Annotated in this window: 108 protein-coding genes and 3 pseudogenes (2 of these 111 only partly in view); 44 read left to right on the plus strand and 67 right to left on the minus strand. The window is 69.5% G+C overall.

Features of this window, described 5'->3' with window-relative positions; all coding sequences use genetic code 11:
- On the plus strand, positions 1-4 hold the 3' portion of the coding sequence (locus VXM69_RS04255; protein WP_226251963.1) for a TetR/AcrR family transcriptional regulator. It extends 578 nt beyond the left edge of the window; 4 of the gene's 582 nt are visible here — the last part of the coding sequence; its start codon lies off the left edge, out of view; the stop codon is at positions 2-4.
- Between the two features lie 30 nt (positions 5-34).
- On the opposite strand, the gene VXM69_RS04260 is transcribed toward VXM69_RS04255, so the two are convergent.
- Positions 35-502, minus strand: coding sequence for a MarR family winged helix-turn-helix transcriptional regulator (locus VXM69_RS04260; protein WP_034188356.1), 468 nt, complete (start codon positions 500-502; stop codon positions 35-37).
- Between the two features lie 81 nt (positions 503-583).
- On the opposite strand from VXM69_RS04260, the gene VXM69_RS04265 reads away from it, so the two are divergent.
- Both VXM69_RS04265 and VXM69_RS04270 read left to right on the plus strand, forming a co-directional pair.
- Positions 584-952: a hypothetical protein gene (locus VXM69_RS04265; protein ID WP_034188355.1), complete on the plus strand. Its 369-nt coding sequence runs from the start codon at positions 584-586 to the stop codon at positions 950-952.
- 90 nt (positions 953-1,042) lie between these two features.
- Positions 1,043-1,660, plus strand: a complete 618-nt coding sequence (locus tag VXM69_RS04270) for a glutathione S-transferase family protein (RefSeq protein WP_034188354.1) — start codon at positions 1,043-1,045, stop codon at positions 1,658-1,660.
- A 36-nt stretch (positions 1,661-1,696) separates the two neighbouring features.
- On the opposite strand, the gene VXM69_RS04275 is transcribed toward VXM69_RS04270, so the two are convergent.
- The 5 genes and pseudogenes from VXM69_RS04275 to VXM69_RS04295 form a co-directional block, all read right to left on the minus strand.
- Positions 1,697-2,419 carry an HAD family hydrolase gene (locus VXM69_RS04275; RefSeq protein WP_034188353.1) on the minus strand — a complete coding sequence of 241 codons (723 nt, stop codon included), beginning with the start codon at positions 2,417-2,419 and terminating at the stop codon, positions 1,697-1,699.
- Between the two features lie 23 nt (positions 2,420-2,442).
- Positions 2,443-3,414, minus strand: coding sequence for an ornithine cyclodeaminase family protein (locus tag VXM69_RS04280; RefSeq protein ID WP_034188352.1), 972 nt, complete (start codon positions 3,412-3,414; stop codon positions 2,443-2,445).
- 108 nt (positions 3,415-3,522) lie between these two features.
- The gene (locus VXM69_RS04285) at positions 3,523-4,653 is read right to left on the minus strand and encodes a DSD1 family PLP-dependent enzyme (protein WP_034188351.1); all 1,131 of its coding nucleotides are present in this window, start codon (positions 4,651-4,653) and stop codon (positions 3,523-3,525) included.
- A 111-nt stretch (positions 4,654-4,764) separates the two neighbouring features.
- Positions 4,765-5,691 carry a LysR substrate-binding domain-containing protein gene (locus tag VXM69_RS04290; RefSeq protein WP_034188350.1) on the minus strand — a complete coding sequence of 309 codons (927 nt, stop codon included), beginning with the start codon at positions 5,689-5,691 and terminating at the stop codon, positions 4,765-4,767.
- Between the two features lie 98 nt (positions 5,692-5,789).
- A pseudogene (locus tag VXM69_RS04295) lies at positions 5,790-5,990 on the minus strand (NAD(P)/FAD-dependent oxidoreductase); the annotation flags it as partial.
- Positions 5,991-5,993: 3 nt separating this feature from the next.
- Here VXM69_RS04295 and VXM69_RS04300 point away from each other — a divergent pair.
- The 4 genes and pseudogenes from VXM69_RS04300 to VXM69_RS04315 form a co-directional block, all read left to right on the plus strand.
- A pseudogene (locus VXM69_RS04300) lies at positions 5,994-6,201 on the plus strand (transcriptional regulator); the annotation flags it as partial.
- Between the two features lie 272 nt (positions 6,202-6,473).
- The gene (locus VXM69_RS04305; RefSeq protein WP_034188349.1) at positions 6,474-7,058 is read left to right on the plus strand and encodes a DUF2760 domain-containing protein; all 585 of its coding nucleotides are present in this window, start codon (positions 6,474-6,476) and stop codon (positions 7,056-7,058) included.
- Positions 7,055-8,896, plus strand: a complete 1,842-nt coding sequence (locus VXM69_RS04310) for an Hsp70 family protein (RefSeq protein WP_034188348.1) — start codon at positions 7,055-7,057, stop codon at positions 8,894-8,896. Before VXM69_RS04305 ends, VXM69_RS04310 begins: the two co-directional genes overlap by 4 nt.
- A 5-nt stretch (positions 8,897-8,901) precedes the next feature.
- Positions 8,902-11,646, plus strand: a complete 2,745-nt coding sequence (locus VXM69_RS04315; RefSeq protein WP_226251962.1) for an Hsp70 family protein — start codon at positions 8,902-8,904, stop codon at positions 11,644-11,646.
- A 130-nt stretch (positions 11,647-11,776) separates the two neighbouring features.
- Here VXM69_RS04315 and ctlX read toward each other — a convergent pair whose 3' ends face one another.
- Together ctlX and VXM69_RS04325 are read right to left on the minus strand one after the other, a co-directional pair.
- A complete protein-coding gene (gene ctlX, locus VXM69_RS04320; protein ID WP_367189049.1) occupies positions 11,777-12,778 on the minus strand; it encodes a citrulline utilization hydrolase CtlX in 1,002 nt (333 codons plus the stop codon).
- Positions 12,779-12,839: 61 nt separating this feature from the next.
- Positions 12,840-13,919 (minus strand): ornithine cyclodeaminase, encoded by a 1,080-nt coding sequence (locus tag VXM69_RS04325; RefSeq protein WP_367189050.1) that lies wholly within the window; start codon positions 13,917-13,919, stop codon positions 12,840-12,842.
- Positions 13,920-14,215: 296 nt separating this feature from the next.
- Here VXM69_RS04325 and VXM69_RS04330 point away from each other — a divergent pair, with 296 nt between their 5' ends.
- Entirely contained in the window at positions 14,216-14,647 is a 432-nt protein-coding gene (locus VXM69_RS04330) for an Lrp/AsnC family transcriptional regulator (protein ID WP_049034261.1), read from the plus strand.
- 36 nt (positions 14,648-14,683) lie between these two features.
- Here the strand turns inward: VXM69_RS04330 and VXM69_RS04335 are convergent, their stop codons facing one another.
- Genes VXM69_RS04335 through VXM69_RS04350 form a run of 4 tightly spaced genes read right to left on the minus strand, consistent with a single transcriptional unit; the run spans position 14,684 to position 18,281 of the window.
- Positions 14,684-15,274, minus strand: a complete 591-nt coding sequence (locus VXM69_RS04335; RefSeq protein WP_124608082.1) for a peroxidase-related enzyme — start codon at positions 15,272-15,274, stop codon at positions 14,684-14,686.
- The gene (locus VXM69_RS04340) at positions 15,271-15,801 is read right to left on the minus strand and encodes a CMD domain-containing protein (protein WP_069704496.1); all 531 of its coding nucleotides are present in this window, start codon (positions 15,799-15,801) and stop codon (positions 15,271-15,273) included. The genes VXM69_RS04335 and VXM69_RS04340 overlap by 4 nt, the downstream gene beginning before the upstream one ends.
- 45 nt (positions 15,802-15,846) lie before the next feature.
- Complete coding sequence (locus tag VXM69_RS04345) at positions 15,847-17,271, minus strand: NAD(P)-binding domain-containing protein (protein WP_124670839.1); 1,425 nt, start codon at positions 17,269-17,271, stop codon at positions 15,847-15,849.
- Positions 17,268-18,281 (minus strand): LysR family transcriptional regulator, encoded by a 1,014-nt coding sequence (locus tag VXM69_RS04350; protein WP_367189051.1) that lies wholly within the window; start codon positions 18,279-18,281, stop codon positions 17,268-17,270. Before VXM69_RS04350 ends, VXM69_RS04345 begins: the two co-directional genes overlap by 4 nt.
- Positions 18,282-18,341: 60 nt before the next feature.
- On the opposite strand from VXM69_RS04350, the gene VXM69_RS04355 reads away from it, so the two are divergent.
- Genes VXM69_RS04355 through VXM69_RS04375 form a run of 5 tightly spaced genes read left to right on the plus strand, consistent with a single transcriptional unit; the run spans position 18,342 to position 23,312 of the window.
- On the plus strand, positions 18,342-18,623 hold the full coding sequence (locus VXM69_RS04355; RefSeq protein ID WP_175028525.1) for a hypothetical protein: 282 nt from the start codon (positions 18,342-18,344) through the stop codon (positions 18,621-18,623).
- Positions 18,624-18,636: 13 nt separating this feature from the next.
- Entirely contained in the window at positions 18,637-19,830 is a 1,194-nt protein-coding gene (locus VXM69_RS04360) for an ABC transporter substrate-binding protein (RefSeq protein WP_034188339.1), read from the plus strand.
- Between the two features lie 38 nt (positions 19,831-19,868).
- On the plus strand, positions 19,869-21,680 hold the full coding sequence (locus tag VXM69_RS04365; RefSeq protein ID WP_367189224.1) for an ABC transporter permease: 1,812 nt from the start codon (positions 19,869-19,871) through the stop codon (positions 21,678-21,680).
- A gap of 13 nt (positions 21,681-21,693) precedes the next feature.
- Positions 21,694-22,551 (plus strand): ABC transporter ATP-binding protein, encoded by an 858-nt coding sequence (locus VXM69_RS04370; protein ID WP_034188337.1) that lies wholly within the window; start codon positions 21,694-21,696, stop codon positions 22,549-22,551.
- Positions 22,548-23,312 carry an ABC transporter ATP-binding protein gene (locus tag VXM69_RS04375; RefSeq protein ID WP_069704500.1) on the plus strand — a complete coding sequence of 255 codons (765 nt, stop codon included), beginning with the start codon at positions 22,548-22,550 and terminating at the stop codon, positions 23,310-23,312. Before VXM69_RS04370 ends, VXM69_RS04375 begins: the two co-directional genes overlap by 4 nt.
- 16 nt (positions 23,313-23,328) lie before the next feature.
- On the opposite strand, the gene VXM69_RS04380 is transcribed toward VXM69_RS04375, so the two are convergent.
- Complete coding sequence (locus VXM69_RS04380) at positions 23,329-24,048, minus strand: DinB family protein (RefSeq protein ID WP_367189052.1); 720 nt, start codon at positions 24,046-24,048, stop codon at positions 23,329-23,331.
- Here VXM69_RS04380 and VXM69_RS04385 point away from each other — a divergent pair.
- Complete coding sequence (locus tag VXM69_RS04385) at positions 24,032-24,604, plus strand: TetR/AcrR family transcriptional regulator (RefSeq protein WP_367189053.1); 573 nt, start codon at positions 24,032-24,034, stop codon at positions 24,602-24,604. The genes VXM69_RS04380 and VXM69_RS04385 overlap by 17 nt on opposite strands.
- An 84-nt stretch (positions 24,605-24,688) precedes the next feature.
- On the plus strand, positions 24,689-25,135 hold the full coding sequence (locus VXM69_RS04390) for a hypothetical protein (protein WP_367189054.1): 447 nt from the start codon (positions 24,689-24,691) through the stop codon (positions 25,133-25,135).
- 37 nt (positions 25,136-25,172) lie between these two features.
- Here the strand turns inward: VXM69_RS04390 and VXM69_RS04395 are convergent, their stop codons facing one another.
- Both VXM69_RS04395 and VXM69_RS04400 read right to left on the minus strand, forming a co-directional pair.
- Complete coding sequence (locus VXM69_RS04395; protein WP_034188332.1) at positions 25,173-26,594, minus strand: sensor histidine kinase; 1,422 nt, start codon at positions 26,592-26,594, stop codon at positions 25,173-25,175.
- Positions 26,581-27,246, minus strand: coding sequence for a response regulator transcription factor (locus tag VXM69_RS04400; protein ID WP_124608075.1), 666 nt, complete (start codon positions 27,244-27,246; stop codon positions 26,581-26,583). Before VXM69_RS04400 ends, VXM69_RS04395 begins: the two co-directional genes overlap by 14 nt.
- A gap of 236 nt (positions 27,247-27,482) precedes the next feature.
- Here VXM69_RS04400 and VXM69_RS04405 point away from each other — a divergent pair, with 236 nt between their 5' ends.
- From VXM69_RS04405 to VXM69_RS04415, 3 genes are all read left to right on the plus strand, one after another.
- Positions 27,483-28,499, plus strand: coding sequence for an ABC transporter substrate-binding protein (locus VXM69_RS04405; protein ID WP_059560072.1), 1,017 nt, complete (start codon positions 27,483-27,485; stop codon positions 28,497-28,499).
- A 97-nt stretch (positions 28,500-28,596) separates the two neighbouring features.
- A complete protein-coding gene (locus VXM69_RS04410; RefSeq protein WP_049035680.1) occupies positions 28,597-29,907 on the plus strand; it encodes an MFS transporter in 1,311 nt (436 codons plus the stop codon).
- On the plus strand, positions 29,904-30,182 hold the full coding sequence (locus VXM69_RS04415; protein WP_343726464.1) for a type II toxin-antitoxin system RelE/ParE family toxin: 279 nt from the start codon (positions 29,904-29,906) through the stop codon (positions 30,180-30,182). The genes VXM69_RS04410 and VXM69_RS04415 overlap by 4 nt, the downstream gene beginning before the upstream one ends.
- 37 nt (positions 30,183-30,219) lie before the next feature.
- On the opposite strand, the gene VXM69_RS04420 is transcribed toward VXM69_RS04415, so the two are convergent.
- Both VXM69_RS04420 and VXM69_RS04425 read right to left on the minus strand, forming a co-directional pair.
- On the minus strand, positions 30,220-32,013 hold the full coding sequence (locus tag VXM69_RS04420) for a sensor histidine kinase (RefSeq protein ID WP_367189055.1): 1,794 nt from the start codon (positions 32,011-32,013) through the stop codon (positions 30,220-30,222).
- Positions 32,010-32,663 carry a response regulator transcription factor gene (locus tag VXM69_RS04425; RefSeq protein ID WP_049031728.1) on the minus strand — a complete coding sequence of 218 codons (654 nt, stop codon included), beginning with the start codon at positions 32,661-32,663 and terminating at the stop codon, positions 32,010-32,012. The genes VXM69_RS04420 and VXM69_RS04425 overlap by 4 nt, the downstream gene beginning before the upstream one ends.
- Before the next feature lie 322 nt (positions 32,664-32,985).
- On the opposite strand from VXM69_RS04425, the gene VXM69_RS04430 reads away from it, so the two are divergent.
- Positions 32,986-33,438, plus strand: a complete 453-nt coding sequence (locus VXM69_RS04430; RefSeq protein WP_059559643.1) for a hypothetical protein — start codon at positions 32,986-32,988, stop codon at positions 33,436-33,438.
- Positions 33,439-33,540: 102 nt separating this feature from the next.
- Positions 33,541-35,559 (plus strand): LssY C-terminal domain-containing protein, encoded by a 2,019-nt coding sequence (locus VXM69_RS04435; RefSeq protein WP_226226928.1) that lies wholly within the window; start codon positions 33,541-33,543, stop codon positions 35,557-35,559.
- 15 nt (positions 35,560-35,574) lie between these two features.
- Here the strand turns inward: VXM69_RS04435 and VXM69_RS04440 are convergent.
- The 3 genes and pseudogenes from VXM69_RS04440 to VXM69_RS04450 form a co-directional block, all read right to left on the minus strand.
- Positions 35,575-35,832, minus strand: a pseudogene (locus tag VXM69_RS04440) (DNA-binding protein); the annotation flags it as partial.
- Positions 35,833-35,867: 35 nt separating this feature from the next.
- Positions 35,868-38,318: an alpha/beta hydrolase fold domain-containing protein gene (locus tag VXM69_RS04445; RefSeq protein WP_367189056.1), complete on the minus strand. Its 2,451-nt coding sequence runs from the start codon at positions 38,316-38,318 to the stop codon at positions 35,868-35,870.
- Positions 38,305-40,023, minus strand: coding sequence for a GMC family oxidoreductase (locus VXM69_RS04450; RefSeq protein WP_226251948.1), 1,719 nt, complete (start codon positions 40,021-40,023; stop codon positions 38,305-38,307). Before VXM69_RS04450 ends, VXM69_RS04445 begins: the two co-directional genes overlap by 14 nt.
- 239 nt (positions 40,024-40,262) lie before the next feature.
- Here VXM69_RS04450 and VXM69_RS04455 point away from each other — a divergent pair, with 239 nt between their 5' ends.
- A complete protein-coding gene (locus VXM69_RS04455) occupies positions 40,263-41,294 on the plus strand; it encodes an AraC family transcriptional regulator (protein WP_049033181.1) in 1,032 nt (343 codons plus the stop codon).
- Positions 41,295-41,349: 55 nt separating this feature from the next.
- Positions 41,350-41,859, plus strand: coding sequence for a GNAT family N-acetyltransferase (locus VXM69_RS04460; protein ID WP_059559631.1), 510 nt, complete (start codon positions 41,350-41,352; stop codon positions 41,857-41,859).
- A 20-nt stretch (positions 41,860-41,879) separates the two neighbouring features.
- Here the strand turns inward: VXM69_RS04460 and VXM69_RS04465 are convergent, their stop codons facing one another.
- Entirely contained in the window at positions 41,880-42,833 is a 954-nt protein-coding gene (locus VXM69_RS04465; RefSeq protein ID WP_049033179.1) for a leucyl aminopeptidase (aminopeptidase T), read from the minus strand.
- 58 nt (positions 42,834-42,891) lie between these two features.
- The gene (locus VXM69_RS04470; RefSeq protein WP_006766865.1) at positions 42,892-43,014 is read right to left on the minus strand and encodes a hypothetical protein; all 123 of its coding nucleotides are present in this window, start codon (positions 43,012-43,014) and stop codon (positions 42,892-42,894) included.
- A 485-nt stretch (positions 43,015-43,499) separates the two neighbouring features.
- Between VXM69_RS04470 and VXM69_RS04475 the strand changes: the two genes are divergently transcribed.
- Positions 43,500-44,750 carry a YbfB/YjiJ family MFS transporter gene (locus tag VXM69_RS04475; protein ID WP_367189057.1) on the plus strand — a complete coding sequence of 417 codons (1,251 nt, stop codon included), beginning with the start codon at positions 43,500-43,502 and terminating at the stop codon, positions 44,748-44,750.
- Between the two features lie 11 nt (positions 44,751-44,761).
- Here VXM69_RS04475 and hpaC read toward each other — a convergent pair whose 3' ends face one another.
- Positions 44,762-45,307: a 4-hydroxyphenylacetate 3-monooxygenase, reductase component gene (hpaC, locus tag VXM69_RS04480; protein ID WP_034188318.1), complete on the minus strand. Its 546-nt coding sequence runs from the start codon at positions 45,305-45,307 to the stop codon at positions 44,762-44,764.
- Positions 45,308-45,658: 351 nt separating this feature from the next.
- On the opposite strand from hpaC, the gene VXM69_RS04485 reads away from it, so the two are divergent.
- On the plus strand, positions 45,659-46,294 hold the full coding sequence (locus tag VXM69_RS04485) for a response regulator (RefSeq protein WP_059559628.1): 636 nt from the start codon (positions 45,659-45,661) through the stop codon (positions 46,292-46,294).
- A 16-nt stretch (positions 46,295-46,310) separates the two neighbouring features.
- On the opposite strand, the gene VXM69_RS04490 is transcribed toward VXM69_RS04485, so the two are convergent.
- The 5 genes from VXM69_RS04490 to VXM69_RS04510 all read right to left on the minus strand — a co-directional run bounded on the left by VXM69_RS04490 (position 46,311) and on the right by VXM69_RS04510 (position 50,454).
- Positions 46,311-47,054, minus strand: coding sequence for an SDR family NAD(P)-dependent oxidoreductase (locus tag VXM69_RS04490; RefSeq protein WP_059559625.1), 744 nt, complete (start codon positions 47,052-47,054; stop codon positions 46,311-46,313).
- Between the two features lie 59 nt (positions 47,055-47,113).
- A complete protein-coding gene (locus VXM69_RS04495) occupies positions 47,114-48,238 on the minus strand; it encodes an amidase (RefSeq protein WP_367189058.1) in 1,125 nt (374 codons plus the stop codon).
- Between the two features lie 31 nt (positions 48,239-48,269).
- Positions 48,270-48,791, minus strand: a complete 522-nt coding sequence (locus VXM69_RS04500; protein WP_034188590.1) for a nuclear transport factor 2 family protein — start codon at positions 48,789-48,791, stop codon at positions 48,270-48,272.
- A gap of 8 nt (positions 48,792-48,799) precedes the next feature.
- Positions 48,800-49,177, minus strand: coding sequence for a hypothetical protein (locus tag VXM69_RS04505; protein ID WP_034188314.1), 378 nt, complete (start codon positions 49,175-49,177; stop codon positions 48,800-48,802).
- An 83-nt stretch (positions 49,178-49,260) separates the two neighbouring features.
- The gene (locus VXM69_RS04510) at positions 49,261-50,454 is read right to left on the minus strand and encodes an acyl-CoA dehydrogenase family protein (RefSeq protein ID WP_034188313.1); all 1,194 of its coding nucleotides are present in this window, start codon (positions 50,452-50,454) and stop codon (positions 49,261-49,263) included.
- A gap of 195 nt (positions 50,455-50,649) precedes the next feature.
- Between VXM69_RS04510 and VXM69_RS04515 the strand changes: the two genes are divergently transcribed.
- Positions 50,650-52,179 carry an ATP-binding protein gene (locus tag VXM69_RS04515; protein ID WP_367189059.1) on the plus strand — a complete coding sequence of 510 codons (1,530 nt, stop codon included), beginning with the start codon at positions 50,650-50,652 and terminating at the stop codon, positions 52,177-52,179.
- Between the two features lie 44 nt (positions 52,180-52,223).
- On the opposite strand, the gene VXM69_RS04520 is transcribed toward VXM69_RS04515, so the two are convergent.
- The 3 genes from VXM69_RS04520 to VXM69_RS04530 all read right to left on the minus strand — a co-directional run bounded on the left by VXM69_RS04520 (position 52,224) and on the right by VXM69_RS04530 (position 54,459).
- Positions 52,224-52,610, minus strand: coding sequence for a tautomerase family protein (locus VXM69_RS04520; RefSeq protein WP_367189060.1), 387 nt, complete (start codon positions 52,608-52,610; stop codon positions 52,224-52,226).
- Between the two features lie 65 nt (positions 52,611-52,675).
- Positions 52,676-53,179, minus strand: a complete 504-nt coding sequence (locus tag VXM69_RS04525; protein ID WP_049030802.1) for an aromatic-ring-hydroxylating dioxygenase subunit beta — start codon at positions 53,177-53,179, stop codon at positions 52,676-52,678.
- Positions 53,176-54,459: a Rieske 2Fe-2S domain-containing protein gene (locus VXM69_RS04530; RefSeq protein WP_059559616.1), complete on the minus strand. Its 1,284-nt coding sequence runs from the start codon at positions 54,457-54,459 to the stop codon at positions 53,176-53,178. Before VXM69_RS04530 ends, VXM69_RS04525 begins: the two co-directional genes overlap by 4 nt.
- Before the next feature lie 139 nt (positions 54,460-54,598).
- Here VXM69_RS04530 and VXM69_RS04535 point away from each other — a divergent pair, with 139 nt between their 5' ends.
- Positions 54,599-55,519 (plus strand): LysR family transcriptional regulator, encoded by a 921-nt coding sequence (locus VXM69_RS04535; RefSeq protein WP_049030804.1) that lies wholly within the window; start codon positions 54,599-54,601, stop codon positions 55,517-55,519.
- A 24-nt stretch (positions 55,520-55,543) separates the two neighbouring features.
- On the opposite strand, the gene VXM69_RS04540 is transcribed toward VXM69_RS04535, so the two are convergent.
- Positions 55,544-56,533 carry a PDR/VanB family oxidoreductase gene (locus tag VXM69_RS04540; RefSeq protein ID WP_034188307.1) on the minus strand — a complete coding sequence of 330 codons (990 nt, stop codon included), beginning with the start codon at positions 56,531-56,533 and terminating at the stop codon, positions 55,544-55,546.
- Between the two features lie 151 nt (positions 56,534-56,684).
- Positions 56,685-58,082, minus strand: coding sequence for a spinster family MFS transporter (locus VXM69_RS04545; RefSeq protein WP_367189061.1), 1,398 nt, complete (start codon positions 58,080-58,082; stop codon positions 56,685-56,687).
- 410 nt (positions 58,083-58,492) lie between these two features.
- Here VXM69_RS04545 and VXM69_RS04550 point away from each other — a divergent pair, with 410 nt between their 5' ends.
- Complete coding sequence (locus VXM69_RS04550) at positions 58,493-59,611, plus strand: porin (RefSeq protein WP_124608057.1); 1,119 nt, start codon at positions 58,493-58,495, stop codon at positions 59,609-59,611.
- 32 nt (positions 59,612-59,643) lie between these two features.
- Here the strand turns inward: VXM69_RS04550 and VXM69_RS04555 are convergent, their stop codons facing one another.
- Both VXM69_RS04555 and VXM69_RS04560 read right to left on the minus strand, forming a co-directional pair.
- Positions 59,644-60,681: a LysR family transcriptional regulator gene (locus tag VXM69_RS04555; RefSeq protein ID WP_367189062.1), complete on the minus strand. Its 1,038-nt coding sequence runs from the start codon at positions 60,679-60,681 to the stop codon at positions 59,644-59,646.
- Positions 60,678-61,646 (minus strand): AraC family transcriptional regulator, encoded by a 969-nt coding sequence (locus tag VXM69_RS04560; RefSeq protein WP_124608055.1) that lies wholly within the window; start codon positions 61,644-61,646, stop codon positions 60,678-60,680. The genes VXM69_RS04555 and VXM69_RS04560 overlap by 4 nt, the downstream gene beginning before the upstream one ends.
- A gap of 149 nt (positions 61,647-61,795) precedes the next feature.
- Here VXM69_RS04560 and VXM69_RS04565 point away from each other — a divergent pair, with 149 nt between their 5' ends.
- Together VXM69_RS04565 and VXM69_RS04570 are read left to right on the plus strand one after the other, a co-directional pair.
- A complete protein-coding gene (locus tag VXM69_RS04565; protein ID WP_367189063.1) occupies positions 61,796-62,902 on the plus strand; it encodes an NAD/NADP octopine/nopaline dehydrogenase family protein in 1,107 nt (368 codons plus the stop codon).
- Positions 62,899-63,909: a 3-hydroxybutyryl-CoA dehydrogenase gene (locus VXM69_RS04570; RefSeq protein WP_367189064.1), complete on the plus strand. Its 1,011-nt coding sequence runs from the start codon at positions 62,899-62,901 to the stop codon at positions 63,907-63,909. Before VXM69_RS04565 ends, VXM69_RS04570 begins: the two co-directional genes overlap by 4 nt.
- 11 nt (positions 63,910-63,920) lie before the next feature.
- Here VXM69_RS04570 and VXM69_RS04575 read toward each other — a convergent pair whose 3' ends face one another.
- From VXM69_RS04575 to VXM69_RS04610, 8 genes are all read right to left on the minus strand, one after another.
- The gene (locus tag VXM69_RS04575) at positions 63,921-65,258 is read right to left on the minus strand and encodes an MFS transporter (RefSeq protein WP_367189065.1); all 1,338 of its coding nucleotides are present in this window, start codon (positions 65,256-65,258) and stop codon (positions 63,921-63,923) included.
- Positions 65,259-65,423: 165 nt separating this feature from the next.
- The gene (locus VXM69_RS04580) at positions 65,424-66,470 is read right to left on the minus strand and encodes an ABC transporter substrate-binding protein (RefSeq protein WP_069704520.1); all 1,047 of its coding nucleotides are present in this window, start codon (positions 66,468-66,470) and stop codon (positions 65,424-65,426) included.
- The gene (locus VXM69_RS04585; protein WP_367189066.1) at positions 66,467-67,618 is read right to left on the minus strand and encodes an NAD(P)/FAD-dependent oxidoreductase; all 1,152 of its coding nucleotides are present in this window, start codon (positions 67,616-67,618) and stop codon (positions 66,467-66,469) included. Before VXM69_RS04585 ends, VXM69_RS04580 begins: the two co-directional genes overlap by 4 nt.
- Complete coding sequence (locus VXM69_RS04590; protein ID WP_367189067.1) at positions 67,611-69,050, minus strand: FAD-dependent oxidoreductase; 1,440 nt, start codon at positions 69,048-69,050, stop codon at positions 67,611-67,613. Before VXM69_RS04590 ends, VXM69_RS04585 begins: the two co-directional genes overlap by 8 nt.
- Positions 69,047-69,379, minus strand: coding sequence for a (2Fe-2S)-binding protein (locus tag VXM69_RS04595; protein ID WP_367189068.1), 333 nt, complete (start codon positions 69,377-69,379; stop codon positions 69,047-69,049). Before VXM69_RS04595 ends, VXM69_RS04590 begins: the two co-directional genes overlap by 4 nt.
- Entirely contained in the window at positions 69,379-70,173 is a 795-nt protein-coding gene (locus VXM69_RS04600) for an ABC transporter permease (protein ID WP_034188296.1), read from the minus strand. The genes VXM69_RS04595 and VXM69_RS04600 overlap by 1 nt, the downstream gene beginning before the upstream one ends.
- On the minus strand, positions 70,170-71,147 hold the full coding sequence (locus VXM69_RS04605) for an ABC transporter permease (protein ID WP_034188295.1): 978 nt from the start codon (positions 71,145-71,147) through the stop codon (positions 70,170-70,172). The genes VXM69_RS04600 and VXM69_RS04605 overlap by 4 nt, the downstream gene beginning before the upstream one ends.
- Complete coding sequence (locus VXM69_RS04610) at positions 71,148-72,230, minus strand: ABC transporter ATP-binding protein (RefSeq protein WP_034188294.1); 1,083 nt, start codon at positions 72,228-72,230, stop codon at positions 71,148-71,150.
- Positions 72,231-72,524: 294 nt separating this feature from the next.
- On the opposite strand from VXM69_RS04610, the gene VXM69_RS04615 reads away from it, so the two are divergent.
- Positions 72,525-73,412, plus strand: a complete 888-nt coding sequence (locus VXM69_RS04615; protein ID WP_034188293.1) for an IclR family transcriptional regulator — start codon at positions 72,525-72,527, stop codon at positions 73,410-73,412.
- A gap of 269 nt (positions 73,413-73,681) precedes the next feature.
- Here the strand turns inward: VXM69_RS04615 and VXM69_RS04620 are convergent, their stop codons facing one another.
- Positions 73,682-74,767: a DUF1176 domain-containing protein gene (locus VXM69_RS04620; protein WP_367189069.1), complete on the minus strand. Its 1,086-nt coding sequence runs from the start codon at positions 74,765-74,767 to the stop codon at positions 73,682-73,684.
- 237 nt (positions 74,768-75,004) lie between these two features.
- Between VXM69_RS04620 and VXM69_RS04625 the strand changes: the two genes are divergently transcribed.
- The 3 genes from VXM69_RS04625 (at position 75,005) to VXM69_RS04635 (ending at position 77,361) form a co-directional block, all read left to right on the plus strand.
- Complete coding sequence (locus VXM69_RS04625) at positions 75,005-75,751, plus strand: glucose 1-dehydrogenase (RefSeq protein ID WP_367189070.1); 747 nt, start codon at positions 75,005-75,007, stop codon at positions 75,749-75,751.
- A gap of 151 nt (positions 75,752-75,902) precedes the next feature.
- Entirely contained in the window at positions 75,903-76,757 is an 855-nt protein-coding gene (locus VXM69_RS04630) for a DJ-1/PfpI family protein (RefSeq protein ID WP_059559583.1), read from the plus strand.
- Between the two features lie 121 nt (positions 76,758-76,878).
- Positions 76,879-77,361, plus strand: a complete 483-nt coding sequence (locus VXM69_RS04635; RefSeq protein ID WP_367189225.1) for an SgcJ/EcaC family oxidoreductase — start codon at positions 76,879-76,881, stop codon at positions 77,359-77,361.
- Between the two features lie 93 nt (positions 77,362-77,454).
- Here VXM69_RS04635 and VXM69_RS04640 read toward each other — a convergent pair whose 3' ends face one another.
- Together VXM69_RS04640 and VXM69_RS04645 are read right to left on the minus strand one after the other, a co-directional pair.
- A complete protein-coding gene (locus VXM69_RS04640; RefSeq protein ID WP_034188288.1) occupies positions 77,455-78,402 on the minus strand; it encodes a GlxA family transcriptional regulator in 948 nt (315 codons plus the stop codon).
- Positions 78,403-78,607: 205 nt separating this feature from the next.
- Positions 78,608-79,129: a GNAT family N-acetyltransferase gene (locus VXM69_RS04645; protein ID WP_034188588.1), complete on the minus strand. Its 522-nt coding sequence runs from the start codon at positions 79,127-79,129 to the stop codon at positions 78,608-78,610.
- A gap of 315 nt (positions 79,130-79,444) precedes the next feature.
- On the opposite strand from VXM69_RS04645, the gene VXM69_RS04650 reads away from it, so the two are divergent.
- Positions 79,445-79,828: a hypothetical protein gene (locus VXM69_RS04650; RefSeq protein WP_034188287.1), complete on the plus strand. Its 384-nt coding sequence runs from the start codon at positions 79,445-79,447 to the stop codon at positions 79,826-79,828.
- Positions 79,829-79,934: 106 nt separating this feature from the next.
- Here the strand turns inward: VXM69_RS04650 and VXM69_RS04655 are convergent, their stop codons facing one another.
- The 3 genes from VXM69_RS04655 to VXM69_RS04665 are packed head-to-tail and all read right to left on the minus strand — an operon-like array spanning position 79,935 to position 81,649.
- Positions 79,935-80,780, minus strand: coding sequence for an MBL fold metallo-hydrolase (locus VXM69_RS04655; protein ID WP_059559580.1), 846 nt, complete (start codon positions 80,778-80,780; stop codon positions 79,935-79,937).
- An 18-nt stretch (positions 80,781-80,798) separates the two neighbouring features.
- Complete coding sequence (locus tag VXM69_RS04660) at positions 80,799-81,125, minus strand: hypothetical protein (RefSeq protein WP_034188285.1); 327 nt, start codon at positions 81,123-81,125, stop codon at positions 80,799-80,801.
- Positions 81,113-81,649 (minus strand): sugar ABC transporter, encoded by a 537-nt coding sequence (locus VXM69_RS04665; RefSeq protein WP_124670879.1) that lies wholly within the window; start codon positions 81,647-81,649, stop codon positions 81,113-81,115. Before VXM69_RS04665 ends, VXM69_RS04660 begins: the two co-directional genes overlap by 13 nt.
- A 166-nt stretch (positions 81,650-81,815) precedes the next feature.
- Here VXM69_RS04665 and VXM69_RS04670 point away from each other — a divergent pair, with 166 nt between their 5' ends.
- Positions 81,816-82,706 carry a LysR substrate-binding domain-containing protein gene (locus VXM69_RS04670; RefSeq protein ID WP_367189071.1) on the plus strand — a complete coding sequence of 297 codons (891 nt, stop codon included), beginning with the start codon at positions 81,816-81,818 and terminating at the stop codon, positions 82,704-82,706.
- Positions 82,707-82,878: 172 nt separating this feature from the next.
- Here the strand turns inward: VXM69_RS04670 and VXM69_RS04675 are convergent, their stop codons facing one another.
- Positions 82,879-83,736: a helix-turn-helix transcriptional regulator gene (locus VXM69_RS04675; RefSeq protein WP_367189072.1), complete on the minus strand. Its 858-nt coding sequence runs from the start codon at positions 83,734-83,736 to the stop codon at positions 82,879-82,881.
- 95 nt (positions 83,737-83,831) lie between these two features.
- Here VXM69_RS04675 and VXM69_RS04680 point away from each other — a divergent pair, with 95 nt between their 5' ends.
- Positions 83,832-84,725 carry an SDR family oxidoreductase gene (locus VXM69_RS04680; RefSeq protein WP_367189073.1) on the plus strand — a complete coding sequence of 298 codons (894 nt, stop codon included), beginning with the start codon at positions 83,832-83,834 and terminating at the stop codon, positions 84,723-84,725.
- Positions 84,726-84,745: 20 nt separating this feature from the next.
- On the opposite strand, the gene VXM69_RS04685 is transcribed toward VXM69_RS04680, so the two are convergent.
- Complete coding sequence (locus VXM69_RS04685; RefSeq protein WP_367189074.1) at positions 84,746-86,125, minus strand: FAD-containing oxidoreductase; 1,380 nt, start codon at positions 86,123-86,125, stop codon at positions 84,746-84,748.
- 116 nt (positions 86,126-86,241) lie between these two features.
- Positions 86,242-86,820, minus strand: coding sequence for a hypothetical protein (locus VXM69_RS04690; RefSeq protein ID WP_049030904.1), 579 nt, complete (start codon positions 86,818-86,820; stop codon positions 86,242-86,244).
- Between the two features lie 270 nt (positions 86,821-87,090).
- Here VXM69_RS04690 and VXM69_RS04695 point away from each other — a divergent pair, with 270 nt between their 5' ends.
- From VXM69_RS04695 to VXM69_RS04715, 5 genes are all read left to right on the plus strand, one after another.
- A complete protein-coding gene (locus VXM69_RS04695; protein WP_367189075.1) occupies positions 87,091-87,729 on the plus strand; it encodes a LysE family translocator in 639 nt (212 codons plus the stop codon).
- Between the two features lie 304 nt (positions 87,730-88,033).
- A complete protein-coding gene (locus tag VXM69_RS04700) occupies positions 88,034-88,831 on the plus strand; it encodes a DUF3348 domain-containing protein (protein WP_367189076.1) in 798 nt (265 codons plus the stop codon).
- A 10-nt stretch (positions 88,832-88,841) separates the two neighbouring features.
- Entirely contained in the window at positions 88,842-91,649 is a 2,808-nt protein-coding gene (locus VXM69_RS04705) for a DUF802 domain-containing protein (protein WP_367189077.1), read from the plus strand.
- 3 nt (positions 91,650-91,652) lie between these two features.
- Entirely contained in the window at positions 91,653-92,297 is a 645-nt protein-coding gene (locus VXM69_RS04710; RefSeq protein WP_049032929.1) for an OmpA family protein, read from the plus strand.
- Positions 92,294-92,902: a DUF2894 domain-containing protein gene (locus tag VXM69_RS04715; RefSeq protein ID WP_367189078.1), complete on the plus strand. Its 609-nt coding sequence runs from the start codon at positions 92,294-92,296 to the stop codon at positions 92,900-92,902. The genes VXM69_RS04710 and VXM69_RS04715 overlap by 4 nt, the downstream gene beginning before the upstream one ends.
- A gap of 33 nt (positions 92,903-92,935) precedes the next feature.
- Here VXM69_RS04715 and VXM69_RS04720 read toward each other — a convergent pair whose 3' ends face one another.
- Positions 92,936-93,439 carry a DM13 domain-containing protein gene (locus VXM69_RS04720; RefSeq protein ID WP_367189079.1) on the minus strand — a complete coding sequence of 168 codons (504 nt, stop codon included), beginning with the start codon at positions 93,437-93,439 and terminating at the stop codon, positions 92,936-92,938.
- Between the two features lie 241 nt (positions 93,440-93,680).
- On the opposite strand from VXM69_RS04720, the gene VXM69_RS04725 reads away from it, so the two are divergent.
- On the plus strand, positions 93,681-93,986 hold the full coding sequence (locus tag VXM69_RS04725) for a DUF4148 domain-containing protein (RefSeq protein WP_049032932.1): 306 nt from the start codon (positions 93,681-93,683) through the stop codon (positions 93,984-93,986).
- An 81-nt stretch (positions 93,987-94,067) separates the two neighbouring features.
- Here the strand turns inward: VXM69_RS04725 and VXM69_RS04730 are convergent, their stop codons facing one another.
- The 4 genes from VXM69_RS04730 to VXM69_RS04745 all read right to left on the minus strand — a co-directional run bounded on the left by VXM69_RS04730 (position 94,068) and on the right by VXM69_RS04745 (position 99,493).
- A complete protein-coding gene (locus tag VXM69_RS04730; RefSeq protein WP_034188274.1) occupies positions 94,068-94,640 on the minus strand; it encodes an NADPH-dependent FMN reductase in 573 nt (190 codons plus the stop codon).
- A 56-nt stretch (positions 94,641-94,696) separates the two neighbouring features.
- Complete coding sequence (locus VXM69_RS04735) at positions 94,697-95,365, minus strand: histone acetyltransferase (protein ID WP_367189080.1); 669 nt, start codon at positions 95,363-95,365, stop codon at positions 94,697-94,699.
- A gap of 457 nt (positions 95,366-95,822) precedes the next feature.
- On the minus strand, positions 95,823-97,106 hold the full coding sequence (locus tag VXM69_RS04740) for an isoprenylcysteine carboxylmethyltransferase family protein (protein WP_367189081.1): 1,284 nt from the start codon (positions 97,104-97,106) through the stop codon (positions 95,823-95,825).
- A gap of 134 nt (positions 97,107-97,240) precedes the next feature.
- A complete protein-coding gene (locus VXM69_RS04745; RefSeq protein WP_367189082.1) occupies positions 97,241-99,493 on the minus strand; it encodes a collagen-like triple helix repeat-containing protein in 2,253 nt (750 codons plus the stop codon).
- A gap of 360 nt (positions 99,494-99,853) precedes the next feature.
- Here VXM69_RS04745 and VXM69_RS04750 point away from each other — a divergent pair, with 360 nt between their 5' ends.
- On the plus strand, positions 99,854-100,252 hold the full coding sequence (locus VXM69_RS04750) for a carboxymuconolactone decarboxylase family protein (protein WP_034188269.1): 399 nt from the start codon (positions 99,854-99,856) through the stop codon (positions 100,250-100,252).
- 50 nt (positions 100,253-100,302) lie between these two features.
- Here VXM69_RS04750 and VXM69_RS04755 read toward each other — a convergent pair whose 3' ends face one another.
- Genes VXM69_RS04755 through VXM69_RS04765 form a run of 3 tightly spaced genes read right to left on the minus strand, consistent with a single transcriptional unit; the run spans position 100,303 to position 103,782 of the window.
- Positions 100,303-101,301 (minus strand): alpha/beta fold hydrolase, encoded by a 999-nt coding sequence (locus VXM69_RS04755; protein WP_367189083.1) that lies wholly within the window; start codon positions 101,299-101,301, stop codon positions 100,303-100,305.
- A 7-nt stretch (positions 101,302-101,308) separates the two neighbouring features.
- Complete coding sequence (locus VXM69_RS04760; protein ID WP_367189084.1) at positions 101,309-102,883, minus strand: flavin-containing monooxygenase; 1,575 nt, start codon at positions 102,881-102,883, stop codon at positions 101,309-101,311.
- Positions 102,880-103,782, minus strand: a complete 903-nt coding sequence (locus VXM69_RS04765) for an SDR family oxidoreductase (RefSeq protein WP_034188266.1) — start codon at positions 103,780-103,782, stop codon at positions 102,880-102,882. The genes VXM69_RS04760 and VXM69_RS04765 overlap by 4 nt, the downstream gene beginning before the upstream one ends.
- A gap of 103 nt (positions 103,783-103,885) precedes the next feature.
- On the opposite strand from VXM69_RS04765, the gene VXM69_RS04770 reads away from it, so the two are divergent.
- Entirely contained in the window at positions 103,886-104,527 is a 642-nt protein-coding gene (locus VXM69_RS04770) for a TetR/AcrR family transcriptional regulator (protein WP_226103882.1), read from the plus strand.
- 216 nt (positions 104,528-104,743) lie between these two features.
- Here VXM69_RS04770 and VXM69_RS04775 read toward each other — a convergent pair whose 3' ends face one another.
- The 7 genes from VXM69_RS04775 to VXM69_RS04805 all read right to left on the minus strand — a co-directional run.
- Entirely contained in the window at positions 104,744-105,646 is a 903-nt protein-coding gene (locus VXM69_RS04775; protein WP_367189085.1) for a LysR substrate-binding domain-containing protein, read from the minus strand.
- A gap of 79 nt (positions 105,647-105,725) precedes the next feature.
- Complete coding sequence (locus VXM69_RS04780; RefSeq protein WP_069245851.1) at positions 105,726-106,451, minus strand: amino acid ABC transporter ATP-binding protein; 726 nt, start codon at positions 106,449-106,451, stop codon at positions 105,726-105,728.
- 41 nt (positions 106,452-106,492) lie between these two features.
- Positions 106,493-107,149: an amino acid ABC transporter permease gene (locus VXM69_RS04785; protein ID WP_049035687.1), complete on the minus strand. Its 657-nt coding sequence runs from the start codon at positions 107,147-107,149 to the stop codon at positions 106,493-106,495.
- Entirely contained in the window at positions 107,146-107,910 is a 765-nt protein-coding gene (locus tag VXM69_RS04790) for an amino acid ABC transporter permease (protein WP_049035689.1), read from the minus strand. The genes VXM69_RS04785 and VXM69_RS04790 overlap by 4 nt, the downstream gene beginning before the upstream one ends.
- Positions 107,911-107,953: 43 nt before the next feature.
- Positions 107,954-108,772, minus strand: coding sequence for a transporter substrate-binding domain-containing protein (locus VXM69_RS04795; protein WP_049035690.1), 819 nt, complete (start codon positions 108,770-108,772; stop codon positions 107,954-107,956).
- 41 nt (positions 108,773-108,813) lie between these two features.
- Positions 108,814-109,887 carry an ABC transporter ATP-binding protein gene (locus tag VXM69_RS04800; RefSeq protein ID WP_367189086.1) on the minus strand — a complete coding sequence of 358 codons (1,074 nt, stop codon included), beginning with the start codon at positions 109,885-109,887 and terminating at the stop codon, positions 108,814-108,816.
- A 40-nt stretch (positions 109,888-109,927) separates the two neighbouring features.
- Positions 109,928-110,589: the 3' portion of an ABC transporter permease gene (locus tag VXM69_RS04805; protein ID WP_034185572.1), read on the minus strand. The gene runs 181 nt beyond the window's last position; the window shows 662 of its 843 coding nt (coding positions 182-843); its start codon lies beyond the right edge, outside the window; it ends in the stop codon at positions 109,928-109,930.

The raw sequence follows: 110,589 nt of genomic DNA on the forward strand, positions 1-110,589 counted from the left end.
GTAAGCGCGCCCGCCACCGGGTTCGCGCGCCGGTTCAGCCGGGTGTCGACGGATCGACCGACAGCATGCGCAACTGGCCGCGCAACCGATCGACGTCGCCCGGCGCGAAAGGCTGCTCGATCTCGGCATGCGTTTGCTGCCACAACGGGAACGCTTCGGCCAGCAGGTCGCGGCCGGCCGGCGTCAGTTCGAGCAGGCGGCTGCGGCGGTCGTCCGGATCCTGCGCGATCGTGACGAGGCCGCGCCGCTCGAGCGGCTTGAGCGCGGCCGTGAGCGTGGTGCGGTCCATCGCGAGCAGCGACGCGACCGATTTCATCGGGGCCGGTTGCGGCCGGTTCAGCGACATCAGCAGCGAAAACTGGCCGTTGGTGAGATCGAGCGGGCGCAGCACATCGTCGAAGATGCGCGCGAGATTGCGCGCCGCGCGCTGCATGTGCAGGCACAGGCAGCAATCGCGCACCATCAGCGTCGTTTCGAAAGGAAGCGTTTCTTTTCGTGCCATGTTGCAATTATGTTGATATCAACCTATTGTGTCAAGGTCAAGGGGCGGCAGCCCGCCGCGTCCGTCATCGGAGGAGCAGGCATGAGTGCGCAACAGCAGTTGTATCTCGCCGTATTTCTCGGAACGAAGGATAGCCCGGCCATGAAGGCGTGGGTGGCGCTGTCGGAGGCGGAGCGGCGCACGCGCGAGCGGGACGGCATTGCCGCATGGCATGCGTGGGTCGACCGGCATCGCGATGCGATCGTCGAGATGGGCGGGCCGCTCGGCAAGACCAAGACCATCGACGCGACCGGCATCAAGGACGCCGCCAACGCGCTGAGCGGGTTTACCGTCGTGCGCGCGGCGTCGCACGACGCGGCGGCCGCGATGTTCGAGGGCCATCCGCATTTCACGCTGTTCCCGGGCGTGTCGGTCGACGTGATGCCCGTGCTGGCGATTCCCGGTGCGTGAGCGACCCGTCCTGCCGGGTGCCGCGCGTCGCGTCGATGCGCGCTGGCCGCCCTGCGGACTGATTCCCGACATTCTGGATGGAGACTGGCGATGAAGCTTTACGGATTTGCCGGCACGCGCTCGCAGCGTGCGTTATGGGGGCTGAAGGAACTCGATGCGGATTTCGAATTCGTGTCGGTCAATCTGCTCCAGGGCGAGCACAAGCGGCCCGACTTCCTGCGCCTCAACCCGGCCGGCAAGGTGCCCGTGCTGGTGGACGGCGACCTCGTGATTCCCGAGTCGGCCGCGATCGTGCTGTATCTCGCGGACAAGTATCCGGAAAAAGGGCTGCTGCCGGCGGATCCGGCGCTGCGCGCGGAGGCCTACCGGTGGGTCATGTTCGCGGTGACGGAGCTCGAGCAGCCGCTGTGGCGGATCACGCGGCATTCGTTCCTCTATCCGCCGGAGAAGCGCTCGCCGGCCGATATCGCGCTGGCGCGCGAGGATTTCACGACGATGGCCGCGCTCCTCGACAAGCATCTCGAGGGGCGCGAATTCATCGTCGGCGATGCGCTGACGGTGGCCGATTGCGTGACGGTCTACCTGATCGACTGGGCGAGCGAATGCCGACTGATCGAACCGTTCCCGCAGTTGCGCGCGTATCTCGACCGGCTGTACGCACGGCCGAAGGCGCCGCAGCGGATCGCGGACGCACGCAAGGCCGCATGACGCCACGAGGCGGGCATGCGCCGCGCCCGGCGGCGGTCACGACCCGTCGTCGGGGCCGCCGAGCGCGCGGCACAGCATCGACAGGTCGCGCAGCGTGAGGTGCGGCGTCGCGGCCTGCCGCGGCGTGTGGTCTTCTTCCGGACGAGGATCGCGCACGACCCAGGCGGCCTGAAGCCCCGCGTTCAGTGCGCCGACGACGTCGAGGTGGAAATCGTCGCCGACATGCAGCAGTTCGGCCGGACGCACGTCGAGTGCGTCCGCCGCCGCGTGGAAGATCTCGGGTTCCGGCTTCGCGAAGCCGAATGCCCGCGCGCTGAGCGTCGTGCGGAAGAATTCGCCGCCGCCGGTCAGCCGGAGATCCGCGTTGCCGTTGGTCACGGCAATCAACGGAAAGCGCGCGCTCAGCCACGTCAGCGCGGGCCACGCGTCGTCGTAGAATTCGACGCGATTCCGGGCGGCATAGAACACGTCGTACGCGGCGTCGGTCAGCGCGACGTCTTCGTTCGCGCGCGCCAGCGCCAGCCGGATCGAGCCGATTCGCATCGCGCGAAAGTCGCCGGCGAGGTCCGGGCGCAGCCGTTCGTATTCCTCACGGAGTTCGCTCAATGCCTGTTGCGTGGGCAGCACGCTCGCCGTATTGGGCGCGTGTTCGATCAGCCACGCGCGCAGCATCGCCTCGGCTCGGACGACCGACGGCCCGAACGGCCACAGGGTGTCGTCGAGATCGAACGAGAGGGCGGACACTTTGGCGAGACGCATGGCGGTCGAGCGATAAGGGTGGCTTACCACGGCCACGGAACGGAGGTTCCGGCGCCGTTGTCGATGGCGTGCCGATACAGGAAGCGCGCGACGGTCAGATCCTGAAGCGCGAGCCCCGTCATGTCGAACACGGTGATGTCGTGCGCGGCACGGTCGACCGACGCCGCACCGGCGAGGATGTCACCGATTTCGGTGCGCGGCAAATCGGGCGCCCACTGGCACTCGCCGATGCCGCGCGCCTGATCGTGATCGTCGACGAAAATGCGCGCGCGTTCCAGCACGCCGGCCGGGAGTTCGCGCTTGCCCGCGGTATCGGTGCCCACGCAGGTCAGATGGGTGCCCGGTTGCACCGCATCCGCGTCGAACAATGCGCCGCCGCCGGGCGTGGCCGTGATCACCACGTCGCTGTCGGCTACCGCGTCGTTCCGCTCGCGCGCGACGCCGATCGTGCAGCGCGTCAGGAAGGCCGATTCGAACGCCGGGTCCGGCTCGCCGCCGACGTTCACGTACCGCACCGTGCACCGTTGCGGCAGCAGCCTGAGTGCATAGTCGAGCTGCACGCGCGCCTGCACGCCCGTGCCGAACACGCAGATCCGCGTGCTGTCGCGGCGGGCCAGCTGTTGCAGCCCGAGGCCGCCGGCGGCGCCGGTTCGCGCGGTGGTGATCGCGTTGCCGTCCAGGATGCACAGCGGGCGGCCCGTGGCCGGATCGAACAGCGCGACGGTGGCCTGATGCGGCTCGCCGCCGGCGCGCCGGTTGCCGGGCCAGAACCCGGCCGCCTTGAAACCGAGCAGGTCCTGGCCCGCGACGTCGCCCGACTTGATACCGAACACGCCGCCGGTATGCAGCTTCTCGCGCACCACCGGAAACACGCGCCCGGCCCGCTGGCTGTGCAGCACGAAGGCTTCGCGGACCGCCGCCATCACCTGTTCGGCCCGAAGGGCGGGTTCGACGGCGTCGCGGTCGAGAAGAAGGAGTCGGGCGTCTGTCGGCATGTCGGGTACGCCTTTGCGGCGTAGCGTGAGGCGGAAAGGTTTAAAGTTTGTCCAGATTTGGATAAATAGTCAATGCGTGTGCCAAGCGGCGCGGATGACGGGGCTCGCCTACCACCCGTAGAAGCGCGGCCAGGTCTGCGCGAGGCCGTCGGCGTCGACGGCTTGGTATTCCGGGTGTTGCGCGCCGGTGGCGCACGCGTGATTCGGCAGGATGCGCAGGCGCGTGCCGATCGGAAACCGCTGCGCGATGCCCGTGTCCGGCGCACCCGTGCACGACACGATCCCGTGCTCCTGGTTGGCCGCGCTCATCACGTAGTCGCCGAGCACGTCGCCGCCTTCGGTGCAGACCAGCCCGTAGCCGAAGTCGCGCGCCTGGCGCTGCGTGCCGCGGTCGCGGCTCATCGCCATCCAGCCCGCATCGACGATCGCCCAGCCTTTCTCTTCCTGATGGCCGATCACGGTGGTCAGCACCGACAGCGCGATGTCCGACAGGTCGCACACGCCGATGTTGTGCATCACGAGATCGAACATCGCGTACACGCCCGCGCGCACCTCGGTCACGCCGTCGAGGCGTTGCGCGGACAGCGCGGTGGGCGTCGAGCCGATGCTCACGACCGGGCAGGGCAGCCCGGCCGCTGTCAGGCGTTCCGCGGCCCGCACGGTGCGGCTGCGCTCCTGTTCGGCGATCGCGACCAGCGCGTCGTGCGTGTCGCATTCGTAGCTGGAGCCCGCATGGGCCAGCACGCCGCCGAGCAGCATGCCGCCGTCGACCAGCGCGCGGCCGACGTCGATCAGCAGGTCGGCGTCGGGCAGGATGCCCGAGCGGTGGCCGTCGACGTCGACCTCGATCCATACCTCGAAGCGCTCGTCGTGTGCGCGCCCGAATTCGGCGATGGCGAGGGCCGCCGGCAGGCTGTCGGCGACGATCTTCAGGTCGCAGCCTTGCCGGCGCAGCGCAAGCGCGTGGCCGAGCTTGGCGGGCACCATGCCGACCGCGTAGACGATGTCGCGGATGCCGCCCGCGAAGAACTGTTCGGCTTCCTTGAGCGTCGACACCGTGATGCCCTGCGCGCCGGCCGCGATCTGCGCGTCGACGACGGGCCGGCACTTGGTGGTCTTGACGTGCGGCCGGAACGTGACGCCGAGTGCGTCCAGATGCGCCTGCATGCGCGCGATGTTGCGATGCATGCGGCCGACATCGATCAATGCGGCCGGGGTGTTGAGGGTGTGAAGGTCCACGAGGCGTTCGATGGCGAGGTTGTCGACGCGGACACAGTAGGGCAGTTGGCGCGCATCGTGTTTAACGCCGCGCTAATCTGCCATTAAGCGCGATTTAATCTGTCGAATCGCTCAGGCCTTGCCACGCCACGGCGGCGGATCGAGAAACCGCCGCGCGGCTTCGAGAAAGACCCGTTGTCGCGCGGAGCGGCCGGTACGGGACGGCAGCAGTGCCGTTACCGGCGCGGGCGGTAGGCGCCAGTCCGGCAACAACCGGACGAGCTTGCCGCTCGCCAGCAACGGCGCGACATCCCACTCGGAGCGTTCGACGATGCCGAGCCCGGCCAATGCCCATTCGGTGATGACGGTGCCGTCGTTCGACGACAGCGCGCCGGTCACGCGAATGACGACAGACCGCCGCGACTCGCCGTTGACGTCGCCGCCGGGCGAGAAGCGCCAGCGCGGGATGTCCTCGTCGTTCTCGCGCAGACACAGGCAGTCGTGGCGCGCGAGGTCGGACGGATGATTCAGGTCCTTGATGCGGCGTGCGTAGCCCGGGCTCGCGCACAGGAAGCGCTCGTTGGGCGCGAGCGGATAACCGACCCACGAAGAAGACTTGAGGCTGCCGACGTGGACGACCACGTCCGCCCCGGATGCGCTGGTCAACGGGCTGTCCGACAGGTGCAGCGAGATTTCGAGCTTCGGATGCGCACGCTGCACGTCGCGCACGATCCGCGCGACGTACTTGCGCCCGAAGCCGAGCGGGGCGACGACGCGCAGCGTGCCCTGCACGTCGCCATGATCGCCCGCGATGCTGGCCGGCAACGCCTCCATGCGTTCGAGTATGCCGACGGCTTCCTGATACAGCCGCTGCCCTTCGTCGGTCAGCGCGATCCCTTTCGGCTGCCGCACGGCGAGCCGCGCGTTCAGGCGCGCTTCCATCCGCTGCAGGCGAATCGTCACGGCGGGCGGCGTGAGATCGAGCAGGCGCGCGGCGGCGGCCAATGAACGCGACGCGCCGATCGCGCGGACGAGTCGCAGGTCGTCGAGGTCGAGCATTTATTTCATGGCTCTCGATGCGGTAAGTGCCGGACATTAAACCGCACATCGGGCGACGAAGCCATCGGCGGCGATGCGACCTGCCGCGCGAGGTTCCGTCACGCGCCGAGCCCGAAGATCAGCGACCGGTGTACGCCCACGCCGGCCGCATACACGCCGGCGACGCTCGTCCGCTTCCACGCGTCGACGCGAATCGCGTGGCCCCGCGGCCCTTCGTCGAACGCGCAGCCGAGCTGCTGTGCAAGGTCGCTCGCCATCCCGGTGCGCGCGCCGGCGAACAGTGCGTCGATCGGCACGACCGTCGCGCGGCCGGCTTGCCGCCGCTGTTTTCCGACCGGGTACCCGAGGACGCGCTCGAATGCCCGGGTCGAGCAGGCCGTCGACGCGCATCTGTCGGCCACGCGGAAAGACGCCGAAGCGTCGCTGCCGGCGCGCTTCGGCGAGGTCACGCTCGGCATGCTGTCGCGCGATTTCGAAGCGAAGGCGGCCCGGCTGCGCCAGCCGCGCTGACGCGCCGCAGCATCGCAACCGCTCACGCTTGACGGGTGATCGGGCGCGATTCCGCACGGCCGAACACGCGGCCGAAACCGCCGCGCCGCGATGTTCTGTCCCCCAACTTCTGCCCGGTTCGCCCGCCACAGGGCAAAATACGGGTTTTCCGCACCCGCGAGGGCGCGACCGAATCACGCGCCGGGCGGCGGCAGTGCGTCATCCGCACGCCGTCGCCGGGCGCCCAGGCAAGATCGCTCGCCATGGCGCGAGCCCACAGGAGTCCAGACCCCATGCCCGAATCCAACCTGTCCTTCTTCGGCCGGCTGTCGCTGGCCGTCGGCACGTTCTTCTCCGTGCTCGGCAACCGCGAGTTCGCGGCCGGCGTGCTGCGCGTGCGCGATGGCGCCCCGGCACCGGTCGCCCCGGCCCCGGCTGCCGCGCCCGTTGCACCTGCGCCCGCACCCGTGAAGGCGCCGGCGCCCGAGCTGCGCGAAGCGAGCCCGCAGGCCGCGCTGCAACTGCTCGGCCTGCTGCAGCGCGATGCACGCTTCATCGACTTCGTCGAGGAAGACATCGCCGGCTACGCGGACGCCGACATCGGCGCGGCCGCGCGCCTCGTGCACGACGGCTGCCGCGCCGCGCTGCGCGAACACTTCACGATCGTGCCGGTGCGCGACGAAGCCGAAGGCAGCCGCGTGACGCTGCCGGCCGGCTTCGACGCGACGGCCGTGCGCGTGACGGGCAACGTGGTCGGCGCCGCGCCGTTCACGGGCACCGTCAGCCATCGCGGCTGGCGGGTGGCCGACGTGCGCCTGCCGAAGCTGACGGGCAGCCACGACGCCTCGGTGGTCGCACCGGCGGAGGTGGAACTGTGAGCGATCCGCGCTATTCGATCGGTATCGACCTCGGGACGACCCACTGCGCGTTGTCGTATGTCGACAGCAGCGCCAGCGACGGCGAAAACATCACGCAGCAGGTGCTGCCGATCGCGCAGCTGACCGCGCCCGGCGCGCTGGAATCGCGCGACCTGCTGCCGTCGTTCCTCTACCTGCCGCATGAAAGCGAGCTGACGCAGGGCGACCTGACGCTGCCGTGGACGGCCTCGCGCGGCTTCGCGGTCGGCGAGATGGCGCGCACGCGCGGCGCCGGCACGCCGATCCGCCTCGTGTCGAGCGCGAAGAGCTGGCTGTGCCATCCGGGCGTCGACCGCCGCGCGGCGATCCTGCCGAGCGATGCGCCGCCGGAAGTGGCGCGCGTGTCGCCGCTGGAAAGCTCGATCCGCTACCTGACGCACCTGCGCGAGGCGTGGGACCACGCGCATCCCGACGCGCCGTTCGCCGACCAGGACGTGACGGTCACGATTCCCGCGTCGTTCGACCCGGCCGCGCGCGAACTGACGGCCGAGGCCGCCCGTGCCGCCGGCTATTCGCGGATGACGCTGCTCGAGGAGCCGCAGGCCGCGCTGTACAGCTGGATCCAGAAGAGCCAGGGCGGCTGGCGCAAGCAGGTGCAGGTCGGCGACCTGATCCTGTGCGTCGACGTCGGCGGCGGCACGACCGACCTGTCGCTGATCGCGGTGGTCGAGCGCGACGGCAATCTCGAACTGCACCGCGTGGCGGTCGGCGAGCACATCCTGCTCGGCGGCGACAACATGGACCTCGCGCTCGCGCACGTGGTCGCGCGCAAGCTCGCGCAGCAGGGCACGCAGGCCGATCCGTGGCAACTGCGCGCGCTGACGTACGCGTGCCGTTCGGCGAAGGAAACGCTGCTGTCCGACCCGACGACCGACGCGGTGCCGCTCGTCGTGCCGAGCCGCGGCTCGAAGCTGATCGGCGGTTCGATCCGCACCGAGCTCACGCGCGCCGAACTGACGCAGACGATCCTCGACGGTTTCTTCCCGCAGGTCGATGCGGGCGCGCGCCCGGTGAGCCGCGCGCGGGTCGGCCTGACGCAGCTCGGCCTGCCGTATGCGCAGGACGCAGGCATCACGCGTCATCTCGCGGCGTTCCTCGGCCGCCAGGTCGCGGCGCTCGATTCGCTCGAAGGCGTGCAGCGCACGCTGCCGCAAGGCGCGACGTTCCTGCATCCGACCGCCGTGCTGTTCAACGGCGGCGTGTTCAAGTCGACGCTGCTCACGCAGCGCGTGCTCGATACGCTCAACAGCTGGCTCGCGGCCGAAGGCGCGCCGCCCGCCCGCCTGCTCGAAGGCGCGGATCTCGATCTCGCGGTCGCGCGCGGCGCGGCGTACTACGGCTACGTGAAGCGCGGCCGCGGCGTGCGCATTCGCGGCGGTACGGCGCGCGCGTACTACGTCGCGATCGAATCGGCGATGCCTGCCGTGCCGGGGCTCGAACCGCCGGTACAGGCGCTGTGCGTCGCGCCGTTCGGGATGGAAGAGGGCTCGGACGCGGCGCTGCCGCCGCAGGAGTTCGGCCTCGTCGTCGGCGAACCGGTGCAGTTCCGTTTCTTCGGTTCGTCGGTGCGCCGCCAGGACCAGGTCGGCACGCTGCTCGACTACTGGTCGCCGGAGGAGCTGCAGGAGCTGGAGGAAATCCAGGCGACGCTGCCCGCCGAAGGCCGCACGGTCGGCGAAGTCGTGCCGGTGAAGCTGCACGCGCGCGTGACCGAGGCCGGCACGCTCGAACTCGAGGCGATCCCGAGCGGCACGAACGAGCGCTGGAAGGTCGAGTTCGACGTGCGCGGCGCCGCCTGAGCGCGATGAAGCGTTATACGGTCGGCATCGACCTCGGCACGAGCAATACGGTCGTCGCGTACGTCGAGGCCGGTTCCGACGCGATCCGCGTGTTCGACGTCGAGCAACTGGTCGGCCCCGGCGCGGTGGCCGCGCAGCCGCTGTTGCCGTCGGTGCGTTATCACCCGGCCGCGGGCGAGCTGCCGCCGGATGCGCTGCGGCTGCCGTGGGCGGCCGATGCGCGAGCGAACGCCGCCGGTGCGCCGCCGGCCGTGATCGGCCGCTACGCGCGCACGCTCGGCGCGCAGGTGCCGGGCCGGCTCGTGTCGAGCGCGAAGAGCTGGCTGTCGCATGCGGCGGTCGACCGGCTCGCGCCGATCCTGCCGTGGGGCGCGGCCGACGGCGTCGACAAGGTGTCGCCGGTCGACGCGAGCGCGAGCTACCTCGCGCACGTGCGCGACGCATGGGACACGCGTTTTCCCGATGCGCCGCTCGCTAAGCAGGACGTGATCCTGACGGTGCCCGCGTCGTTCGACGACGGCGCGCGCGCATTGACGGTCGAGGCCGCGCGGCGCGCGAAGCTGCCCGCGCTGCGGCTGCTGGAAGAGCCGCAAGCCGCGTTCTACGACTGGCTGTACGGCCAGCGCGACACGCTGCGCGATACGTTCGCCGCGGCGCGGCGCGTGCTGATCTGCGACGTCGGCGGCGGCACGACCGATCTCACGCTCGTCGATGTCGCGCCGGGCGGCGACGGCGAGCCGGCCTTCACGCGCGTCGGCGTCGGCAATCACCTGATGCTCGGCGGCGACAACATGGACCTCGCGCTCGCGCGCCTGGTCGAGACGCGGCTGACCGAGCCCGGCACGCGATTGTCGGCCGCGAGCCTGTCGCAGCTCGTCGAGCGCTGCCGCGCGGCGAAGGAGCGGCTGCTCGGCGACGACGCGCCGGCGTCCGTCACCGTCACGCTGCTCGGCGCGGGCAGCCGGCTCGTCGGCGGCGCGCGCTCGGCCGAGCTGACGCGCGACGAAGTCGAACGGATCGTCGTCGACGGGTTCTTTCCGCAGGTCGAAGCGGGCGAGCTGCCCCGCCGGGCACGCGCCGCGATCGTCGAATTCGGCCTGCCCTATGCGAGCGACGCGGCCGTCACGCGCCACGTCGCGGCGTTCCTGACGCGTCATGCGGAAGGCCCGCTGCCCGACACGCTGCTCCTCAACGGCGGCGTGTTCCGCGCGGGCGCACTCGCCGACCGTCTCGCGCGGACGCTCGGCGCGTGGCGCGGCGCGCCGCTCGACGTGCTGCACAACGCGCATCCGGACGTGGCCGTCGCCCGCGGCGCGGTCGCGTACGGGCTCGCCCGCGCCGGACAGGCGCCGCGCATCGGCGGCGGGTCCGCGCGCAGCTATTTCCTCGTGCTCGACGACGGCGCGGCCGATGCCGCCGCGCGCGGCGTCTGCCTGCTGCCGCGCGGCACGGAAGAGGGCCGCGAGATCCGGCTCGACGAGCGCACGTTCGCGCTGCAGCTCGGGCAACCGGTGCGTTTCCACCTCGTGTCGACGGTGGCCGAAACCCGGTACCAGCCCGGCGATCTCGTCGATCTCGACGGCGGCGATTTCGTGCGGCTGCCGCCGATCGCGACGGTCGTCGATGCGAAGGCGGGCAGCGACGCCCGCGAAACGCCGGTGAAGCTCACGGCGTCGCTGACCGAGGTCGGCACGCTCGAAATGCATTGCATCGCGACCGACGACGCAACACGCCGCTGGAAGCTCGAATTCCAGCTGCGCGGCGATGCGCCGGTGCATGGCGACGATGCGGGGCCCGCGCGGCATCCGCGTGCCGACCAGGCGATCGAGCTGATCGAGCGCTCGTTCGGCAGCAAGGCCGCCGGCGTTGCGCCGAAGGACACGCGCCGGTTGCGCGCACAACTCGAACAGGTGCTCGGCGCGCGCGAGGCGTGGGACGTGGCGCTCGCGCGCGAGCTGTTCGACGCGTTGCTCGCGCGCGCCCGCCGCCGCCGCCGCTCGGCCGATCACGAGCGCGCGTGGCTGAACCTGGCCGGTTACTGCCTGCGCCCGGGCTTCGGGCATCCGCTCGATGCGTGGCGCATCGAGCAGCTGTGGCCGCTGTTCGACGACGGGATTCAGTACGTGACCGACGCTCAGGTGTGGTCCGAGTGGTGGACGCTGTGGCGGCGCGTGGCCGGCGGCCTCGACGACGATGCGCAGACGCAGGTGCGCGACGCGATCGCGTTCCTCGAACCGTCCGACGACAAGCGCCGCAAGCTGCCGTTCGATCCGGCCAAGGTCGGCCCGGCCGACATGACGCGACTGTCCGCCTCGCTCGAACGGCTGCCCGTCGAGCGCAAGGTCGAGCTGGCCGAACGCCTGATCGCGCAGTTGCAGAAGCCGGCCGAGCGCGCGTTATGCGCGTGGGCGCTCGGGCGTATCGGCGCGCGTCGGCCGTTCTATGGCAGCGCGCACGGTGTCGTGCCGGCGGAAGTGGCCACGGGCTGGCTCGATGCGCTGTTCGCGCTCGACTGGAAACAGGTCGAGCCGGCCGCGTTCGCGGCGGCGCAGATTGCACGGATGACGGCCGATCGTTCGCGCGATTTGCCGGACGAGACGCGCGAGGCCGTCATCAAGCGCCTGTCGGCCGCGAACGCGTCGGCGGCCTGGATCGACATGGTGCGCGAAGCGATCGCGTTCGACGAAGCCGACACGGTGCGGGTGTTCGGCGAGACGCTGCCGGCCGGGTTGAAGCTGCTGGCGGGGTGAGCGGCGCGGTGAGGCGACGGTATCGTCTGGATACCTGAGCATGCCGTCGATGCTCACGGATTCGACGACCTTGAAAAAACGGCTGCCGATGCATAGGTAGCCGTTTTCGTTTGTACGAATCGTGCGGCGGTCAGACCTGCGCCATCGCTTCACGCAACGATGCGACCGACTCCACCGCGATCGCGTTCGGCGCAACGGCCCGCCGCGCGAGATGAATCCCCGCGAGCATGCAGCGCACCGACCCGCCGGCCAGTTCGATCGTCGGCACGTCGAGCGGCAGCAGCCGCGCGGAGCGTTCGATGACCGTGCGCTGCGCGTGCGTGAGGCAATCGAACGCGCGCCGCGACAGCGCGAGCACGCGTCCCGCCTTTCCTGACAACTCCAGCGTATTGCCCGCGAAATTCGCGATCTGCGACGGATCGAGCGCGATCACCGCGCGCCCCGTTTCGGTCAGGCGCTGCGCGATTTCGCCGCGGCGCCGGCTGTCGGCGATCAGGTCGAGGCCGACCATCGCGAACTCGGTCGCGACGCTCATCATCACGTTCGTGTGATAGATCGGCCGCCCGTCGGCGTCGGCCGTATCGAAGCAGATCGGCTCGAAATTGAAGTGCGTGCAGAAGCGTTCGAGCGCGACCGGATCGGCGCGGCGCGAGCGCGCGGTGTAGGCGATCCGCGCGACGTGGTCGAGCACCATCGCGCCGGTGCCTTCGAGGAACACGTCGTCGTATTCGAGGCCCGAGTAGTCGATCACGTCCTGCACGCGATACTCCGCCTTCAGCATCTCGATCACGTCCGCGCGCCGCTCGCGGCGGCGGTTCGCGCTATACATCGGATACAGCGCGACATGGCCGCCCGGATGCGTCGAGAACCAGTTGTTCGGGAATACGGAGTCGGGCGTGCCGCGCTCGCCATGGTCGTCGAACACGTGCACGCGCACGCCCGCATCGGCGAGCGCCTGCGCGGCGGCCGTGACTTCGTCGCGCGCGGCGGCGGATACCGACGCCGTGTCGCGCGCGCCGGTGCCGGCCGTGCGCTGGAACGCGTTGTCGGCCGCGGTCTGCGGGTTCGGCAGGAAACGGTGCGGCCGGATCATCACGACGGCGGCCGGCGCCTGGATCGATACGAGATTCATGGGCGGGGACGGTGCGAAAGGCAGGAGACCGGGCGGCGCACGGGCCGCCCGCAAACGACAATCAGCGCGCGAACGCGGCGACGGCTTCGGTCGCGAACGCCGCGTGACCCTGCGCGATCGCGGCCGGATCGTCGATCAGCGCGAACAGGTTCTTCGGGTCGACGGCCGGCGGAATCAGCGCGATCTCGACGCCCGCGTTGTGCTGCCGCGCGAGCGCGTACAGGTAGCGCAGCGCCGAATAATCCTCGAGCGCGAAGCCGACCGAGTCGAACACCGTGACTTCGTCCGCGCGTTCGCGGCCGGTCGTCTCGCGCTGCAGCACGCGCCACAGCTCGGTGACGGGGAAGTCGGCCGGCATCTGCTGGATCTCGCCCTCGATGCGCGACTGCGGCTCGAACTCGACGAAGACGCGGCCGGCGTGCAGCACGCCCGCGTCGAGTTCGGTCTTGCCGGGGCAATCGCCGCCCACGGCGTTCAGGTGCATGCCGGGCTCGATCATGTCGGCCGTGACGATCGTCGCATACGCCTTGTCGGCGGTGACGGTCGTCACGATGTCGGCGCCGCGCACGGCGTCGGCGGTCGACGCGGCGCGCACGACGCGCAGATCCGGATACGCGGCGAGGTTCCGCGCGAGCTTGTCGGTCGCGCGCGGATCGACGTCGAACACGCGGATCTCGTCGATGCCGAGCAGGGTGTGGAACGCGATTGCCTGGAACTCGCTCTGCGCGCCGTTGCCGATCAACGCCATCGTGCGCGCATCGGGCCGCGCGAGCACTTGCGCGGCGAGCACCGACGTGGCGGCCGTGCGCAGCGCGGTGGTGAGCGTGAGTTCGGCCAGCAGCAGCGGGTAACCGGTATCGACTTCGGCGAGCGCGCCGAACGCCATCACGGTGTGCATGCCGCGCGCCGCGTTGACGGGGTGGCCGTTCACGTATTTGAACGCGAACAGCGACGCGTTCGCGACGGGCATCAGCTCGATCACGCCGTCGCGCGAATGGCAGGCGACACGCGGCGACTTGTCGAAATCGGCCCAGTGCAGGTAGTCGGCGCGCAGCGTGTCGACGAGTTCGCGCAGGAACGTCGTCACGCCGGTCGTGGCGATCAGGCGGGCAGTGGCGGGAACGTCGAGGAAGCGGGTCATCGGTCTGTCTCCAAATTCAGTGCCGGTACGGGTGTCCTGGCGTTCTGGTCGACCGGGCGCGGCTTCGGCTGGCCTCGTGCTGCCTGAAAAGCGGCGGCGCGGCGGGGGCGCGCCGGTCGATGGAGTCATTATTTCCGCGAGTCGAGCCAACAAAAAGACGGCAAAAGTGGCAGATTTCTCGATAGACTTGACAAATTGCCAGCCCGTTCCGGCAGTTTGTCCAGTTTGCATGGGCCGGAATGCGCGGCCCCGACACGCTGGCGGCTGTCTCACATGCCCAACAGGAAGCCCCGTTCATGATCACGCTCGACGACGTCGACCGGCAGCTCATCGCATTGCTGCGCGACAACGCGCGATTGCCGGTCGTCGCGCTCGCGAGGGCGCTGCGCGTCGCGCGCGCGACCGTGCAGAACCGGCTGACGCGGCTGGAGAAAAACGGCGTGATCGTCGGCTATACGGTGCGGCTCAAGCCGGCGGCGGAGCGTCACCGGATTCGCGCGCTGATGTCGATCGCGGTGCAGGGCAACCGCGGCGCGGAGGTGGTGAAGGTGCTGCGCGGGCATCCGAACGTCGCGTCGATCCACAGCACGAACGGGCGCTGGGATCTCGTCGCCGAACTGCATGCCGATTCGCTCGAGCACTTCGATCGCGTGCTCGGCGCGATCCGGCTGATCGACGGGATCGCGAATACCGAGACGAGCATCCTGCTGTCGACGCACAAGGCGTGACGCGGGCGGGGCCTGCGTCACGGTCCTGCCATGCAGTCAGGCGCCGGCCGCCGGTTCCGGAAACACCGGCTCGCCCAGCGTCAGCATCAACCGGTTCGCCCACGCGAAGATCGCGATGGCGTGCGACAGGTCGAGAATTTCCTCATGCGTCAGCCCTTCGGCTTCGAGCGCGGCGACGGCGCTTTCGTCGATCGCGTCGGGCCGTTCGGTCAACGCGATCGCGTAGCGAATGATCGCGCGTTCGCGCGCCGTCGTGCCGGCCGTCGCCGGATCGTCGAAGACCTGCTCGATCGCATCGGTGCGTTTCGCGAGCTGCGCGAAGCGCTGCGCATGCACCGACGCGCAATAGACGCAGCCGTTCACGCGCGACACGGCCGTGCTGGCCAGCTCGCGCTCGGCGCGCGACAGCCCGCCGGGGCCGTACATGATCGCGTTGAACACGCCCGAGCGTTGCCGCAGGATCTCGGGCAGATGCACGAGCAGCAGGTAATAGTCGGACGTCTTCGCCTGCGGGTGGCTCGCTTCGAGCACCGCAAGCTGATCGGGCGTTGCGGCATCGAGCGATACCGTGTCGAGCCATGCGCGCCAGCCGAGCGTGTCGGAGGTGAAGCCGTGGGGCGTCGTCATGCCGCCTCCCTGGTCGTACGTGCCTGAATGGCCTGCGCGGCAACGGCGACGCGCAGCTGATACGCGACGAACGCGACAAGTTGCGACAGCGCGACGATCGCGGGTGTCGTGAGGCCAGCCGACTTCAGCGCGTCGAGATCGGCGGCGCGTGCGTCGACGGGGGCGAGCGTCACGCGCTTCGCATGCGCGAGGATCGCGCCGAGGCGTCGGGGCAGCGCGTCGAACGCGTCGGCATCCGCGTGTTCGATGTCGCCGGCCGTGCCGCCTGCGTCGAGCAGCCGGGCGCGATAGGTGTCGGCCAGCGCGTGTGCGTTCGACTGGCGCGCGACATACCGTGCGGCATGCAGCCGCTCGACCAGCGAGAGATCGGGCAACGCGGGATCGAACAGCGCGGCTTCGCTCCGCTGCGTGTGCAGCAGCACCTTGTCGCGTGCGCGGCGCAGCGCGGCGACGGCATCGCCGTCGCGCAGGCCGGCCACCGCGTCGATCGTATCCGGCACGGCGGCCGGCGTGATGGAATCAGTCATCGTTTCGGTTTTCCCTTGTTCGTGGGTGTGATCGATCGCGCGCGGTCATGCATCGGCGTCGCGCCATTCGTCGCCTAGCAGCTCGGCATTCGCGTATGCGACGAGCGCGTCGTAGTGGCGGTCGCGATCGGCGTCGAACAACCGGCTCGCGATCCCGCGCGCCAGCCGCTTCGCGCCCGCGCTGATGGCCGGAATGTCGCCGGACAGCTTGCCGTGGCTCAGGCTCGCCGCGTGGTTGAAGCAATGAATCCGCGTGATGGCCGGGCACGCCCCGCGCTCGCGCTCCTGAAACGCGAACGCGGGGCCGAGATCGGGCGACTCGGCAAGCTCGTCGAGCCACAGATCCGGTTCCGGTCGATAACGATCCTTCCAGCGGCGCACGTGCGCGCCGAACGACGCGAATTCGTCGCGCGTCGTCCAGTCCGAATGAAAGCCCGTCGCGAAGATCAGGAAGTCGACCGGGTAGCGCCCGCGCGGCGTCGTGACGTCGAGGCCGTCCGGGCGGTCGGCCAGTGTCTCGATCGGGCTGCCCGCATGGAAATGCGCGCGTGCGTGGCGCGAGACGCGCAGCACGCTGTCGCGCGGCGGCGGCGTCTGCGACGTCAGCGCGTAGTGCATGAAGCGCCACTTCGTCGCGTCGTCGAGATCGGCGTAGCCGTGCACGAGCCCCGGACTGCCGATGCCGGTCAGCTTGTTGATGCGCGGGATGTCCGCGCGGCGGAAGAACAGGTCGACGCGTGCGGCGCCGGCTTCGAGCGCGGTGCCCGCGTTGTCGAACGCGGACGCGCCCGCGCCGACCACGCCGACACGCTTGCCCGCGAGCGCGGCGAAGTCGATCGGTTCGGACGAGTGAGCCCAGCGCGAGCGCGGTGCGCGTTGCGCGACCGGCGGCACGTACGGACCGCCGAGCCCGTCGCGGCCGGTGGCGAGCACGACGTGCCGTGCGAGCAGCGTCCGCGCTTCGCCGTTGCCGCGCACGTCGAGCGCGAGCAGTCCGTCTTCGCGCGGGCGCAGCGCGACGAGCGTCGTGTCGTTGCGCACCTGCAGGTCGAGCACGCGCCGGTACCAGCGCAGGTAGTCCATCCATTGCGTGCGCGGAATCTTGTAGAGCGCGTCCCATGCGTCGCGGCCGTGCTGCGCTTCGAACCAGGCGCGGAACGTCAGCGCGGGCAGGCCGAGCGCGGGGCCCGCGAGCTGCTTCGGCGAGCGTAGCGTCTCCATCCGCGCGAACGTGATCCACGGCCCTTCGTAGCCGGCCGGCGCGCGGTCGATCACGCACTGGTTGTCGATGCCGAGCAGGCGCAGTTCGGCGGATGCCGCGAGCCCCGCCATGCCGCCGCCGACAATCGCGACGTCGAGCACGCGCGCGCCGTCGGCTTCTTGTGGCGGCACCCACGACGGCGCGGGCAGGTCGAGCCAGCGCAGGTCCTGCGCGAGCCGGGCCTCGAGGGCGTCGAGCGGGGACGTCATGCGCCCTCCGGGCGCGTGCGGCGCGGACGTGCGGTGCGGGGCGCACGCGATGCCCGCTCGCTGCGCAGCCGGTCGCCGCGCAGCAGCGCGTCATGCGCGGCGGCGTCGTGAAAGATCACGTCGTCGAGCAGCGTGCGCGTCGTGCGGTGCAGCGCGTCGAGCAACGCATCGACGGCCGCCGTGCGCGGCTTGCCGGCCGGCGTCGCGACGCCGAAGGCGAACGGAATGTCGACGTCGAGCGGACGCGCGACGACGCCGTCCACCGGCAGCGCGACACCGGTGGCCGGATCGACGATGCCGATTCCGATGCCCGCGCGCGCGGCCATCACCGCATTCAGCGACGCATTGGTTTCGACGAACACGCGCGCGTCGACGCGTGCGGCGGCGAACGCCGCGTCGATTCGCTGGCGCAGCCGGTGCCGGTTCGCGACCGTCACGATGCGGCGGCGCGCGAGGTCGCGCAGCGCGATGCGCGGCTTCGCCGCGAGCGGATCGCCGGCGGGCAGCACGGCGACGCAAGGCGTCTGCGCGATCCAGTGCACGTCGAGCCCGGCATGCGCCATCGGCAGCGTGACGACGCCGACGTCGGCCGTGCCGGCCAGCACTTCGTGCACGACATGCTCGGCCGATTCGCTGCGCAACTGGTAATGCGGCGCGTGCACGTCGTCGGGCAGCGCGGCCAGCGCGGCCGGCACGAGCGTGGCCGCGAGCGACGGCGTCGCCGCGATGCGTACCGGTTCGGCCGTTGCGTCGCCGAGCGCGCGAGCACGCGCCTCGATCGCGCGCAGGCCGACCAGCGAGCGCTCGACTTCCTCGTACAGCAGGAAGGCGCGCCGCGTCGGCGTGACGCGCGGGCCGTGCCGATCGAACAGCGCGTAGCCGAGATCGGCTTCGAGCTCCTGGATCTGCCGCGTGACGGCCGGCTGCGAGCGGCCGAGCAGTTCGCCCGCGCCGGTCACGCTGCCGGCCGACATGACCGCGGAAAAGGCTTCGAGTTGATGCAACTCCATGACGCGTTCCGATGATGCGATTTGCGCATTGTAGGAGTGCGAGCATGCGTGATTCATATAATGATTTTTGCTATCGACAGCGCGAAAACTGCGAAGCGTGCGATCGTGTCGGCGGCGGGGGGCGCACGCAAACACCTCGATTGCGATCGTCGCCATGAAGAAAACGCCCATCGAATCAACGCGCTGCGGTGCGTGCCGATGCATCGTGCGAAGCGGGGCGAACGGACGACCGTTCGCGGGCGTGATCCGCTTCGCGCCGCGCGCGATATCGATATGCGCAAAACTTCGTTGGATCGTCCCGACCCGGATGGTTACATGCCCTCACTCTTTTCGACTGACTGAAGCTGGGGGACGCATGAAGGTTTCGGGGAACGACGCACGCGGCGCATGGCGGCGCGTGCTGGGCACGGTGGCGGCGCTCGCTGCCGCATGGGGCTTGTCGACGGGCGGGGCGCTCGCGGCCGGCGTGTCGGGCGAGCCGGTGGTGATCGGCGTGAGCGGGCCGCTTACGGGCCAGGACGCGCAATACGGCGAACAGTGGAAGCGCGGCTTCGATCTCGCGCTCGACGAGATCAACGGCAGCGGCGGCATTCACGGCCGGCCGCTCGCGATCGACTTCCAGGACAGCCGCAGCGATCCGCGCCAGGCCGTCGCGATCGCGCAGAAGTTCGTCGCCGATCCGCGCATCGCGATCGAGCTGGGCGACTTCTCGAGCGCGACGTCGATGGCCGCGTCGCCGATCTATCAGCGCGGGCAACTGGTGCAGTTCGGCTTCACGAACTCGCATCCGGATTTCACGAAGGGCGGCGACTACCTGTGGAGCACCGCGCTGAGCCAGGCCGAGGAGCAGCCGCTGCTCGCGCGTTATGCGGTGAAGGAACTCGGCTTCAAGCGGATCGCGGTGCTGTACCTGAACACCGACTGGGGCCGCACCAGCAAGGACATCTTCGCGAAGGCGGTCGCCGGACTCGGCGCGCAGGTCGTCGCGGCCGAAGGCTACCAGCCGGCGGAAAAGGACTTCCGCTCGACGCTCGTGCGGATCGGCGCGTCGAACCCCGATTCGATCGTGCTGATTTCCTACTACGCGGACGGCGCGCAGATCGTGCGGCAGGCGCGCACGTCGGGCGTCGCGCTGCCGATCGCGGCGGTCGGCTCCGTGTATTCGCCGAAGTTCCTCGAACTGGGCGGCACGGCCGTCGAAGGCGTCTATACGGAATCGAACTTCTTCCCGGCCGAGCCGCGCCCCGAGGTGCAGGCGTTCGTACAGCGCTATCGCGCCAAATTCCACGCCGATCCCGATTCGTTCGTCGCGCGTGCCTACGACGCGTTGATCCTGTCGGCCGAGGTGCTGCGCCGCTACGGCACGACGCGCCAGGCCGCGCACGACGGCTTCGCGAAGGTCAGCGACGTGCCGAGCGTGATCTTCGGCAAGGTGCGCTTCGATCCGCAGACGCGCCGCGTGGCCGGCGCGCGCACCGTGTACCTGGTCGTGAAGCAGGGGCAGTGGGCGCTGTGGGATGGCGCGAAACCGCAGCTCGCCGCGCGCTGATTCCGCATGAACCGCATGCAAGTGACGGACGCATCGTGATGGCTTCCTGGCTCGACTACACGCTCAACGGCCTCATCGTCGGCAACATCTACGCGCTGCTCGCGGTCGGGCTCGCGCTGATCTTCGGCGTGTCGCACCTGATCAACTTCGCGCACGGCTCGGTCTACATGGTCGGCGCGTTCATCGGCTGGCTGTGCCTGACGCGCTTCGGCCTGCCGCTGCCGGTCGCGCTGGCGGCGGTCGTCGTCGGCTGCGGCACGCTCGGCATCGCGATCGAGCGGATCGGGTTGCGGCCGCTGCGCCACGCGGCGCGCATCGCGCCGCTGCTCGCGACGATCGGCATCAGCTTCATCCTCGACCAGCTCGCGCAGCTTGCGTTCGGCGCGGACCCGCGTGCGGTGCCGACGCCGCTGCCCGACTGGCATGTGCGGATCGCCGGCGCGACGCTCGGCTCGCTCGACCTGCTGATCGCGGGTATCGGCATCGCGGCGGCCGCGCTGCTGTACGGCTTCCTGCGTTTCACGCGGCTCGGCTGGGCCGTGCGCGCGACCGCGCAGGATCGCGACGCGGCGCTGCAGATGGGCGTCGACGTCGACCGCGTGAACCAGACCGTGTTCGCGATCGCGTGCGCGCTCGGCGGCGTGAGCGGGCTCCTGGTCGGCATGTACTACAACAGCATCGATCCGGCGATGGGCTTCCAGGCGACGCTGAAGGGTGTCGTCGCGCTGCTGATCGGCGGGCTCGGCAACGTGCCGGGCGCGATTGCCGGCAGCCTGCTGCTCGGTCTCGTCGAAAGCTACGGCGTCGCGCTGTTCGGCACGAGCTATCGCGACCTGTTCGCGTTCGGGCTGCTGATCGTGTTCCTCGTGTGGCGGCCGAACGGCCTGTTCAGCGCCAACCGCGCGCTGCCGCCCGAGCCGATGACGGGCACCTTCCTCGCGGCCGCGAAGGCCGTGCGCGTGCCGCGCCCGGTGCTCGTCGCGCTGATCGTGCTGGCGGCCGTGCTGCCGTGGCTCGGCGCGTCGCCGTACGTGCTGCAGACGCTGACCAATGCATGGCTGTACGGATTGCTCGCGCTGAGCCTCACGCTCGTCGCGGGCACGGTCGGGCAGATCTCGCTCGGCCACGCGGCGCTGCTCGTGATCGGCGCGTATGCGTCGGCGTTGTTGTCGTCGGATCTCGGCTGGTCGCCGGCCGTGACGATTCCGTGCGCGGGCGTCATCACGGCCGTGCTCGGCACGCTGCTCGTCTATCCGGCATTCCGGCTGCGCGGGCACTACGTGTCGATCGCGACGCTCGGCATCGGCGAAGTGGTGAGCCTCGTGATCCTGAACTGGGACGGCCTGACGCGCGGCCCGCTCGGCATCACCGGCATCGCGCCGCTGCCGTGGGCGAGCACCGCGCGCGCCGCGTACTGGTTCACGTTCGCGGTGCTCGTCGCGTTCGCGCTCGTGCAGGTGCGGCTGCTGCGCTCGCATCTGGGCCGCACGCTGCGCGCGGTGCGCGAGGACGACGTCGCCGCGCGCGCGCACGGCATCGCGCCGAACCGCTACAAGGCGATCGCGTTCGCCGTCGGCGGCGTCGCGGCCGGCGTGAGCGGCGGCATTGCCGCGCACCTGTACAGCTACATCAATCACCAGACCTTCGATTCGCAGGTGTCGATCCTCGCGCTGACGATGGTGATCCTCGGCGGGCTCGGCAACGTGCTCGGCGGCATCGCGGGCGCGATCGCGCTGATCGGGCTGCCCGAGCTGTTCCGCTGGGCGGCCGACTACCGGATGCTGATCTACGGCCTCGTGCTGCTGCTGCTCGTCCGGTTCCGGCCGCAGGGCCTGCTCGGTACGGTGTGAAGAGAGGAATGCGATGACGACCACTCGACCCTTGCTCGACGTGCAGGGATTGACGCGCCGCTTCGACGGCGTGACCGCGCTCGACGGCGCGAGCCTGACGCTGGCCGACGGCGAACTGCTGAGCGTGATCGGGCCGAACGGCGCGGGCAAGTCGACGCTGTTCAACCTGATCGCGGGGGCCGACCGGCCCGACGCGGGCCGCGTGACGTTCGACGGCCGCGACATCACGGGCACGGCGCCCGAACGGCTCGCGGCGCTTGGCATCGCGCGCACGTTCCAGCACGGCCGCGTGTTCGGCAACCTGAGCGTGCTCGACAACGTGCTGATCGGCGCGCATGCGCGGCTGCGCGCGGCGCGGCCGGGCTGGCCCGCGCTCGGTGCGGCCGCCGAGGTGCTGCGCGCGCTCGTGCGGCCGGCGTCGGTGCGGCGCGAGGAAGCCGCGCTGCGCGACGAGGCGCGCGCGATCGTCGCCGGGTTCGGCGAACGGCTCACGCCGCGCATCGATCATCCGGCGCACAGCCTGTCGTACGCGAACCGGCGGCGCGTCGAGATCGGCCGCGCGCTCGCGCTGCATCCGCGCCTGCTGCTGCTCGACGAACCGACGGCCGGCATGAACGAGACGGAGACGGCCGAGATGCTGCAGCTGATCCAGTCGCTGAAGGCGCGCGGGCTGACGATCCTGCTGATCGAGCACAAGCTCGAACTCGTGATGCGCGTGTCCGACCGCGTGATGGTGCTCGACAACGGCGTGAAGATCGCCGAGGGCGCGCCGCGCGACGTGCGGCACGATCCGCGCGTGATCGAAGCCTATCTCGGCCGCCGCCATGCGGGCGGCGCACCGGCCGATCGCACCGCCCAGGCGGCCGCATGACCCCGCCTTCTTCCGGACCCGATACGACGATGACCGACGCGCTGCTGAAACTCGAACACCTCGACACGTTCTACGGGCCGGTGCAGGTGCATTTCGACGTGAACGTCGAAGTCGGCCGCGGGCAGATCGTCAGCCTGCTCGGCGGCAACGCGAGCGGCAAGTCGACGACGATGAAGCTGATCCTCGGCCTGATGCGGCCGAAGCGCGGCGTCGTGCGTTTCGACGGCGCCGACGTGACGGCGCTCGCGACGCCGCAGCGTGTGCGGCGCGGGATCGCGGCCGTGCCCGAGGCACGGCGGCTGTTCGGCGACATGAGCGTGCGCGAGAACCTGCTGATGGGCGCGTACACGCGCGGCGATCGCGCGGCCGTGGCCGACGACTATGAACGCGTGCTCGACCTGTTTCCGCGCGTGCGCGAACGCTTGACGCAGCGCGCCGGCACGCTGTCGGGCGGCGAGCAGCAGATGCTCGCGATGGCGCGTGCGCTGATGGCGCGGCCGAAGCTGATCTGCATGGACGAGCCGACGATGGGGCTGTCGCCGCTCTACGTCGACAAGGTGCTCGAACTGATCGACGCGATCAACCGGCAGGGCGTGACGGTGTTCATGGTCGAGCAGAACGCGAGCCTCGCGCTGGAGATCGCGCATTACGGGTACGTGCTGCAGACGGGGCGCGTCGTGCTCGAAGGGCCGGCGAAGGCGCTGCTCGACGACGAGCGCGTGCGCGATGCGTATCTGGGCGGCGACGCGGTGGCGGCGTAGCGGGCCTGGCGCCCGCCTATCGCACTGCGGGTGCCGGATTCGCCGCTTCGGTTTTTCCCTGCAGCCTGCGCGCGGGTTCCGTCCGGTGCAGGTGAACGGCGTAGGTGTCCCACGGCAGTTCGATGGCTCGCCCCGAGCGTGCCGCCGCCTGGCTCATCAGGCGTCCGGCTTCGCCGCGATGATAGCCGCCGTGCGTGACGACATGGGTCAGCATCTCTTCGCGAGTCATGTATCCGCTGTCGCCGTCGGTGAACGTGAACGGAATCGATTCGGACAGCATTCCGGGCGTGGCGGCGTCGGCATAGTCGAGATACCAGCGATCGAGCGACGCGAAGGCCGCACGCAGTGCGTCGGGCTCCGGCGTGTCGGGTGTGTTGTCGGACACGAAGCCATGGCGCTCGCCGGCCAGATGCGCGGCGAAGATCCGGTTGACGACGAGGCAATGGTTCATCAGCCGCAGCGCGAGATGGCGCGCTTCGGCGTGTTGCCCCGCGTCGAGCCCGGCGATGGCCGCCAGCATGTAGTCATTCGCCCATGCCTGGTAGCGCAGCATGCGGGACAGGAGTGCGTTCGCGCTCATGGTCGTTTCCTCGTGGGTTTCACCTAATATGTGAGCTTCGGCACCATTATTTTCGGTCGGAGTCCGCATGTCCACTCGCGTTTCCAATGCCGCCGCCGCGATGCGGAAAGCCCCGCGCCAGGCGCGTTCGCGTGCGACCGTGGACGTGATCGTCACGGCCGGGGCTCGCGTTCTCGATACGCACGGGTGGGCCGGATTCACGACCAACGAAGTCGCGGAGGTTGCCGGCGTCAGTATCGGTTCCGTGTACCAGTACTTCCCGAACAAGCTCGCCTTGGTCGATGCGATCCGGCGCCGGCATTTCGACGACGTGCTGGCCGTGCTGCAACGCGCGCATGACCGTCGGGCAAGCGCCGGGCGTCTCGTCGAAGGCTTGATCGGCGACCTGATCGCCGCGCACCGCGATCACCCGTCGCTGCACCGGGCGCTGCTCGATCTGCCCGATCCGGGGGGCGCGAAGGACGCGTACGAGGCGTTCCAGACGGCGTACTTGCGCCGCTATGCGCTGATCGTTGCCGCCTGTCGCGGGCGAGCGCCCGTCAAGGCCGATGCCATGACGGCGCAGGTGCTGTCTTCCGCGCTCGAAGGCGTCGTGCACAATGCGGCCCGGCGCGGGCTGCTGGACGATCCGAAACTGAAGCGCGAACTCGTCAGGCTGGCGCGCGGCTACCTGGAGGATCCGCGCGATCGCGCGGCAAAGGCGCATACGTGAGCCGCGGCGAAAATCATGACGGACACCGAAACTCAGGTAGTTTGATGCTTTCCTGATCTCGAACGCCACGGGGGCTACCGCGCCATGTTGACTTATTCGATTCAGAAGGTCGGCTACGATTACAAGCAACTGGATCCGCAGGGCGCGACGGATTACGCGTCGTTCACGCATGCCTTCGACGCGTTCCCGTGGGCGGCGCAGCATGCCGAGTGGGACGAGACGCAGGAAGGCCCGTTGCCGGCGCTCGTGCTGCAGCATGCCGGCGATCAGAGGGCGTTGTGGGTGACCGCGTTGAGCGACGCGCGTTCAGGCGGCTTCCAGCTGAATGTCGTCTCCATGCGGATGAAGAAAGGGCTGTTCGGAATCGGGAAGGGAAAGCTGGAGCAGCACGTCGACACGATCGACGTCGATACGCGTGCGGATGTCGATACGCTGTGCCGGTTGTTCTGCGATCGCCAGTACGACGAGCTGGATCGACGGGTAGCGCGGCATGCGGAGCGCAACCGGTTCGACGACGACAACGACGACTGAGCGTCTGCCGCGCGCGGGACGGCACTGATCCGACGGCTTATGCTTCTTCCGCGCCGGTTCCGGCTGCCCGCGGAAACGTCAGCACCACCGCGAACCCGCCCGCATCGGGAAACGCGAACCCCACGCGCCCGCCGTGCGCCTTCATCACTTCCTGCACGATCGCGAGCCCGAGCCCTGACCCCGTGCGCCGCTCGCTGCCGTCCGGCGCGATCCGCACGAACGGTTGCAGCGCCGCGTCCCAGTGCTCGCGCGGTATCCCGCGGCCGTTGTCGGTCACGGTCAGCGTGACCGCGCCGTCAACGTTGCCCGTCGTCGCGACCGACACGACGATGTCGTCCGCGTGACCGTGCAGCAGCGCATTGTGCAGCACGTTCGACAGCGCTTCCTGCAGGCTGATCGCGTCGCCGTCGATCCGCGCCAGCGGCGCGTCGCTCGCGAACGCAACGGCGACATCGCGTTCGCCCGCGAGCGGAATCGTGCGGCCGAGCACTTCCTTCGCGAGCGCGACGAGGTCGACGGGCTGCAGCGGCACGGCTTCGGTGCGATGAATCACCATCGCATGATTGAGCAACTGGCCGGTGAGCCGGCCGACGTCCGAGGAGGTCGCGCGCAGCGCATCGAGCCGCGCCGCGCGGCGCGCGGGATCGGATTCGCCGTCGAGCAGCTCGATCTGCGCGTCGAGCCGCGCCAGCGGCGTGCGCATTTGATGCGCGGCGTCGGCGATGAAGCGCTGCATCGCGTTGATCCGTTCGGCGAGACGGTGCATCAACCCGTTGATCGAGCCGATGATCGCGTCGATCTCGCTCGGCGTGTCGACGGCCACCGGCCGCAGGTCGGCCGGGTCGCGCGCGGCGATGATCGTGCCGATCTGCGCGAGCGGGCGCAGGCCGCGCCGGATCGCGAGGCCACTCGCGCCGATCGCGAGCACGCTCATCAGCAGGATCAGCGTCCATACCTTGATGCTCATGTCGTTCGTCAGCTGCTGGCGCGCGTTGGTTGTCTGCGCAACGGTCACGAGCGCCCAGCCCGGCGTGTTTTCCTCGGGCATGTAGCGCGCGATCGTCGCGGTGCGGATGCGGTGCCCCTGGTAGACGGCATTCGCGAACGCGGGGCCCTGTTTCGCGGCCGCGAGCGTCGCGGGGCTCGCGAGATCGTTATAGCCGGCCACGACGACGCCGCGCGAATCGACGACCTTGTAGTAGACGAGGTCGTAGCGCGACAGCGTCGACAGCGCGCCCACCGGCGGATTCAGCGCGAGCACGCCGCCCTGCACGTAGAGGTTTTCCGCGACCTGGATCGATGCGCCCGCCAGCAACTGGTCGTATGCCCGCTCGGCCGCGACGCCCGCGTAATAGCGCGCGATCGCCGCGAGCGCGAGCGCGCCGGTCGCGACGACGAGCGCGATGAACAGCAGCGTGCGCCCGAACAGCGTCTTCGGGAACCAGTCAGTGCGCCGCAATCTGATACCCCATCCCGCGCGCGGTGCGGATCTCGACCGAGCTGCCCTGCAACTTCTTGCGCACACGCGTCACGTACTGCTCGACCGCGTTCGTGGTCGGCTCGTTGCCGAAGCTGAACAGCTGGCTCAGCAGTTCGTCCTTCGAGAAGATGCGCTGCGGGCGGCTCGCGAGGATTTCGAGCAGCGCGAACTCCTGCCGCGACAGCGACAGCGGCTGGCCGTCGAGTTCGGCGAGGCGGCTGCTGCGGTCGATCACGAGGCCGCCGAGCGTCAGCACGTCGTTCGCGTGGCCGCTGTTGCGGCGCAGGAGCGCCTGCACGCGTGCGTCGAGCTCGCGATAGTCGAACGGCTTCACGAGGTAGTCGTCGGCGCCGAGGCCGAGGCCGCTCACGCGGTCGTCGATCGCCGAGCGCGCGGTGACGAGCAGCACGGGCGTCGTGCTGCCCGACGCGCGCAGGTGGCGCAATACCGTGAAGCCGTCCATGCCGGGCAGGTTCGCGTCGAGCACGACGAGGTCGAAACGCTCGACGCGCAACAGCCCGTGCGCGGTCGCGCCGTCGGTTTCGAGATCGACCGCGTGGCCGAGCCGCGCCAGGCGGTTGCGGATCGCCGCGCCGATTTCGGCATCGTCCTCCACGACGAGAATGCGCATGGTGCCGTTTTGCAGGTAAGTGGATAGGGTTTTCCCGGGGCCGGGATGTCAGCATTTTCTCAGACTCGGTCGATAACCTGTGTCGAGCCGGAAGCAGCAGGCAAGGACGGCATTAATACCAGAAATATTCAAGGAGACGGCAACATGCAGCATGTCACGGGCGCGACGAACGCGCGACGCGGCGCGACGGCGGCCTTCGCGCGGCCGTGTGCCGCCCGTCGCGGGGCGGCGTGCGCATGACGATGTCGCCACGCCGCCGCGCATTGATCGCCGCCGGGCTCGGCGTGCTCGCCGCACCGTCGCTCGTGCGGGCGAAACCGCGCACGGTGCGGATCTCCAAGGGCTATGGCGTGCTGTACCTGCCGCTGCTCGTGATGGAGAAGCAGCGGCTGTTCGAGCGGCACGCGGCACGCCACGGCGTGCGCGACGTCGCGGTCGACTGGGTGCTGCTCGACGGCGGCAATTCCGTCAACGACGCGATGATGGCCGGCACGCTCGATTTCGCGGGCGCCGGCGCGCCGGGTTTCATCGAACTGTGGGCACGGGCGCGCGGCATTCCGAACGTCGAGGTGATCGGCATCAGCGGGCTGTCGACCACGTCGCTGTCGCTGAACGCGAACCGCCCGGGCCTGGCGTCGCTGCGCGACTTCGCGCCGTCCGACCGGATCGCGGTGCCGGGCATTCGCACGTCGCTGTCGGCCGTCGTGCTGCAGATGGTCGCGAGCCGGCAACTCGGCCCGCGGCATTTCGCGCAGCTCGATTCGATCACCGTGAACCTGCCGCATCCGCAGGCGATGCAGGCGCTGATCCGCCGCGAGAACGGCGTCACCGCGCACTTCACGTCGCCGCCGTTCTCGACGCTCGAGTTGCGGCAGCCGGGTATTCATCGCGTCGTGAGTTCGGTCGACGTGCTCGGCCCGCTGACGCTCGACGTCGTGTTCGCGCCGAAGCGGCTCGTCGATGCGGAACCCGCGCTCGCCGTCGCGTTTCTCGGCGCGCTCGACGAAGCGAACCGCCTGATCGCGCAGGACCCGCGCGCGGCGGCCGCGCTGTATGCGGCGTCGTCGGGTGTCGGCGTGTCGCACGACGACGTGATGCGCATGCTGGCCGCGCCCGACACGCGCTTCTCGGTGCTGCCGAACCAGCTGATGGACTACGTCGAATTCCTGTACCTGGCCGGCACGATCAAGGCGAAGCCGCGCGCGTGGCACGAGATGTTCGCGCCGATGCTCGACGATTACCGGTCGGGCTGATCGCCCCCCGTTCAACGAGACATCCGATGCCCGCGCGACGGCTGCGCGCGGGCATCGGTTCAACCGATACGCAACCGATTCACGCAAGGAGCATGAAGTGACCGCTACCGACACCCTGGACCCCGCGTCCGCCGAAGAACAGCGCATCATGTCGAAGGTGGCGCGGCGCCTGCTGCCCATCCTCGTCGTGATGTTCCTGATCGCGTTCATCGACCGGCAGAACGTCGGTTTCGCGAAACTGCAGATGGTGCACAGCCTCGGGATGACGGAGGCCGCGTTCGGGCTCGCGTCGTCGCTGTTCTTCATCGGCTACCTGCTGTTCGAGGTGCCGAGCACGCTCGCGCTGCATCGCTACGGCGCGCGCGTGTGGCTCGCGCGGATCATGCTGACGTGGGGCCTCATCACGGTGCTGATGGGCTTCACGACGTCGATGCCCGCGTTCTGCTCGCTGCGCTTCCTGCTCGGCATCGCCGAGGCCGGCTTCTACCCGGGCGTGATCTATTACCTGACGCTGTGGTTCCCGCAGAGCTACCGCGCGAAGGTGCTTGGCATCTTCACGCTCGGCAGCGCGCTCGCGAACATGCTCGGCTCGCTGGTCGGCGGCGTGCTGCTGAGCCTGAACGGCGTGTGGGGCCTCGCGGGCTGGCAATGGGTGTTCGTGGCGACGGGCATTCCGGCCGTGGTCGTCGCGATCGTCGTGTTCCGCGTGCTGCCGGCGTCGTTCCGCGAAGCGCCGTTCCTCGACGAGCGCGAGAAGCAGATCGTCGCGGCCGCGCTGGAGCGCGAGAAGCCGGCGCAGGCCGAGCACGGCCAGCCGTGGAAGGCGCTGCTCGATCCGCGCGTGATGCTGTTCGCGGCGACTTACATGCTGATGTCGACGTCGCTGTACGGCGTCACGTACTGGCTGCCGACGCTCGTGAAATCGTTCGGCGTGTCGAGCAGCACGAACGGCTTCCTGAGCATGCTGCCGTGGGCGCTCGCGGTGCTGCTGCTGCTGTGGCTGCCGGCGAAGCTGCGTCGCGCGAAGAGCATCCTGCGCACGATCGCGATCGTCGCGGCGCTCGGCGCGCTCGGCTTCCTGCTGAGCCTCGTGCTGCCGTCGACGCCGCTGCGCTTCGTGGCGCTCGTGCTGGGCGGCGCGTGCATCCCGCTGCTGTATCCGTGCTTCTGGTCGATGCCGCCGCGTTATTTCACCGGCGCGCGGGCGGCGGCGAGCGTCGCGGCGATCAACTCGATCGGCAACCTCGGCGGCTTCTTCAGCCAGAACCTGATGCCGTTCGCGGGCAAGGTGACGGGCACCGCGTTCGGGCCGATGATCGTGCCGATCGTGTGCCTCGCGCTGCTCGGCATCGGCGCGCTGGTCGCATGGACGCGATCGGAGCGGGGGATGGTGGCGGCGCGGGTGTGACCGGCGGGCGGATTGCGGTTCCAGATACGTTTCGAACCCTGCTCGAACGTGATGTGGATGCGGCGGCGCGCGCCGCGGACGCGATCGGGCAAGGTGTTGCCGTGCTGCGCCTGTTTCCGTTCACATGCCGCAAGATCGAGAATGGAAATCCGTTTTTGCGCGAGCTGATCGTGTCCTTCGGCGCGTCGGGTTTTGTCCTGCTGTTCGAGATTGAAGCGGCCGAACAAGTTACGATTCTCGCGGTGCGACATCAACGGGAAGAGGATTACCACTGACGCGTGATCGATGCGGCGGCCGGCATCGCCGCCCCGGTCAGCGATCGGGCCGCGAACCCCCATTCCCGCCATGCGCGACCGCGACGGGCGCGTGCGTCAGCGGAATCTCGACGTCGACCGTCGTGCCTTCGCCGAGCGTCGTCGCGATCCGCAGCGTGCCGCCGACCAGATACGCGCGCTCGCGCAATCCCACCAGCCCGAACGAACCCGACTTGCGCGGCACGCCGGGATCGAATCCCGCGCCGTCGTCGCGAATCGTCAGCGCGAGCGTATCGCCGCCGTGCACGAGTTCGACGTCCGCATGCGACGCGGCCGCATGCCGCGCGACGTTCGCGAGCGCTTCCTGCGCGATGCGGAACACGGCCGTCGCGTACGGCTCGTCGAGTTGCAGCTCGGGCGGCTCGACGCGCAGCGAGCACGCAATCCCGTGACGGTGCCGGAAATCTTCCACGAGCCATTGCATCGCCGCGGCGAAACCGAGGTCATCCAGCATCAGCGGGCGCAGGTCCGACGCGATGCGCCGCGTCGCGGCCACCGCGCCGCGCGCGAGCGCATGCATCGCCGCGATCTTGCGCGCGAGCAACGCGTCGTCCTGCGGCACGCGGTCGATCAGCCATTCGAGATCGTTCTTCAGCGTCGCGAGCGTCTGCGCGAGTTCGTCGTGCAGCTCGCGTGCGATGCGGCGCTGCTCGGCTTCGCGTGCGCTGGCGCTGATCGCGGCGATCTCGCGCAGTTCCTCGCGTGACGTCTGCAGCGCCCGCTCCGCGCGCACGCGCTCCTCGACTTCGCGCCGCAGGTCGCGGTTCGACGCGCTCAGTTGCGCGGTGCGCGCGGCGACGCGCTGTTCGAGCCGTTCGTTCGCGTCGTTCAACTGCGCGCTCTTCTGCACGACGAGCAGATGCTGGTAGCGCGCGCCGGCCAGCGCGCGCACGGTCTGCGCATGCAGCCGGCCGTTCTCGAACAGCATCGCGAACAGCACGACGCCGGACGCGACGAGGCCGTACGCGCGCCCCGCGTAGAAGCCGAGATCGTAGCGCCCGTGATTGAGCATCGACGACAGCGCGATATCGAACAGCCACGCGACGAGTACCGTCATCACCCACAGGTCGAGCACGGAGTGGCGGCGCCGCTGCCGCCACATCAGCATCAGCGCGACCAGGTTCAGCCCCCAGACGATCGTGATCGCGTTCGTCATCGTCGCGGCCATCCGGTTGCCGTTCATGATGCGCGGCAGCAGGTCGTGGCCGGCGGTCGCGAGCAGCGCGAGCGCGACCGTCGCGGCGGCCGCCGACGCGAGGCAGAACCCCACCGGAATCGCCGCCCGGCGCTGCGGGCTCGCGATCGGGCGGGCGCGCGGCGTCGCGCGCAGCAGCGCATACGCGGAAACGGCCAGCGGAAACCCGCCGTGCCAGAACAGGTACAGCCACGCGGTGGTCTGGTCGCCGCCGCCGAGCAGGCCGTGCGGTGCGAACAGCCCGGGGAAGCTCAGCATGTGCGTGCCGGCCATGAAGCCCGTGAACAGGTAGCCGCCCGCGAGCACGAGCAGCGGTTTCTGGCGCAGGATCGCGTACTGGCCGAGCAGCAGGCCGGCCGTCACCATGTCGTTGACGACGATCGCCGACTGGTACACGGGAATGAACGCCGAGCCCGGCGCGAGCGGCATGCCCGCGAACGGCGCGAGCGCGGCGAAGATCACGGCCGACACGAGCACGGTCGCGAGCGCGAAGCGCCGTTCGCGCCGGCCCGGCGGCAGCGACGACATGAACAGGCGCGACGTGTCCGGATCGTCGTCTTCCGGCGGCGCGGGCGGGAGCCGGGACGCGGCCGTCATGCGTCGTCGGCGCCGGCGCCAGGATCGAGATCGTGGCGTACCGCGTAGCGGACCAGCGCCGCGTCGTGCGGCAACTCCATTTTCTCGAGGATCCGCGTCTTGTACGTGCTGACCGTCTTCGTGCTCAGCCCGAGTTCGGACGCGATCTGCGTGACGGTCTGGCCGGCGACGATGCGGCGCATCACGTCGAGCTCGCGGGCGGACAGCCGCTCGTGCGGCAACGTCCGGGCCGGCGCGCGCAGCGTGCGCGCGAGGCTTTCGGCCGCGGACGGGCTCACGTAGACGCCGCCGGCCGCGACCTTGCCGACGGCCTCGACGAGTTCGGCGGTCGCGCTGTCCTTCGTCAGGTAGCCGGTGGCGCCGGCCTTGAACGCGCGCGCGGCGTACTGCGCCTCGGCATGCATCGTCAGCACGAGCGTGCGCAGCGACGGCGCGTGACTCTTGACCATCCGGATCAGCTCGATGCCGGTCGGCGCGGGCATCGACAGGTCGAGCAGCAGCACGTCGGCGGCCGCGTGTTCGGCCAGCGCGAGCGTGGCCGAGCCGTCGCTTGCCTCGCCGACGATCTCGAAACCGCCGGCCATTTCCAGGATGTAACGCAGTCCGTCCCGCATGACTGCGTGATCGTCAGCCAGAATTACCCTGATCATCTAGCGGCCCTCTTCGGGATGACGCCGCGAACTGCATGTCTGGTTATCGACGCGGCCGTTCTTCTGACCAATATATTCCGCCGAATTCGAAAACGGTACTCATTCGGGAAATTTTCGAGATGGCTGATCGACGAATGTGTACTGAAGCGAAATAATCGACCGGAAAGGGCACGACGTGTCGTGCGCGGCGGTCAGGGTATTCCCGGGTGACTGCCGTACCCGGGCCGGACCGGCGACGCGCTGCCCCGACCGCGCGTCGAGCCGCCGCGATTCGGGACTAAACTGGTGCCCGATGCCAATCCACCTACAGGGGAGCCCCGCGATGATCGATCTTGCCGATATCCTGCCGTCCGCATTGCCCGCCGCGGTCGCATGGGCCGAAGCGGAAGCGGCGCGCGGGATCGCGCAGGGGGCGCCGCTGACGCCGGCGCAGGCGGACGACGCACGCGCGGTGGGCGTTGCCCGGCCGGAACGGATCCGCGTGGTGACCGTCGATCGCATGCCGTTCCCCGAGACGCCGTCGCTGGCCGCGATCGCCCGCGACACGGGGCTGCTGTCGCCGGGGACGATCGGCCTGACGCTCGGCCATGCGGTGTACGTGCTGCGCGGGCAGGACACGCGCCGCCTGCTGACCCACGAATTCCGTCACGTGCATCAGTACGAGGCCGCCGGTTCGATCGGCGCATTTCTTGCGCGCTATCTGCAGGAAATCGCGACGGTCGGCTATCACGACGCGCCGCTCGAGGTCGATGCGCGGCAGCACGAGTTCGATTGACCGTTCACGCCGGCGCGAGCGCGCGCACCTCGCCATGACCGTTCACCCTGCCATCGCCGATCCGGTGTTCGACCGCCGGGCCGTTTCGCCGCGGGGCGTGCGATGAGCGACACGATCCACGTGTGGATCGGCGCGATCGGCGCGCATCCGCTGCTCGTGCTGGCAATCGTGTTCGTGGCGGCGTGCGCCGAGGCGATCGCGCTGATCGGCACGATCGTGCCGGCCGGCGCCGTGATGTTCGCGGCCGGTGCGCTGATCGGCGCGGGCGCGCTCGACGGCTGGACGACGATCGGCATCGCGGCCGCCGGCGCGGTGGTCGGCGACGGGATCAGCTACGAGATCGGGCGGCACTACCGCGGGATGATCCGCAACGTGTGGGCGCGCCTCGGCTACGCGAACGCCTATGCGCGCGGGGAGGAGTTCGTCCTGCGTCACGGGATGAAGAGCATCGTGCTCGCGCGCTTCCTCGCGCCGGTGCGTGCGGTCGTGCCGGTCGTCGTCGGCTGCGCGACGCTGCCGCGGCGGTCGTTTTATCCGGTCAACGTCGTCTCGGCGCTCGTGTGGGCGCCCGTACACGTCGCGCCGGGCATCGTGTTCGGCGCGTCGGCCGTGCTGGCCGCGGCGATCAGCGTGCGGGTCGCCGCGATCCTGCTGGTCGTTGCCGCGCTGGTCGTGCTCGTCTGGGTCGGCGTGCGCGTCGCGCTGCGGCGCGGCTGGCCGTTGCTGCACCGCGCGCTCGTCGCAGCCGTGCACGCTTGCGCGCGCCGCTGGCCGCGGGTGGGCGCGCGGCTGCACGACGCGATCGCGGACGTGCGCGGCCTGCCGGGCGCGGTGCCCGTGCTCGCGCTGCTGTTCGCCGGCTGCGTGTGGCTGTTCGCGGGGATGGTGCGGGATGTCGTCGCGAACGATCCGCTGATGCACGCGGACATCGCGCTGTATGCGTTCCTGCAGAACCTGCGCACGCCGCCCGTCGACGCCGCGATGAGTGCGCTTGCCGTGCTGCACGGGCACGACACGGGGCTGATCGTCGCGGCCGCGTTCCTCGTCTGGCTGATGATCCATCGCTGCTGGCTGACGTCCGCGTGGTGGCTCGCGACGGTCGGTGTCGCGGTCGTGCTCGTGCCGGCGTTCGGCGCGGGCGTGCCGGGCGCGACGCCCGCGAGCCTGCCGCCCGGCGCGCTGCACCTGCCGCTGCCCGATGCCGACGCCGCGTTCGCGATCCTCGCGAGCAGCGGCCTCGGCTGGGTGCTCACGCGCGACCGGCCCGCGCGATGGCGCATTCCGGTCGTGACGGCGGTCGTGCTGTGGATCGTGCTCGGCGGTTTCGCGCGGCTCTACGTTGGCGACACCTGGCTGTCGGGCCTGCTCGGCGGCTGGAGTCTCGGGCTGGCCTGGTTCGCGCTGCTCGCCGGCGCCTATGCATACTGGCGCGTGCGCGAGCAGGTGCAGCCGCGCGGCGCGCTGGTCGCGGTGGTCGTGGTGCTCGCGACGGCCGGCGTATGGACGGTTCCCGCGCAATGGCAGCTCGAGCGCGCGGCGCGCCCGCACGTCGGCGACGTGGTGGCGATGACGGTCGATCAGTGGCTGCACGGCGGGTGGCAGCGCGTGCCGATGCGGCGCACCGAGATCGGCGGCGATCGCGAGGAATATCTGCCGTTGCAATGGAGCGCGACATCGGACACGCTCGACCGGCATCTCGCGCAGGCCGGCTGGCAGCGCGCGACGCCGTGGTCGCCGGCCACCGCGTTGCGCTGGCTGTTGCCGCAGGCGCCGGCCGACGCGCTGCCCGTACTGCCGCGCTATACGCATGGCGAAAGCACGCGCCGCGTGTTCGTCCGCGTCGATCCGGCCCATCCGGACAGCCGCCTCGTGCTGCGGCTGTGGCGCTATCCGTACGTGCTGGAGGACGCGCTCGGCATGCGGCCGCTGTGGTACGGCGCGCTGTATCGCGAGGCGCTGCACCGGCCGGCGCGGCTGATGACGATCGTGCGCACGACGCCGATCGACGATGCGGCGGCGATCGCGCAGGCGCTGGCGGTCGAGCCGACGATCGAGCGTCCGCCGGCGGGGATGACGGCCGCGCCGGCCGGGATGCTGCTCGTGTGGATGGTCAGGCCGTGAGCGGGCGCGCGCCGCTCATGCATGCTCCGGCTGGGCCAGGACGACGGACCGGCGCAGGCCGACGGTCTTGAGCACCGCGAGCAGGGTTTTCCGCGTCGGGTTGCCGTTCGGGGACAGCGTGCGATACAGCGATTCGCGGCTGATGCCGGCTTCTGCCGCGACCGCGCCGAGCCCGCCATAGGCTTCCGCGACCGTACGCAGCGCGGGCAGGCCGGCCGCGCGATTGTCGGGATCGTCGAGCGATTCCATCGCGACGCGCAGATAGGCGACCGCGCACGCGCGGCTCGCCGCGCATTGCCGCCCGATCGTCACGCGCTCGCGGCCACCCGTGCCGACGCAAATCCCGCCAGCGTGCGCAGCGCATCGCGCGCCGAGCGCAGGTAGAACGCCTGCAGATGAAACACGTGCCAGCGCGCCGCGTGAATCTCCAGCCGGCACGGCACGCCGCACGCGCGTGCGTGATCCGCCAGCCGTTGCGCATCCGACAGCAGCACCTCCTGGTCGCCGGCCTGAATCAGCATCGGCGGCAGACCGCGCAGGTCGGTGTCGAGCGGGCCGCGCGCGGCGGTCGAGCCGGCGCCGTGATACCAGCGCAGCCCCTGTTCGAGCCAGCCGCGCCGGATCATCGGATCGTCGCGGCGGCGCGAGGCCAGCGTCGGACCGCCGAGCGCCGGGTCGGTCACGGGCGAGATCAGCAGCAGCGCGGCGGCGGCCGGATCGCCGCGCGCGCGCAGCGCAATGGCGAGTGAGAGGGCCAGCGCACCGCCGGCCGAGTCGCCGGCGATCACGATCCGGTGCGGCGCATGACCCTGCGCGCGCATCGCGTCGTATACGGCGAGCGCATCGTCGAGCGCGGCCGGGCTCGGATGCTCGGGCGCAAGGCGGTAATCGGGCACCCACACCGGCAGGCCGGCATCGTTCGCGAGCCGCGTCGTCACGCCGCGATGCGTATGCGGGCCGCCGAGGCAGAATGCTCCGCCGTGGAGATACAGGATCGCGCCACCCGTGTCGCCGCGTTTCGGCGCGACGACTTCGACCGGCACGTGGTGCGCGGACGTGCGATAGCGCAGCGTGCCGCCGGCACCGGGCATCAGCGGCGACAGCAGCGCGACGACGCGGCGCTGCGTGCGTGCACCGAACGGCGGCCCGATCAGCGGCCGGAACGTAACGCGCAGGAAGCCGCGCAGCGAAGCGGCGGCGAGCGCCTCCAGCCGACCGGCCGGCGGCGCGATCACCGTGCCGTGCGCTGCCGCGGCCGACTCGGGCAACGGGCGCGTGAAGCGGTATGCGGACATGCCGCCGACACGCGTGATCCACCGGTAGGTCAGCGTGAAACCCGGCCAGTTCGTGCTGTTGTGCCCCGCTGCATCGACGTACCAGCTCTTGCAGCCGCTCCAGACCGAACCGGCGAGCCGCTGCTGCACGTGCGCGTTGAAGCGCCGGTAGCGGCGCGTATCGACGTCGATCTCGCGCGCGCCGTCGCGCCGCATCGCCCGCACGCAGCGCATCACGTGCGCGATCTGGCTTTCGAGCATGTAGACGATCGAGTTGTGCCCGAGGTTGGTGTTCGGGCCGTACAGCATGAAGAAGTTCGGGAAGCCGGGCACGGTGAGCCCGAGATACGCCTGCGCGCCGCGTCGCCACGCGTCGTTCAGGTCGAGCCCGTCGCGGCCCGTGATGCGCATCGGCGACAGGAATTCGGTTGCCGCGAACCCCGTGCCGTAGACGATCGCGTCGACCGGATAATGGACGCCGTCGACGGTTTCGATGCCGTCCTCGGTCACGCGCCGGATGCGTTGCGTGACGAGCGCGACGTTGTCGCGGCTCATCGTCGCGAGGTATTCGCTCGACAGCAGGAGGCGCTTGCAGCCGATCGGGTAGTCGGGCGTGAGCCGGGCGCGCAACGCGGGGGCCGGCACGTCGCGCGCGAGCAGCTTGCGGAACGGCCGGCCGACCGCCACCTTCATCAGCCCGTGCAGGCGCGTGAACGCGATCGCACGCGATTCGTAGCGGGTGTAGATCCACGCGCGATGCAGCTTCATCGCCCACGGCATCCGGCGAAACATCGCCTTTTCCCACGGGCGATACGCGCGGTCGGGACGCGGTATCACGTAGGCCGGCGAACGCTGGAACACGGTCAGGTGCCGCACGCTGCCGGCGATCGCCGGGACGAACTGGATCGCCGACGCGCCGGTGCCGACCACGGCCACGCGCTTGCCGGCGAGCGAATAGTCGTGATCCCAGTGCGCGGAGTGGAACGCGCGGCCGCGGAACGTGTCGATGCCGGGCAGGTCGGGCATTGCCGGGCGGCTCAACTGGCCGGTGCCGCTGACGAGCAGGGCGGCGCTGAGCGTCGTGCCGTCGACGAGCGTGACGTGCCACAGCGCACCGGTTTCGTCGTAGCGCGCGTGCCCGACTTCGGCGCCGAAGCGCAGGTGGCGTGCGAGCCCGTACTTGCGTGCGCAATGCTGCAGGTATGCGTGAATTTCCGGCTGCGGCGCGAACACGCGGGACCAGGCCGGATTCGGTTCGAACGAAAACGAATACAGGTGCGAGGGCACGTCGCACGCGGCGCCCGGGTAGCTGTTGTCGCGCCATACGCCGCCGACGTCGTGCGAGCGTTCGACGATCACGAAATCGTGGATGCCGGCGCGTTGCAGCGCGACGGCCATGCCGATGCCGGCGAAGCCGGCGCCGATGATGATCGCGGCAAGCGGTGCGGCGGAGCCGGCGCAACGGGAAGGATCAGGCGACAGCATGGCGGGTTTCCTCGGGCTGGATGACGTCGTGTGCCGCGCGCGCGGCACGGGCGGAATCGCAATCCGTCGCTGTCCTGACGGTCTCGCCGGCATGCGGCCGGTCCGGCACGCGGCGCACGCCGCGCATCAGGTCGACGGCCTTCTCGGCGATCATGATCGTCGGCGCGTTGGTGTTGCCGCCGATCAGCGTCGGCATCACCGACGCATCGACGATGCGCAGCCCCTGCAGGCCGCGCACGCGCAGTTGCGGATCGACGACGGCGAGTGCGTCGTGCCCCATCCGGCAGGTGCCGACCGGGTGATACACGGTGTCGGTGCGCCGCCTCAGCACGTCGCGGATCTCGTCGTCGGTCGTCACGTTCGCGGTGAACAGGTCGCGCGTGATCCAGCTCGCGAGCGCCGGTGCTTCCATCAGCCGGCGCGTGATGCGGAAGCCCGCGACCATGTCGTCGACGTCGCGCGGATCGTCGAAGAACGCGGGGTCGATGCGCGGCGCCGCGAGCGGATCGGCGCTGTTCAGCGTGACCGAGCCGCGGCTGCGCGGCCGCAGCAGGCACACGTGGCACGACAGCCCGTGGCCGGCATGCAGCTTGCGCGCATGGTCGTCGACGAGCGCGACGACGAAATGCAGCTGGATGTCCGGCGCGGCGAGATCGGCGCACGTTTTCAGGAACCCGCCGCCTTCCGCGAAATTCGACGTCAGCATCCCGCGCCGTTCGCGGCGAAAGCGCGCGAACTCGCGCAGCATCCGCAGGCCGCCGCGTGCGGACACGCCCATCGTGTCGACGCTGCGCGTGCGATAGCCGAAGATGAAATCCGGATGATCCTGCAGGTTGCGCCCGACGCCGGGCAGGTCCGCCTGCACCGCGATGCCGAACTGCTGGAGTGCGCGGCCCGGGCCGACGCCCGACAGCATCAGCAACTGCGGCGTCTGCAGCGCGCCGGCCGCGAGCACGACTTCGCGCCGCGCGCGCAGCGTGCGGACCTCGCCGTGCTGGCGGACCTCGACGCCGATCGCGCGCGTGCCGTCGAACAGGATGCGCAGCACCTGCGCGTGCGTCTCGACCGTCAGGTTGTCGCGGCGGCCGAGATGCGGCAGCAGGTACGCGCGCGCCGCGCTCCAGCGTTCGCCGTGCTTCTGCGTGACCTGGTAGATCCCGATGCCCTCCTGCCGCGCACCGTTGAAATCGTCGGTGAGCGGCAGGCCGGCCTGTCGCGCGGCTTCCAGGTAGCGCGCATGGAACGGGTTGCCGGTGCGCAGGTCGCTGACCCACAGCGGGCCGTCGCGGCCGTGCCATGCATCGTCGAAGCGCTCGTTGTGCTCGCTCAGGCGGAAGTACGGCAGCACGTCGTCGTACCCCCAGCCTTCGTTGCCGAGCGCGGCCCAGCCGTCGTAGTCGACACGATGGCCGCGGATGTAGACCATCGCGTTGATCGCCGACGATCCGCCGAGCGCCCTGCCGCGCGGCTGGTAGCCGATGCGCCCGCCGAGCCCGGGCTGCGGCACCGTGTCGAACGCCCAGTTGTTCAGGCGCGTGGACATCATCGCGACCGCGCCGGTCGGCACGTTGACGAGCGCGCCGTCGCCGCGGCCGCCGGCCTCCAGCACGCATACGGTCACGGCCGGGTCCTCGGTCAGGCGCCCGGCGACGACGCAGCCGCCCGATCCGCCGCCGACGACGATGTAGTCGAACGTCTTGCTCATGGAATCGTCTCCTTCGTTCGGTAGTCGATGGATCAGCCGACGGGCGCCGGCACGGGGGCGCAGGCGGCGGGATCGGTCGGGCGGCTCGGTCGCATGGTGTCTCCTCCTGGGGCGATGGCGTCGTTCGGGTGACGACTGGATGACGCCGATGGTGCGGGCCGCACGGGGAAACACCAATGCTGCTTGGGGACAATTGTTTTAGTATTTGGGCCAAATCGGCGCTTCGAGGGTTTCTCCGCATGAGCTTCTGGGATTTCACCCGGAGTCCGGCCAGCGCCCGGCTGCTGGTCGATTTCGGCGACGAACGCGGCGTGCCGCACGCGACGCTGCTGGCCGGTACCGGCCTGGCGGATGCGCAGCTCGACGATCCGAAGGTCGAGGTGACGGCCGCACAGGAGCTGCGGCTGACCGGCAACCTGCTGCGCGCGCTCGGCCGCGCGCAGGGCCTCGGCTTCGAGGTCGGCCTGCGCTATCACTTCTCCGCGTACGGCGTGTGGGGCTACGGGCTGATCGCGAGCGCGACCGGGCGCGACGCGCTCGCGCTGGCGATGCGCTTCCTGCCGCTCACGTATGCATACACCGTCATCACGTACCGCGAGGCGCCCGATACGGGCGTGCTCAACTTCGGCGCGCCGGAACTCGACGGCGACCTGAGCCGGTTCCTCGTCGAGCGCGACATGACGGCTGCTGCCGTGCTGCTGCAGGAAATCGCCAGCGGCGATTTCGCGTTGTCGCGCTTCACGCTGCAGGCCGCGCGTTCGCCGTCGCTCGTCGCGCCGCGCATCGCCGGCATCGAGCCGGCCTTCTCGGCGCGCGCGAACAGCCTCGCGTTCGACCGCGCGTTTCTCGACCGGCCGCTGCCGCATGCGAATCCGCTGACGGTGTCGATGTGCGAGCAGATGTGCGGGCAACTCGTCGAAGCGCGGCGCGCGCGCGTGGGCACGTCGGAGATGGTGCGCCAGTACCTGGGCTCGACGGCCGGCGGTGCGCCGTTCTCGCTCGAGGACATGGCGCGGCTGATGAACACGAGCCCGCGCACGCTCAAGCGCCGGCTGCAGGAGGAGGGCACGACGTTTCGCACGCTGCTCGCGCAGGCGCGCGGCGCGATGGCCGAGACATTGCTCGGCGATGCGCGGCTGTCGCTCGCGGAGGTGGCCGAGCGGCTCGGCTTCAGCGACCTGTCGAGTTTTTCGCAGGCGTTCAAGCGCTGGTACGGCGTGCCGCCGGGCGCGTATCGCAGTGCGGCGCGGCGGGCCGGCGACCGCCGATGAATCGCGGTACGATCGATCGCTTGCATGCCGACATCCCCCTCACGAGAGAACCCGCATGATCACGATTCGCCCGATGACCGACGACGATTTCCCGCGCTTCTGGCCGACCTATCGCGCCATCGTCGCCGCTCAGGAAACCTATGCATTCGATCCCGCGCCGACACGGGAAGTGGCGCGCGTGCTGTGGCTCGACGCGCCGCTTTGCACGTGGATCGCCGAGGAGGACGGCGTGGTGCTCGGCTCGTACTACCTGAAGGCGAACGCGGCCGGCCCCGGCAAGCACGTGAGCAACTGCGGCTACATGGTGAGCGAGGCCGCGCGCGGCCGCGGCGTCGCGCGCCTGATGTGCGAACACTCGCAGCAGGTCGCGCGCGAGCGCGGTTTCCTTGCGATGCAGTTCAACTCGGTGGTCGCGACGAACGAGGTCGCGGTCGCGCTGTGGCGGAAGCTGGGATTCGAGATCGTCGGCCGCCTGCCGCGCGCGTACCGCCACGCGCGGCTCGGCTTCGTCGATTGCCTCGTGATGTTCAAGTGGCTCGGCGACACGCCCGCCGCCGAAGCCTGAGCCCGCAAGCCGCCCCGTCGTCAGACGGCGAACGCGCCGTCGAACACGATCCGTTCGTCGAGCGCGAGCGTGCCGCGCGCGAAGATCAGGTCGAGGTGATGGCTGCCGTTTTCGCCGCCGCCGAGCCCGAGATGCAGGCCCGGATGGCGTTCCTCGAACCCGGCGTTGCGGCCGTACAGCCCGCGGATGCCGAGGTTCGTGCCGATGCCGAATTCCTCGATGCGCCGGTGGTTCGCGTGCCGGTCGAGATAGGTCGTGAAATCGCGTCGAAAGCCGGCATCGTCGGTGTCGAAATCGACGATCGTGCTGTTCTCGACCCGCAGCGTCGCGAGCCGCTCGGCCACCTTGTACTTGATCGCGAACGGCACGGTGCCGAGAAACGTGCCGCTGAACACGACCGAGCCGTTCAGGTCGGTCACGTGCGTCGCGATCTCGCCGGGCACGACGTCGAGGTTGCCCATGCCGTCGACGCTCGTCCATTTCTGGTCCGGTGCGAGCGAGCCCGTCAGCGTGTTGCCGGCTTCGTCGATGAAGCGGATCCGTGACGCGCGTGCGGCCGCGTCGATCAACCGGCCGTTGCGTGCGGCGATGTCGTCGAGCGATTCGGCGAAGGCTTCGTCGAGATGCGGGCCGTAATCCTTGAACAAGACCGACTTGCTCCAGTGCTCGACGATCGCGGGGCGGATCGCGGCGAGGAACGGCGGCCCGCTCGGCGAGGGTGTCGGCAGGCACGACGAGTCGTACAGCAGCACGAACAGGTCGGCGTCATTGAGCGCGGCGGCGATGTCGGCGGGCGGGGTGCTTTCGAGGCAGAGGGTCGTGGCGTCGAGCGAATCAGGCAGGGCGGAAAACGCGCGCAACGCGATGTCGCGGTTGCGGGTGTCATGGCCGACCAGCAGTTTTCCCGACTCGCCGCGCGCCAGCTTGTCGCGCAGCGCGGGGTGAAACCCGAGCGCGCGGTGCAGGTTCAGCATGCGTATCTCCGGAAGCGGCGGAAGGGCCGAGGCCCTTCCGCGAGAACGGGTGGCCCGCTCAGACCGGCCAGAGCGCGGTGCCGAACGGCACCACGGCGTCCTCGACCATCATGTCGACGGCCTCGGGGTGCGTGTCTTCCTGCATCCAGTCAAGCAATTCGATCTGCTGGGTGTCCTGCATGTCAATTCTCCTGTGGTGAACATGAGTGATTCAACATGAAAGTGCGGTAGAAAATCTTGCCGCTCCTTGTTCGGTATTTCGTGAATGCCGGACAAGTGGCGTCGATATTAGTCTGACGATTTTGTTAATGCAATGCATTGCGACGTTTTTAGCCAAAGAGTGCTAAACACCGGCATTTTATCGAGGTCGACGGGAAAAGGAGGCCGATAAATAGAATAATGGGACCGACCTGATTTTCCAATTATCGGGATTCCGTTCGATTAATGCATTCGGCCGTTTTTTATAATTCGACGTGCAATGGCGTCGATTATTTCGCATTGCGTGATTCATGAAAGACGATCGCGCACGCGTATCACGCGCATATTGCGCGCGGGCCCGCGTGCGGCGATGCCTCCGGTTTTCTGGCACCATCTGACGATCTTGCGCGACGGCCGCGGCCGCGTGCGCCGTCGTCAGGACGGCATCACAACGATGGAGACGACCCGATGCGTGCAGCGCCGCAACCGGAGCGCGCCGGCCCGACGCAGCCGGCCGCCGGCACCACCGATCCCGACCGCATGGCCGCGTGGCGGCTCGCGATCGGCCTGTCGCTCGGCAGCGCGATCGCGCTCGGCCTCGCACGCTTTTCGTATGCGCTGCTGCTGCCGCCGATGAAGGCCGATCTCGGCTGGACCTTCGCGCAGGCCGGCGCGCTGAATACCGCGAACGCGGCCGGCTACCTGGTCGGCGCGCTGGCGTTTCCGCTGCTGTCGCGGCGCTGGCGCGCGGGCACGCTGCTGGCGGCCGGCTGCGCGTTGACCGTGGTGCTGATGGCGACCTGCGGGCTCACGTCCGGCATGCACGCGCTGCTCGCGCAGCGGCTCGCAACGGGTATCGGCAGCGCGCTGATCTTCATCAGCGGCGGCGTGCTGGCCGCGCGGCTCGCGTCGGCGTCGCCGCGCGATGCGGGGCTGCTGCTCGGCCTCTATTACGGCGGTACGGGATGGGGCATCGTCGCGTCGTCGCTGCTCGTGCCGGCCACGCTCACGCATGGCGTGCACGGCTGGCAGGCCGCGTGGTTCGCGCTCGCGCTCGCCTGCGCGCTGTTCTCGGCGGTGGCCATCGCGGCCGCGCATCGCATCGAGCGCGCACACGCGGCACCGGCGAGGCCGCGCGACGGCACGGCACCGGCGGCAACCGCGCGCGCGGCCCGTTTCGGACTCGCGCTGGCCGGCTACGGCCTGTTCGGCGTCGGCTACATCGGCTACATGACGTTCATCGTCGCGCTGCTGCGCGGCGCGGGCATGAGCGGCACGGTGGTCGCCGCGTTCTACGTGATGCTCGGCGTCGCGACCGTCGTGTCGGCGCGGCTGTGGTCGGGGCTGCTCGACCGGATGCGCGGCGGGCAGGCGCTCGCGGTGCTCAACGCGCTGCTCGGCATCGCGACGCTGATGCCCGCGATGTTCGTGCATCCGGCCGCCGCGTTCGCGTCGGGCGTGCTGTTCGGCGCGACGTTCCTGTCGGCCGTCGCGTCGACGACGGCGTTCGTGCGGCACAACCTGCCGCCCGACGGCTGGGCGAAGGGGATCAGCGCGTTCACGACGGTCTTCGCATTCGGCCAGATCGCGGGGCCGGTCGCGATCGGCTGGGTGTCGGACAGCGCGGGGCTCGCGCGCGGGCTCGTGTATTCGGCGCTGACGCTGTTCGCGGGCGCGGCGCTTGCGGCCGCCCAGCGCGCGTTGCGGACGCCCGCATAATCACGCGAACGTCACCGCACGTACGCGGTGCGCGAGACGCGATGAAACGCGCGGCTGAAGTAGATGAGGCTGTCGCCGTCGTCGCGCACGCGGATCGACGTCGCCTCGATGAACATCACCGAATGCGAGCCGACTTCCTTCATGTCGGCGATCGTGCCCTGCAGGCTGGCGAGCGCGTCGCGCAGCACGGGCACGTCCTGCTCGCCCCGATCCCACACGGGCAGTTCGAAACGCTGCGCCATCGGCAGGTCGGTGAGCCCCGCGAAATGCCGCGCGAGCAGCTCGTGCTCGGCCGGCAGCACGTTGATGCAGACGTGGCGGTTGCGCTCGAAGGTCGCGTGCATCGCGCTCGACCGGTTCAGGCACACGAGCAACGTCGGCGGCGTATCGGTGACGGAGCACACGGCGCTCGCGGTGATCCCGCAGCGGCCGTGCGGCCCGGCGGTGGTGATCACGTTGACGGCCGCGCCGAGGTGGGCCATCGCCTGGCGGAAGGCCTTCTGCGTGTCGGTCGGTTCGACGCGTGCCGGTCGCGGGATATCGGTCGTGGAAGACATGGGTGCTCCTGTTGGACGAAGGCGGCGATCGCGTCACGCTGTCGAGGCAGCGCCGGATCGCCGACGATGATCCAAGCGTACGTCGCGAAAATGCGGGCGACCATTCGCACGATTGACGATGGACATGGCGTTCCCGCCAACGCATCTAAAGGTTCTACCTAGATGCGCGCCGCGCCGCGCGAAAAAAGCGCGATTGGGCGGACGTGCGGCACGCAAAAGGGTATTCAGCGGGTTTTCGGCTCGTTATGATGTGCCGCACACCCCCAGCGAACGACGCGCGCGACCCGCCGGCCACCGGCCTGTCGCGCGGCGCGTGCGACACCCATACCGATATTCAGCGAGACACCCGCGATGACGACGTCACCCGCACCGATCGTATACATCGTCGACGACGACGGCGGCATGCGGACGTCGCTCGCGTGGTTGCTCGAATCGGTCGGCATTGCGTCCGAAGGGTTCGCGAACGCGGGCGAGTTTCTCGCGCGCTTCGACGCGAACCTGCCCGCGTGCCTGGTGCTCGACGTGCGGATGCCCGAGAAAAGCGGCTTCGACGTGCAGGCCGAACTGAATGCGCGCGGCGCGACGTTGCCGGTGATCTTCGTCAGCGGGCACGGCGACATTCCGATGTCGGTGCGCGCGCTGCAGAACGGCGCGATCGATTTCGTCGAGAAGCCGTACAACTCGCAGCAGATGCTCGAACGCGTGCAGCGCGCGCTGCGGCTCGCGCAGCAGCGGCACGCGGTGAGCCAGCGCCACCGCGAGCTGCGCCAGCGGCTGGATGCGCTGACCGCGCGGGAGAAGGAAGTGCTGCGCGGCGTCGTGGACGGCAAGGGCAGCAAGCAGATCGCGTCGGACCTGTCGATCAGCGTGAAGACCGTCGACGTGCATCGCGCGAGCATCAAGGAGAAGCTCGGCGCGACGTCGATCGCCGCGCTTGTGCGCGACGTGATGGTCGTGTGGGGCGACGGCGGGGAGTCGTCGCGATAAGGCCTGCCTGCCGCGCTCAGCGCATGTACAACCCGCCGTTGATGTCCCAGCACGCCCCGTTGGCGAAGTGCGCGTCGCCCGACGCGAGCAGCACGGCGGCATCCGCCACGAAACCGGCCGACCCGAGCTTGCCGCCCGGCAGGCTCGCGAGCACCTGGCGCAGCTTCTCCGGCGCGACGCTCTCATACACGATCGGCAGGTCGAGCGGGCCCGGCGAGATCGCGTTGACGGTCACGCCCTGCGCGGCGAGGTCGCGCGCGAACACCTTGGTCAGCGTCAGCGTGCCGCCTTTCGCGGCCGCATAGTGCGCGCCCGTCGCCGAGCCGCCGTTCTGTCCGGCGAGCGACGCGATGTTGACGATGCGGCCCGCGCCGCGCGCCGCGAAGTACTGGCCGAACACCTGGCAGCCGAACAGCACGCTGCGCAGGTTCACGTCGATCACCTGGTCGAACTGCTCGGCCGTGATCTCCATGGCCGGCACGACCTTCGAGGCGCCCGCATTGTTGACGAGCACGTCGATCGCGCCCCAGCGTGCGACGAGCGCATCGCGCGCGGCTTCGAAATCGCGTTTCGACGTGACGTCGAGCGGCAGCGCGATCGCGCGGGCGCCGCTCGGGTCGAGGTCGCGTGCATGCGCGCGAACGGCGTCGGCGGCGATATCGGCCAGTGCGACGCGGTAGCCGGCTGCATGGAAGCGCTCGGCGATGACGGCGCCGAGCCCGCGCGCGGCGCCGGTGACGAGGACGACTCGATCTGACATGGTGCGTGGTTCCCTGGTTCGCGGGCGCATGCCGGTGGAAGCGGCGCCCGTATCGTGGTTCATGCGGCGAGGGCCGCTTCGAAGTGCGCCGCGATCGCGCAGACCTGTTCGTCCGCGCCCTTGCGCCCGACGATCTGCAGGCCGGCCTTCAGCGGCGAACCGGCGAGCGGCAGCGGCAGGCTGAGCGCCGGATGGCCGCTCAGGTTGAACGGCCGGATCAGCGACGACATCGCGATGACCGACACGCCGTCGCGTGCCTGCTGCAGCGTGATCGGCAGCGCGGGCAGCGTCGGCAGCACCAGCACGTCGGCGTGCTCGAGCGCGGCATCGACCTGCGCGGTGAAGCGTGCGCGGACGATTTCGGCTTCGGCGAGCGCGGCCGGTGTCGTCGTCGCGGCCGTGCGCAGGCGCGCGTCGAGATCGGCGCCGAGCCGGCCCGTCGCGACCAGATGACCGAACGCGCGCGACGTTTCCGCGTTGATGACGGTGAGCCCCGCCGCGAACGCGGCCGACATGTCGTCGAGCACGACGGCGTGCGCGTGCAGGCCCGCGGCGCGAACGGCCGCATCGAGCGCGGCCGCGATGGCCGGATCGGCTTCGACCGTGACGTGCGCGACGGTAAAGCCTGCCACGGATGCCGCGGCTTGTGCACGATCGAAGCCCGGTGCGATCGCGGCCATCACCGCGGCCAGCGTGCGGATATCGCGCGCAAACGGCCCGACGCAATCGAGCGTCGTGTCGGCGGGCGCGACGCCGCGGCGCGATACGCGGCCGAACGTCGGCTTCAGGCCGGCCACGCCGCAGCACGCGGCCGGCCCCCGGATCGAGCCGCCGGTGTCGGTGCCGAGCGCCGCGTCGACGGCGCCGAGCCCGACGAGCGACGCGGACCCGCTCGACGAGCCGCCGGGAATGCGCGTCGCATCTTGCGGATTGACGGGCGTGCCCGTGTAGTCGTTGATGCCGGTCATGCCGAACGCGAGCTCGTGCATGTTCGCCTTGCCGGCAATCTGCCAGCCGGCGTCGAGCAGCAGGCGGACCACGTCCGCGTGATGTGCGGCCGGCGGCGCGTCGGCGAGCGCGCGGCTTGCCGCGCGGGTCGGATGGCCCGCGATGTCGATCGTGTCCTTGATCGCGATCGTGGGGCCGGGGCCGCCCAGCGTGAAGGTGTCGATGAAGCCTGTCATGGTCGGTATCGCGCGAAAGCGGTGGAATGGATCAGGACCGTGGCGCGGCGGCGAGCGGCCACGGGCCGTCGAGTACGCGTTCGGTGCGGAAATGACGGATCAGCCACGCGGAGCCGCTGGCCGCCGGCGCGAAATCGACGGTCAGCCGCGCGGCGATTAGCTCGGCCGAACCGTCCGCATAACGCGACGCCTGCAGCATGATCCAGCGGCCGCGCGCGCGCGTGTTGCCGGCGCCGATCTCGATCGACTCCGACGTCAGGAAGTGCAGGTTCGCCGCGAAATGCGGGTCGGGCGGCAGGTAGCGGCCCAGCATCGCGACGATCGCGGCGGTGCCTTCGAGGCGGCCGAACTTGCGCGCGTAGTGCGGGCCGATGCCTTCCCACACGGCGTCGGCGGTGAACAGTTCGGCGAGCGACGGGCCGTCGCCGGCATCCTCGGGCACGTCGCACAGCGCCATGTAGCGCGTGAGCGTCGCGCGCACCGCGCGCTCGGCGTCGAGCGCGGCCAGGCGCTGCACGAGCGCATCGATCGGGTCCGGCGGCAGGTCGCTCATCGCGCGCCTCACGCCGCGGGCTTCGCGGCCGGCGGCACGGTCAGCGCGCGGCCGACGCGCGCCTCGATCTTGCCGTAGCGCCACAGGTTGTATTCGCCGACGGGCGTCGTGCGATACAGGTTGCAGACGGCGACCGTCGTGTCGAAATCGGCGACGTCGGCCATGATGTAGAACGTCCACGGCGCGCCGTCGGCCTGGCCGACCACGAGGCGGTCGTCGTCCATCACGCCGAGCACGCGCACGCCGGGCATCGCTTCGACGGCCGCGAGCATCGCACCGTACGCCTGCCACACTTCGCCGATCTTCTCGCGCGGCAGGTCGAAGAAGTTCTGCGACACGCCGCAGCAGAACAGGACGCGCAGCGGCAGCGGATTCGGGTCGGACATATCGGGCTCTCCAGAGGAATCGATGGGGCGCATGAATCGGCCGGCGATCATGCGTGTTCAGGAACGGCTTCGGTCGACACGGGTCACAGATAGCCGGGAAACGGCGTCACGCCGGTGAACACCGCACCCGCGCCGTCGAAGTTGCCTTCGCCGAGAAACGCGTGCTGCGTGACGACCATCGCGTCGCGCAGCAGCCGCTGCAGCGGATGCGTGCGATAGATCGCCGCCGTGCCGCCGAGGCGGTACGCGCGTTCGACGACGCTCGCGCCTTCGCGTGCGATCTGCGTGGCCGCGAGCCGCAGCAGGCTGACCTGCTCGGGCGTCACCGGATTGCCGGCGAGGATCGATCGCCACACGGTGTCGGTCGCGTCGTAAAAAAACGCGCGCGCCGAGCGCAGTTGCGCCTCGGCCTTCGCGAGCTCGATGCGGTAGTACGCGCGATCGGCGAGACGCGGTGCGCCGGTCGTCGTTTGCCGGCCGCCCGACATCCGGTTCACGACGTCGAGCGCCGCGCGCGCGAGGCCGAGGTTGACGACGGCCAGCACCTGCGCCGCGTACGCGACGGTCGGGTAGCGGTACAGCGGCTCGTCGACGGTCGGTTCGCCGCCGCGTACGAAGGTCCACGCTTCCGGCACGAAGCGGTCGTCGATGCGCAGGTCGTGGCTGCCGGTGCCCTGCATGCCGACCACGTTCCAGTTCTCGACGATCTCGACGTCGGCCGCGCGGAACACGGCCGTGCGCGGCTTGTTCGGTGCGGCGTCCTGTGCGCCCGGCACGGCGATGCCGACACCGAGCCAGTCGGCGCCCTTGCAGCCGCTCGCGAATTTCCACGTGCCGTTCACGCGCCAGCCGCCCGGCGCGGCCTGCGCCGGCTGCACCGGGAACAGGCCGCCCGCGAACACCTGGTCGGGACCGCTCGCGTACAGCTCGGCCTGCGTCTCGAGCGGCAGCGCCGCGAGATAGACGTTCGCGGAGCCGAAGCTCGCGACCCACGCGGCCGACCCGTCGGCCGTCGCGATGCGCTCGATCATGTCGAGGAACGCGGTCGGCGCGAGCGCGTCGCCGCCGAAGCGGCGCGGCGTGCCCGCGCGATAGATGCCGGCCTGCTTGAACAGCGCGATCACGTCGCGCGGCACGTGCGACAGACGGTCGAATTCTTCGCGGCGCGCGGCGACGGTCTCGATCACCGCGTCGAGCGGCGACAACGGCGCGGCCACGGAACCTGCCACGGACGGCGAGGACGGCGCGGGTTCGATGGCGAGGGCGGCTTGCGGCATGGTTGTCTCCTGGGCGGACAAGGGTTCGGATGCGGATGGCATGCGTGCCGTGCGGGGCTGGACCTGCGGCACGACGATGCAGCCAGTCTAGAAACGCCGAAAACACGCAGCAATTGGTGCGTTGGGCCGTGCGACTGGTGACGTTCCGGGCCGGCCTAAAGAAATCTTCAGGTGCGATCGGCGCGCGCCGGTGCTATGTTGGATTTCCGGCCGCGCGATGCCGCGCGCCTTCATCCGGATCCGATCATGAGTTTCCCCGACGACGACGATTTCCACCGGCTGCTCGACGCGCTGACGACCTGCGTGCTGCTGCACGACGCGCGGACGAAGGCGATCGTGTGGGCGAATCGCGCCGCGTGCATCGCGCTCGGTTTCTCCGTCGAGGAGTTGCTGCCGCTGAAGGCGCCGGACATGACGCGGCCCGAGCCGAAATACCAGCGCGAGATCGCGGTGAGTGCCTGGGATCGTGCGCTCGTCGACGGGCCGCAGGTGTACGAGTGGTGCTATCGCTCGCGTACGGGCGTCGACATGCTGTCCGAGGCCACCGCCACCTACGTGCCGCTGCGCGGGCGCGACGTCGTGATGGTGCAGTTCCGCGACATCAGCGCGGAAGAGGCGGTTCGCCGGCAGTTGCGCCGCTACGAGGCGCGGCTGCGCGAGTTCATGCAGGATCTCGACGAAGGCATCGCGGTCGTGACGCCGCACGGCGGCGTGCAGTTCATCAGCGAATCGGGCCGCCGCGTGCTCGGGCTCGCGCCCGACGAACCGCTCGGCGCGGTGCTCGACTACTGTTCCGCGGCCGATCGCGACCGGCTCGTCGCACAACTGCGCGATGCGCCGTCGGCGTACCCGTCCGCGCCGCAGCGCTACCGGATCGTGCGGCGCGACGGCTCGCCGTGCTGGCTGCGCATCCTGTGCCGGCAGGTCGAGATCGAAGGCGATCTCGACGGGCTGCTCGTGCAGTTCCGCGACGTGAGCGACGAAGTCGCGATCGAGGACGCGCGGCGTGCGGAGGCGCGGATGCTCGAATACGCGGGCCGCTACAACGCGATGGGCGAGATGGCGAGCGTGATCGCGCACGAGCTGAGCCAGCCGCTCGCGGCCGTGCGCAACTTCATCGAGGGCGCGGTGCGGCGGCTGAACGGCAACGGCGCCGTCGACGACGCGATCTGGGGGCTGCGCAGCGCGGACCGGCAAGCCGAGCACGCGGCGCTGATCATCAAGAGCGTGCGCGAATTCATCGTGAAGCGCGAGCCGGTCGTCGCGGTCGCCGACCTGCGCGACATCCTTGCCGATGTCGCTTACTTCATCGAGCTGCGCGCGAAGGAAGCCGGCGTGACGGTCGCGCTCGTGCAGGCCGACGTGCCGCTGCCGATCCGCTGCGAGCGCGTGCTGATCGGGCAGGTGATCCTGAATCTCGCGTTCAACGCGATCGAGGCGTTCGCCGGCTGCGAGCGCCTGCCGCGTACGCTGACGCTCGCGACGGCAAACCTCGCCGGGCATGCGGAGCTGCGCGCGATCGACAACGGTCCCGGCATCGCGGAAGGTGCGCACGACCGGTTGTTCGACGGTTTCTCGTCGTCGAAAGCCGGCGGCAACGGCATCGGGTTGTCGCTGTGCAAGAGCATCGTCACGCGTCACGGCGGGCGGATCGCCGCGAGCCCGGCCGGCGGCGGCGGGCTCGACTGCCGCGTGACGTTGCCGCTCGCCGGCGCACCCGCGTAGCCGCCGCGTCGCGTCGCGGCCGGGCAGCGACGCGCGGCGCGCGCTCATCGTCCCAGCGCCCGCGCGGTCTGGCCGCCGATGCCGAAGTCGGTGACCGGAATGTCCTTGATGATCACGCGCGTGGCTTGAAGCGGCGCGTCGAGCACGCTCGCGCCCGCGTCGGACAGCGCGGCGATCAGCGCGCGTTTCCGTGCGTCGGTGCGGCCGGCGATCAGGATCGCGACGATCACCGGCAGCGACGGCGGCGCGCCGTCCGCGGCACTGCGGCCGCCGAGGCCGACATGCGTCGCGGGCAGCTCGGTGAGCAGCACGCGCACGGATTCGGCCGGTGCGCCGATCGCGTCGACGGTCGCACCGGTCAGCCGCGCGATCAGCTCGGCCTTGCGTGCGTCGTCATGGCCGGCCGGCAGGAAAACTTCGAGTGTGGGCATGGTGGTCCGGAAAGGTGAAGGTTGCCGGCTCACCTTTGCACTTGCAGCGGTGAACCGGCCGCGGCTTACAGCAGGAAGCCGATCGCGCTGAGTGCTTCGGTCGAGTCGATCAGGCGCACGACCTTCTCCGCGATCCGCATCTCGCCTTCGGCATCGACGTGCAGCGTGTGCGTGACGTCGGCCGCGAACAGCGTCGCGGCGCCGCGCTTGTACGCGACGACGACCTGCGCCGATTTCAGCGCGACGGTGTCGGCGCCGCCGCTTTCCAGCGTGAAGCGCGACACGGTGCGCACCGTGCGCGCCGCGTCGGTCGCCGAGGCCGAATAGCCGGACACCATCCGCTGCACGCGCTTCTCGCGCATGTCGTGGTCGTCGAACACGTAGTTCAGCGTCGCCGCGAAATCGGTCGCATCGGGGTCGATCGGCACCACGTAGTGGCCGGCGGGCTCCCACAGGTCGAGCCAGGCGCGGTAGTCGCGGCGGTCGAGCATCTCGGCTTCGCGCCACACGAATTCGACCGCGCGGGCGAAGGTCTGCTCGGAAAAGAGGGCGTTGCGGTCGTCCATCATCGTTGCTCCATCATCTTGCGCCATTGCTGGTAGGCCTCGCGCATGCCGGTCTCGTCGGTCGCATGGGCGGTCTTTTCGCCGTTCGCGGCGGTCGTTTCGCGGTTCAGCCCGCGGTTCACGAGGATCGGCACGTCGGGGCCCGCATGCGCGCCGCGCTGCACGCGCTCCCACGCTTCCGCGTCGTCGGGGCTGCCGAAGCCGAACGGGCCCTGGAAGTGCTCGTGAATCCGCAACCGCTCGCGGTTCGCTTCGTCGGGGCCGCCGTCCATCGCGAGCGCGACGTGGCGAATCTCGGTTTCGTTCGCGGAGATCGGCCGCAGCACGCGGAAGAACGCCATCGACAGCGCGAGGTTCGGGAACAGGTTCAGGTTGAAGCCGACGCCCATCAGCGAGCGCACGATGCGGCGCACCTCGTCCGGCGCGTGACGTTCGGCGAGCGTGGCCGCGAGCGGCGCGAAGCGCTCGGGCAGCGGCGCGCCGTCGTCTTCGTCGAGATCGATCAGCTCGGGCATCAGCACCGCGAGGCTGTGGCCGTTGCCGAGCCCGCGGCAGAACGCGTCCTCGCTCGTCATGAAGCTCGTGATCGCGGCGGCCGTCTCGTCGTCGATCGACTTCATCCACGACTTGTGCACGACCGGAAAGTGGTAGAGATCGGTGGTGTTCTCGAGCTGGATCTTCCAGTTGCCCTTGAACTTGAACTTGTGCTCGCCGTTCGCCTTGATCGGGTAACCGGCGCCCTGTTTCATGAACAGGTCGATCCACGGCTTCGCGCCGCCGAGGAAATCCTCGAGCGGCTCAACGGCGTCGTTGAAGCTCGCGAAGATCAGCCCCTGGTACACGCCGACGCGCAGCTTCACGAGCGGCAGGTCGCCTTTCTCGCACACGCCTTCGTAGCCGTCGCCGTACGGCAGCGCGCGCAGCGTGCCGTCGAGTGCGTACGACCAGCTGTGATACGGGCACGTGAAGCCTTTCGCGTTGCCCTTGTGCGCTTCGCACACGGTCGCGCCGCGATGGCGGCAGCGGTTCTGCAGCACGTTGATTTCGCCCGTCCTGTCGCGCACGACGATTACCGGCTGGCGGCCGATCGTCGTCGTGATGAAGTCGCCGGGGTTCGGCAGCTCGCTCTCGTGCGCGACCCAGATCCAGGTGCGGTAGAAGATGCGGTCGAGCTCGGCTTCGAACAGCGCGGGGTCGTGATACATCGCGGGCGCGATGCGGTCGGGTTGCACGAGACCGTGCAGCGCACGGGTGTCGATCGTCTGGTAGGCAATGTCGCTCATCGTCGTCGTGGGGAAAGAGCTGCGAAATCGGGCCGCGTCGCGCGCGGCATCGAGTACCCAGTCTCGTCTTCCGCTACATATCCGTCAAATTGATCTAAAATTGGCCGTTCAATAAATGCGGCAAATGATGGAGGCTACAATGACGTCGGTCGATCATCTCGATCTGAACCTGTTGCGCGTATTCCAGGCGATCGTCGAGGAGCGCAGCCTGACGAAGGCCGGCGAGCGGCTTGCGCTGTCGCAGCCGGCCGTCAGCTATTCGCTCGGCCGGCTGCGCACGCTGTTCGACGATCCGCTGTTCGTGCGCACGCGCTCGGGCATGCAGCCGACGCCGGTCGCGCTGGAGCTGGCCGGCATCGTCGGCAAGGCGCTCGACATGGTGCGCGTGGCGCTGCGCTACGCGGAGCGTTTCGATCCGGCCACCAGCACGCGCACGTTCCGGCTGTCGCTGTCGGATGCGGGCGAGATGGCGTACCTGCCGGCGATCTGCCGGGCGCTGCGCGAGCGCGCGCCGCGCGTGACGCTGAGCGTGCAGCCGCTGCCGGTGGAGGAGATCGAGGAAGCGTTGCGGGCGAGCCGGCTGGATTTCGCGATCGGCAACCTGCCGGAGCTGATGCCGCGCACGCGTCACCAGGTGCTGTTCGAGGAAACCTACGTGTGCATGACGGGCCGCCGGCGCGGGTTGCCGGCCGGCGCCGCGCTGGGTCTCGAGCCATTCGTGCGCGCCGCGCACGTCAACGTGAAGTCGGTCGAGCACAGCCATCACGCGCTCGACGACGCATTGCGCGCGCAGGGCGTGGGCCGCAACATCGCGCTGGAAGTCCCGCACTTCGTCGCGCTGCCGAGCGTGCTGTCGGTCACCGATCTCTATGCGACGCTGCCGAGGCGGCTCGCGCAGATCCTGAACCGCGACAACGCGTTCCGCCTCTATGACCTGCCCGTCATGCTGCCGCCCGCACCGGTGACGATGCACTGGCACGAGCATTTCCACGAGGACGAGGGCAACGCATGGATGCGTGCGCTGCTCGCCGAGATCGTCGAGCGTTTCGACGACGCATGACGGCCGCGACGCGCGCGTCGAATCTCAGAGATCGAGCACCAGCACCGCCGAGCGCGCGCGCGACACGCAGCAGCAGATCACCGTGTTGCTCGCGCGTTCGGCCTTGCTGAGGCAGTGGTCGCGATGATCGGGCTCGCCGTCGAGGACGGGCACCATGCAGGTGCCGCACACGCCTTCGCCGCATGACGTATCGACTTCGATGCCGATGCGCGCGAGCGCGTCGACGATCGACGTGTCGGGCGTCACGCGCACCGATTGTCCGCTGCGTTGCAGCCGTACCTCGAAGCCGTCGACCGGACCGGGATCGGCGCCGGTCTTGCCCGCCTCGGCGGCGACGGGTTCCGCCGCGAAACGTTCGAGATGGATCGAATCGTCGGGCACGCGCGTCGCGGCCGCCGCGACGACCGCGTCCATGAACGGCCCCGGGCCGCACGTGTAGACATGCGCGCGAGCATCGATCGGCGCGACGCAGCGGCCGAGTTCGGCCGCGAGCGTATCGGGCTCGACACCGTAGTGGAACGTCACGTGCGGCGCGAACGGCTCGGCCGACAGCGCGTCGACAAAGGCCGCGTGCTCGCGGCTGCGCGCGAAGTAATGCAACTGGTAGCGCGCGCCGCGCTTGTGCAGCGCGTACGCCATCGACAGCAGCGGCGTGATGCCGATGCCGGCCGCGATCAGCACGTGCTCGCTCGCGTCGTCCGTCAGGCGAAACAGGTTGCGCGGCGCGCCGATCGACAGCTCGGCGCCGACGGCCACGTCGTCGTGCAGCGAACGCGAGCCGCCGCGCGACCGCGCTTCCTTCTTCACCGCGAACAGGTAGCTGCCGCGCTCGTCGGGGTCGCCGCACAGCGAGTATTGCCGCGTGATGCCGGACGGCGCGGTGACGTCGATATGGGCGCCCGGTTCGTACGCGTCGAACGGCTGGCCGTCGACGCGCGAAACCCGGAAACAGCGGATGTCCTGCGCCGCGTCGATCAGCGCGTCGATCCGGACCTGGTGGCGGTTCGCTTGCATGGAAAATTCCGTGGGGTGGGAGGAGCGCGGCGCGGCAGGCACGGCGCCGTCATGCGATCGAGAATAGGGACGGGCGTCGCATAAATCAAATCGATTAAAAAGCAATGTCCTAATCAGTGGGGCGGATAATGGTCGGTTGGCGCGACGGCGCTCACCGCACGGCGATCGCGTCGCCCGCATCGGCTGCCGGCAGCGGCGGCGCCGCTGCCTGGCCGCGTTCGCGATCGAGGCTGCGGCGATAGTGCCGGCAGCCGGCGGCGAGCAGCAACGCCGCGAGCGTGGCCGCCGCGACGTTGACGATCGACATCGAATGGCCGACCGCGGCCGGCGCGCCGAACACCCGATCGGTGAACAGCGCGACGACGGTCGTGCCGATCCCGAGCGCGATCAGGTTCGACACGAGCAGGAACAGCGCGGAGATCTGCGCGCGCATCTGGTTCGGCGCGAGCGTCTGCATCGCGGCGGTCGACGTCGGCATCGGGAACGACGCGAAGAACATCGCGACGACGAGCATGGCCAGCGACGCCGGCAGGCTGTCGAGCTGCGTGAACAGCGTGGCGGGAATCACCATGCAGGCGGCGCCGAGCGCGCCCGCGCGCATCGGCGCATCGGCACGGCCGCGCCGCAGCAGCCAGTCGTTGAGCCAGCCGCCGCAGAACACGCCGGCCGTGTTCGCGACCAGCAGCACGATGCCGAGCGTGTAGCCGGCTTCGACGGCCGTCATCCCGAAGCGGCGGATATAGAACGCGGGCGTCCAGCTCAGCAGGCAGTACAGCGTCATCGCATAGAACGAGAAACCGAGGTAGTGGCACGAGAAGGTCGCCCGATGCGTGCCGACGAAGCGCAGCGAGTCGCGCATCGACACGCGCCGCACGGCGCCCGAGCGATCCTGCGCGAGCCCCTTGCGCTGCGGGTCGCGCACGGTCGCGGCGAACAGCAGCGCGACGAGGATCCCCGGCAGCCCGACGATCAGGAACGTGACCTGCCATGCATGCACCTGCCCGACGACGGGCAGCGTGAACGCGCTCGCATGCTTGAGCAGCGCGATCACGTAGCCGCCGATCAGGAACGCGACGCCGCCGCCGATGAACGAGCCGAGCGAATACACGGCGATCGCGCGCCCGAGCTTCTCCTTCGGGAAGTAGTCGGCGAGCATCGAATACGCGCCGGGCGACAGCGCGGCCTCGCCGACGCCCACGCCCATCCGCGCGACGAACTTCTGCACGAACTGCTGGCTGAGCCCGCATGCGGCCGTCGCGACGCTCCACAGCGCGATGCCGAGCGAGATGATGCGCGGGCGCGCGTAACGATCGGCGAGATACGCGACGGGCAGCCCCATCACCGCGTAGAACAGCGAGAACGCGAAGCCGTTGAGCAGGCTGAACTGCGTGTCGGACAGGTGCAGGTCGCGCTTGATCGGCTCGATCATCAGCACGAGGACCTGGCGGTCGACGAACGAAAAGACGTACGCGAGCATGCAGATGACGACGACATACCATTCGTACGTATAGCGCTTGCCGTCGGCAGCGCGGGCCGGGGATGCGGACATGCGGATTCTCCAGGAGCGGGCGGTGGAAAAGCGCGGCAGCGGCCTTGCGGGCCGGGCGCCGTCGCGGCGCGAAAGCGTGCGGGTGACACGATCGGAGACGCAGCGTAGTCGGCCAAATTCGGCTGCCATAGGCGGAGTGACAGCGGCGCCACACGGACATTTACCGACCCGGATAAAGAAAACACCGAGGCCGTGCTCACGGGCCGCCGCGCGGCACGCGTGCGGCGGGGCGCGCGCGCATCATGCGGCGCATCTATAAGCGTTATGGCGCGCGTTGCGTCGACATCCGAAATTGTCGTTTCTAGACTCGGCCCGTTTTTGATCGGCAGCGTTGGCCGTTGGCGGCGAACGCGCATCACACCACGCGGCGCGGCGCCGACCGACGCCGGCACTTCTACGGGACGACGAAGATGAACCAACCGAACGGGCGGGCCGACCGGCTTGCCGTACCGCTTGCCGCGCTGCTCGCCTGCGCCGCGCTGCCGGCCGCCGCGCAATCGAGCGTGACGCTCTACGGCCGCATCGATACCGCGGTCGAATACGCGAATGCCGGGCCGAACCATGTGGCGCGCATGGGCAGCGGCAACTTGTGGGCGTCGCAGTGGGGGCTGAAGGGCGTCGAGGATCTCGGCGGCGGCTACGCGACGATCTTCAAGCTCGAGGACGGTTTCAACGCGGGCAGCGGCGCGCTGTCGAACGGCAGCGCGCTGTTCGGCCGCGAAGCGTGGGTCGGCATCACGGGGCCGTTCGGCGGCGTGCAGTTCGGCGAGCTTTACACGATCCTGCATACGACGCTCGTCACGTACAGCCTGCCGGGCCTCGGCGCGGGGCTCGCGTGGGGCAACGCGACCAACAATTTCGTCGGCCCCGCGTTCCTGCGCGTGCGCAACGCGATGCGCTACACGTCGCCGCGCTACGCGGGCTTCATGCTGCGCGCGATGGCCGCGCGCGGCACCAACGGCGCGGCCGGGCAGCCGGCGACGCTCGGCGACACGTATGGCGCGGGCATCAACTACGTGCGCGGCGGCCTGTCGGTCGACGTCGACTACATGCAGCAGAAGTTCAGCCCCGTGGCGGCCTCCGCGCTCGGCGACACCAGCCCGGCCGCGAACGGCAACTACACGCTCGGCGCGATTTCGTACGACTTCAACGTCGTGAAGGTCGCCGCGCTGTACCTGCGCCATCGCGGCGGCCCCGACGTCGCGGCCGCGATCGACAGCCAGAGCGCGTATCCGCACAGCGACATCATGGAGCTGAGCGCGACGGTGCCGATCGGGCGCGCGTCGCTGCTGTTGAGCGTCGGCCATTACCGGAAGGTCGCGGACAGCGACGGCAACGCCGATTCGTACGGCATCCGGTTCGACTATCCGCTGTCGAAGCGCACGGTGCTGTACACGGGCGCCGCGATGGTGCGCAACGGCGCGCATGCGCGCTTCGTCGTCAACGGCGCGGCGGGCGGCGGCGTCGCGGTCGCCAGGCCGGGCGCCACCGCCAGCTCGATCGTCGCGGGCATCCTCACGGCGTTCTGAGCGTCTCGCCCGCGCCGCGCCCGCTCGGGCCGCTACGCGCAGGCGGGCGGCTGCGGCGCGAGCCATGCGTCGAACGGCGCCTGCTCGCCGATGTTGAACAACTCGAGCAGCAGCGCGCGCAGCCAGCGATGGCCGGGGTCCGCGTCGAAGCGCCGGTGCCAGTACGCGTTGACGGCCCATTCGCCGGCACCCGCGATCTCGTACAGCACGCACGGCTGCCGCGCGGCGAACGTGATCGCGATCGTCTCCGGCAGGATCAGCGCGTAATCGCCGTGCTGCAGCAGCGCGGGCACCACCATGAAATCGGGCAACGCGGCGCGCACGCGCGGCATCAGCGCGTGCCGTTCGAGCAGTTGCATCGACTGCGGATGCGACGTGACCGCGACGAAGCGCAGCGCGTCGGGCGCGGCGCCGTCGAGCACGAAATCGTCGGGCAGCCCGGCGCGCCGCGCGGTGCGGCGCGGCATCAGCAGCACGCAGCGCTCGTGCAGCAGCGCGGTGCGCTGGAAGTGGCTCGAGGCGTCGGCGAAATGCCCGAGCGCGAAGTCGATGCGCCCCGATTCGAGCGCGACGTTGAGCTGGCATTCGTCGACGTGCAGCGTCTCGATCACCGCGCCCGGCGCGCGGCGGTCGAACGCGGCGAGCAGCGTCGGCAGGAACGCGCTCGCCGCGAAATCGCTCATGTGCAGGCGGAACACGCGCTGCGTGCTGTCGGGCGTGAAACGCGACCCTTCGTCGAGCACGTCCTGCAGGATCGCGAGCGCCTTGTCGACCGAGATCGCGAGCCGCTGCGCGCGCGGCGTCGGTTCGACGCCGGTGCCGGTGCGCACGAACAGCGCGTCGCGGAACATCAGCCGCAGCCGGCCGAGCGCATGGCTGACCGACGGCTGCGTGACGCCGAGCCGTAGCGCCGCGCGGCCCACGTGCCGCTCCTCGTAGACCGCGCGAAACGTCTTCAACAGGTTGAGATCGAGATCCTGCACGCGCAAGCCGTCGGGCGAGTCGGCGTCGTGCGATGAAGGTTCGGGGCGGGCCGGCATCAGCGGGCGGCCGGTTGCGGCGTGCATCATCGTGTCTGCCTCGCGGTAACGGAAGGCGCATGGCCGTAACGCCGCGCATAGGCCTTCGCGAAATGGCCGAAACCGTGGACGCCGTGCGCGATCAGCACGTCGGTCACGCTGCGCGCGTCGCCGCGTTGCAGCGCCGCGTGTACGGCCGTGAGCCGGCGTTCGCGCACGTACGCGGCGGGGGTGGTGTCCAGGAACGCGCGGAACGCGTGCTGCAGCGTGCGCGGGGCGACGCCCGCGACGGCCGCCAGCGCGGCGAGCGCGAGCGGCTCGCCGAGATGCGCATCGACGTGGTCGCACGCGCGGCGCACGTATGCCGGCAGCGGCGGCGTACGGTGCGCGAGCGCGTCGCTGTACGCATGCGGCAGGTGCGTGAGCAGCAGCGACATCAGCCACGCGGTGAGGTCCGCGCCGAATATGGGCGACGCGGTGCCGATGCCCGGCCGGGCGCCCAGCCGGCACAGGTATTCGAAGGTGGGCAAGACGAGCGCGGCGCCCGTGTCGCCGCTCGCGAGCGCGAACTGCAGCGGCCGCGTGAGTGTCGTCTGCAGCATGTCCTGCAGCTTGCGTTCGAGCGCGCCGCGCTCGAGGCGCAGCACGAGATTGCGGCAATCGGGGCTCGTGCGCAGGCGGCTCGCGCGCGCGGGCGACGACACCGTCAGCTCGCCGGGGCCCGCGCGCGCAACGACATTGCCGGCCCGCAGCTCGCACGCGCCGGCGAGCGTCAGCCTGAACAGGAAATGATCGGCGTCGTCGCCGAACTCGATGTGCGTTTCGCGGCCGTAGCAGAGTTCAAGCAGCGCGCCGTGGTGCAGCGGCACTTCGTACAGCTCCGCATGAAACGGATCGCGGCCGCACGCGGCCATCCGGTGCGGCCCGAGCCGGTGCGCGACCGCGCGTTCGACGTCGTCGGGCGCCTGCAGCGTGCCCAGCCGGTTCGGCGCATGGCGGGAAAGGGCGATGTCCATTCGTAGACCTCGTGGCGGATGCCGGGGCGCGGCGGGATGCGCGGCGCCGCGATTGCGTTGCGCGAACGGGCGTGTCGTTGCGCGTTTTGAAGCGACGCGGCGCGGGCCGCCGCGTAGTCTCGGAAACACTCAATCACCGGGAGACGGCAATGAAGGTATGTGTTCTGGGCGGCGGCCACGGCTGCCATGCGGCGGCCATCGACCTGCTCGAGAAGGGCCACGACGTGACGTGGTGGCGGCGCGACCGGGAGCCGCACGCGCGGCTGCGCGAGCTTGGCGTGCTGAACGTGACCGACTATCGCGGCAAGCGCGCGGTGACGCTCGGCGATGCGCCCGGCGCGATCCGCCTGACCGACGATCTCGCGGCCGCACTGCGCGGCGCGCGGCTCGTCGTGGTGCCGCTGCCGTCCACGTCGCACGATGCACTCGCCGCGCAGGTCGCGCCGCTGCTGGCGGACGGCCAGGTCGTGTTCCTGCCGCCGGGCACGTTCGGCAGCTTCGTGTTCGCGCGCGCGGCGGCCGATGCCGGCAACCGTTCGCGCGTCGCGTTCGCCGAAACGGGCACGCTGCCGTATCTCGTGCGCAAGCATGGCGACAACGAGGTGGTGATCAGCGCCTATGCGACGCGCCTGCCGACCGGCGTGTTGCCGGCGAGCGCGGCCGGCTGGGCGTTCGACGTGCTGCGCGCGGGCTATCCGTCGCTCGAGCCGGTCGAGGATGCGTTGTCCGGCGCGCTGATGAACGCAGGCCCGGTGATCCATCCGCCGTTGATCCTGATGAACGCCGGGCCGCTCGAGCACTTCGACGCGTGGGACATCCACAACGAGGGCACGCAGCCGTCGATCCGCCGCGTGACGAACGCGCTCGACGCCGAGCGCATCGCGGTGCGCGAGGCGCTCGGTTACCGCGCGCCGCATTTCCCGCTCGCGGATCACTACGCGGCCGAAGGGGACGAGTGGATGTACGGGCGCGGCGCGCACGGCAAGCTGACCGAGAGCGGCGACTGGCGCGAGAAGATCGATCTGCGCACGCATCGCTACATGCTCGAGGACACCCGGCTCGGGCTGTCGTTCGTCGTGTCGTGCGGGCGCCGGGCCGGCGTGCCGACGCCGGTCGCGCAGGGGCTGCTGAGCATCGCGAGCGCGGTCGCGGAGCGCGACCTGTACGCGGAAGGCCGCACGCTGGAGCGGCTCGGGCTGGCCGCGCTGTCGAACGACGCGCTGCGCGCGCTGCTCGACAACGGGTACTCGGCATGAAGGCGGCCGCCGATGTGACGCGCATCCACGTGCTCGGCGCGGGGCGCATGGGGCAGGGGATCGCGCTCGTGTTCGCATACGCGGGCCTCGACGTGACGCTGATCGACTTCAAGCGGCGCGATGCGGCCGGCTGGCGCGCGTTCGGCGAGCGCACGCGCGACGGGATCGCCGGGCCGCTGCACGCGCAGGTCGCGCTCGGCGGCATCGATGCCGCGCAGGCCGCAGCGGTCGTCGCGCGCATCGCACTCGTCTCGCACGACGGCGCGGCGGACGCGGTGCGTGACGCCGATGTCGTGTTCGAGGCGCTGCCCGAGGTGCTGGACGCGAAAGCCGACGCGCTGCGCTGGCTCGGCGAGCACGTCGATGCCCGGGCAACGATCGCGTCGACCACGTCGACGTTCGTCGTCACGGAGCTGCAGCGCCATGTTGCTTATCCCGCGCGGATGCTGAACGCGCACTGGCTCAATCCCGCGCTGCTGATGCCGCTCGTCGAGATCAGCCGCAGCGACGCGACGGATCCGTCCGTCGTCGACATGCTTGCCGCGCTGCTCGGACGCGTCGGCAAGAAGCCGGTGATCTGCGGGCCGGCGCCCGGCTATATCGTGCCGCGCATCCAGGCGCTCGCGATGAACGAGGCCGCGCGGATGGTCGAGGAGGGTGTCGCCAGCGCGGAGGATATCGACACGGCGATCCGCACCGGCTTCGGGCCACGCTTCGCGGTGCTCGGGCTGCTCGAATTCATCGACTGGGGCGGCTGCGACATCCTGTACTACGCGTCGCGGTATCTGGCCGGCGAGATCGGCCCGCGCTTCGCCCCGGCCGCGAGCGTCGTGCGCAACATGGAAGCCGGGCGCGACGGCGTGCGTACCGGCGCGGGTTTCCACGACTATGCGGACGTCGACGTCCCCGCGTACATGCGGCAGCGGCTCGGCGAATTCGCGCGGCTGCTCGAGCACCTGGGGCTCGCGCCGGCGTTCGACGGCGCGCGGCGCGACGTCGGGCGCTGACCGTCGCGCGATCATGCGGCGTCGCCGCGTGAACCGTCGGCGTGCGGGGTGCGCGTCTCGCGCATCACGCACAGGGTCGCGACGGTCACGAGGCCGAGCGCGACGAGGAACAGCGACACGGGCCACGACGCGTGATAGCGCGTGAGCAGCGCGGTGGCGATCAGCGGCGACATCCCGCCCGCGAAGATCGACGCGACCTCATGCCCGAGCGCGACGCCCGAGTAGCGTACCTCGGTGCTGAACAGCTCGCCGACGAGCGCGGGCAGCGTACCGATCATCGCGCCGTGGCTCACGGCCGTGCCGACCGTCAGCGCGAGCCAGACGAGCGGCGTCGCGCGCGTATCGAGCAGCCAGAAGAACGGAAACGCGCATGCGACGAGGCTCAGCGCGCCGATCAGGTACACGGGCTTGCGGCCGATCCGGTCGGACAGCCGGCCCCACGCGAGCATCGCGCCCATCTCGACGATCATCGCGATCATCACGCCGGTCAGCATCACGCCGTTCGGGATGCCGAGGTACTTGCCGTAGACGAGCGAGAACGCGAGAAAGATGTACGCACCGCCGTTTTCGGCCACGCGCAGCCCCATCGCGAGCAGGATTTCCTTCGGATGGCGGCGGATGCACTCGACGATCGGCAGATGCGTGTGCGCGCCGCGCTGGCCGGCCTGCTCGAAGTCGCGGCTTTCCGGCAGGTGGCGGCGGATATAGATGCCGATCGCGAAGATGACGATGCTCGCGAGGAACGGCAGCCGCCAGCCCCAGGTGCGGAACAGGTCGTCCGGCAGCGTCTGCGCGGCCAGGAACGCGGCCGACGACAGGACGAAGCCGCCGCCCACGCCGAGCTGGCTCCACGCCGCGTAGTAGCCGCGCTGCTCCGGCGGCGCGTTCTCGCTGATCATCAGTACACCGCCGCCCCATTCGCCGCCGGACGCGATGCCCTGCAGCAGGCGCAGCACGACGAGCGCGGCCGGCGCCCACAACCCGATCTGCGCATAGGTCGGCAGCAGGCCGATCGCGAAGGTCGACGCGCCCATGATCAGCAGCGTCCACACGAGCGACGCCTTGCGCCCGTAACGATCGCCGACGTGGCCGAACACGATCCCGCCGAGCGGGCGCGCGACGAAGCCGAGCGCGAACGCCGCGAACGCGGCGAGGCTGCCCGCGAGCGGCGATGCGCCGGGCGGAAAGAACACATGGCCGAACACGAGCGCGGCGGCCGTGCCGTACACGAAGAAGTCGTACCACTCCATCGCGTTGCCGGCGACGGAGGCGATGACGATCCGGCGCAGCTGCCGGTCGGCGAGCGGCCGGGCGGCGCTCGGGGATTGCACGGTGTCGGTCGGGTACATGGCGGACTCTGAAGGGGGCGGGCGCGTGCCGTCTCGTGCAGCACTGCGGGCTAGTGTTGTCGGCCCGCCGCGTCCCGGTCAAATCCGCAGAAAAAGGGGAGTGTCATCACTCCCGCAAATGATGGTCGCGGCGCGCGGTCCCGTGCCGCCGCGCGCCGGGGCCGGTTACCGCTCGATCTGCCGGTTCCAGCGCGTATCCCACTGCGCGCGGCGCGCGTTGATCGCGGCCCAGTCGACCACCGTCACCTTGCGCACGAGATCGTCGACGTTGCCGAGGCTCTGCTGCATCGCGGCAGGCATCTTCGCGAGGCGGTTGGTCGGGATCTGCTTGCCGGCCTCGGCCGCCTTCGTCTGCGCGGGCGCGGACAGCAGGAACTGCGCGAGCTTCTGCGCGAGCTGCGGATCGGGGTTGTTCGCGACCACGCACAGGTCGACGAGCAGCAGCACGGGGCCTTCCTTCGGGTTCGCGTACGCGACGGGAATGCCCTTGTCCTGCAGGTCGCCGACGCCGGTCGGCGTGAGCGGGAACAAGCCGGCTTCGCCGGTCTGCACCATCTCGGAGATCTTCGCCGAGTTCGGGATGTACTCGACGACGTTCGGCCCGACCGTGCTCGCCCACTTGCTGAAGCCGGGCTCGACGTTCTGCTCGTTGCCGCCCAGCAGCCGGTTGATCGCGAGGAAGCCGTGCAGCCCGAACGTGCTGCTCGACGCCGACTGGAACACGACCTTGCCCTTGTATTTCGGGTCGGCGAAGTCCAGCCACGACGTCGGCGGCGCCCAGCCTTTCTCCGTGAACAGTTTCCGGTTGTACGCGATGCCGGTCATCCCGAGCTGCACGCCCGCGCCGACGTCGTCCTTCATCCGCGCGAACGGATACAGCTCCTTCAGCACCGGCGAATCGTCGAGCTTCTGGCACACGCCGAGGCTGACCGCGCGCGCCATCACGCCGTCGTCGAGGAACGCGACGTGGATCTGCGGCTTGTTGCGGTTCGCGAGCAACTTCGCGAGCACGTCCGACGACGTGCCGGGCACGACGACCACCTTCACGTTGTTCGCTTTCTCGAAGTCGGGCAGCACCTGGCTCGTATAGGCCTTCTCCATCGGCCCGCCGTTCATGCCGACGTAGATCGTCTTCGTTTGCGCGAACGCGGGCGCGCCGGCGCCCGCGAGGCAGAGGGCGGCGGCCGCCGCGATCGTTCCGAGCAGTTTCATTTGTGGGTCTCCTCTTGACGGAAAGGGGCGGTCGGCGCGGTTTGCGGTGCGAAGCGGCCGATCGAGAATGCATCGAGTGGCGTGGCGGTTTCGCCGGTCGTGACGAGGTCGGCGAGCACGTCGCCGACGCCCGGCGCGAGCAGGAAGCCGCCGCCGGAAAAGCCGAACGCATGCAGCAGGCGCGGCGTCGTGCGGCTCGCGCCGATGATTGGGTTGTGGTCGGGCGTGCAGCCTTCGACGCCGCTCCAGGTGCGGATCAGCAGCGCATCGCGCAGCGCGGGCAGCAGCGCGCATGCGTCGCGCATCACGGCGCGCGTCGTATCGACCGACGGCTGGCCGAATTCGCCGTCGCCGCGGCCGCGCCCGCCGCCGATCACGCAGTTGCCGCGCGCGACCTGCCGCGCGTACACGCCGCCGCCGTATACGCCGAGGTTGTGCGTGATGAACGGCGGCAGCGGTTCGGTCACCCACATGTTCGGATAGATCGGCTCCATCGGCACGGCTTCGCCGAAGCGTTCGGCGATCGTGTTCGCCCACGCGCCGGCCGAGTTGATCAGCCACGTCGCGGTGCATGCGCGGCCGCCGGCCTGAAAGTGAAAGCGCGCGCCGTCGTGGTGCACGTCGTCGACGGGCGTGTGCTCGAACACGTCCGTGCCCGCCGCGCGGGCCGCGCGCGCGAACGCGGGCGACACGAGGCGCGGGTTCGCATGGCCGTCGGTTTCGCACAGCGAGCCGCCGAGCGCCGCGCGGCCGAGCCACGGGTAGCGGCGGCGGAATGCGTCGCCGCGCATCACCTGCAGCGGCAAGCCGTGTTCGCCGGCGAGCGCCGCGTACGCGTCGAGCGCGTCGAGATCGGCGTCGCTGCGCGCGAGCCGCAGATGGCCCGACACGACGAATTCGCCGTCGATGCCGATCAGTTCGGGCAGGCGGTCCCAGATGCGCCGCGCACGCAGCGCGAGCGGCAGTTGCTCGGCCGGCCGGCCCTGGCAGCGCACGCCGCCGTAGTTCACGCCGCTCGCCTGCGCGCCGCAATCGCGCCGTTCGAACAGCCCGGTGCGCAAGCCGCGGCGCGTCAGCGCGAGGGCGGCCGACGCGCCGACGAGGCCGCCGCCGACGATCGCGACGTCGTAATGCGGGCGCTCACTCATCGCGCGCCTCGTCGGGAATCGCCGCGACATCGTCGCCCGTGAGCGCGGCCGAGATCGGGAACGGCTTCACGGGCGGTTGCGCACGCAACCGGCCGACGTCGGCGAGCGGGCGCGCGGTTGCGGCGGCCAGCACGAGCGCGGCGGCGTCGCCGCACATGCGGCCCTGGCAGCGACCCATGCCGACGCGTGTCAGCGCCTTCAGCCGGTTCAGTTCGGTCGCCGCGCCGTCGCGGACGCAGCGCCGCAGCGTGCCGGCGTCGATTTCCTCGCAGCGGCACACGATCGTGTCGTCGGGGCAGTGCGCGGCCAGCTCGACCGGCGGCGCGAACGCCGTTTCGAGGCCCGCGCGGAATGCGCCGATGCGTGCGAGCGTGCGTTCGAGCGTTGCCGCGTCGGGTTTGCCGGATAACGACGGCGACGCGATGCCGGCGTCGTCGAGCAATGCGAGCGCCGCCCGCCGGCCCGATGCTTCGGCCGCGTCGGCACCCGCGATGCCCGCGCCGTCGCCGGCGACGTACAGGCCGCGCACCGACGTGCGGCCGGCCGCGTCGCGCTCGGGCAGCCACGCACGATTGAGCGGGTCGAACCCGAACCGGCAGCCGGCGAGATCGGCGAGCTGCGTTTCGGACCGCAGGCCGAAGCCGAGGCCGAGCGCGTCGCAGTCGAGCCGGCGCGGCGGGACGCCGTCGCCGTCACCGGCGGCGCGCCACGCCAGTCCCGTCACATGCCGGTCGCCGAGCACGCGCTCGAGCGTGACGCCCGTTTCGATCGCGACGCCCCGCGCGCGCAGCCAGCCGATGTAATAGAGCCCCTTCGCGAAGGTCGACGGCACGCGCAGCAGCGCGGGCGCGGCGGCGGCCTGGCGGCGCAGCGGGCTCGTGTCGAGGACGGCCGCGACGTGCGCGCCGGCCTTCGCATACTGGTAGGCGACGAGGTAAAGCAGCGGGCCCGTGCCCGCGAACACGATGCGCCGGCCGATCGCGCAGCCCTGCGCCTTCAGCGCCACCTGTGCGCCGCCGAGCGTATACACGCCCGCGAGCGTCCAGCCCGGCACGGGCAGCAGGCGGTCGGTCGCGCCGCTCGCGACGATCAGGTGCGAGTACGGCACCGTCACTTCGCGGCCGTCCTGCAGCGTGTCGACGCGGCCCGCGCCGCACGACCACGCGAGCGTATTCGGCCGGTAGTCGACCTGCGGCAGCAGCGCGGCCATCGTCCGGTGCACCGCGTCGGCCTTGGCCGCCTCGAAACCGTACAGCGTGCGCTTGCCGCGCGTGAATGCGCCGCCGGCCGGCGGTTGCCGGTAGATCTGCCCGCCCCAGCGCGCGTTTTCGTCGATCACGACGGGGCGCAGCCCCGCGTCGACCAGCGCTTCGGCCGCGCGCACGCCGGCCGGCCCGGCGCCGACGATCACCGGTTGCAGCCCGGCGCTCACGATGCGTCTCCGCTCGCGGGCCCGGCGGCCGTGACAATCCGCATGCCGTCGGCGATCGGCGTCGAGCATGCGCGCACGCGCGCGCCGGCTTCGGTGCGCACCCAGCAGTCCTGGCACGCGCCGATCAGGCAGAAGCCCGCGCGCGGCTGGCCGCTGAATTCGCTCACGCGCACGCGGCGCTGCGCGACGAGGATCGCGGTGAGCACGGTATCGCCGGCGAGCGCCTGCGCGGGGCGGCCGTCGAGCGTGAACGCGACGGTGGCGCGCTCGCGTTCGGCGAGGCGCACGAACTGTGCGCCGTCGGTGGAACGGGAAACGGAAGTCGTCATCAGTGTTGGCCGATCAGGATGCGGTTCAGGCCGTACACGCGATCGAGCAGCAGCATCGCGCCGGCGGTGATGAAGATGACGAGCGCCGACACCGACGCCATCATCGGGTCGATCGATTCGGTCGCGTACATGTACATGCGCACGGGCAGCGTGACCGTCTGCGGCGACGTGACGAAGATCGACATCGTCAGTTCGTCGAAGCTGTTGATGAACGCGAGCAGCCAGCCGCCCGTGATGCCGGGCACGATCATCGGCAGCGTGATGCGCCGGAAGGTCGTCCACGGGTCCGCGCCGAGCGAGCACGCGGCCTGCTCGATGCTGCGGTCGAGGCCCGCGACGGACGCGAGCACGAGCCGCATCACGAACGGCGTGATGACGATCATGTGCGCGAGCACGAGCCAGGCGAACGAGCCAGTCGCGCCGATCAACGCGAAGAAACGCAGCAGCGCGATGCCGAGCACGAGACCGGGAATCACGAGCGGCGACAGCAGCAGCCCGTTCAGGAACGCGCGGCCGGGAAACGCCGCGCGGCCGATGGCGAGGCCCGCCGGCAGCGCGATCGCGAGCGACAGCGTGGCCGACGCGAACGCGAGCTTCACGCTGTTGAGGAACGCGGTGACGAAGTCGGGATAGTCGAGGATCGCGCGGAACCAGCGCAGCGACAGCCCGCGGGTCGGCAGCGTCAGCGTTTCGTCGGGCGTGAACGCGACGAGCACGACGATCACGAGCGGCGCGAGCACGAACAGGATCACGAGCGTGTGGAAGGCGAGGGCAACGGGGCCGTTCTTTCTCATCGCGATGCGCCTCCGAGGCTGCGCGCGTAGCGGCGTTCGAGCACGCGGTAGTAGGTGAGCATCACGACGAGGTTCGCCACCAGCAGCAGCACCGCGATCGTCGCGCCGAGCGGCCAGTTCAGCGAGCCGAGGAATTCGTCGTAGACGGCCGTGGCCGCGACCTTCAGCCGGCGTCCGCCGAGCAGGCCGGGGATCGCGAACGCGCTCGCCGACAGCCCGAACACCATCAGGCTGCCCGACAGCACGCCCGGCATCAGTTGCGGCAGCACGATGCGGCGCAGCGTCGTGAACGGCGATGCGCCGAGCGACAGCGCCGCGTGCTCGGTCTGCGGATCGAGCCGCTGCAGCGCGGTCCATACGGGAATCACCATGAACGGCAGCATCACGTGCACCAGCGCGATCACGATCGCGAAGGTCGTGTATTCGAGCTTGTACGGCCCGAGGCCGGCGAGCCCGAGCGCCTGGTTCACGAGCCCGCTCGTGTTCAGCAGCATGCTCCAGCCGAACGCGCGCACGACCACCGACACCAGCAGCGGCGCGAGGATCGCGAGCAGGAACAGCGAGCGCCACGGGTCGCGCATTTTCGACAGCACGTATGCTTCCGGCGTGCCGATCGCGACGCAGATCGCGGTCGTCAGCGCGGCGATGCCGAACGTGCGCGCGAAGATCGTGTGGAAGTACGACGAGCCGAGCACGTCCGCGTAGTTGCCGAACTGGAACGCGGCGATCGGGCCGGTGGCCGGGTCGAAGCGGTAGAAGGTCAGCACGAACGTCATCGCGAGCGGCACGAGCACGAGCGCGGCGAACAGCACGAACGCGGGCGCGCACATCAGCCACAGCGGCGCATGCGCGCGCCAGGTCGCGCGCATCGCGTGCGCGGCGGCGGCGCGTGCCGGTACGGCGTCGGCGGAAACCGCGGCCGCGAGCGCGGCCGGCGCGCCGTCGGTCGGGAGCGGGCGGACAGGCTGTCCCATTCAGGCCTCCCGGCGCATCACGCGCACCGCGTCGCTGTGCCAGTCGATCCCGACCGGCGCGCCTTCCGAAAGCGGCTCCGCGCCTTCGTTCTGGCAGCACACGAGCACTTCGCCGAGCGCGCTGTCGACGCGGTACAGCCACTGGCTGCCGAGGAAGAAGCGGCTCGTGACGGTCGCGGCGAAGCGGCCCGCATCGGGCGCGCACAGCCGCAGCTTCTCGGGACGGATGCAGACCGACACCGCATCGCCGACGCGCATGTCGCGCTCGCGCGGCGGCAGGTGCGCGGTGCGGCCCGTCTCGGCGAGGTCGTGCCCGAGGTCGATGCGCATGGCGTCGCCGTCGTGCGCGACGATCGTGCCGGGCAGCAGGTTCGCCTTGCCGATGAACTGCGACACGAAGCGGTTTTCCGGGCGCTCGTACGCGCGGTACGGCGTATCGGTCTGCGTGATGCGGCCGGCTTCCATCACGACCACGCGATCGCTGATCGACAGCGCTTCCGACTGATCGTGCGTGACCATGATCGTCGTCGTGCCGATCTTGCGCTGGATCGCGCGCAGCTCGAACTGCATGTCCTCGCGCAGCTTCGCGTCGAGGTTCGACATCGGTTCGTCGAGCAGCAGCACCGGCGGCTCGATCACGACCGCGCGCGCGATCGCGACGCGTTGCCGCTGGCCGCCCGACAGCTCGCGCGGGAAGCGGTGCGCGAGCGTGTCGAGACGCACGAGCGCGAGCGCCGCACGGATGCGTTCGGCGCGCTCGGCTTTGTCGACGCCGCGCATGTCGAGGCCGAAGCCGACGTTCTCCGCGACGCTCATGTGCGGAAACAGCGCATAACTCTGGAACACGATGCCGAGCCCGCGCCGGTTCGGCTTCAGGTGCGTGATGTCCTGCCCGTCGAGCGCGATGCGGCCGCGCGTGACGTCGACGAAGCCCGCGATCATCTGCAGCGTGGTGGTCTTGCCGCAGCCGGACGGGCCGAGCAGCGACACGAACTCGCCTTGTTCGACCGACAGGTTGACGTCGGCGACGGCGGTGAGTTCGCCGAAGGTTTTCGTCAGGTCCGTAAGCGTGAGAAACGACATGGGAAGCTCCGGGTTCGCACACCGCGTGGCCGGTGTACCGATGTCGCGGACTCTAGCCAGCCATATTTCGGCGCGTCAATTTCGAATTCTGCTGAACGGGAGGAATTTCGGAAAAATTCCGTTGAATGGAACGGATGGCGAAATCGCGTGCGAATCGTTCCGTTGGGTGGCGTGTGGCCGAGCCGCGAAACGCGCGCGTCAATCCCGTGCACACCCGGATGCCCGTGGAATTTCGGCGGGACGACAATGACGGCTACCGTATTCCGTTCAGTGAAATCATCGAGGAGAGCCGGCATGCAGGAACCCCATTCGACCGGAACGTCGCCGGCCGCACGCGCGCCGCGCCCGGACGTGGACACCGCCGATGCGGCCGGCGCGCCGGGCACCGGCATGCTGCAGCGCGCGTTCGCGATCCTGCGCGCGCTGGCCGGCATGCAGCAGGATGGCGTGCGCGTCACGCATCTGGCGAAGGCCGTCGGGCTCACGCAGGGCACCGCGCACCGGATCCTGCAATCGCTGATCGCCGAAGGGATGGTCGAACAGGACGAGCAGTCGAAGCTGTACCGGCTGAGCGTCGACTTCTTCGCGCTCGCCGCGCAGGCCGGCAACCCGAGCAGCATGCGCACGCTGTGCCGTCCCGCACTGCTGAGGCTGTGCGCGAGCCTCGGCGAGACCATCTTCCTGCTCGTGAAGAGCGGCTTCGACGCCGTGTGTCTCGACCTGTGCGAAGGGCCGTTTCCGATCCGCTCGTTTACCGGCGACATCGGCGGACGCATCGCGCTCGGCGTCGGGCAAGGCAGCCTCGCGATCCTCGCGTTCCTGCCCGAAGCCGAACGCGAGGAAGTGATCCGCTTCAACGTGCCGCGCATTCGCGGCTACGGCGTGCTCGACGAGGTGTACCTGCGCACCGAGATCGAACGCGTGCGGCAACTCGGCTACGCGGGCCGCAACAGCGGCGTGCTCGACGGGATGGCTGGCGTCGCGGTGCCGATCCTCGATCGCACCGGTTATCCGGTCGGCGCGTTGAGCGTCGGCACGCTCGCGTCGCGCCTCGGCGACGACCGCATGCCGATGGTCGTCGAACTGCTGCGGCGCCAGGCCGACGCGATCGGCCCGCGTACCAATCCGTTCGACGCCGCGTTGCGGCGGCCGATGCACGGGCTGTCGGGGAAAACCGTCTAACGCACGTCGCGCGTCGCCGTTTCGTCGGCTTGCCGACGCGCGCCATTCACGTCCGATCAAAGCGTGTGTTGTCCAGCGGGCCGGTGCCGCGCACGCGCAGTCGACGGTGACGCTGTGCGGGTTCGTCGACGATTGTCCTCGTCGACCTGTTCCGGCCGCGCATGATGCCGATGAACATGCCTGTCTATCGCGTGACGTGTTCCGCGAACGCGGCCGACGTATGCACGACGATGGTCGGCGGCCGCGCGTCGTCGCGGGCGAGCGTGGCGTTACTTCCTTCGCGACCGATAGAGCGTGGGCCAGTCGCCGGGCGCGACACCGCCGCACGTTTCCTGCCGGGCCGCGGACGACATGCGAAAGGCCTGGTCATCCCAGATCCATTCGGCCCGAAACCCGCAATCGGTCAGCCCGCGTCCTTTGCCGAAAGTCGACAGGGTGCCGGTAGCGGGATCGAAGTTCGGTTCGAACAGCAAGGCGTCCGACGTGCCGCCCTCTGCATCGCTCAGCTTGACGGGCTCCGGCGCTCCGCCACCCGTGCGCGGGGCGATGAACACGTCCGACGATCCCTGGTACGCGCCTTGAATGCAGGGAAGAAAAACCAGCGCCGTTCTGGCGTCGAGCGCATACGCCGCCTCTTCGAGATACTTCGACGCATTCTCTTCGCACGTGCTGGCATCCCGGACACGTTTCGTGCGCGCGATCAAGCTCTTTTCCTCCTGCGCGGACAGCTGCGCGGCGATCTTCCGCGCCGGCACGACCGGCAGCGGCGGAGCGGGCGGGACCTGCGACGCGGGGGCCGCGCCTTTGCGGATCAATGCGGTCACGCTGCCGGCGCGCCCCTGCCGCTCGTCGATGCGCAAGAGGGCGGCGACCATGCCGTCGAGCGGAATGTAGGTGCTTGCATCCGATCCGAGCGCGAGCTTCGCGCCGTTGCGAAGCCGGGAGACGAATGCGGCGACGGCGGCCGGCCGCGTGGTCGACAAGGTTGCGATGTTGTCGGTGTGGTCGACCTTGATATGCCAGGCCGACTCGTCCAGTTGCAGCGGCGCGCCGTCAATCCGCAGATCGCCGAGATCGTCACGGGTGTCGGTGGCCACGCTCACCCGCGCTTCGAGCGCGCCGTTCGGTCCGGCCGCGCGAATGAAGCGCAAGTCCGCACCGGTTTCGCCGCCGCTCGCGAAACCCTTCGCCTCGCAGGTCAGGCCGTTGTCGCAGGCGACCAACCACGACTTGTAGGTGTCGTAGCTCGGCGCGCCGACTTCCCGGGGCGGCGTTGCGCCGGCGGCGAGCGGGGCGCCGGCGATCGTGAAAAGGGCAATGACCACGGCGCGTGCGTTGAGGGATCGAGTGCTCATGTCTTTCCGCTGAGTCGAGGATGAAGCGCATCGTAGCGCAACCGAGGCGCCGGAAATGAAAAATCCCGATCCGTCGCCCGTTCCGATTGAGTGGCGTTTTTCGAGGGTTATACGACCTTTGCGCCATGGGCGTCGCGTTTCATACTGCAGTGGAAGGTCAAGCCGGGAACCGCGCACGAACGCGAACGCGTTTCGCGCTTTCGGCCCGATCAATCACGACATGAAAAGGAACGGAAGATGAGGCTCAAGAACAAGACGGCGTTGATCACGGGCGGAACCAGCGGCATCGGTCTCGCCACCGCGAAGCTGTTCGTTGCGCAAGGCGCCCGCGTGGCGGTGACCGGCCGCGACGATAGCGTGTTTGAACGCGTGAAGGCCGAGCTCGGCGAGCAGGCGATCGTCCTCAAGGGCGACGTCCGTTCGCTCGACGACATGCGGGCGATCGCCGCCGACGTCAAGGAAAGGTTCGGCGGCCTGGATATCGTGTTCGCCAATGCCGGCTGGGCGTTTCCGTCCGCGGTCAACGACATCGACGACGCGCTCTACGACCAGATCATGGACATCAACGTCAAGGGCGTGGTGTTCACGCTTCAGGCGGTGCTGCCGCACTTGCGGGAAGGATCGTCAGTCATCCTAAATACTTCGTTCGTCGCGCAGACCGGCAAGCATGGCATCTCGTTGACCGCGGCCGCGAAGGCCGCCGTGCGCTCGCTTGCCCGCAGCTGGTCCTACGAATTTCTCGACCGGAAGATCCGCTTCAACGCGATCGCGCCCGGTGCGATCGACACGCCGCTGCTCTCCAAATGGGGCATGCCCGACGAATGGGTGCGCGACCGCAAGGCCGAGTTCGCCGAAGCGATTCCGGTCGGCCGCATGGGCAAAGCCGAGGACATCGCCTACGCGGCGCTCTATCTGGCCAGCGACGAATCGTCCTACGTCGTCGGCACCGAACTGGTCGTCGATGGCGGTGCGTCGCAGCTTTAAGGCCGCGGCGCGCGATGCCGGAGCCCGACACGTCATCGCGGCGCATTCACCACCCGATCTCACGCCCGCCACGTCTTGCGTCGTGGCGGTTGTTCAATCCGGCCCGTCCTGGGTGCGCTCGCAGGGGGCCGCAGTGCAAGGAGAAATCATCTTGACCGACAGTAGCGATAACGAGGCGTCCGTCAATCAACTCACGCGTGCCGGCCGTTCGCGCCGCGATGCGCTCAGGCTGGGTGGCGCCGCCGCGCTCGGCGCCGCGCTGGGCGGCGGGGCGTTGTTCGGACACGCCACGCCCGCGCTCGCGCAGGCCGGCGGCGACGGCGTACTCGCGCCGAACGAGCCGCTCAATATCCTGATCGTCAATTACGACGGAGGGACGCTTCTCGATTTCGCGGGCCCGAGCGAGATTTTCCACCGGCTGCCGAATACGAACGTGCGCTACGCGAGCCTCGACGGCGGCAACGTGACGCTCGAATTCGGCGTCGTGTACGGCAATACCGAGCGGCTGGCCGATATCGAGAAGACCGACGTGATTCTGGTTCCCGGCGGGTCCGATTTGAGCGCGCCGATGCGCCCGGCGTACCAGGCGCAGATCCGGCGTCTGGCGCAAGGCGCGAAACACGTGACGTCGGTCTGCAACGGATCGCTCGTGCTTGCCGCGACGGGCGTGCTCAACGGCAAGCGCAGCGCGTGTCATTGGGCGTTCGTCAACAAGCTGGCCGAGTACGGCGCCATTCCCGTTCCCGAGCGCTTCGTCGAAGACGACGACGGCCGCTTCATGAGCGGCGGCGGCGTGACGGCGGGCATCGACTTCGCGCTGCGCGTGGCCGCGAAGCTGCGCGGCCAACGGGCCGCCGAATTCACGCAGCTCGTGATCGAATACGATCCCGCTCCGCCGTTCCATTCCGGTCATCCGAGGGACGCGCGACCGGAAGTGATCGCGATGGTCGACAAGGAACTGCCCGGCGCATCCAGGGGGCTCGCGCGCATCCCCGGCGTTCGTTGAACGCCTCGGCCCATGTTTGCGATGCCATTCGCCGGCGTCAATGAAGGCGCAGGCGACGCTGCCTGCGCCACCGCCCAATCGGGCAACCGCTTCAATTCAAGCCCAAACCGGAAATCACTCGATGCAACGGATTCGTTTTTATACAGCCGCGCTTGCAGCGTGCGTATCCCTTTTCGCATTCACGGCGCCGGCTGTTGCCGGCGGTTCGCAACGTCTGCCCGAAGCGGCCATCAAGGCCGAAAACGCGCGCTGGGCCGACGCCTTCGCGCGAGGGGACTATGAAGCGATCGGCCGCCTCTATACCGACGACGGCGCGCTCCTGCCGCCCGGCGGCGACAAGGTCACGGGGCGCCGCGCGATCGTCGAATATTTCTTGAACGGGTATGCCGGATCGAAACCCGGCACCGTCTCGTTCAGCAACTACGAGTTTTACGGTAGCGATCGGGCCGTGACGGAAGTGTCGGATGCGGAGGTGCGCGACCACGACGGCAAGCTCAAGATCCGCGCGAAGCAGACGCTCGTCTTTCTGAAGCAGGGCGGCGCGTGGAAGCTGCATCGCGACATGTGGAGCGATTACGCGCCCGTCAAGACCGACGGCCATTGAAGGTCAGGCGACAGGGCGCGTCGCGTACCGATGCGTCACCAGCCGGTTGAAGTGACGTCGAACCCGTAGCGCGCTGAGCGGCCAGGCGGTCGATCAGCGTGCTGCGTTCGACCGGCTCTCGCGTCGAATCGCTTGCGGCGGGTGCCCATGCAGTTTGATGAAGGCTCGCCGCATCCGTTCGGGATCGGTGAATCCCACCGCCAGCGCAATCTGTTCGATCGGTTCGCTGCCTCCCTGGAGGCGCAGCCGCGCGGCTTCGACGCGCAAGCGCTCGACCGCCTTCGCGGGCGTTTCGCCGGTTTCCCGGCGAAAGGCGCGGCCGAACTGCCGCAAGCTCAAGCGCGCGGCCTCGGCCAGCCGTTCGACAGGCAATGCTTCCGCCAGATGTTCCCGCGCGAAATTCAGCGCGATGCGGATGCGATCCGATTCCGGTTCCATCTGCGACATCGCGGAGAACTGGGATTGCCCGCCGGGTCGTCGATACGGAACGACCAGCAGCCTGGAGACCGCGCGTGCAATCTCCGCACCCATGTCCTTTTCAATGATGCCGAGCGCCAGGTCGATGCCGGAGGCGATGCCCGCCGACGTCCAGACGCGGCCGTCCACGACATAGATGCTGTCGCCGTCGACCTTGATGCGAGGGAAGCGCGACTGCATCAGCGCGGCGTATCGCCAGTGCGTCGCGGCCCTCAAGCCGTCCAGCGAGCCGGTTTCCGCGAGCAGAAACGCGCCCGTGCACACGCTGGCGACCCGCGGTGTCCTGGCGGCCAGTTTTCTGGCGGCGGCGATATTGTCCGATGTCTGCATCGGCGCGATGTCGCCGCCCACGAACACGACGGTGTCGAACGTGCGCCTGCCGATCGGTTTCGTGTCGATCGCAAGGCCCGTATTGCCGGGAATCGGGCCGCCCGATGGCGAGATCACATGAAGGTCGTACGGCGTATGGCCGGCCGCCGTGGCCACCTGATTGAAGGCCGACAACGGGCCGCCAAGGTCGAGTGCATCGTAGCCGCGGCAAATGAAGAATCCAATTCGATGCATGACAGCGCGGAAACTCGGAAACGCGGAGAGGCGTATTTTACCGAGAACCCTCAAATCGTGCCGTTCGGCCCGAAACGAGGGAAATACGTCGTTGACAGCGCCATCGATGGCCGCGCAGCCGGCAAGGTGCGACGAAATGTTTACGCGAAACGCGAAGCGCCCCGCCGTTTGCGGGCGGGGCGCGGTTGTCATGCGAGGGCGCTGGTCAGCGGCGGTAGATGTATTCGAGGTCGGTCGATTCACCGACCTGGAAATGGTACGTGCCGACCTGCCGGAAACCCGCCTTCTCGTAGAACGCGATGGCCTTCGCGTTGCCGGACCACACGCCCAGCCATATCGGGCCGGGCCGCGTCTCGGCGAGATAGTGCAGCGCGGCGTCGAACAGCGCGCGTCCGGCGCCGGTGCCCTGGATACCGCGGCGAAGGTAGATTTGATGTATCTCGCCCGAACCGTCCGCGACTTCCGGATGCGGGAGTTTGCACGGCCCCGCATGTGCGTAGCCGACCAGCGTGCCGTCGTCGTTTTCGGCCACCCACGTGCGGCATTGCGGGTCGACGAGTTGCGCGCTGATCGTTTCGACCGAGTAGCTGCGCGCCTCGTACGCGGCAAGGTCGTCCGGCGGATAGTCGATGCCGAAACCGTCCTGCAGAAAGGTTTCGCGAAACGTCTCGCGCTTCAGGTCGGCAAGCGCGGCTGCATCGGCCAGTGTCGCAACGCGGATCAACATCGGAAGTTTCTCGCTTCGGTGGTCGGGCGGACAGTGTATCGCGAGCGGCGTCGGGCCCGCGTTGTTGACGACGACGTCGATGCGGCCGTGCTCGGCGAGCGATTCTCCGACGATGCGGCGGCGGGATTCGGTGTCGGGTACGAAAACCGTCCCGGTCCAGGCGCGAGTACGCGCGCCGGTTCAACACGCCGCCGACGCGCGGCGCGGCAACGCGAAAGACGCTGGCGCGTGCCCGAGCGGCGCGGCAAACATGCCGATGGTTGACCGCCGACGGACATGCTAGGATTTCCGTCAAACAACTTCGGAGACGCTGCGATGCCGTTCATCTGCGAAAACGTTGAATGTCGTGCCGTGCTGGCGCGCGGGCAGGTCAAGGCCCGTCAGGAGGACGCGGGGTGGTGTTTCTACTGCCCGGACTGCAAGGCCAGGAACGAGTTGATGGATATCGGCACGGTGGTGGGCCACGCCGAGCTGGTTCAGCCTGAGCGGGCGAGCCCGCCGCACAAGGTCGTCGCGACGGCCCGGCCGCTGGACGACGGTACGTATGCGGCGCAATTGAGCGTCCAGCGCGCGCTCGCGGTGAAGGGCACATTCGCGGCCGAAGAGCACTGGGATCAGCTCGGCGTGTTCGGCGACCCGCAGGAAGCCGTCGCGCATGCGCAGTCGTTCGCGGCGGATCTGTTGCAACGCGCGGCCTAGTGTCCGGCCGCGCGCCGAATGGCGCGGCACCGCGCCACGCGCGGATCGCGGCGGGCATCATGACCGCGGATCCGCGCGCCGGATGTGACCGTCTCCGTTCGCGATCTCACGCATCGGTCTCGTCAAGCAGGCCGTATCCCCCTTTTGTTCGCGTGACGCGTGCGAACCCCGCTTCTCCCAAATGCATGCCGGCGATCAGCAACCCCTCCGCGCTGACCCGGTCCAGCAGCCGCGATCGTGTGGTGGCGGCCTCGGTCGCGTCCTGATCGAAGGCGATCGACACATCGGGCCGCCTGATCTGGATGTGCGGGAAATGCACGATATCCCCCCACACGAGCAGGCCCCGATCGCCGGATTCGACGACGTATCCCGTGTGCCCGTCCGTATGCCCCGGTAGCGGCATCGCGCGGATGCCGGGCAGCACTTCGCCTTCATCGAACATACGCAGCCTGTCGCGATAGCCGTCGAATACCTGACGCGCGATCAGGAAGTTGCCGCGGGCCCGCTCGCTGGCACGGCTCAGATTGGCGTCGTCCTGCCAGAAGCCGACTTCGCGCCGATGTACAACCAGCTCCGCCTGCGGGAAGGTCACGTGGCCGGCGGCATTCATCAGTCCGCCGACATGGTCGGGATGCGCGTGCGTGAGCAGGATCGTGTCGATCGCGGCCGGGTCGATGCCGGCCAGCAACAGGTTGGGAATCAGGCGGCCGCCCCATTGCCGGATGCCGCCGGCCCCGGCGTCGACGAGGATCGTGCGGCCCGCGCCGCGTATCACGTAGCAGTTGATGTGAATGGCGGACGGTTCCTGCTGCCCGGCGTCGCGCTGCATCCGGGATGCCTCGGCCGTGTCGATATTCGACAGGAAATCGAGGCTGGCGGTCAGGTAGCCGTCGCTGATCGCCGTGACCGTGAAGTCGCCGACTTGCTGAAAGGGAAAGGTAACGGTGGACACAAGGCTGCTCCAGGCAAGCTAGTTTCGTGCATGAATATTCGGTGCGGCATGGCCGAAACAGCGGATGCGCGCCGACAGGCCGGTACGGCGAACGATCGCGTGATCGAGCGCTTCCATGAACCGGTTCATGATCGCGGGTTGGCGAAACGCGTCGACGCGATACTGGATTTCCGCGTATGCGGGATGCCCGTATCCGTGCCGAACCGCGATGAAGATCACGTGAACGTTTTCGAGTTTCGCGTGGAGAACATCCGTGCAAAGCGCGACGCAGTCGCCGGACAGCGCGGCGAGGTCATCGTCGGACGGCAGGCGTTCCGCCTGAATATGGAGCGTCACGTTCGGCATGGTTCGCCTGCGTGGGTCAGCTGCGCGGTGATCGGTGCGTAAAGATGAAGGCCGGCCGCGGCGTACCCGGCCGGCGCGGCGTCGCGCCGCGGCACGACGGCGAGCCAGCGGCGCGCCGGACACTGCTCCAGCGCGACGGCCTGCATGGCCAGCGGCGCCAGTCCCATGCGGATCAGCGGCTCGGGGCCGCGCTCGCCCAGCACGAGCAGCTCGTCGGCGGCAACGGCGGGTGCGACACCGATATCGCTGTACAGATTGCGGTGCCAGTCGGTGATGTGCTGCTGCCATCGCGCGAAATTGCCGCCGCCTTTCCGGCGATATTCGTCCCCGGTCAGCACGTCGAGACCGTCGATCGTGTGGACGGCCAGGTAGACGGGGCAACCGTCGCCGATCGCCTTGAAGCGCTGCGACGAATGAAAACCCGTTACCGAGATGAGGGCCGGCAGCTTTTCGAGGCTGTAAAAGTCGTTCCATTCGGCTTCGCTGTCGCGGTCGGCGAAGCTGCATTCCACGGTGTAGATCATCGGATCGTCCTTCGTCACGGAGGGGGTATCGTGCGGTGAACACGCGTTGTTCAGTGCGGTGACGTAATGCTAAGCTGATGTTTGCGCGGTAAATAACGACAAAAAATCAGCCTTCAGTGATGTTTGATCAAGCTGGCATCGAAACCATCCCATCGGCGAGATCCCCATGCGACGCAAGATTCCCAGCAATTCCGCGCTCCTGGCTTTCGAGGCGGCGGCCCGGCACGGGAGCTTCGCCCGCGCGGCCGACGAACTGGCCCGCACCGAAGGCGCGATTAGCCGCCAGATCGGCCGGCTGGAGGCGTTTCTGGGCGTGACGTTGTTCGAGCGCGTGGGAAACCGGGTGAAGCTGGCGCCGAACGGCACGCGATACGCGGTGCAGGTGCGTGAGATCCTGGACCGGCTGGAACGGGACAGCCTGTATCTGATGGGGCAGCCCGTCGAGGGCGCGAGTATCGATGTCGCCGCGATCCCGACCTTCGCCACGCGCTGGCTGATTCCCCGGCTGAAGCGGTTTCAGGAGCGGCACCCGAACATCACCGTGCATATCGCCGAGCGGATGGACCCGTTCCTGCTCGCGGGCAGCGGTTTCGACGCCGCCATTCATTTCGACCATCCGGCATGGGCCGGCATGCACCTGCATCCTCTGCTGGAGGAAGTGCTGGTGCCGGTCTGCAGTCCGGCGCTCCTGAAGGGCGCGGGAAAGCGCCCGTCGCTGGATGCGCTGCCGCGCCTTCACCGGCGGCAGAATCCCGATGCCTGGCAGACGTATGCGGAAGCGTCCGGCATCGCGCTGACCAATTCGGCGATCGGCCCCCGGTACGATCTCCATTCGATGCTGATCGAGGCGGCGCTGGCCGGCCTGGGGGTGGCCTTGGTGCCGCGCCTTTACATCGCGGCGGAGCTCGAGCAGGGCCGCCTGGTCGCGCCCTGGCCGGACGGGAAGGCGGTGACCAAGACCTTCTGCCTCGTGCTGCCGGAGCCGCTCGAATTGAGCGAAGGGCCGGTACGGGCGTTCGCGGCATGGATGCTGGAAGAGGCCGGCGGCGCGCGTTGAAGCCGCGCGTCGCGCGTGCGCTCGGGCATGTCGCGCCGTTTCCGTGATCGCACGTCGAGCGGCATCCGGTGCGATCCGCGGGAGGAGAAAATCAAATATTCGTCCGGGAATCAGTGCGGATCGCGGTGATTCGACGCGGACTGAAGAGGAGGCGGCTGCTTGCCGCTTGCCGTCATGCCGCGGACACCGGCAACGCACGCGCCCGTTCGCGGGCCGCGACGAGTGCCCGGATGCGCGCGCGGTCCGCCGGCGTCACGGGCGTGAAGATCACGAGGCTCAGGTCGGGGCGGCCGGTCACCGAGAACGCGGAATATTCGAGCGCGATCCGGCCGGCCTGCGGGTGGCGGATCTCCTTCGTGCTTTCGTCGTGCGTATGGATATCGTGGTCGCGCCACATCGCGTCGAATTCGGCGCTCGTCGCGCGCATCTCGTCGACGAACGCCTGCACGGCCTGCGTCGCACCGCCGCGCGCGACGTCCGCGCGAAACGCGCCGACCGCGAACCGCGCGACGCGCTCCCAGTTCGGCTGGGCGTGGCGTACGCCCGCGTCGACGAAGATCAGCCGCAGGATGTTGCGCGCGGCGGGCGGCAGCGTCGCGTAGTCGGTCAGCGTCGCGGCCGCGGCGTCGTTCCACGCGACGACGTCCCACGTCGCCGAGCGCACGATCGCGGGGCTCGCGTCGAGCGAATCGAGCACGTGCTGCAGGCGCGGCGTCACGCTGGCCGGCGCGTGATAACGCACTTCGGGCGGATGGCCGACGCCGATCAGGAACAGGTGCTCGCGTTCGGCTTCGTTCAGCATCAGCGCGCGGGCGAGCCGGTCGAGCACGTCGGCCGACGGCGCGCCGCCGCGCCCCTGTTCGAGCCACGTGTACCACGCGGCGCTCACGTGCGCGCGCTGCGCGACTTCCTCGCGCCGCAGCCCCGGCGTGCGGCGGCGCGTGGCCGGCAGCCCGAGCGCGGCCGGGTCGAGTTTCTCGCGGCGGTCCCGCAGGTACGCGCCGAGCAGGTTGTCGGGGGCGTCAGCCATATCCTGTTAGTTCGTTTACCGGTAAACCGTCACGACTTCACCGCGTGCGGCCTTCGACAGATAGTAAGCCTCCATTCCATCCGGAGGTGCTGAACATGCGTGTCTTTGTTACTGGAGCGTCGGGGTTCGTCGGCTCGGCCGTCGTCGCCGAACTGGTTGCCGCCGGGCATTCGGTGCTCGGCCTCGCGCGGTCCGATGCGGCGGCCGCGGCGGTGGCGGCCGCGGGCGCCGACGTGCATCGCGGGTCGCTCGAGGATCTCGACAGCCTGACGCGCGGCGCCGAACGCGCCGACGCGGTGATCCACACGGGATTCAATCACGACTTCTCGCGCTTCGCACAGAACTGCGAACTCGACCGCCGCGCGATCGAGACGATCGGCGCGGTGCTCGCGGGCTCGACGCGGCCGCTGGTCGTCACGTCGGGGCTCGCGCTCGTCGCGCCCGGCCGCGCGGCGACCGAGGACGATCCGCACGTGCCGGTGTCGCCGACCTATCCGCGTGCGTCCGAAGCGACCGCGGTCGCTTCGGACGCACGCGGCGTGCATGCGTCGGTCGTGCGCCTGCCGCCGTCCGTGCACGGCGACGGCGATCACGCGTTCGTGCCGCGCCTGATCGCGTTTGCGCGGGAGAAGGGCGCGTCGGCGTTCATCGGCGACGGCGCGAACCGCTGGCCGGCCGTGCACCGGCTCGACGCGGCGCGCGTGTACCGGCTCGCGGTCGAGCGCGGCGCGGCCGGCGCGCGTTATCACGCGGTCGACGATACGGGCGTGCCGTTCCGGGCAATCGCCGAGGTAATCGGCCGCCGGCTGAACGTGCCGGTCGTCGCGAAGTCGCCGGCCGAGGCCGCCGAGCACTTCGGCTGGTTCGCGATGTTTGCCGGAATGGATGCGCCGGCAACCAGCGAGCGCACGCGCGCATCGCTCGACTGGGTACCCGCGCAGCCGGGGCTGCTGGCCGATATCGACCGGCCGCGGTATTTCGAAAGCTGATAAACCCCGCGCGCCGCGCGTCATTCGACCGGATGCAGGTCCTGCAGCAGCGTCGGCACGAGTTCCGACACGGTCGGATGGATATGCATCGCGCGGCTGATCGTCGTGTACGGTGCACCGGCGGCCATCACGTCGAGCATGCCGTGCACGACTTCGTCGCCGGTCACGCCGAGGATCGAGGCGCCGAGGATCGCATGGCTGTCCGCGTCGACGATCACCTTCATGAAGCCCTGGCTTTCGCCTTTCTCGACTGCACGGCCGACGCGCGTCATCGGGCGCGTGCCGACCAGCAGCCGGCGGCCCGTCTGTTTCGCTTCCGCGAGCGTCATGCCGACGCGGCCGAGCGGCGGGTCGATGTACATCGCGTAGGCCGTGATGCGGTCGGACACCTTGCGCGGATCGTCGTCGAGCAGGTTCGCCGCGACGATCTCGTAGTCGTTGTACGCGGTGTGCGTGAACGCGCCGCGACCGTTGCAGTCGCCGAGCGCCCAGATGCCCGGCACGTTCGTGCGCAGTTGCTCGTCGACGGCGATGTAGCCGCGCGTATCGGTGCCGACGCCCGCGCGGTCGAGCCCGAGATCGTCGGTGTTCGGCACGCGCCCGACCGCGAGCAGCAGGTGCGAGCCCGCGACTTCGCGGCCGCCGCCCGAACAATCGAGGCCGACCACGATGCCCTCGCCATCGCGTCGCGCGCTCAGGCAGTTCGCGTCGAGCTGCACGTCGATCCCTTCGTTCTCGAGAATCTCGCGCACGGCCTGCGACACGTCTTCGTCCTCGCGGCGAATCAGCCGCGGTCCTTTCTCGACGATCGTGACCTGCGATCCGAAGCGGCGATACATCTGGCCGAATTCGAGCCCGACGTAGCTGCCGCCGACGATCACCAGATGCTCGGGCAGGAAGTCGACATCCATCATCGTCGAATTGGTCAGGTACGGCACCGAGTCGAGGCCCGGCATCGCGGGCACCTGCGCGCGGCCGCCGACGTTGATGAAGATGCGCCCGGCCTCGAGCAGTTCGTCGCCCACGCGCACGGCGTCGGCGCGCTCGAAGCGGGCGTGACCCTGAAACACCGTGGTGTTCGCGAGACCGCGCACCCATTGCTTGACGCCGTGGTTCGAGCGGCCGGAGATCTGGTCCTTGCGCGCCTTCACGGCTTTCATGTCGACGGTGACGGGGCCGCCCACCGACACGCCGTATTCGCCGGCGCGCCGTGCGAGCTGCGCGGCGTACGCGCTCGCGATCAGCGTCTTGGTCGGGATGCAGCCGGTGTTCACGCAGGTGCCGCCGAAGCGGCCGCGCTCGATGATCGCGACCTTCATGCCGGCGGCCGACAGCCGCGCGGCGAGCGGCGGGCCGGCCTGGCCGGTGCCGATGACGATCGCGTCGAAGTGTTGCGTCATGACGTCCTCCTGTGCGGGTGCGACGAGGGAACGCGTGCGGGCGAGCCGCGTGCGATGCCGGCGCACGGTCGCGCGACGGCGAGCGCCTATGGTAGTCCTGTTGGCGTGCGCCCGTGTCAGTCCTTGCGCTTCCACTGGCCGAACGACACCGGTCGGTGCGTGTCGGCGCGCGTGACGGTGACGCGGTCAGGCTGGTCGTCGAGCGGGAACGATTCGGTGACGATCTGGTTCGAGAACAGCCAGCCGCGCGTACGGGGGTCGTAGCGGAACGTGATGTAGTCGGTCCAGTGCTGCCCGCACGCGACGAAGTTCTGCACGGTGAAATAGCGGCCCTTCACCGACAGGCCGTTGTCGGCGGCGTCTTCGGGATCGAACGGGTCGCACTGGCCGCCGTCGTTCGCGCGCAGCACGACCACGTCGTTGCGCGCGGCGAGCCGGTAGGTGTGGTCGGCCTGCTCCTCGTAGATCAGCAGCGGGCGCGGCGACGGCTGTTCGCGCGTATCGACCGCGCGATGCACGACGACGAGCACGCTGTGCCGCCCGTGGTCGAGATCCGGCCCGGCTTGCGCGAGCAGCGGCTGGTAGCCGGGCGGCAGTTGCGCGGCGATCGACTTCGGCACATCGGCGGCGCGGGCGGCGGCCGGCAGGCCCGCGAGCAGCGGGAGCATCAGGGTAGCGAGGCGGAGAGCACGCATGGCGGGAGGTCGGATCAAAAGGCGGAAAGGGTTACCGGTCGCGCGGTTGCTGCGCGCGCTAGGGAAATTCGGTGCCCGGCATCGAATTGAACGCAACGGGGAGCGCGGATCTCGATCATGGCGGCGAGGCGGGATGACGGTAAAGAGGGCCAGCATAGCAGCGTGCAGCCGCTTTCGATCATGCGCGAAGCGTGCCAGAATCGGCGGCTCGACCGTCGGAAACGACACGCCGGCGCCGGCGAAACGGTGTCGTTGAACAAGGAGACTTCGATGACTGCATCGGCTGCCGTACTCGCCATCCTGGCCGCGTTGTTTCTCGGTGCGATGATTCCGGGCCCGAGTTTCGTGCTGGTGGCCCGCAATTCGATCGGGCTGTCGCGTCGCGACGGGCTGGCCACCGCGCTCGGCATGGGTATCGGCGGCATCGTGTTCGGTGGCGTCGCGCTGGCCGGGCTCTACACGCTGCTGCAGGCCGTCGAATGGCTGTACGTGGGCCTCAAGGTCGCGGGCGGCGCGTACCTGATCTACATGGCGTCGAAGATCTGGCGCGGCGCCGACCGGCCGATCGCGATGGACGATCCGCAGGCGCTGGCCGGCGGCAGCGCGCGCAAGTCGTTCCTGACGGGCTTGACGACCCAGCTCAGCAACCCGAAGACGGCAATCTGGTACGGCAGCATCTTCGCGGCGCTGCTCCCGCAGCATCCGCCGCTGTGGTGCTATCTCGCGCTGCCGCCGCTCGTGTTCGTCGTCGAATTCGGCTGGTACACGCTCGTCGCGCTGTGCTTCTCGACGCGCCGGCCGCGCGAGCTCTACCTGCGCGCGAAGAAGTGGATCGACCGCATCGCGGCCGGCGCGATCACGCTGCTCGGGCTGCGGCTGATCCTGAACGCGCCGAAAGCAGGGATCTGACCTTTCATTCGCGATCCGCATCGCACGGCGGCCGGCCATGCGTCGGCCGGGCCGCCGGAGCGAACCGCCGGGGCCGGCGCGCGAATGCGCATCGGGTCGCCGGAAACGCCCGCCTTTTCTCGTGACGCGGCCGCGCGCCGGGCCGCCGCCGACTTGCCTCCCGGAGCCCTCCGCCGCCCGCCGAGCCTTGCGTGGCGGGCGTTCGCGCGTGCCGCGCGGCGCGCCGACGGGCGCCGCCTCCCCGATTCTGACGGTCGACCTCCCGGCGGCGTGTAAACTGCTGCCTTTTTTGACGGTTTGCAGCATGGTGCAAGCACCTCCGCGCCCGGCGCTGAGCGGTCCGACGCTCGTCCGGCTGCTCGCGCGCCTGGCCGATGCCGACGTCGCGGAATCCCGGCAGACGTTGTCCGACCGGCTGAGCCAATGGCTCGGCTGGACCGACGCGATCACGCTGTCGTCCGCGCTGAACGCGAGCCCGCCGGGCGTCGCGGCCGGCGTGCGCGGCTACGATGCGGAACGCGACTGCGCGCGCGTGCGCCACGACCTCGCGCAGGCGATCACGGCCACCCACCGGCCGCGTGCGCGGCGCCGGCCCGGCGACCTGCCGCCGCCGGCCGCCGATACGGCCGATTTCGCGGACTTCCGCCAGCGTTACCTGACGCTGCAACAGGATATGGAGACCGCGATCGGCCAGTTGCGCGGCCGCCTGCGGGTCGCGCTCGCCGCGCGCTCGTCCGGGATGGCGCGGCTCGCGACGCTCGACACGATCATGGAGCGCGTGCTCGGCGCGCGCGAGCGCAGCCTGCTGTCCGCGGTGCCCGCGCTACTCGGCGCGCGTTTCGCGCGGTTGCGCGACGCGGAACGGCAGGCGCTGGCCGACGCCGAATCTGCTGCTGCTGCTGCTGCTGCTGCTGCTGCTGCTGCCGACCCGGCCGGATCGGCCGATGACGGCGCGGCGGCCGGCACCACGGCCGTCGCGGCGATCGTGCCCGGCACATGGCTCGATACGTTTCGCGACGAGATGCAAAGCATCCTGCTTGCCGAACTCGAAGTCCGTTTTCAAACGGTAGACGGGCTGCTCGCGGCCCTTCGCACCTGCTAATCAACACGCTATGTCCAGAATTCGCCTTGATCTCGTTGTCTTCGTCGCCGGTCTGCTCGCTGTGGGCTGGATCGGTGCCGGCTATGTCGCGTCGAACCCGCTGGCGTCGGCCGTCACGCTGCTGATCGGCGCGTGCTACGTCGCCGGCGCCTGGGAACTGCTGCGCTACCGCCAGGCGACCGCCACGCTGTCGCGCGCGGTGGCCGGCCTGGCCGAGCCGCCCGCGAAGCTCGACACGTGGCTCGACACGCTGCACCCGGGCCTGCGCGGCGCGGTGCGTGCGCGTGTCGAAGGCGCGCGCGTCGCGCTGCCGGGCCCGGCGCTCACGCCGTACCTCGTCGGCCTGCTCGTGCTGCTCGGCATGCTCGGCACGTTGCTCGGCATGGTCGTCACGCTGAAGGGCACGGGCGCCGCGCTCGAAAGCGCGACCGATCTCGACGCGATCCGCGCATCGCTGATCGCGCCGGTGAAGGGCCTCGGGTTCGCATTCGGCACGTCGATCGCCGGCGTCGCGACCTCCGCGATGCTCGGCTTGCTGTCCGCGCTATTGCGCCGTGAGCGGATCGACGCGGCCCAGCAGCTCGACGCGAAGATCGCGACGACGCTGCGCGTGCATTCGTCCGCGCATCAGCGCGACGAATCGTTCCGGTTGCTGCAGCGCCAGGCCGACGTGATGCCGGCGCTGGTCGACCGTCTGCAGACGATGATGACGACGCTCGAAGCGCGCAGCGTCGCGCTGCACGATCGCCAGCTCGAAAACCAGCAGGCATTTTTCGACCGGACCGAGCGCGCGTATGCGGGCCTTGCATCGAACGTCGGCGACGCGCTGAAGGAAAGCGCCGCCGAAAGCGCACGCGTGGCCGGCGCCGCGTTGCAGCCGGTCGTCGCCGCGACGATGACGGGGCTCGCGCAGGAGATGGCCGCGTTGCGCGACACCGTGACGGGCGCCGTGCAGCGTCAGCTTGACGGATTGACGGACGGCTTCGAGAAGACCACCGGCAACGTGACGGCCGTCTGGAACCGCGCGATCGACGAACAACGTCAGGCGGGCGACGCCGTCGCGCGTCAGTTGCAGACGACGCTCGGCCAGTTCACCGATACCTTCGCGCAGCGCACGTCGGACCTGCTCGACAGCGTCGCGACGCGCCTCGAATCCACCGAAAGCCGTCTGTCGGATGCGTGGCGCGATGCGCTGGCGCGCCAGGAGCAGGTCGGCGAGACGCTGGCCGGCCAGCATGCGCGTGCGCTGGGCGAAGCCGCCGCGACGTTCGAGCGCCATTCGGGCGCGGCGCTCGCCGCGATGCGCGAGTCGCACGCCGGGCTGCAATCGCAACTGGCCGCACGCGACGAAGAACGTCTGTCGGCGTGGAACGATTCGCTGGCCGCGATGGCCGCGAAGCTCGGCGACGAATGGCAGCGTGCGGGTGTGCACAGCGCCGGCCGCCAGCAGGAAATCTGCGACGCGCTCGCGCAAACGACGCGCGAGCTCACCGCACAGGCCTCGACGTTCGAACAACGCTCGAACGACTTGCTGACGACGATCCGCGAGTCGCACACGGGCCTTCAATCGCAACTGGCTGCGCGCGACGAAGAGCGTCTGTCGGCGTGGAACGACTCGCTGGCCGCGATGGCCGCGAAGCTTGGCGACGAATGGCAGCGTGCGGGTGTGCACAGCGCCGGCCGCCAGCAGGAAATCTGCGATGCACTCGCGCAAACGACGCGTGACCTCACCGCACAGGCGTCGACGTTCGAACAACGCTCGAACGATTTGCTGACGACGATCCGCGAGTCGCACACGGGCCTTCAATCGCAACTGGCCGCACGCGACGAAGAGCGTCTGTCGGCGTGGAACGACTCGCTGGCCGCGATGGCCGCGAAGCTCGGCGACGAATGGCAACGTGCGGGCGTGCACAGCGCCGGCCGCCAGCAGGAAATCTGCGATGCACTCGCGCAAACGACGCGTGACCTCACCGCACAGGCGTCGACGTTCGAACAACGCTCGAACGATTTGCTGACGACGATCCGCGAGTCGCACGCCGGTCTGCAATCGCAGCTCGCCGCACGCGACGAAGCCCGCCTGTCCGCCTGGAACGATTCGCTCGCCGCGATGGCGGCGGCACTGCGCGACGAATGGGCGCAGACGAGCGCGCAAGCCGCGACGCGCCAGCAGGACATCTGCGACACGCTGGCCCGCACCGCGAACGACATCACCGCGCAGGCACAGGTGCACGCGAGCGACACGATCAACGAGATCGCGCGCCTCGTGCAGGCCGCGTCGGAGGCGCCGAAGGCCGCGGCCGACGTCGTCGCCGAGCTGCGCCAGCGCCTGTCCGACAGCATGGTGCGCGATACCGCGACGCTCGAGGAGCGCAGCCGCCTGCTCGCGACGCTCGAAACGCTGCTCGGCGCGGTCAACCACGCATCGACCGAACAGCGCGCCGCGATCGACGCGCTCGTCAGCACGTCGGCCGACCTGCTCGATCGCGTCGGCGCACGCTTCAACGATGCCGTCGATGCCGAAACGCGCAAGCTCGACTCGGTGGCCGCGCAGGTCACGGCCGGCGCCGTCGAGGTGGCGAGCCTCGGCGATGCGTTCGGGATGGCCGTGCAGGTGTTCGGCGAATCGAACGACAAGCTGCTGACCCACCTGCAGCGCATCGAGGCCGCGCTCGAGAAGTCGCTCGCGCGCAGCGACGAGCAGCTCGAGTACTACGTCGCGCAGGCGCGTGAGGTAATCGACCTGAGCATGATGTCGCAGAAGCAGATCGTCGAAGACCTGCAGCAGCTCGCCGGCCGGCGCGCGCCCGTCGGAGCGTAACGCATGCACGACGAAATCGACGGCGGCGCGCAATCGGCGCCGGTTTGGCCCGCGTTCGCCGATCTGATGTCGGTGCTGCTCGGCGCGTTCGTGCTGATCCTCGTCGGCGTGATCGGCATGCAGCTTCAGTTGACGTCGAAGCTCGAGGAAGCCGTGCGGGCGCGCCAGCTCGAGGCGCAGCAGCGCAAGTCGCTCGAACAGGCGCTCGCCGGGCCGCTCGCGGCCGGCCGCGTGACGCTTGTGAACGGGCGCATCGGCATCAGCGGCAGCGTGCTGTTCGCGCTGAATTCCGACCAGTTGCAGCCGGCGGGCCGCGACCTGCTGAAGTCGCTGGCCGCACCGCTGGCCGCGTACCTGAAGACGCGCGACGAGATCCTGATGATCAGCGGCTTCGCGGACGATCAGCAGGTGCACGCCGGCAACCGCCTGTTCGCGGACAACTGGGAACTGTCGGCCAAGCGCGCGTTGACGGTCACGCGTGCGCTGATCGACGCCGGCGTGCCGGCATCGTCGGTGTTTGCCGCCGCATTCGGCTCGGAGCAGCCGGTCAGCTCGAATGCGGACGATGAAGGCCGCGCGAAGAACCGCCGTGTGGAGATCGCGCCGGTCCCGCGCAAATCGGCATCGAACGGAGGGAAGGCGAAGTGACGGACGACGCGACGCACGTCCGCGCGACGCTCGACGCATGGCGCGAGCAGGACGCCGACCGGCTCGATCCCGTCCGCTTTCACCGGATCGACGCGCTCGAACGGCGTGCGGCCGCGCTCGGCGGAAACGCGCGTGCATTGCTCGACGCGCGGCTGGCGGCGTTGATCGAAGACTATTCGGCAGTCGTCGCGCGGGCGGAGGAAACGCGCGCCACGGATGACGCGGCACCGGTTGCGCCCCGGCGTGGCGCGCTCGCGGCGCTCGTCGACCGGCTCGCGCGCGATGCGCAGGCCGACCGGCGCGGGCTTGATCCCGAACTGGTCGACTACTTCCGCACGATGTGGTCGAAAGTCCGCACGGAGCAGCAATACCGCGAGTCGCTCGACCAGGTGCCGCGCAACGCGGGGCCGCTCAATTCGAACAGTCTCGTGCACCGGTCGCTGGCAACGATGCGCGAATTGTCGCCGGAATACCTGCAGCAGTTCCTGTCGTACGTCGATGCGCTCGCGTGGCTCGAGGATCTCGCCGGCGGCGGCGCGCAACCCGAGAAGGAAGCGCCGCGCGCGAAGGCGGTGAAGAAGGCCACGCGGAGCAAGAGCCGCTAGCGCACTGGCGCGCACCGCCGCGGCGGGGGGCGGTTACATCGACAGCCGGCCCGAGGCCGCCGCGTGTTGATACCGCGCTGCGCTGATGAATTTCGAAAAGCGTTCGCACCAGATCACGACGGACGTGTATTGCGCCGGATTCACGTCGTCGGGCAGCGGCACGACGAAATTGCCGAATGTCCTCAGGTCGCCCACGCGCGCGGCACGCGCCTTGATCGCGAGGAACGATGCCTTGGTATCGACGAATTCCGGCACGAGATAGATCTTGTAGTCGGGCCCCGGTGCGATGTCGCCTTCGAACGCGATCGACGTATCGGTGACCGTCAGCTTGCCGTCCGCCCAGTGCAGCGCATCGCTGCCCGGCAGGCCACGTTCGAAGCGGCCGGTATGGCGTGCGTTTTCCGCGGCCACTTGCAGTTCGACGGCGCTCGCGCCTTCCGATGCCGTCAGGATCGGCAGCACGTAGATGCCCGCGGCGAATGCCGCGAGGCCCGTCGCGAGATGCGACGCGATCAGTATTCCGATTCCGGTTTTCATATCGGACCCTTTGAGCGTGAACAGAGGGTGGCGCACGGCCACGTCCCTGTAGTCGCGCGAGCCGGTGAAATCTGACAGCGGGCCGGTTTTCCGTTGAACACGCCGATTCGGTCGGGCAAGCCGCGTGACGGCCGCGTCGCGACACGGCGAACCACTTTTTTCCGTCGGCGTGTGTCATCTTTGCCCGCGTGGAGCGACTCACTCTCCGTCGACAACATCGTCGATGCCAAGGAGAGTTCAAATGAACAAGCTTGCTCTGTATGTTCTTGCGACGGTTGCCGCAGCCGCTTCCGTTTCCGTATGGGCCGCGCCGGAATCCACCGTGACGCGTGCCGGGGTTACCGCCGAACTGGCCGCACTGCACGCGGCCGGATACCGCCAGACCGGCGAAGATCCGCATTACCCGGCACGGCTGGCTGAAGCGTTGACGAAGATCGGCTCGACCGGTGCGTCGACGGCCGATACCAGCGGATACGGGATGGCGGAAACGGCAACGAGTGAATCGGGCTCGATCACCGCCGACCGGCCGATCTATCGGGGACGATGATCCGGGCCGGACGTTGCGTCCGTCGACGGGCGCAACGTCCAATTGTTTCGGACTACGGTGAATTTCACCGCATGCGCGGCGTCAGTGCGTTGACTCGCCTTCCGAAATCGCGGTGCCGAGTGCGTGCAGCGCTTCGGCCAGTGCCGCCGCGAACGGCGGATGCGCGGCGATGCCCGCCGCGTCGAGCTGGCTGCCGAGGATCGGCAGCGCGATCGACGCGCGCTCGACGATGCGTGCGGACATCACCGACAGCGTTTCGCGCAGCGCCGCGTCCGCATGCGTCGCGCGCGGCGACGCATTCAACACCGCGACCGGTTTGTACACGACCGCCTCGCATCCCACGACCCAGTCCAGCGCGTTCTTCATCACGCCGGTGATGCCGTGCGCATATTCCGGGCTTGCGATCAGCACGCCGTCGGCGGCGTTCAGGCGATCGATCAGGTCGCGCACGGCGGCCGGCGACGGAGATTCGGCATCGGGATTGAACAACGGGAATTCGCCGAGCCGATCGAAGCGCGCGATGCGCATGCCGCGCGGCGCGACGAGTGCGGCCGCATCGAGCAGCGCGGCGTTGTACGACTGCGCGCGGAGGCTGCCGCACAGCGCGACGATGTCGATAGGACGGTCGGTGTCGGTTCGGGGATCGGTGGTCATCGAGGGGCGTGTCGGTTGGCGCGCGGTGTGCGGCCGCGTTGAGCGGGCCGGACCGATTATCGCATCGGCGTGCGGGTGGCGTGGCGTGCGTTGCCAATGCGCGCGGCTCGCGGCGCCGCATTGAAAACCGCCGCGGGATCATGCCGATCCGGTTCCGCGTCGCTCATCCCGGCCGCCCGGGCGAATTCCGTCATCGTCCATCCGTTGCCGAGCAGCAGCCGGCGTGTATGCAGTGCGCCGTGCACCTCGTCGGCGACGGCTTCGCCGAGATAGCGCAGCGCGCGGCCCTCGACATCGACGAAGCCGTGACGGTAATCCTGCGCGAGCGCCGTCCACAGCCGCGCGGCGCCGACCGACTGGCGCGCGCCGCTGATCAGGCACAGGCCTGCATCGAGCCCCCAGCGGTACAGCGTCGTCGCGAGGCCTTTGCGTTGCGCCGAGCCGCGCAGCCGTGTATGCGGCGCGCGCAGGTAGCGATCGGCGCGGCGGGGGATTTCCGGAAGACGGTTGAATACCGTGTAGCCGGCGAGCTGGCGCGCGGCCGGATCCTCGACATACAGGAAGTATTCGCCGTCCGCTTCGCGGTGGCGGACGATCAGGCCCGAGCGGCCGAGCGCAACGGCCGGCAGGCCGTGCAGGCGATGGCCCGGCTGGTGGAGGCGCTCATGGAGTGTGTCGAGTTCGTCGTCGATGTCGTGCTGGGAATGCTGTACGTCGATACGCATGGCAAAGGTCGCCCGTCCCGGGCGGTTCGAGAAAGGGGTTCATCGCAAAAGGGAACAGGAGCGGGTGCGGCCCCCGGGCTCGGCGGAGCGAGCCGGGGCCGCGAATCAGCTGGGGATGTGCTGGAAACCGGCGGCGATCGCGGCGAGGCCCGCGATGCAGAGTGCGAACAGGATCAGGACTTTGTGGATCACGCCTCTTTCCTCATGAATGCGCGGCGCCGGCGGGCGGCATCGCGGAGACGGTGAGCGGCGGGCACGGCCCGCACGGCCGTCGTGCGGGACGACGGTCGGGTGTCCGGGCGACGGATCGTGCGCGGACGGCCAGCACCATACGCGAGGTGCCGGAGGCGGGCAATCGGACGGGCGGAAAAAGGCGATGAAAAGCGGAGAAAGGCGTTGTTTCGCGACAATGGGCCGCAGGCTGCCGGGCGTCGCCGCCCGGTAGCCGATCGATGCATCACGCCACCTGCCGCCCCCCGAACGCCTGCCGTACCCGCGCGAACAACCCATGCTGCGCGATCCATTCGGCATACGCGCGATAGTCGGGGTCGCGCATCAGGTGGCGCTCTTCCGTCTTCGCGCGCGTGTAGTAGATCAGGTTGACCGCGACGAGCCCGGCGCAGTGCATGAGCCCGACCTGCCAGCCGAGCGGTTCGACGAACGGCACCGACACCATCCAGTACGACAGGTTCTTCGTGATGTACGCCGGATGCTTGGTGAAGCGGTACGGGCCCGACGTGATGATCCCGCGGTTGGTGAGATTCGAGAAACGCAGCCCGAACGAAATCGTGCACAGCGCGTAGGTCAGCAGCAGCAGGATGATCACCGTGCCCCAGATCACGCGCAGCGTCGGCGCCGACAGCAGCCAGTTGTCCCAGAACACCGAGCCTTCGTAGCGGATGTAGTTGTTCGAGATCAGCGACCAGAACGGCTGGTAGCAGATCAGCGCGGCCACCCAGCCGAGCGTCGTCGGCTCGACGGTGCGCACGTGGCTGTCGAGGATGCGGAACGTGCACAGGTAGCCGACCGTGCCGAACATCAGGTCCATCGTGAACGACAGGTCGTACATGAACACAAAGGTCGCGATCGTCATCGGCGCGTGCATCGCGTTCGCGAGCGACGCGCTCAGGTGATCGGCGTCCTTCGACAGGTAGACGGTCATCAGCGGCAGGAAGAATGCCTTCACGCCCCAGCCTGCGAGCATCTCGCGCACCGGCTTCCAGCTCACGGGCTGCTCGCGGCGGAACAGGAAGCGGCCCCACAGCAGGTACGCGTCGTCGGTCTCGCGCTGGTGACGGTCCATCCACGCGAAGTAGAACGGTGCGGCGACGATCACGTACGGCGCGAGCGAGCGCAGCAGCGACCAGAACGGCAGGTAGAACGCGCCGTGGTATTCGGGCAGCAGCCAGTAGATCACGCCGATGCCCGCGTAGATCGACGTCAGCGCGCCGAGCCGCGTCGCGACGCGCGCGATGCTCAGGGGCCGCACGGCCTGCCGCGACAGCCCCGCGCTCGGGCGCAGGTAGACGCGCGAGATGAAGAGTTCGTGCAGCGCGATCGTGCCGATGATCGCGAGGCTGGCGATGACCCCGCGCGTGGCCGCGTCGAGCGTCGGATGGTCGCGCGTGATCCACAGCGCGAAGAGTCCCGCCGTGATGCCGAGCAGGCCGGCGCGGAAGGGCGTGGCGGAGCGCGGTGGGCGGTCTTGGGCGGCGACGATGCCGTCGAGCGTGGAATTCATGATCGGATCCTCGTGGGGATGAGGGCCGGCGCCCCCGCTTGGCGGGTGACGCCGGCCGTCGGCCGGGCTTGGTATCGATGCGCGCCCGGCCATTGGCCTGTGGTTCTGATGGGTGAAACGTCGACGCTTGCTTCTTACTTCTTGGTGCCGCCGCCCAGCAGACCGCCGAGCAGGTTGGTCACCGGCGACAGCAGGTTGCCGGCACCGCCCGCGGCACCCCCGTTCGAGCTGCCGGTCAGGCCGCCGACCACGGAGCCGCTGCCGGCCGGCGTCGTCACCGTGCCGGCCGCGCCGCCGGGGCTGACCGTGCCGGTGGCGCCTGCCGAACCGGCCGGCGTCGTCAGCGCACCCGTCAGCGTGCCGACCGGGCCGCTCGACAGCAGGCCGCCGAGGGTGCCCGTCACGTTGCCGCCCGGCGTCGTGACCGTGCCCGTGAGGCTCGCGCCGAGCGGGGTCAGCGAATTGACGAGGTTCGTGACCGGCGCCAGCAGGCCGCCGAGGCCCGCGCCACCGGTGCCGCTGGTGCCGCCGGTCCCGCTCGTGCCGCCCGAACCGATCCCGCCGAGGGCGCCGGTCAGCGAGCCGAGCAGGCCGGTGACGGGGCCAAGCGGGCCGCCGCTGCTCGTGCCGCTGGTGCCGCCCGAACCGCTCGAGCTGCCGCCGAGCCCGCCCGTCAACGTGCCGAGCAGGCCCGTGATCGGGGCGAGCGGGTTGCTGCCGCCCGAGCCGCTGCTGGAGCTGCCCGCGTTGTTGTCGTGGACGAGGCCGCCGGTCGACGTCACCGTGTTGCCGAGCTGCGTGACGACGCCGCCGAGTGCCGCACCGACCGGGTTGTCGGTCGCGCCGCCGACCTTCGAGCCCGCGAGCGCGAGGCCGTTGCCGAGCGTGCTCAGCAGGCCGTTGAGCGGCGTGCCGAGCAGCGTCACGCCGCCGAGCGTCTGCGTGGCGCCCGGCGTCGTGACGCCGCCGGTCAGCGTGTTCGTGATCGGGTTGATCACCTTGCCGAGCTGGGTCTCGAGCTGCTGGACCGGCGAGCTGTTCAGCGCCGTGTTGAGGCCCGATGCGGTCGAGTTGACGGCACCGCCGACGGTGTTGACGAGATCGCCGACGAGCGTCGTCACGGGCGACAGCGGCGACAGCGGGCCCGAGCCGAGGCTCTTCACCGCGTTGCCGAGGTTGTTGACCGCGCCGCCGGCGCCGGTCAGCAGGCCGGTGGTCGACGTCAGCGTCGGCCCGAGCGGATTCGCCGACACGCCGATCGAGCCGAGGCCGGCCGCGACGCCGTTGCCGAGCGCCTGCACGCCGTTGCCGAGGCTCGTGACCGCGTTGCCGACACTGGTGGCCGTCGTCGGGTTCGTGCCGGGGATCTGCACGCCGCCGATCTGACTGCCGCCGGTCGCGACCGTCGTGCCGAGCGCCGTCACGAGGTTGCCGGATTTCTGCAGGACATTGCCCAGCGGGGTGACGCCGGAGCCGGAGGTGCCGGAAGTACCTGACGTGCCGGAAGTACCCGAGGTACCGGAAGTACCCGACGTGCCCGAGGTGCCGGAGGTGCCGGAGGTGCCCGAGGTGCCCGAGGTGCCCGAGGTACCGGAAGTACCCGACGTGCCGGAGGTGCCCGAGGTGCCGGAAGTACCCGACGTGCCGGAGGTGCCCGAGGTGCCGGAAGTACCCGAGGTGCCGGAAGTGCCCGAGGTGCCGGAAGTACCCGAGGTGCCGGAAGTACCCGACGTGCCGGAAGTACCCGACGTGCCGGAAGTGCCCGAGGTGCCGGAAGTGCCCGAGGTGCCGGAAGTACCCGAGGTGCCGGAGGTGCCCGAGGTACCGGAAGTACCCGAGGTACCGGAGGTGCCCGAGGTACCGGAAGTACCCGAGGTGCCGGAAGTACCCGAGGTACCGGAGGTGCCCGAGGTACCGGAAGTACCCGAGGTGCCGGAAGTACCCGAGGTGCCGGAAGTACCCGACGTACCGGAGGTGCCCGAGGTACCGGAAGTACCCGAGGTGCCGGAAGTGCCCGACGTACCGGAGGTGCCCGAGGTGCCGGAAGTGCCCGAGGTGCCGGAAGTGCCCGAGGTGCCGGAAGTACCCGAGGTGCCGGAAGTGCCTGACGTACCGGAGGTGCCTGACGTGCCGGAGGTGCCCGAGGTACCCGACGTCCCCGACGACGTACCGGAAGTCCCCGAGCTACCCGACGTGCCGGAACTACCGGAAGTCCCGGAACTACCGCCGCCCGACGTCCCCGACGTCCCCGAACTGCCGCTCGTCCCCGACGTGCTGGGCTTGATCGTCGGCGGGGTCGTCGGTCCGTCGACCGAACCGCAGCCGTACAGCGCGAGCAGCGAGGAGACGGCCATCGTTACCGTCGTCTTCTTGAAGAGTGTGTGCATGTTGGCCTCGACATTGGAAGTGTGTCCAAGCCTCCTCTGCAAATTCCGAGCCACGACAGCTTTCGCGAAACGGTGCCGCGCTTTGTTGCAGGAATCGGGAATATCTGCGCGATTTAAACGGAGTAACGGCGTTTTCGCGCATCGGCCACGCAAGGGGGGCCGCCGTGTCCGTCGTGATGTTCCCGTAAGCAGACGTAACGCGCGGCGGGATGTTACGTAGCGTTCGGCACCGCGTCACGCGGGCGGCGCCCGACCGAGGGCCCTGTCTTTGACGAAACGCGTCCGGCCCCCGAACATGACACGACACCCCGCGGCCGCCGGCGACGCCGAAGCGGCCGCGACTCCAACCAGGACACCGACATGAGCGAACAGGACAGGGAAGATGGCAAGGCGCGGCGGATCGACGTGATGGGCGAGGCGTTCGTCGAGCGCGCGATGCGCGATCTCGACGGGTTTTCGCGCCCGTTGCAGAACTGGCTGAACGAGCACGCGTGGGGCAGCACGTGGCAGCGGGGCGGGATCGACCTGAAGACGCGCAGCCTGTGCACGTGCGCGATGCTGGCGGCGCTCGGCCGCAGCACGGAACTGAAGGGGCATATTCGCGGCGCGCTCAACAACGGCGCGAGCCTTGTCGAAATCCGCGAGGTGTTGCTGCACAGCGCGCTGTACGCGGGCGCACCGGCCGCGGTCGAGGCGTTCCGGACCGCGCGCGAGGTGATATCGGATCTCGGGTTGCCGATCCCCGACGACGAGGCCTGATTCCGCGCCAGCGTCCGCCGCGCGGCACGGCATCAGGCCGGGCTTCGTCGTTACGCGATGCGCCGTGCCGCTTGCGCCGGCACCTCGGCCGGCACCTCGGCGGGCGCGGCGGCCACGTCGAGCAGCCAGTCGGCCGTTGCATCGGGAATCGTGACCGGCAGCATGTGTCCGCCGTCGACGACCGTCAGCCGGACGCGCGCCGATTTCTTCGCGAGCGCTTCGCCATGCTCGCGCCAGTTCAGGATCGGATCGGCGCGGCCGTACAGCACGTCGACCGGCAGCGCGAGATCCGCGTAGCGTCGCTCCATCGCGGGCAGGTCGACCGGCGCCGACAGCAGGTCCGTCGCCGTCGCGTAGAACACGTGCGGGCGCATCCCGAGCAGGCCGCCGCCCTTGACCGGAAAGTCGCGCGGCACCGCTTCCGGCGCAAACACCTGGCGCACGGCCTTGCGGCCGGTCAGGATCGTCAGCGGGATCGCGAAAGTCCACGACACGAAGCGGCGCACGAGCGGCGACGGCAGCATCAGCGGCTTGAACGGCCCCGGCGGCTCGGTCTGCTCGTGCGACAGCGGCGCGATCAGCGCGAGCCGGCTCACGCGGTCCGCGTGGTTGAGGCCGACCGCGAGCGCGATCGCGCCGCCGAGCGAATGGCCGACCAGCACGGGCTTGTCGAGCCCCAGCGCGTCGATGAACGCGGCGACCGTGCGGGCCTGGGCGAACACGTTCGCCTGCGAGCCTGCGCCGCGCAACGACCGGCCGGCGCCCGGCCGGTCGAGGAGGATCACGCGATGCCGCTGCGCGAGCCGCGCAAGCGGCAGGTACGCGAAGTTGCGCAACTGCCCCGCGAGCCCGTGGACGAACACGATCGGCGGCCCGTTGCCGTATTCGACGTAATGGATGCGGTCGCCGCCGATGTCGACGAAGCGGCCTTCGGGGGGAAACGCGCGCGTCACGCGGCGGGCCACGTAAGCGGTGAACAGCGCGAGCGCGGCGAGTACCGCGACGACGCCGAGCAGCACGTTCTGGATCAGATGGAGCACTGGGGTCATGTCGGCCTCAACGGGGTTCGAGTGCGGGTTCGGCAACCGGCGCCGTGGCAGCCGTGCCGGCTTTCGCGCGGCGTTCGAAATGCATCGCCGAATCGGCGAGCGCGCTGAACTTCAGCGATGCGAGATCGCGCACGTAGTTCTGGTGGAATTTCCACGGCTTGTGATGGCCCTGCTTTGGCAGGATGCCGGCCGCGCGCTGGATGTAGCCCGAGCTCAGGTTGACGGCCGGCACGTCGCCGAGTTCGCCGGCGCCGAGCCGCGGCACGCACGTGTCGTAGTCGTTCGCGCGCATGTGGTTGAGCAGCCGGCACACGTAGCGCGCGATCAGCTCGGCCTTCAGCGTCCACGACGCGTTCGTGTAGCCGAACGACGACGCGAGGTTCGGCACGTCGCTGTACATCATCCCCTTGTACGACACGGTTTCCGGCAGGTCGACCGCGCGGCCGTCGACCGTGACGCGCGCGCCGCCGAGCATCTTCACCTTCAGCCCGGTGGCCGTGACGATCACGTCCGCGTCGAGCTGCTGGCCGCTCTTGAGCTTGAGGCCGGTCGGCGTGAAGCGTTCGATCTCGTCGGTGACGATCGACGCGCGGCCCGCGCGGATCGCCTTGAACAGGTCGCCGTTCGGCACGAGGCACACGCGCTGGTCCCACGGCATGTAGCGCGGCGTCAGGTGCTTCGCGACGTCGAAGTCGGGGCCGAGCTGCTTGCCGGCCGCGCGGATGATGAACTTCTTCGTCTGCTCGGGCTTGCGGCGCGATACGTTGTACAGGTAAATCGTCAGCAGCACGTTCTTCACGCGCACGAGCCGGTGGGCGAGCCGCGACGGCAGCACGCGGCGCAGTGCGTTCGCGATCTTGTCGCGGGCGGGCAGCGACACGATGTAGGTCGGCGAGCGCTGCAGCATCGTCACGTGCTGCGCATCGGCCGCCATCGACGGCACGAGCGTGACGGCCGTCGCGCCGCTGCCGATCACGACCACGCGCCGGTTCGCGTACGACAGGTCCTTCGGCCAGTGCTGCGGATGCACGAGCTCGCCCTCGAACGTGTCCATGCCGGCCCAGTCGGGCAGGTAGCCGGCGTCGTAGTCGTAGTAGCCGCTGCACATGAACAGGAAGCGGCAGGTATACACGAGCGTGTCGGTCGCGCCGTCCTGCGTGCGCTCGATGCGTACCGTCCAGCGCGCGCGGTTCGAATCCCAGTCGGCCGCGACGACCTTCTGGCCGTAGCGGATCGTCTTGTCGATGCCGTGGGCCCGCGCGGTGTCGCGGATGTAGTCGAGGATCGTCTGGCCGTCCGAGATCGCCTTGTCGCTGTGCCACGGGCGGAAGCTGTAGCCGAGCGTGAACATGTCGGAATCCGAACGGACGCCCGGATAGCGGAACAGGTCCCAGGTGCCGCCGATCGCGTCGCGCGCTTCGACGATGGCCACGCTCGCGTACGGGCAGCGCTGCTTCAGGTGATACGCGGCGCCGATGCCGGACAGGCCGGCGCCGACGATCAGCACGTCGAGGTCGTTGCCGTCGCGGCGGGCGCTGGGGGCGGACGGCGCGTCGCGCCGGTCGGTCGTCGTCGAGGTCATGCGGGGTCCTTGGTCGGCGTGGTCGGGAGCGCGGCCGGAGCGTGGGCGCGTTCGAGGTTGCGTGCGCGGGCGCGACGCACATGGCGCAGCATCAGCCACTGGTAACCGGCACCGAGCAGGCGCGCGATCCGGTCGAGCCGGCGCGCGTCGGCGCCGACGAGCACGCGGCGCGCATTGCGTTCGACGCCCGCGAGGATCTGCCGCGCGGCATCGTCGGCCGTCGTTGCGTTGATCAGCCGGTTCGCCTGGCGGCGATGGGTCGCTTCGTCCTGGCCCGTCAGTGCGTGGATGCTGGTATCGACGCGGCCCGCGTCGACGATGCCGGTCGCGACGCCGCCCGGATGCACGCAGGTCGCGCTCACCGGCGCGCCGTCGAGTTCGAGCTCCATCCGCAGCGCCTCGGTGAAGCCGCGTACCGCGAACTTGGTGGCGTTGTACGCGCTTTGCGTCGGCATCGCGACGAGCCCGAACAGGCTCGACGTGTTGACGACGTGCCCGTCGCCCGACGCGCGCAGGTGCGGCAGGAACGCCTGCGTGCCGTGCACGACGCCCCAGAAGTTGATGCCGACGATCCATTCGAGATCGGCGAGTCGCGCGGTCTCGGCGCTGGCGGCCAGCGATACGCCCGCGTTGTTGAAGACCAGGTTGACCTTGCCGTGCTCGGCGCGCACGCAATCGGCCCATGCGAACACCGCGTCGCGGTCGGCGACGTCGAGCCGCCGCGTGCTCACGCGCACGCCGTGCCGCGCGCAGGCGGCCGCCGTGCCGGCAAGCCCGGTTTCGTTGACGTCGGCGAGCGCGACCTCGCAGCCGCGCCGCGCGAGCTCGACCGCGAGGCTGCGGCCCATGCCCGAACCGGCGCCCGTGATCGCGGCAACCTTCCCGGAAAACCCCTTCATCCGTCGTTCCTCCCGTTCCGCTTGCGCTGCGTCGGCGGCGCGTCTATTGTGGTGTTGGTCGTCACCACTTTAGTTTTTGGGTGTCCTGATGTCAAATAGCGGAATGGAGAAAGCACTCGAAACGGAAAAACGGGGCCGGTCGTATGGCGGCGTGGCGCCCGAGGTACGGGCCGCCGAGCGGCGCGGCGCGTTGATCGGCGCGGCGACGCGCGTGTTCGGCACGGTCGGGTTCCGCAAGGCGACCGTGCGGTCGATCTGCCAGGAAGCGAAGCTGAACGACCGCTATTTCTACGCGGCGTTCGACAGTACCGAGGATCTGCTGCGCTGCACCTACCTGCACCACGCGCAGCAATTGCACGATGCGGTCGCGCAGGCGGTGGCCGCGCGCGGCGGCGAGCTGCGCGAGCGCGTCGACGCGGGGCTCGCCGCGTTCTTCGCGTTCCTGCGCGACCCGTGCGCGGCGCGCGTGCTGCTGCTCGAGGTGATGGGCGTGAGCGCGGATACCGACATGACCTACCAGCGCATGCTGATCGACTTCGGCAAGCTGATCATGGCGATCGGCGCGCCGGGCGAGGCCGGGACGCCCGCGGAGCGCACCGAGCAGCGGCTGATCGGGCTCGCGCTGGTGGGGGCGATGACGAACGTGGGCGCGGCGTGGCTGCTCACCGGGTATCGCGATCCGGAGGCGCAGATGATCTCGAGCTGCCGCAAGGTGCTGCTGGGGACGTTGCGGGAGATCGGCTGACCGGATGGCGTCGCGCCGGCCGTGTTCGGTCCTCGCCAATGGCAGGCTGAACATGAAAACAAGGTGGTAACCGCACGGCACGCGGAGTGAAGTGTCGTCTGTTTGCGTGATTGGGCCGTCTTTTCAATAAATGAACATTGGCCGTGCGGACACGAATCGACGGCGTGGTTCCCCATGAAATCGCGGCGCGCGCCGGCCTGCGCGCGGCCGGCCGGCTCACGCCGGCTGGTTGAGTGCCGAGGTCTGGCGCTCGCGTTCGCCCGCGATCCAGTCGCCGAACAGCTGGATCTTGTACTGCTGTTCGGCCCCGCCCGGATACACGAAGTAGTAGCCCATCCCGGTCGGCAGCGACACGTCGAACGGAGTCACGAGCCGGTGCGCCGCGACGCTTTCGTCGACGAGCGTCCGGTCGCCCATCGCGACGCCGTAACCGTCGAGCGCCGCATGTGTCGCGAGGTCGAGCGTCTCGAAGCTCAGTCCGCGCGTCGAGTCGACGTGCGGTGCGCCCGCATGGTCGAGCCAGTGTTTCCAGTCCCGGTGATCGCGGGTCGGATGCAGCAGCGTATGGTGGGTCAGGTCGTCGACGCTCGCGAGCGGTTGCCGCTCCAGCAGGTCCGGCGCGCATACGGGCGTGAGCCGCTCTTCGAACAGCGGAATCGCATGCATGTCGGGGCCGGCGCCGGGAGCGTAGATCACCGCGGCATCGAACGGTTCCATGCGGAAATCGACGTGATGACCCCAGGTCGTCGTGATCTGCACCTGGAGCTCGGGGTGCTCGGACTGAAATCGCATGATCCGCGGCAGCATCCACTGCATCACGCAGGTCGGCACCTTCAGCGCGAGCTCGGTGCGTCGGCGCGACAGGCGCATCGACACCTCTTCGATGCGCGCAAAGCTTTCACGCACCGTCGGCAACAGCAATTCGCCTTCCGCCGTCAGCGTCAGGCCCTTCGGCGTGCGCTTGAACAGCGGGAACTGGTAGAACGCCTCCAGCGCGAGGATTTGCCGGCTCACCGCCCCCTGCGTCAGGCACAGCTGCTCGGCGGCGCGCGTGAAGCTGCCGTGTCGGGCGACGATGTCGAATATCTGCAGCGCGTTGAAGGAGGGAAGTCGTCTCATCGGAAAGGCGGATGTGGAGCGGGCGACCGGAAGGGCAGGGGGGCGGCGCGTCGTCCGGCACGACGCACCGCGGCATCGTTCAGTGCAGGATCTTCGCGAGGAAGTCCTTCGCGCGTTCCGATTTCGGATTCGAGAAGAAGTCGTCCTTGCGGTCGTCCTCGACGATCGCGCCCTTGTCCATGAAGATCACGCGATGCGCGACCTTCTTCGCGAAGCCCATCTCGTGCGTGACGACCATCATCGTCATCCCTTCCTGCGCGAGTTCGACCATCACGTCGAGCACTTCGTTGATCATCTCGGGATCGAGCGCGGACGTCGGTTCGTCGAACAGCATCGCGATCGGGTCCATCGACAGCGCGCGCGCGATCGCGACACGCTGCTGCTGGCCGCCCGACAGCTGCCCCGGGAACTTGTGCGCATGCGCCTTCAGGCCGACGCGCTCGAGCAGCTTCATGCCCTTCTCGGTCGCTTCGTCCTTGCCGCGGCCGAGCACCTTGACCTGCGCGAGCGTCAGGTTCTCGGTGATCGACAGGTGCGGGAACAGCTCGAAATGCTGGAACACCATCCCGACCTTCGAACGCAGCTTCGACAGGTTCGTCTTCCTGTCGCCGACCGACTGGCCGTTCACGAGGATCTCGCCCTGCTGAAACGGCTCGAGGCCGTTGACGGTCTTGATCAGCGTCGACTTGCCCGAGCCCGACGGGCCGCACACGACGACCACTTCGCCTTTCTTGACCTCGGTCGTGCAGTCGGTGAGAACCTGAAACTGGCCGTACCACTTCGAAACGTTGCTGATGGAAATCATGGGGAATACCTGCATCGTAATCAGGCGCGAGCGGCGCCGGTTCAGCGTACCTTCGCGGCGCGGTAGCCGCGCTCGAGCGCGCGGGCGTACCACGTGAGCGGGAAGCACATCGCGAAGTAGAGCAGCGCGACCATCGCGTAGATCGGGAACGGCTTGAACACCGCGTTGGTGATGATGTTGCCGGTCTTCGTGAGTTCGGTCAGCCCGATGATCGACGTCAGCGCGGTGCTCTTCACCGCCTGCACGAGAAAACCGACGGTCGGCGGCAGGGCGATTTTCCATGCCTGCGGCCACACCGCGTAACGCAGTTGTTGCGTCCACGTCATGCCGAGGCTGGCCGCCGCATTCCACTGACCGCGCGGCACGGCGTCCACGCAGCCGCGCCAGATGTCGGCCAGACAGGCGCTCGCGTTCAACGTCAGTACGACCGACGCGGCGACCCATGGTGTCACGTCGATGCCGACCAGCGGCAGTCCGAAGAAACCGAGGAACAGCTGCATCAGCAATGGCGTGCCCTGAAACAGCGCGATGTACAGGATCACGAAGCGGCGCAGCGCCGGCACGGGCGAGATGCGCATCGCGAGCAGCACGAACCCGGCGACGCTGCCGCCAACGAACGTGATCAGCGACAGCAGCACGGTCCAACGTGCGGCAAGCAGCAGGTTCCACGCAATATCCTGGAAGGTGAATTCGATCATCGTGCCCGCTCCGTCGGGAGGCCGGTTTCAGGGGAGCGCAGGCGCCACCTGAAGCGGGCGCCGCACGATCGGCGCGGTGCGGCGGCCGCACCGTGCGGTGCACGGCCCGCAAACAGCCGGCGGGCGACGCGATTGAGCAGCATGCGCAGCGCGATCGACAGCAGCAGATAGATCGCGGTCACGACGATGTAGATCTCGAACGCACGGAAATTGCGCGACTGGATGAAGTTCGCCGCGTAGGTCAGGTCAGGCACGGAGATCTGCGACACGACGGCCGAGCCGAGCATCACGATCAGCACTTGCCCGAGCAGCGCGGGGTACACGTTCGCGAGTGCCTGCGGCAATACGATCTGGCCGAACACCTGCCGGCCATGGAGCCCGAGCGCGCGTGCCGCTTGCGTCTGCCCGTGCGGCACCGATTCGATGCCGGCGCGCAGGATCTCGACCGCATACGCGCCCAGGTTGACCGTCATCGCCAGCACGGCCGCCTGCGCTTCGTCGATGTGCACGCCGATCCCGGGCAGCCCGAAGAAGATGAAGAACAGCTGGACCAGGAACGGCGTATTGCGGATCAGTTCGACGTAGGCCGCGACGAGCGCCCGCGCCCAGCGCGGGCCGGCGAGCGCGGCCCACGCGCCGGCGGTGCCGATCAGGCCGCCGAGCACGGTGGAGGCCGCGGTGAGGCCGAGCGTCACGCCGATCCCGCGCGCGAGCATCCCGGCGTAGAGGTCGAAATCGCTGAAGTCGAACACGTAGGTCATCACGATACCTTTCGTCGCGCATGCGGGGCGGGCGCGGCGCGCATCACAGGTCGGCCGGCAGTGCCGCGTGCAGCCACTTCTGCGACAGCGTGTTCAGCGTCCCGTTCTTCTTCGCGCCGGCGATCGCGTCATTGACCTTCTGCATCAGACGCGGCTCGTTCTTGTTCAGGCCGACGTGATCGGGCGAGCTGAACAGCGAGAACTTCTGCTCCGGATCGATCGACGGGTGGCGCGCGATGATCGTCGCGCCGACGTCGTTGCCGACCACGAGCAGCTGCGCCTGTCCCGACAGGAACGCCGCGATCGCGCCGTTCGGATCGTCGAAGCGCTTGATCGTCGCGTTCGGCGGGGCGACCTTGCTCACGCTCAGGTCCTCGAGCGTGCCGCGCGCGACCGCGACGGACTTGCCGGCGAGATCCGCGGTGCCCTTCACCGCGAGCGATTTCGGGCCGAATACCGCGAGATAGTACGGGGCATACGCATTCGAGAAATCGATCACCTTCGCGCGCTCCGGCGTCTGGCCGACCGACAGCAGCATGTCGGTCTTGCGGTCGGCGAGGTACGCCATCCGGTTGTCGCCGGTGACCTGCACGAGCTCGACTTTCGCATTGAGCGCCTTGCCGATCAGCGTCGCCATGTCGATGTCGTAACCCTGCGGCTTCATGTCGGGGCCGATCGAACCGAACGGCGGGTAATCCTCGAACACGCCGATGCGCACGACGCCCGATTTCGCGATCGTGTCGAGCGCGTCGGCATGGGCGAGCGGCGCGATGGCCGCGAGACCCGCCGTGCAGGCGCAGAAGAGGGCGGTGCGGGCGAACAGGCGTCGCACGAGACGGTGGGCTTGGGTCGATGCGTTCATGGTGAAGTCCTTGTTGCTGCGCTGGAGGGAGGGAAAGGGCATCAGGCGCCGCGTGCGGCGATCAGTTTGCAGGCATGCGCGGGCAGTTCGGCGGCGACCGGCATGCCGACGTGCAGGTCGGGCGTCTCGCGTGGCGTCGTCGCGGCCGTCAGCGTGAAGCCGCAGCAATCGATCGTCGCCTCGATCGATGCACCGACGTCGCGCACGAACGTGACCGTGCCGGCGAGCGTGTTCGGTGCGGACGGCGATACCGCGATCGGGCGCACGCACACGTCCTCGGGGCGAATCAGCAGGCGCACGGCGTCGTCCGCGCGCGGCGTGTCGGGCGCGCGCCGGATCGCGAGCCGCTGCCCGCCGGGCAGCACGATCGCGTCGTCGCCATCGCACGCGACCGGCAGGATGTTGCCGAGGCCGATGAAATCCGCGACGAATTCGTTGACCGGATCGCGATAGATGTCGAGCGGCCGGCCGACCTGCTGGATGCGGCCTTTCTCCATCACGATGATCTCGTCGGCCATCGTCATCGCTTCGCGCTGGTCGTGCGTGACCATGATCGTCGTGATGCCGAGCCGTTGCTGGAGCAGCCGGATCTCGACCTGCATCGCCTCGCGCAGCTTTGCGTCGAGTGCCGACAACGGCTCGTCGAGCAGCAGCAGGCGCGGCGAAGAGGCAATCGCGCGCGCGATCGCGACCCGCTGGCGCTGCCCGCCCGACAGTTGCGTGACGAGCCGGTCGGCCAAGTGCGGAAGCTGGATCAGCTCCAGCAGCTCCGCGACGCGCCGCGCCTGCGCGGCCTTGGCGGTCTTGCGCAGCCGCAGCGGATACGCGATGTTCTGCGCGACCGTCATGTGCGGGAACAGCGCGAGCGACTGGAACACCATGCCGAAATCGCGCCGGTTGGCGCTCACGTGCGTGAGGTCGCGGCCGGCGAACGTGATCGTGCCCGACGTCGGTGTCTCGAGGCCGGCGATGATCCGCATCAGCGTGGTCTTGCCGCAGCCCGACGGGCCGAGAAAGCAGACGAGCTTGCCGTCCGGTACGGACAGATCGACGTGATCGACGGCATACGCGTGATGGAAGCGCTTCGTCACGTTCTGGAGGGTGAGCTGGGTCATGGGGATTCCTTGGATGGGCGAGGGCGGAGCCGTACGCGCGTTAGAGCGCGACGCCCTTGTCGCCGACGAGTTTTTCGAGCATCCAGATCAGCGCGAAATCGATCGCGACGGTGAACACCGCGAAACAGAACACGGTCGGGTCGAGCGACGACACGGTGCGGCTGTAGAGCCAGACCGGCAGCGTCATCGTGTCGACGCTGTACAGGAAGAACGTCACGGTGAATTCGTTGAACGACACGATGAACGCGAACAGCATGCCGGCGAGGACGCCCGGGCGCATCAGCGGCAGCACGACATCGACGAACGCGCGGCGCGGGCTCGCGCCCATCAGGTACGCGGCTTCCTCGAATTCCGGGCCGATCGACGCGACCGACGCGACGCAGTTCTTCACTGTGAAAGGCAGTGTCAGGATCACGTGCGCGACGACGAGCCGCACGAACCCGAGTTCGACCGGCAACGCGTTGAACACGAGCAGCAGCGCGAGGCCGAGCATGACGAGCGGATAGACGACCGGCAGTGCGACGAGCTGTTCGACCAGCGTCTTGCCGCGGAAGCGGTAGCGCGACAGCGCATAGGCGGCCGGCACCGACACCGCGGTCGCGACCAGCATCGTCGCGATCGCGACGACGAGGCTCGTCGTCAGCGCGGCGCCCATCGATTGGGCGCTACCCGCGTCGCCGGTCACGAAGGTCTGCCAGGCGG

Source organism: Burkholderia sp. Ed8 (assembly GCF_040761425.1).
GTDB lineage: Bacteria > Pseudomonadota > Gammaproteobacteria > Burkholderiales > Burkholderiaceae > Burkholderia > Burkholderia seminalis.

What these genes read in the sequence shown, in the direction of transcription:
- VXM69_RS04260 (WP_034188356.1), bottom strand. Translation starts at nt 502, where the DNA reads ATGGCACGAAAAGAAACGCTTCCTTTCGAAACGACGCTGATGGTGCGC.
- VXM69_RS04265 (WP_034188355.1), top strand. Translation starts at nt 584, where the DNA reads ATGAGTGCGCAACAGCAGTTGTATCTCGCCGTATTTCTCGGAACGAAG.
- VXM69_RS04270 (WP_034188354.1), top strand. Translation starts at nt 1,043, where the DNA reads ATGAAGCTTTACGGATTTGCCGGCACGCGCTCGCAGCGTGCGTTATGG.
- VXM69_RS04275 (WP_034188353.1), bottom strand. Translation starts at nt 2,419, where the DNA reads ATGCGTCTCGCCAAAGTGTCCGCCCTCTCGTTCGATCTCGACGACACC.
- VXM69_RS04280 (WP_034188352.1), bottom strand. Translation starts at nt 3,414, where the DNA reads ATGCCGACAGACGCCCGACTCCTTCTTCTCGACCGCGACGCCGTCGAA.
- VXM69_RS04290 (WP_034188350.1), bottom strand. Translation starts at nt 5,691, where the DNA reads ATGCTCGACCTCGACGACCTGCGACTCGTCCGCGCGATCGGCGCGTCG.
- VXM69_RS04305 (WP_034188349.1), top strand. Translation starts at nt 6,474, where the DNA reads ATGCCCGAATCCAACCTGTCCTTCTTCGGCCGGCTGTCGCTGGCCGTC.
- VXM69_RS04315 (WP_226251962.1), top strand. Translation starts at nt 8,902, where the DNA reads ATGAAGCGTTATACGGTCGGCATCGACCTCGGCACGAGCAATACGGTC.
- ctlX (WP_367189049.1), bottom strand. Translation starts at nt 12,778, where the DNA reads ATGAATCTCGTATCGATCCAGGCGCCGGCCGCCGTCGTGATGATCCGG.
- VXM69_RS04325 (WP_367189050.1), bottom strand. Translation starts at nt 13,919, where the DNA reads ATGACCCGCTTCCTCGACGTTCCCGCCACTGCCCGCCTGATCGCCACG.
- VXM69_RS04330 (WP_049034261.1), top strand. Translation starts at nt 14,216, where the DNA reads ATGATCACGCTCGACGACGTCGACCGGCAGCTCATCGCATTGCTGCGC.
- VXM69_RS04335 (WP_124608082.1), bottom strand. Translation starts at nt 15,274, where the DNA reads ATGACGACGCCCCACGGCTTCACCTCCGACACGCTCGGCTGGCGCGCA.
- VXM69_RS04340 (WP_069704496.1), bottom strand. Translation starts at nt 15,801, where the DNA reads ATGACTGATTCCATCACGCCGGCCGCCGTGCCGGATACGATCGACGCG.
- VXM69_RS04345 (WP_124670839.1), bottom strand. Translation starts at nt 17,271, where the DNA reads ATGACGTCCCCGCTCGACGCCCTCGAGGCCCGGCTCGCGCAGGACCTG.
- VXM69_RS04350 (WP_367189051.1), bottom strand. Translation starts at nt 18,281, where the DNA reads ATGGAGTTGCATCAACTCGAAGCCTTTTCCGCGGTCATGTCGGCCGGC.
- VXM69_RS04355 (WP_175028525.1), top strand. Translation starts at nt 18,342, where the DNA reads ATGATTTTTGCTATCGACAGCGCGAAAACTGCGAAGCGTGCGATCGTG.
- VXM69_RS04360 (WP_034188339.1), top strand. Translation starts at nt 18,637, where the DNA reads ATGAAGGTTTCGGGGAACGACGCACGCGGCGCATGGCGGCGCGTGCTG.
- VXM69_RS04365 (WP_367189224.1), top strand. Translation starts at nt 19,869, where the DNA reads ATGGCTTCCTGGCTCGACTACACGCTCAACGGCCTCATCGTCGGCAAC.
- VXM69_RS04370 (WP_034188337.1), top strand. Translation starts at nt 21,694, where the DNA reads ATGACGACCACTCGACCCTTGCTCGACGTGCAGGGATTGACGCGCCGC.
- VXM69_RS04375 (WP_069704500.1), top strand. Translation starts at nt 22,548, where the DNA reads ATGACCCCGCCTTCTTCCGGACCCGATACGACGATGACCGACGCGCTG.
- VXM69_RS04390 (WP_367189054.1), top strand. Translation starts at nt 24,689, where the DNA reads ATGTTGACTTATTCGATTCAGAAGGTCGGCTACGATTACAAGCAACTG.
- VXM69_RS04400 (WP_124608075.1), bottom strand. Translation starts at nt 27,246, where the DNA reads ATGCGCATTCTCGTCGTGGAGGACGATGCCGAAATCGGCGCGGCGATC.
- VXM69_RS04405 (WP_059560072.1), top strand. Translation starts at nt 27,483, where the DNA reads ATGACGATGTCGCCACGCCGCCGCGCATTGATCGCCGCCGGGCTCGGC.
- VXM69_RS04420 (WP_367189055.1), bottom strand. Translation starts at nt 32,013, where the DNA reads ATGACGGCCGCGTCCCGGCTCCCGCCCGCGCCGCCGGAAGACGACGAT.
- VXM69_RS04425 (WP_049031728.1), bottom strand. Translation starts at nt 32,663, where the DNA reads ATGATCAGGGTAATTCTGGCTGACGATCACGCAGTCATGCGGGACGGA.
- VXM69_RS04430 (WP_059559643.1), top strand. Translation starts at nt 32,986, where the DNA reads ATGATCGATCTTGCCGATATCCTGCCGTCCGCATTGCCCGCCGCGGTC.
- VXM69_RS04435 (WP_226226928.1), top strand. Translation starts at nt 33,541, where the DNA reads ATGAGCGACACGATCCACGTGTGGATCGGCGCGATCGGCGCGCATCCG.
- VXM69_RS04445 (WP_367189056.1), bottom strand. Translation starts at nt 38,318, where the DNA reads ATGCTGTCGCCTGATCCTTCCCGTTGCGCCGGCTCCGCCGCACCGCTT.
- VXM69_RS04450 (WP_226251948.1), bottom strand. Translation starts at nt 40,023, where the DNA reads ATGAGCAAGACGTTCGACTACATCGTCGTCGGCGGCGGATCGGGCGGC.
- VXM69_RS04455 (WP_049033181.1), top strand. Translation starts at nt 40,263, where the DNA reads ATGAGCTTCTGGGATTTCACCCGGAGTCCGGCCAGCGCCCGGCTGCTG.
- VXM69_RS04460 (WP_059559631.1), top strand. Translation starts at nt 41,350, where the DNA reads ATGATCACGATTCGCCCGATGACCGACGACGATTTCCCGCGCTTCTGG.
- VXM69_RS04465 (WP_049033179.1), bottom strand. Translation starts at nt 42,833, where the DNA reads ATGCTGAACCTGCACCGCGCGCTCGGGTTTCACCCCGCGCTGCGCGAC.
- VXM69_RS04470 (WP_006766865.1), bottom strand. Translation starts at nt 43,014, where the DNA reads ATGCAGGACACCCAGCAGATCGAATTGCTTGACTGGATGCAGGAAGAC.
- VXM69_RS04475 (WP_367189057.1), top strand. Translation starts at nt 43,500, where the DNA reads ATGCGTGCAGCGCCGCAACCGGAGCGCGCCGGCCCGACGCAGCCGGCC.
- hpaC (WP_034188318.1), bottom strand. Translation starts at nt 45,307, where the DNA reads ATGTCTTCCACGACCGATATCCCGCGACCGGCACGCGTCGAACCGACC.
- VXM69_RS04485 (WP_059559628.1), top strand. Translation starts at nt 45,659, where the DNA reads ATGACGACGTCACCCGCACCGATCGTATACATCGTCGACGACGACGGC.
- VXM69_RS04490 (WP_059559625.1), bottom strand. Translation starts at nt 47,054, where the DNA reads ATGTCAGATCGAGTCGTCCTCGTCACCGGCGCCGCGCGCGGGCTCGGC.
- VXM69_RS04495 (WP_367189058.1), bottom strand. Translation starts at nt 48,238, where the DNA reads ATGACAGGCTTCATCGACACCTTCACGCTGGGCGGCCCCGGCCCCACG.
- VXM69_RS04500 (WP_034188590.1), bottom strand. Translation starts at nt 48,791, where the DNA reads ATGAGCGACCTGCCGCCGGACCCGATCGATGCGCTCGTGCAGCGCCTG.
- VXM69_RS04505 (WP_034188314.1), bottom strand. Translation starts at nt 49,177, where the DNA reads ATGTCCGACCCGAATCCGCTGCCGCTGCGCGTCCTGTTCTGCTGCGGC.
- VXM69_RS04510 (WP_034188313.1), bottom strand. Translation starts at nt 50,454, where the DNA reads ATGCCGCAAGCCGCCCTCGCCATCGAACCCGCGCCGTCCTCGCCGTCC.
- VXM69_RS04515 (WP_367189059.1), top strand. Translation starts at nt 50,650, where the DNA reads ATGTTGGATTTCCGGCCGCGCGATGCCGCGCGCCTTCATCCGGATCCG.
- VXM69_RS04520 (WP_367189060.1), bottom strand. Translation starts at nt 52,610, where the DNA reads ATGCCCACACTCGAAGTTTTCCTGCCGGCCGGCCATGACGACGCACGC.
- VXM69_RS04525 (WP_049030802.1), bottom strand. Translation starts at nt 53,179, where the DNA reads ATGATGGACGACCGCAACGCCCTCTTTTCCGAGCAGACCTTCGCCCGC.
- VXM69_RS04530 (WP_059559616.1), bottom strand. Translation starts at nt 54,459, where the DNA reads ATGAGCGACATTGCCTACCAGACGATCGACACCCGTGCGCTGCACGGT.
- VXM69_RS04535 (WP_049030804.1), top strand. Translation starts at nt 54,599, where the DNA reads ATGACGTCGGTCGATCATCTCGATCTGAACCTGTTGCGCGTATTCCAG.
- VXM69_RS04540 (WP_034188307.1), bottom strand. Translation starts at nt 56,533, where the DNA reads ATGCAAGCGAACCGCCACCAGGTCCGGATCGACGCGCTGATCGACGCG.
- VXM69_RS04545 (WP_367189061.1), bottom strand. Translation starts at nt 58,082, where the DNA reads ATGTCCGCATCCCCGGCCCGCGCTGCCGACGGCAAGCGCTATACGTAC.
- VXM69_RS04550 (WP_124608057.1), top strand. Translation starts at nt 58,493, where the DNA reads ATGAACCAACCGAACGGGCGGGCCGACCGGCTTGCCGTACCGCTTGCC.
- VXM69_RS04555 (WP_367189062.1), bottom strand. Translation starts at nt 60,681, where the DNA reads ATGATGCACGCCGCAACCGGCCGCCCGCTGATGCCGGCCCGCCCCGAA.
- VXM69_RS04560 (WP_124608055.1), bottom strand. Translation starts at nt 61,646, where the DNA reads ATGGACATCGCCCTTTCCCGCCATGCGCCGAACCGGCTGGGCACGCTG.
- VXM69_RS04565 (WP_367189063.1), top strand. Translation starts at nt 61,796, where the DNA reads ATGAAGGTATGTGTTCTGGGCGGCGGCCACGGCTGCCATGCGGCGGCC.
- VXM69_RS04570 (WP_367189064.1), top strand. Translation starts at nt 62,899, where the DNA reads ATGAAGGCGGCCGCCGATGTGACGCGCATCCACGTGCTCGGCGCGGGG.
- VXM69_RS04575 (WP_367189065.1), bottom strand. Translation starts at nt 65,258, where the DNA reads ATGTACCCGACCGACACCGTGCAATCCCCGAGCGCCGCCCGGCCGCTC.
- VXM69_RS04580 (WP_069704520.1), bottom strand. Translation starts at nt 66,470, where the DNA reads ATGAAACTGCTCGGAACGATCGCGGCGGCCGCCGCCCTCTGCCTCGCG.
- VXM69_RS04585 (WP_367189066.1), bottom strand. Translation starts at nt 67,618, where the DNA reads ATGAGTGAGCGCCCGCATTACGACGTCGCGATCGTCGGCGGCGGCCTC.
- VXM69_RS04595 (WP_367189068.1), bottom strand. Translation starts at nt 69,379, where the DNA reads ATGACGACTTCCGTTTCCCGTTCCACCGACGGCGCACAGTTCGTGCGC.
- VXM69_RS04600 (WP_034188296.1), bottom strand. Translation starts at nt 70,173, where the DNA reads ATGAGAAAGAACGGCCCCGTTGCCCTCGCCTTCCACACGCTCGTGATC.
- VXM69_RS04605 (WP_034188295.1), bottom strand. Translation starts at nt 71,147, where the DNA reads ATGGGACAGCCTGTCCGCCCGCTCCCGACCGACGGCGCGCCGGCCGCG.
- VXM69_RS04610 (WP_034188294.1), bottom strand. Translation starts at nt 72,230, where the DNA reads ATGTCGTTTCTCACGCTTACGGACCTGACGAAAACCTTCGGCGAACTC.
- VXM69_RS04615 (WP_034188293.1), top strand. Translation starts at nt 72,525, where the DNA reads ATGCAGGAACCCCATTCGACCGGAACGTCGCCGGCCGCACGCGCGCCG.
- VXM69_RS04620 (WP_367189069.1), bottom strand. Translation starts at nt 74,767, where the DNA reads ATGAGCACTCGATCCCTCAACGCACGCGCCGTGGTCATTGCCCTTTTC.
- VXM69_RS04625 (WP_367189070.1), top strand. Translation starts at nt 75,005, where the DNA reads ATGAGGCTCAAGAACAAGACGGCGTTGATCACGGGCGGAACCAGCGGC.
- VXM69_RS04635 (WP_367189225.1), top strand. Translation starts at nt 76,879, where the DNA reads ATGCAACGGATTCGTTTTTATACAGCCGCGCTTGCAGCGTGCGTATCC.
- VXM69_RS04640 (WP_034188288.1), bottom strand. Translation starts at nt 78,402, where the DNA reads ATGCATCGAATTGGATTCTTCATTTGCCGCGGCTACGATGCACTCGAC.
- VXM69_RS04645 (WP_034188588.1), bottom strand. Translation starts at nt 79,129, where the DNA reads ATGTTGATCCGCGTTGCGACACTGGCCGATGCAGCCGCGCTTGCCGAC.
- VXM69_RS04650 (WP_034188287.1), top strand. Translation starts at nt 79,445, where the DNA reads ATGCCGTTCATCTGCGAAAACGTTGAATGTCGTGCCGTGCTGGCGCGC.
- VXM69_RS04660 (WP_034188285.1), bottom strand. Translation starts at nt 81,125, where the DNA reads ATGCCGAACGTGACGCTCCATATTCAGGCGGAACGCCTGCCGTCCGAC.
- VXM69_RS04665 (WP_124670879.1), bottom strand. Translation starts at nt 81,649, where the DNA reads ATGATCTACACCGTGGAATGCAGCTTCGCCGACCGCGACAGCGAAGCC.
- VXM69_RS04670 (WP_367189071.1), top strand. Translation starts at nt 81,816, where the DNA reads ATGCGACGCAAGATTCCCAGCAATTCCGCGCTCCTGGCTTTCGAGGCG.
- VXM69_RS04675 (WP_367189072.1), bottom strand. Translation starts at nt 83,736, where the DNA reads ATGGCTGACGCCCCCGACAACCTGCTCGGCGCGTACCTGCGGGACCGC.
- VXM69_RS04680 (WP_367189073.1), top strand. Translation starts at nt 83,832, where the DNA reads ATGCGTGTCTTTGTTACTGGAGCGTCGGGGTTCGTCGGCTCGGCCGTC.
- VXM69_RS04685 (WP_367189074.1), bottom strand. Translation starts at nt 86,125, where the DNA reads ATGACGCAACACTTCGACGCGATCGTCATCGGCACCGGCCAGGCCGGC.
- VXM69_RS04690 (WP_049030904.1), bottom strand. Translation starts at nt 86,820, where the DNA reads ATGCGTGCTCTCCGCCTCGCTACCCTGATGCTCCCGCTGCTCGCGGGC.
- VXM69_RS04695 (WP_367189075.1), top strand. Translation starts at nt 87,091, where the DNA reads ATGACTGCATCGGCTGCCGTACTCGCCATCCTGGCCGCGTTGTTTCTC.
- VXM69_RS04700 (WP_367189076.1), top strand. Translation starts at nt 88,034, where the DNA reads ATGGTGCAAGCACCTCCGCGCCCGGCGCTGAGCGGTCCGACGCTCGTC.
- VXM69_RS04705 (WP_367189077.1), top strand. Translation starts at nt 88,842, where the DNA reads ATGTCCAGAATTCGCCTTGATCTCGTTGTCTTCGTCGCCGGTCTGCTC.
- VXM69_RS04710 (WP_049032929.1), top strand. Translation starts at nt 91,653, where the DNA reads ATGCACGACGAAATCGACGGCGGCGCGCAATCGGCGCCGGTTTGGCCC.
- VXM69_RS04720 (WP_367189079.1), bottom strand. Translation starts at nt 93,439, where the DNA reads ATGAAAACCGGAATCGGAATACTGATCGCGTCGCATCTCGCGACGGGC.
- VXM69_RS04725 (WP_049032932.1), top strand. Translation starts at nt 93,681, where the DNA reads ATGAACAAGCTTGCTCTGTATGTTCTTGCGACGGTTGCCGCAGCCGCT.
- VXM69_RS04730 (WP_034188274.1), bottom strand. Translation starts at nt 94,640, where the DNA reads ATGACCACCGATCCCCGAACCGACACCGACCGTCCTATCGACATCGTC.
- VXM69_RS04735 (WP_367189080.1), bottom strand. Translation starts at nt 95,365, where the DNA reads ATGCGTATCGACGTACAGCATTCCCAGCACGACATCGACGACGAACTC.
- VXM69_RS04740 (WP_367189081.1), bottom strand. Translation starts at nt 97,106, where the DNA reads ATGAATTCCACGCTCGACGGCATCGTCGCCGCCCAAGACCGCCCACCG.
- VXM69_RS04745 (WP_367189082.1), bottom strand. Translation starts at nt 99,493, where the DNA reads ATGCACACACTCTTCAAGAAGACGACGGTAACGATGGCCGTCTCCTCG.
- VXM69_RS04750 (WP_034188269.1), top strand. Translation starts at nt 99,854, where the DNA reads ATGAGCGAACAGGACAGGGAAGATGGCAAGGCGCGGCGGATCGACGTG.
- VXM69_RS04755 (WP_367189083.1), bottom strand. Translation starts at nt 101,301, where the DNA reads ATGACCCCAGTGCTCCATCTGATCCAGAACGTGCTGCTCGGCGTCGTC.
- VXM69_RS04760 (WP_367189084.1), bottom strand. Translation starts at nt 102,883, where the DNA reads ATGACCTCGACGACGACCGACCGGCGCGACGCGCCGTCCGCCCCCAGC.
- VXM69_RS04765 (WP_034188266.1), bottom strand. Translation starts at nt 103,782, where the DNA reads ATGAAGGGGTTTTCCGGGAAGGTTGCCGCGATCACGGGCGCCGGTTCG.
- VXM69_RS04770 (WP_226103882.1), top strand. Translation starts at nt 103,886, where the DNA reads ATGGAGAAAGCACTCGAAACGGAAAAACGGGGCCGGTCGTATGGCGGC.
- VXM69_RS04775 (WP_367189085.1), bottom strand. Translation starts at nt 105,646, where the DNA reads ATGAGACGACTTCCCTCCTTCAACGCGCTGCAGATATTCGACATCGTC.
- VXM69_RS04780 (WP_069245851.1), bottom strand. Translation starts at nt 106,451, where the DNA reads ATGATTTCCATCAGCAACGTTTCGAAGTGGTACGGCCAGTTTCAGGTT.
- VXM69_RS04785 (WP_049035687.1), bottom strand. Translation starts at nt 107,149, where the DNA reads ATGATCGAATTCACCTTCCAGGATATTGCGTGGAACCTGCTGCTTGCC.
- VXM69_RS04790 (WP_049035689.1), bottom strand. Translation starts at nt 107,910, where the DNA reads ATGACCTACGTGTTCGACTTCAGCGATTTCGACCTCTACGCCGGGATG.
- VXM69_RS04795 (WP_049035690.1), bottom strand. Translation starts at nt 108,772, where the DNA reads ATGAACGCATCGACCCAAGCCCACCGTCTCGTGCGACGCCTGTTCGCC.
- VXM69_RS04800 (WP_367189086.1), bottom strand. Translation starts at nt 109,887, where the DNA reads ATGACCCAGCTCACCCTCCAGAACGTGACGAAGCGCTTCCATCACGCG.